At 47.8% G+C, this 115,343-nt stretch carries 102 protein-coding genes, 1 tRNA gene and 4 pseudogenes (2 of these 107 running past the window's edge); 67 read left to right on the plus strand and 40 right to left on the minus strand.

The genetic code is table 11. The features are described from left to right. Positions 1-3,098 carry the 3' portion of a chromosome partition protein MukB gene (gene mukB, locus I3X05_RS05210; RefSeq protein ID WP_045568944.1) on the plus strand. 1,360 nt of this gene lie to the left of the window's left edge, so the window shows 3,098 of its 4,458 coding nt (coding positions 1,361-4,458); its start codon lies off the left edge, out of view; the stop codon is at positions 3,096-3,098. A 168-nt stretch (positions 3,099-3,266) separates the two neighbouring features. Then, positions 3,267-4,733 carry a coniferyl aldehyde dehydrogenase gene (locus I3X05_RS05215; protein WP_045568943.1) on the plus strand — a complete coding sequence of 489 codons (1,467 nt, stop codon included), beginning with the start codon at positions 3,267-3,269 and terminating at the stop codon, positions 4,731-4,733. 147 nt (positions 4,734-4,880) lie between these two features. Here the strand turns inward: I3X05_RS05215 and I3X05_RS05220 are convergent, their stop codons facing one another. The 6 genes from I3X05_RS05220 to I3X05_RS05245 form a co-directional block, all read right to left on the minus strand. After that, the gene (locus tag I3X05_RS05220) at positions 4,881-5,861 is read right to left on the minus strand and encodes an alpha-L-glutamate ligase-like protein (protein ID WP_045568942.1); all 981 of its coding nucleotides are present in this window, start codon (positions 5,859-5,861) and stop codon (positions 4,881-4,883) included. Positions 5,862-5,864: 3 nt separating this feature from the next. Beyond that, on the minus strand, positions 5,865-7,370 hold the full coding sequence (locus tag I3X05_RS05225; RefSeq protein WP_045568941.1) for an inactive transglutaminase family protein: 1,506 nt from the start codon (positions 7,368-7,370) through the stop codon (positions 5,865-5,867). Positions 7,371-7,378: 8 nt separating this feature from the next. Then, a complete protein-coding gene (locus I3X05_RS05230; RefSeq protein WP_045568940.1) occupies positions 7,379-8,122 on the minus strand; it encodes an ATP-dependent zinc protease family protein in 744 nt (247 codons plus the stop codon). Positions 8,123-8,249: 127 nt separating this feature from the next. Continuing rightward, the gene (gene cmoB, locus I3X05_RS05235) at positions 8,250-9,221 is read right to left on the minus strand and encodes a tRNA 5-methoxyuridine(34)/uridine 5-oxyacetic acid(34) synthase CmoB (RefSeq protein WP_045569025.1); all 972 of its coding nucleotides are present in this window, start codon (positions 9,219-9,221) and stop codon (positions 8,250-8,252) included. 79 nt (positions 9,222-9,300) lie between these two features. Next, entirely contained in the window at positions 9,301-10,038 is a 738-nt protein-coding gene (gene cmoA, locus I3X05_RS05240; RefSeq protein WP_045568939.1) for a carboxy-S-adenosyl-L-methionine synthase CmoA, read from the minus strand. Between the two features lie 101 nt (positions 10,039-10,139). Continuing rightward, positions 10,140-11,006 carry a DUF72 domain-containing protein gene (locus I3X05_RS05245; RefSeq protein WP_045569024.1) on the minus strand — a complete coding sequence of 289 codons (867 nt, stop codon included), beginning with the start codon at positions 11,004-11,006 and terminating at the stop codon, positions 10,140-10,142. A gap of 269 nt (positions 11,007-11,275) precedes the next feature. Between I3X05_RS05245 and aspS the strand changes: the two genes are divergently transcribed. From aspS to I3X05_RS05350, 21 genes are all read left to right on the plus strand, one after another. Next, complete coding sequence (gene aspS / locus I3X05_RS05250; protein WP_045568938.1) at positions 11,276-13,054, plus strand: aspartate--tRNA ligase; 1,779 nt, start codon at positions 11,276-11,278, stop codon at positions 13,052-13,054. Between the two features lie 115 nt (positions 13,055-13,169). Beyond that, complete coding sequence (gene ruvC, locus I3X05_RS05255) at positions 13,170-13,691, plus strand: crossover junction endodeoxyribonuclease RuvC (RefSeq protein ID WP_045568937.1); 522 nt, start codon at positions 13,170-13,172, stop codon at positions 13,689-13,691. 121 nt (positions 13,692-13,812) lie between these two features. Further along, entirely contained in the window at positions 13,813-15,264 is a 1,452-nt protein-coding gene (locus tag I3X05_RS05260; protein ID WP_193167315.1) for a methyl-accepting chemotaxis protein, read from the plus strand. A 78-nt stretch (positions 15,265-15,342) separates the two neighbouring features. Next, positions 15,343-15,957: a Holliday junction branch migration protein RuvA gene (gene ruvA / locus I3X05_RS05265; protein ID WP_193167348.1), complete on the plus strand. Its 615-nt coding sequence runs from the start codon at positions 15,343-15,345 to the stop codon at positions 15,955-15,957. 21 nt (positions 15,958-15,978) lie between these two features. After that, positions 15,979-16,983: a Holliday junction branch migration DNA helicase RuvB gene (gene ruvB / locus I3X05_RS05270; protein ID WP_045568935.1), complete on the plus strand. Its 1,005-nt coding sequence runs from the start codon at positions 15,979-15,981 to the stop codon at positions 16,981-16,983. 456 nt (positions 16,984-17,439) lie between these two features. Continuing rightward, a complete protein-coding gene (gene cydA, locus I3X05_RS05275) occupies positions 17,440-19,026 on the plus strand; it encodes a cytochrome ubiquinol oxidase subunit I (RefSeq protein ID WP_045568934.1) in 1,587 nt (528 codons plus the stop codon). Between the two features lie 17 nt (positions 19,027-19,043). Continuing rightward, positions 19,044-20,180 carry a cytochrome d ubiquinol oxidase subunit II gene (cydB, locus tag I3X05_RS05280; protein WP_337970986.1) on the plus strand — a complete coding sequence of 379 codons (1,137 nt, stop codon included), beginning with the start codon at positions 19,044-19,046 and terminating at the stop codon, positions 20,178-20,180. Positions 20,181-20,192: 12 nt separating this feature from the next. Then, a complete protein-coding gene (gene cydX / locus I3X05_RS05285; protein WP_000270284.1) occupies positions 20,193-20,300 on the plus strand; it encodes a cytochrome bd-I oxidase subunit CydX in 108 nt (35 codons plus the stop codon). Then, on the plus strand, positions 20,293-20,595 hold the full coding sequence (gene ybgE / locus I3X05_RS05290) for a cyd operon protein YbgE (protein WP_039425557.1): 303 nt from the start codon (positions 20,293-20,295) through the stop codon (positions 20,593-20,595). Before cydX ends, ybgE begins: the two co-directional genes overlap by 8 nt. A gap of 145 nt (positions 20,596-20,740) precedes the next feature. Then, the gene (gene ybgC, locus I3X05_RS05295) at positions 20,741-21,160 is read left to right on the plus strand and encodes a tol-pal system-associated acyl-CoA thioesterase (RefSeq protein WP_045568932.1); all 420 of its coding nucleotides are present in this window, start codon (positions 20,741-20,743) and stop codon (positions 21,158-21,160) included. Beyond that, complete coding sequence (gene tolQ, locus I3X05_RS05300; RefSeq protein WP_039425563.1) at positions 21,150-21,833, plus strand: protein TolQ; 684 nt, start codon at positions 21,150-21,152, stop codon at positions 21,831-21,833. Before ybgC ends, tolQ begins: the two co-directional genes overlap by 11 nt. Further along, positions 21,833-22,273: an ExbD/TolR family protein gene (locus I3X05_RS05305; RefSeq protein ID WP_045568931.1), complete on the plus strand. Its 441-nt coding sequence runs from the start codon at positions 21,833-21,835 to the stop codon at positions 22,271-22,273. Before tolQ ends, I3X05_RS05305 begins: the two co-directional genes overlap by 1 nt. Positions 22,274-22,286: 13 nt before the next feature. Continuing rightward, positions 22,287-23,363, plus strand: coding sequence for a cell envelope integrity protein TolA (gene tolA / locus I3X05_RS05310; RefSeq protein ID WP_045568930.1), 1,077 nt, complete (start codon positions 22,287-22,289; stop codon positions 23,361-23,363). 12 nt (positions 23,364-23,375) lie between these two features. Continuing rightward, on the plus strand, positions 23,376-24,725 hold the full coding sequence (gene tolB / locus I3X05_RS05315) for a Tol-Pal system beta propeller repeat protein TolB (RefSeq protein WP_039433163.1): 1,350 nt from the start codon (positions 23,376-23,378) through the stop codon (positions 24,723-24,725). A 31-nt stretch (positions 24,726-24,756) separates the two neighbouring features. Further along, positions 24,757-25,311 carry a peptidoglycan-associated lipoprotein Pal gene (gene pal, locus I3X05_RS05320; RefSeq protein ID WP_045568929.1) on the plus strand — a complete coding sequence of 185 codons (555 nt, stop codon included), beginning with the start codon at positions 24,757-24,759 and terminating at the stop codon, positions 25,309-25,311. 15 nt (positions 25,312-25,326) lie between these two features. Beyond that, positions 25,327-26,127: a tol-pal system protein YbgF gene (gene ybgF, locus I3X05_RS05325; RefSeq protein WP_045568928.1), complete on the plus strand. Its 801-nt coding sequence runs from the start codon at positions 25,327-25,329 to the stop codon at positions 26,125-26,127. Positions 26,128-26,240: 113 nt separating this feature from the next. Further along, the gene (gene nadA, locus I3X05_RS05330) at positions 26,241-27,302 is read left to right on the plus strand and encodes a quinolinate synthase NadA (RefSeq protein WP_045568927.1); all 1,062 of its coding nucleotides are present in this window, start codon (positions 26,241-26,243) and stop codon (positions 27,300-27,302) included. Between the two features lie 104 nt (positions 27,303-27,406). After that, entirely contained in the window at positions 27,407-28,450 is a 1,044-nt protein-coding gene (locus I3X05_RS05335; RefSeq protein WP_045568926.1) for an ion channel, read from the plus strand. 16 nt (positions 28,451-28,466) lie between these two features. After that, complete coding sequence (locus I3X05_RS05340; protein WP_045568925.1) at positions 28,467-28,883, plus strand: DUF350 domain-containing protein; 417 nt, start codon at positions 28,467-28,469, stop codon at positions 28,881-28,883. Positions 28,884-28,891: 8 nt separating this feature from the next. Next, positions 28,892-29,455 (plus strand): DUF1190 domain-containing protein, encoded by a 564-nt coding sequence (locus I3X05_RS05345; RefSeq protein ID WP_045568924.1) that lies wholly within the window; start codon positions 28,892-28,894, stop codon positions 29,453-29,455. Then, positions 29,456-30,619 carry a glutathionylspermidine synthase family protein gene (locus tag I3X05_RS05350; protein WP_045568923.1) on the plus strand — a complete coding sequence of 388 codons (1,164 nt, stop codon included), beginning with the start codon at positions 29,456-29,458 and terminating at the stop codon, positions 30,617-30,619. It abuts the gene before it with no gap. Between the two features lie 108 nt (positions 30,620-30,727). On the opposite strand, the gene I3X05_RS05355 is transcribed toward I3X05_RS05350, so the two are convergent. The 6 genes from I3X05_RS05355 to I3X05_RS05380 all read right to left on the minus strand — a co-directional run bounded on the left by I3X05_RS05355 (position 30,728) and on the right by I3X05_RS05380 (position 35,823). Further along, complete coding sequence (locus I3X05_RS05355; protein WP_337970987.1) at positions 30,728-31,195, minus strand: copper chaperone PCu(A)C; 468 nt, start codon at positions 31,193-31,195, stop codon at positions 30,728-30,730. A gap of 28 nt (positions 31,196-31,223) precedes the next feature. Then, on the minus strand, positions 31,224-32,360 hold the full coding sequence (locus I3X05_RS05360) for a porin (protein WP_337970988.1): 1,137 nt from the start codon (positions 32,358-32,360) through the stop codon (positions 31,224-31,226). Then, positions 32,357-33,520: an MbnH family di-heme enzyme gene (locus I3X05_RS05365; protein ID WP_337970989.1), complete on the minus strand. Its 1,164-nt coding sequence runs from the start codon at positions 33,518-33,520 to the stop codon at positions 32,357-32,359. Before I3X05_RS05365 ends, I3X05_RS05360 begins: the two co-directional genes overlap by 4 nt. Positions 33,521-33,525: 5 nt before the next feature. Next, the gene (locus I3X05_RS05370; RefSeq protein WP_193167310.1) at positions 33,526-34,428 is read right to left on the minus strand and encodes an MbnP family copper-binding protein; all 903 of its coding nucleotides are present in this window, start codon (positions 34,426-34,428) and stop codon (positions 33,526-33,528) included. Between the two features lie 147 nt (positions 34,429-34,575). Further along, the gene (locus I3X05_RS05375; RefSeq protein ID WP_193167309.1) at positions 34,576-35,028 is read right to left on the minus strand and encodes a hypothetical protein; all 453 of its coding nucleotides are present in this window, start codon (positions 35,026-35,028) and stop codon (positions 34,576-34,578) included. Between the two features lie 225 nt (positions 35,029-35,253). Then, on the minus strand, positions 35,254-35,823 hold the full coding sequence (locus I3X05_RS05380; protein WP_193167308.1) for a YecA family protein: 570 nt from the start codon (positions 35,821-35,823) through the stop codon (positions 35,254-35,256). A gap of 213 nt (positions 35,824-36,036) precedes the next feature. On the opposite strand from I3X05_RS05380, the gene I3X05_RS05385 reads away from it, so the two are divergent. The 8 genes from I3X05_RS05385 (at position 36,037) to I3X05_RS05420 (ending at position 43,199) form a co-directional block, all read left to right on the plus strand. Then, positions 36,037-38,217 carry a hybrid sensor histidine kinase/response regulator gene (locus I3X05_RS05385; RefSeq protein ID WP_052702499.1) on the plus strand — a complete coding sequence of 727 codons (2,181 nt, stop codon included), beginning with the start codon at positions 36,037-36,039 and terminating at the stop codon, positions 38,215-38,217. 269 nt (positions 38,218-38,486) lie between these two features. Further along, the gene (locus I3X05_RS05390; RefSeq protein WP_193167307.1) at positions 38,487-38,936 is read left to right on the plus strand and encodes an L-alanine exporter AlaE; all 450 of its coding nucleotides are present in this window, start codon (positions 38,487-38,489) and stop codon (positions 38,934-38,936) included. 141 nt (positions 38,937-39,077) lie between these two features. Next, positions 39,078-39,165 (plus strand) — tRNA-Ser (locus tag I3X05_RS05395). Positions 39,166-39,479: 314 nt separating this feature from the next. Then, on the plus strand, positions 39,480-40,718 hold the full coding sequence (locus I3X05_RS05400; RefSeq protein WP_045568915.1) for a tyrosine-type recombinase/integrase: 1,239 nt from the start codon (positions 39,480-39,482) through the stop codon (positions 40,716-40,718). Positions 40,719-40,960: 242 nt separating this feature from the next. Then, positions 40,961-41,878: a hypothetical protein gene (locus I3X05_RS05405; RefSeq protein WP_045568914.1), complete on the plus strand. Its 918-nt coding sequence runs from the start codon at positions 40,961-40,963 to the stop codon at positions 41,876-41,878. A gap of 161 nt (positions 41,879-42,039) precedes the next feature. Next, positions 42,040-42,228 carry a helix-turn-helix transcriptional regulator gene (locus I3X05_RS05410; protein ID WP_337971160.1) on the plus strand — a complete coding sequence of 63 codons (189 nt, stop codon included), beginning with the start codon at positions 42,040-42,042 and terminating at the stop codon, positions 42,226-42,228. A 47-nt stretch (positions 42,229-42,275) separates the two neighbouring features. Continuing rightward, entirely contained in the window at positions 42,276-42,419 is a 144-nt protein-coding gene (locus tag I3X05_RS05415) for a helix-turn-helix transcriptional regulator (RefSeq protein WP_242401973.1), read from the plus strand. Between the two features lie 291 nt (positions 42,420-42,710). Further along, complete coding sequence (locus I3X05_RS05420; RefSeq protein ID WP_226972132.1) at positions 42,711-43,199, plus strand: YagK/YfjJ domain-containing protein; 489 nt, start codon at positions 42,711-42,713, stop codon at positions 43,197-43,199. 234 nt (positions 43,200-43,433) lie between these two features. On the opposite strand, the gene I3X05_RS05425 is transcribed toward I3X05_RS05420, so the two are convergent. Together I3X05_RS05425 and I3X05_RS05430 are read right to left on the minus strand one after the other, a co-directional pair. Further along, a complete protein-coding gene (locus tag I3X05_RS05425; protein ID WP_045568911.1) occupies positions 43,434-43,700 on the minus strand; it encodes a hypothetical protein in 267 nt (88 codons plus the stop codon). Between the two features lie 71 nt (positions 43,701-43,771). Continuing rightward, a complete protein-coding gene (locus I3X05_RS05430) occupies positions 43,772-44,056 on the minus strand; it encodes a hypothetical protein (protein ID WP_045568910.1) in 285 nt (94 codons plus the stop codon). A gap of 199 nt (positions 44,057-44,255) precedes the next feature. Between I3X05_RS05430 and I3X05_RS05435 the strand changes: the two genes are divergently transcribed. From I3X05_RS05435 to I3X05_RS05470, 8 genes are all read left to right on the plus strand, one after another. Further along, the gene (locus I3X05_RS05435) at positions 44,256-47,141 is read left to right on the plus strand and encodes a UvrD-helicase domain-containing protein (protein WP_045568909.1); all 2,886 of its coding nucleotides are present in this window, start codon (positions 44,256-44,258) and stop codon (positions 47,139-47,141) included. 224 nt (positions 47,142-47,365) lie between these two features. After that, complete coding sequence (locus I3X05_RS05440; protein ID WP_045568908.1) at positions 47,366-48,643, plus strand: hypothetical protein; 1,278 nt, start codon at positions 47,366-47,368, stop codon at positions 48,641-48,643. Then, positions 48,633-49,202: a condensin complex protein MksE gene (locus I3X05_RS05445; RefSeq protein ID WP_045568907.1), complete on the plus strand. Its 570-nt coding sequence runs from the start codon at positions 48,633-48,635 to the stop codon at positions 49,200-49,202. Before I3X05_RS05440 ends, I3X05_RS05445 begins: the two co-directional genes overlap by 11 nt. Beyond that, entirely contained in the window at positions 49,196-51,988 is a 2,793-nt protein-coding gene (locus I3X05_RS05450) for a hypothetical protein (RefSeq protein WP_337970990.1), read from the plus strand. Before I3X05_RS05445 ends, I3X05_RS05450 begins: the two co-directional genes overlap by 7 nt. Then, entirely contained in the window at positions 51,985-52,869 is an 885-nt protein-coding gene (locus I3X05_RS05455; protein ID WP_045568905.1) for a DUF7281 domain-containing protein, read from the plus strand. Before I3X05_RS05450 ends, I3X05_RS05455 begins: the two co-directional genes overlap by 4 nt. 286 nt (positions 52,870-53,155) lie before the next feature. Further along, entirely contained in the window at positions 53,156-54,895 is a 1,740-nt protein-coding gene (locus tag I3X05_RS05460; RefSeq protein ID WP_045568904.1) for a type I restriction-modification system subunit M, read from the plus strand. Further along, on the plus strand, positions 54,885-56,009 hold the full coding sequence (locus I3X05_RS05465) for a PDDEXK nuclease domain-containing protein (RefSeq protein ID WP_045568903.1): 1,125 nt from the start codon (positions 54,885-54,887) through the stop codon (positions 56,007-56,009). Before I3X05_RS05460 ends, I3X05_RS05465 begins: the two co-directional genes overlap by 11 nt. 59 nt (positions 56,010-56,068) lie before the next feature. Then, positions 56,069-56,728 carry a restriction endonuclease subunit S gene (locus I3X05_RS05470; RefSeq protein WP_337970991.1) on the plus strand — a complete coding sequence of 220 codons (660 nt, stop codon included), beginning with the start codon at positions 56,069-56,071 and terminating at the stop codon, positions 56,726-56,728. Here I3X05_RS05470 and tnpC read toward each other — a convergent pair. Genes tnpC through tnpA form a run of 3 tightly spaced genes read right to left on the minus strand, consistent with a single transcriptional unit; the run spans position 56,725 to position 58,987 of the window. Beyond that, positions 56,725-58,257 (minus strand): IS66 family transposase, encoded by a 1,533-nt coding sequence (gene tnpC / locus I3X05_RS05475; protein ID WP_193277853.1) that lies wholly within the window; start codon positions 58,255-58,257, stop codon positions 56,725-56,727. The genes I3X05_RS05470 and tnpC overlap by 4 nt on opposite strands. Positions 58,258-58,316: 59 nt before the next feature. Then, positions 58,317-58,670, minus strand: a complete 354-nt coding sequence (gene tnpB / locus I3X05_RS05480; RefSeq protein WP_337970604.1) for an IS66 family insertion sequence element accessory protein TnpB — start codon at positions 58,668-58,670, stop codon at positions 58,317-58,319. Beyond that, positions 58,667-58,987, minus strand: coding sequence for an IS66 family insertion sequence element accessory protein TnpA (gene tnpA, locus I3X05_RS05485; protein ID WP_045569184.1), 321 nt, complete (start codon positions 58,985-58,987; stop codon positions 58,667-58,669). The genes tnpB and tnpA overlap by 4 nt, the downstream gene beginning before the upstream one ends. A 182-nt stretch (positions 58,988-59,169) precedes the next feature. Between tnpA and I3X05_RS05490 the strand changes: the two genes are divergently transcribed. Genes I3X05_RS05490 through I3X05_RS05500 form a run of 3 tightly spaced genes read left to right on the plus strand, consistent with a single transcriptional unit; the run spans position 59,170 to position 63,961 of the window. Next, positions 59,170-59,781 (plus strand): hypothetical protein, encoded by a 612-nt coding sequence (locus I3X05_RS05490; RefSeq protein WP_337970992.1) that lies wholly within the window; start codon positions 59,170-59,172, stop codon positions 59,779-59,781. 2 nt (positions 59,782-59,783) lie between these two features. After that, positions 59,784-60,800: an SIR2 family protein gene (locus I3X05_RS05495; protein ID WP_045568901.1), complete on the plus strand. Its 1,017-nt coding sequence runs from the start codon at positions 59,784-59,786 to the stop codon at positions 60,798-60,800. After that, positions 60,797-63,961 carry a type I restriction endonuclease subunit R gene (locus I3X05_RS05500; RefSeq protein ID WP_193277789.1) on the plus strand — a complete coding sequence of 1,055 codons (3,165 nt, stop codon included), beginning with the start codon at positions 60,797-60,799 and terminating at the stop codon, positions 63,959-63,961. The genes I3X05_RS05495 and I3X05_RS05500 overlap by 4 nt, the downstream gene beginning before the upstream one ends. A gap of 3 nt (positions 63,962-63,964) precedes the next feature. Here I3X05_RS05500 and I3X05_RS05505 read toward each other — a convergent pair. Next, positions 63,965-64,173 (minus strand): annotated as a pseudogene (locus tag I3X05_RS05505) (hypothetical protein); the annotation flags it as partial. Between the two features lie 159 nt (positions 64,174-64,332). Here I3X05_RS05505 and I3X05_RS05510 point away from each other — a divergent pair. The 3 genes from I3X05_RS05510 (at position 64,333) to I3X05_RS05520 (ending at position 67,182) form a co-directional block, all read left to right on the plus strand. Further along, the gene (locus I3X05_RS05510) at positions 64,333-66,012 is read left to right on the plus strand and encodes an SWIM zinc finger family protein (protein ID WP_045568899.1); all 1,680 of its coding nucleotides are present in this window, start codon (positions 64,333-64,335) and stop codon (positions 66,010-66,012) included. A 73-nt stretch (positions 66,013-66,085) separates the two neighbouring features. Beyond that, positions 66,086-66,619, plus strand: a complete 534-nt coding sequence (locus I3X05_RS05515; protein WP_045568898.1) for an AAA family ATPase — start codon at positions 66,086-66,088, stop codon at positions 66,617-66,619. 32 nt (positions 66,620-66,651) lie between these two features. Further along, entirely contained in the window at positions 66,652-67,182 is a 531-nt protein-coding gene (locus I3X05_RS05520) for a nucleotidyltransferase family protein (protein ID WP_045568897.1), read from the plus strand. A gap of 756 nt (positions 67,183-67,938) precedes the next feature. Here I3X05_RS05520 and I3X05_RS05525 read toward each other — a convergent pair. From I3X05_RS05525 to I3X05_RS05540, 4 genes are all read right to left on the minus strand, one after another. Beyond that, complete coding sequence (locus I3X05_RS05525) at positions 67,939-70,845, minus strand: DEAD/DEAH box helicase family protein (protein ID WP_193277788.1); 2,907 nt, start codon at positions 70,843-70,845, stop codon at positions 67,939-67,941. A gap of 14 nt (positions 70,846-70,859) precedes the next feature. Then, positions 70,860-71,441, minus strand: coding sequence for a class I SAM-dependent methyltransferase (locus I3X05_RS05530; protein ID WP_193277792.1), 582 nt, complete (start codon positions 71,439-71,441; stop codon positions 70,860-70,862). A 144-nt stretch (positions 71,442-71,585) separates the two neighbouring features. Further along, complete coding sequence (locus tag I3X05_RS05535) at positions 71,586-72,284, minus strand: flavin reductase family protein (RefSeq protein WP_193277787.1); 699 nt, start codon at positions 72,282-72,284, stop codon at positions 71,586-71,588. Positions 72,285-72,354: 70 nt separating this feature from the next. Beyond that, entirely contained in the window at positions 72,355-72,855 is a 501-nt protein-coding gene (locus I3X05_RS05540) for a fasciclin domain-containing protein (RefSeq protein WP_193277786.1), read from the minus strand. Between the two features lie 262 nt (positions 72,856-73,117). Here I3X05_RS05540 and I3X05_RS05545 point away from each other — a divergent pair. Further along, positions 73,118-73,594, plus strand: a pseudogene (locus tag I3X05_RS05545) (transposase); the annotation flags it as partial. Positions 73,595-73,795: 201 nt separating this feature from the next. On the opposite strand, the gene I3X05_RS05550 reads toward I3X05_RS05545, so the two are convergent. Further along, the gene (locus tag I3X05_RS05550) at positions 73,796-75,355 is read right to left on the minus strand and encodes a methyl-accepting chemotaxis protein (protein ID WP_193277785.1); all 1,560 of its coding nucleotides are present in this window, start codon (positions 75,353-75,355) and stop codon (positions 73,796-73,798) included. Between the two features lie 673 nt (positions 75,356-76,028). Here I3X05_RS05550 and I3X05_RS05555 point away from each other — a divergent pair. The 15 genes and pseudogenes from I3X05_RS05555 to I3X05_RS05625 all read left to right on the plus strand — a co-directional run bounded on the left by I3X05_RS05555 (position 76,029) and on the right by I3X05_RS05625 (position 87,991). After that, positions 76,029-76,244 (plus strand): VF530 family DNA-binding protein, encoded by a 216-nt coding sequence (locus I3X05_RS05555; RefSeq protein WP_045568891.1) that lies wholly within the window; start codon positions 76,029-76,031, stop codon positions 76,242-76,244. 164 nt (positions 76,245-76,408) lie between these two features. Then, entirely contained in the window at positions 76,409-76,810 is a 402-nt protein-coding gene (locus tag I3X05_RS05560) for a thiol-disulfide oxidoreductase DCC family protein (RefSeq protein WP_045568890.1), read from the plus strand. A gap of 403 nt (positions 76,811-77,213) precedes the next feature. Then, positions 77,214-77,546 (plus strand): annotated as a pseudogene (locus I3X05_RS05565) (hypothetical protein); the annotation flags it as partial. Then, positions 77,547-77,717 (plus strand): annotated as a pseudogene (locus I3X05_RS05570) (restriction endonuclease subunit S); the annotation flags it as partial. Between the two features lie 90 nt (positions 77,718-77,807). Further along, positions 77,808-78,299 (plus strand): hypothetical protein, encoded by a 492-nt coding sequence (locus I3X05_RS05575; protein WP_337970994.1) that lies wholly within the window; start codon positions 77,808-77,810, stop codon positions 78,297-78,299. Beyond that, the gene (locus tag I3X05_RS05580; RefSeq protein WP_337970995.1) at positions 78,296-78,646 is read left to right on the plus strand and encodes a hypothetical protein; all 351 of its coding nucleotides are present in this window, start codon (positions 78,296-78,298) and stop codon (positions 78,644-78,646) included. Before I3X05_RS05575 ends, I3X05_RS05580 begins: the two co-directional genes overlap by 4 nt. After that, a complete protein-coding gene (locus I3X05_RS05585; protein ID WP_337970996.1) occupies positions 78,637-79,338 on the plus strand; it encodes a hypothetical protein in 702 nt (233 codons plus the stop codon). Before I3X05_RS05580 ends, I3X05_RS05585 begins: the two co-directional genes overlap by 10 nt. 63 nt (positions 79,339-79,401) lie before the next feature. Further along, entirely contained in the window at positions 79,402-80,268 is an 867-nt protein-coding gene (locus tag I3X05_RS05590; protein WP_193167180.1) for a viperin family antiviral radical SAM protein, read from the plus strand. A 14-nt stretch (positions 80,269-80,282) separates the two neighbouring features. Next, positions 80,283-80,564 carry a hypothetical protein gene (locus I3X05_RS05595; RefSeq protein WP_193167181.1) on the plus strand — a complete coding sequence of 94 codons (282 nt, stop codon included), beginning with the start codon at positions 80,283-80,285 and terminating at the stop codon, positions 80,562-80,564. A 50-nt stretch (positions 80,565-80,614) separates the two neighbouring features. Next, entirely contained in the window at positions 80,615-81,211 is a 597-nt protein-coding gene (locus tag I3X05_RS05600; RefSeq protein ID WP_193167182.1) for a dTMP kinase, read from the plus strand. A gap of 324 nt (positions 81,212-81,535) precedes the next feature. Continuing rightward, positions 81,536-82,417 carry an ABC transporter six-transmembrane domain-containing protein gene (locus I3X05_RS05605; protein WP_193167183.1) on the plus strand — a complete coding sequence of 294 codons (882 nt, stop codon included), beginning with the start codon at positions 81,536-81,538 and terminating at the stop codon, positions 82,415-82,417. After that, positions 82,407-83,627, plus strand: a complete 1,221-nt coding sequence (locus I3X05_RS05610) for an efflux RND transporter periplasmic adaptor subunit (protein ID WP_193167184.1) — start codon at positions 82,407-82,409, stop codon at positions 83,625-83,627. Before I3X05_RS05605 ends, I3X05_RS05610 begins: the two co-directional genes overlap by 11 nt. After that, positions 83,624-86,722, plus strand: coding sequence for an efflux RND transporter permease subunit (locus I3X05_RS05615; RefSeq protein ID WP_337970997.1), 3,099 nt, complete (start codon positions 83,624-83,626; stop codon positions 86,720-86,722). Before I3X05_RS05610 ends, I3X05_RS05615 begins: the two co-directional genes overlap by 4 nt. Positions 86,723-86,781: 59 nt before the next feature. Then, positions 86,782-87,681, plus strand: coding sequence for a helix-turn-helix transcriptional regulator (locus I3X05_RS05620; RefSeq protein WP_045569019.1), 900 nt, complete (start codon positions 86,782-86,784; stop codon positions 87,679-87,681). 34 nt (positions 87,682-87,715) lie between these two features. Beyond that, on the plus strand, positions 87,716-87,991 hold the full coding sequence (locus I3X05_RS05625) for a hypothetical protein (RefSeq protein WP_139046243.1): 276 nt from the start codon (positions 87,716-87,718) through the stop codon (positions 87,989-87,991). Positions 87,992-88,156: 165 nt separating this feature from the next. On the opposite strand, the gene I3X05_RS05630 is transcribed toward I3X05_RS05625, so the two are convergent. From I3X05_RS05630 to I3X05_RS05650, 5 genes are all read right to left on the minus strand, one after another. Then, the gene (locus I3X05_RS05630; RefSeq protein ID WP_052702492.1) at positions 88,157-89,308 is read right to left on the minus strand and encodes a cytochrome-c peroxidase; all 1,152 of its coding nucleotides are present in this window, start codon (positions 89,306-89,308) and stop codon (positions 88,157-88,159) included. 604 nt (positions 89,309-89,912) lie between these two features. After that, on the minus strand, positions 89,913-91,553 hold the full coding sequence (locus tag I3X05_RS05635; RefSeq protein WP_193157378.1) for a methyl-accepting chemotaxis protein: 1,641 nt from the start codon (positions 91,551-91,553) through the stop codon (positions 89,913-89,915). 311 nt (positions 91,554-91,864) lie between these two features. Continuing rightward, positions 91,865-92,572: an SDR family oxidoreductase gene (locus I3X05_RS05640; RefSeq protein WP_045568883.1), complete on the minus strand. Its 708-nt coding sequence runs from the start codon at positions 92,570-92,572 to the stop codon at positions 91,865-91,867. Beyond that, positions 92,569-93,954 (minus strand): DASH family cryptochrome, encoded by a 1,386-nt coding sequence (locus I3X05_RS05645; protein WP_337970998.1) that lies wholly within the window; start codon positions 93,952-93,954, stop codon positions 92,569-92,571. The genes I3X05_RS05640 and I3X05_RS05645 overlap by 4 nt, the downstream gene beginning before the upstream one ends. A gap of 256 nt (positions 93,955-94,210) precedes the next feature. After that, a complete protein-coding gene (locus I3X05_RS05650) occupies positions 94,211-95,866 on the minus strand; it encodes a S1 family peptidase (RefSeq protein WP_193167191.1) in 1,656 nt (551 codons plus the stop codon). A 334-nt stretch (positions 95,867-96,200) separates the two neighbouring features. Here I3X05_RS05650 and I3X05_RS05655 point away from each other — a divergent pair, with 334 nt between their 5' ends. Next, on the plus strand, positions 96,201-97,259 hold the full coding sequence (locus tag I3X05_RS05655; protein ID WP_045568880.1) for a GGDEF domain-containing protein: 1,059 nt from the start codon (positions 96,201-96,203) through the stop codon (positions 97,257-97,259). Here the strand turns inward: I3X05_RS05655 and I3X05_RS05660 are convergent. Beyond that, entirely contained in the window at positions 97,247-98,347 is a 1,101-nt protein-coding gene (locus tag I3X05_RS05660) for a linear amide C-N hydrolase (RefSeq protein ID WP_193167192.1), read from the minus strand. The two genes, I3X05_RS05655 and I3X05_RS05660, sit on opposite strands and share 13 nt — an antisense overlap. A 254-nt stretch (positions 98,348-98,601) precedes the next feature. On the opposite strand from I3X05_RS05660, the gene I3X05_RS05665 reads away from it, so the two are divergent. Further along, positions 98,602-98,889: a hypothetical protein gene (locus I3X05_RS05665; protein WP_045568879.1), complete on the plus strand. Its 288-nt coding sequence runs from the start codon at positions 98,602-98,604 to the stop codon at positions 98,887-98,889. A 152-nt stretch (positions 98,890-99,041) separates the two neighbouring features. Here I3X05_RS05665 and I3X05_RS05670 read toward each other — a convergent pair whose 3' ends face one another. From I3X05_RS05670 to I3X05_RS05685, 4 genes are all read right to left on the minus strand, one after another. Further along, positions 99,042-100,049, minus strand: a complete 1,008-nt coding sequence (locus tag I3X05_RS05670; protein ID WP_337970999.1) for an alpha/beta hydrolase family protein — start codon at positions 100,047-100,049, stop codon at positions 99,042-99,044. Positions 100,050-100,345: 296 nt separating this feature from the next. Beyond that, positions 100,346-102,112 (minus strand): SulP family inorganic anion transporter, encoded by a 1,767-nt coding sequence (locus I3X05_RS05675; protein ID WP_045568877.1) that lies wholly within the window; start codon positions 102,110-102,112, stop codon positions 100,346-100,348. A gap of 91 nt (positions 102,113-102,203) precedes the next feature. Beyond that, positions 102,204-103,106 (minus strand): pyridoxal-phosphate dependent enzyme, encoded by a 903-nt coding sequence (locus I3X05_RS05680; protein ID WP_045568876.1) that lies wholly within the window; start codon positions 103,104-103,106, stop codon positions 102,204-102,206. A gap of 81 nt (positions 103,107-103,187) precedes the next feature. Then, positions 103,188-105,476, minus strand: a complete 2,289-nt coding sequence (locus I3X05_RS05685) for a YgiQ family radical SAM protein (RefSeq protein WP_045568875.1) — start codon at positions 105,474-105,476, stop codon at positions 103,188-103,190. Between the two features lie 173 nt (positions 105,477-105,649). Here I3X05_RS05685 and I3X05_RS05690 point away from each other — a divergent pair, with 173 nt between their 5' ends. From I3X05_RS05690 to I3X05_RS05700, 3 genes are all read left to right on the plus strand, one after another. After that, positions 105,650-108,157 (plus strand): EAL domain-containing protein, encoded by a 2,508-nt coding sequence (locus I3X05_RS05690; protein ID WP_226972118.1) that lies wholly within the window; start codon positions 105,650-105,652, stop codon positions 108,155-108,157. Positions 108,158-108,245: 88 nt separating this feature from the next. Beyond that, positions 108,246-108,932 (plus strand): hypothetical protein, encoded by a 687-nt coding sequence (locus I3X05_RS05695; protein ID WP_045568873.1) that lies wholly within the window; start codon positions 108,246-108,248, stop codon positions 108,930-108,932. A 91-nt stretch (positions 108,933-109,023) separates the two neighbouring features. Further along, positions 109,024-109,224 carry a DUF4250 domain-containing protein gene (locus tag I3X05_RS05700; RefSeq protein ID WP_039433256.1) on the plus strand — a complete coding sequence of 67 codons (201 nt, stop codon included), beginning with the start codon at positions 109,024-109,026 and terminating at the stop codon, positions 109,222-109,224. Positions 109,225-109,231: 7 nt separating this feature from the next. Here I3X05_RS05700 and metR read toward each other — a convergent pair whose 3' ends face one another. Continuing rightward, positions 109,232-110,143, minus strand: coding sequence for an HTH-type transcriptional regulator MetR (gene metR / locus I3X05_RS05705; RefSeq protein ID WP_045568872.1), 912 nt, complete (start codon positions 110,141-110,143; stop codon positions 109,232-109,234). Between the two features lie 282 nt (positions 110,144-110,425). On the opposite strand from metR, the gene metE reads away from it, so the two are divergent. After that, positions 110,426-112,714, plus strand: a complete 2,289-nt coding sequence (metE, locus tag I3X05_RS05710) for a 5-methyltetrahydropteroyltriglutamate--homocysteine S-methyltransferase (RefSeq protein WP_045568871.1) — start codon at positions 110,426-110,428, stop codon at positions 112,712-112,714. 62 nt (positions 112,715-112,776) lie between these two features. Here metE and I3X05_RS05715 read toward each other — a convergent pair whose 3' ends face one another. The 6 genes from I3X05_RS05715 to I3X05_RS05740 all read right to left on the minus strand — a co-directional run. Continuing rightward, positions 112,777-113,169, minus strand: coding sequence for a GspS/AspS pilotin family protein (locus I3X05_RS05715; protein ID WP_045568870.1), 393 nt, complete (start codon positions 113,167-113,169; stop codon positions 112,777-112,779). Next, complete coding sequence (locus I3X05_RS05720; RefSeq protein ID WP_193167196.1) at positions 113,170-113,466, minus strand: YciI family protein; 297 nt, start codon at positions 113,464-113,466, stop codon at positions 113,170-113,172. 111 nt (positions 113,467-113,577) lie between these two features. After that, positions 113,578-113,970 (minus strand): acyl-CoA thioester hydrolase YciA, encoded by a 393-nt coding sequence (yciA, locus tag I3X05_RS05725; protein ID WP_045568868.1) that lies wholly within the window; start codon positions 113,968-113,970, stop codon positions 113,578-113,580. A 79-nt stretch (positions 113,971-114,049) separates the two neighbouring features. After that, complete coding sequence (locus I3X05_RS05730) at positions 114,050-114,613, minus strand: septation protein A (protein WP_045568867.1); 564 nt, start codon at positions 114,611-114,613, stop codon at positions 114,050-114,052. A 149-nt stretch (positions 114,614-114,762) separates the two neighbouring features. Further along, positions 114,763-115,014: a hypothetical protein gene (locus I3X05_RS05735; RefSeq protein WP_045568866.1), complete on the minus strand. Its 252-nt coding sequence runs from the start codon at positions 115,012-115,014 to the stop codon at positions 114,763-114,765. 206 nt (positions 115,015-115,220) lie between these two features. Further along, positions 115,221-115,343: the 3' portion of a dicarboxylate/amino acid:cation symporter gene (locus tag I3X05_RS05740; RefSeq protein WP_337971000.1), read on the minus strand. It continues 1,137 nt past the right edge of the window; only the last 123 of its 1,260 coding nucleotides appear in the window; its start codon lies off the right edge, out of view — the gene reads right to left on this strand; the stop codon is at positions 115,221-115,223.

Consider the following 115,343-nt stretch of genomic DNA (forward strand, 5'->3'; position numbering starts at 1 on the left):
AAACCCAAGCCCTATTAGCGCTTAAACATAAACTGGATATGTCTTCGGCCGCTGCGCAGCAGTTTGAAACGGCGCTCAAGTGGTTACAAAGTATCACCGGCCCCGTTGAGCGTGCGTCAGCAGCAGAGAAAGCTCGCAGCGTCATGCAACAAGCGCGTGAGGCGCAGCAGTTGCTGAGCAATGAATCGCAGTGGCGCGCACAGCATCGTGATTTGGAACGTAGCCTGAACGCACAGCGTCAAGCCCGAGAAATGGCGGATGAATATCGCAAGCAGCACAATGTCTCGCTAAGCGATGAACTGGTGTTCGAGCAGGAGCGTGAGCGTCACCACGAGCTGATTGATTCTCTGGAGATGAGCTTAGAAGAAGCCCGTGAACAGCGCAGTGAGCAGCGCCGTCTTGAACAAGACACCCGCGCTGAGATCGAACATTTGCAAGCGCTCGCGCCGAGTTGGATTGCGGCCAATGATGCGCTGGCGAAACTCCGAGAGCAAAGTGGCGCCGAGCTTGCCGACAGCCAATCGGTAATGTCACAGATGCAGATGGTGCTCGAGCGCGAAAAAACGCTGTCAGTGAGCAAAGACAAATTGGCAGAGCGACGCGCCAAACTAGAAAGCGAGATTGGGCGTTTGGCATCGCCGGGCGGCTCGAACGATCCGCGCTTGAAAGGTCTAGCAGATACGCTTGGCGGGGTCCTGCTATCGGAGATTTACGATGACATCACCATCGATGATGCGCCGTACTTTAGTGCCATGTACGGCCCAGCGCGTCATGCCATCGTGGTGTCTGATCTGTCCGGTATCGAAGAGAAATTAGTTGAGCTCGACGACTGTCCCGAAGATCTCTACATCATTGAAGGAGATATCGACGCCTTTGATGACAGTTCATTCAACGCCGAAGAGCTGCATGGTGCGGTATGCGTGCGCTTGAATGAGCGTCAAATGCGTTACTCGCGCTTACCGGAAATTCCACTGTTCGGCCGTGCGGCGCGTGAGCAGCGTTTAGAATTGCTGCGAAGCGAGCGTGAAGAGGTGGTTGAGCAGCATGCTAAAGCGGCGTTTGATGCGCAGAAAATGCAGCGTCTGTTCCAAGCCTTCAACCAGTTTGTTGCTGAACATATCCAAGTTGCGTTTGCCGCTGACCCTGAGCTGGCGCTGAGTAAAGCGCGTGATACGCACAACCAGTTGACTCGCACCTTAAGCGAGTTAGAAGGCAAAGAGCAACAATATCGCGCGCAGATCAGTAGCAGTAAGCAAGCCTTGGTGCTACTAGACAAACTTGCGCCGAACATGCGATTGGTTGACGACGAGACGATCGAAGCGCGCTTTGCCGAAGTTGAAGCGCAAATCAGCCAACTTACTCAAGCGAAAGCCTTTATCAGCGAGCATGGAAAATCGGTCGCGGAACTGGAAAAAATGGCGTCGGTGTTGGAGGCTGATCCAGAGCAGTTTGACGCGCTTGAGGCCCAGGTTGCGCGCGCCGATCTCGCTCTGCAAGATCTGAAAAAGCAGATTTTTGCGCTGTCGGATCTGGTGGAACGTCGCCACTACTTTGCTTATTCCGATTCGGTTGCTCTGCTTAACCAAGGCAGCGAGTTCAGTGAACAGCTTCGCGCCAAGTTGGTGGAAGCGGAGCGCAGCCGTACACGTTATCGCGAAGCGCTGAAACAAGCCCAAGGGCAAATGAATCAGTACAATCAGGTGCTGGCTTCACTTAAGAGTTCGTATCAAGCCAAACTGGAAACGGTACAAGAGTTTAAGCAAGAGTTGGCAGAGTTTGGTGTGCATGCCGATGACGGCGCGCAAGAGCGAGCCATTCGTCGTCGTGATGAACTGCATGAGCGCCTGCACACTTCGCGCAGTCGCAAGAGCGAATACGAGCGCACCATCACCTCGACCGAGCTTGAAATGAAAGGCCTCGCCAAGCGTCTGAAAAAAGTGCAGAAAGATTACAGCGATCTGCGCACTTTTGTTGTGGCCGCCAAAGCAGGTTGGTGCTCGGTATTGCGTTTAGCACGCGAAAACGACGTTGAACGTCGTCTGCACAAACGTGAGCTCGCTTACCTTTCGGCCGATGAGCTGCGCTCAATGTCGGATAAATCGCTCGGCGCGTTGCGTTTAGCGGTGGCGAATAATGACGATCTGCGTGACGCGCTGCGTTTGTCGGAAGATAACTCGCGTCCAGAACGCAAAGTCCTGTTCTACATTGCGGTGTATCAGCATCTGCGTGAGCGCATCCGCCAAGACATCATCCGTACCGATGATCCGGTGGAAGCGATTGAAGAGATGGAAGTGGAACTGGCTCGTTTGACTGAAGAATTGACGCTGCGCGAAAACCGCCTAGCGATCAGTTCGGAATCGGCCGCGAGTATCATCCAGAAAACCATTCAGCGTGAGCAAAATCGTATCCGCATGCTTAACCAAGGCTTGTCCAACATCGCCTTTGGTCAGGTGAAAGGGGTGCGACTGAATGTCAAAGTGCGGGAAAGCCATGAACTGTTACTGAACGGTTTGGCAGCGCAGCAAGAACAGCACAAAGATCTGTTTGAATCGCCGCGTTACACCTTCTCGGAAGCGATGGCGAAACTGTTCCAACGCGTTAATCCACACATTGATATGGGCCAACGCTCGCCGCAAGTCCTTGGTGAAGAACTGCTCGATTACCGCAATTACCTCGAGTTGAGCATTGAGGTCAACCGTGGTTCAGATGGTTGGTTACAGGCCGAATCGGGCGCGCTATCGACCGGTGAAGCGATCGGTACTGGTCAGTCGATTTTGCTGATGGTGGTGCAAAGTTGGGAAGAAGAGTCGCGTCGTTTGCGCAGCAAAGACATTGTCCCTTGTCGCTTGCTGTTCCTAGATGAAGCCGCGCGTCTCGATGCGAAATCGATCTCGACGCTGTTCGAGCTGTGTGATCGTCTCGACATGCAACTCTTGATCGCCGCGCCTGAGAACATCAGCCCGGAGAAAGGCACAACCTACAAACTGGTGCGCAAAGTGTTTAAAGATCATGAACACGTGCACGTGGTTGGACTGCGCGGATTTGGTCAAGAGAAGAAGCCAAAGAGCGAGGCTCAGGAGCTGCTGGAAGCGTTCTAATCCTTCCAATGTAAGTTAAACACCCGCCCGATATGGCGGGTGTTTTTGATTTTGGCCGAAATTAAAAGCAAAAAATGCCGATCATCACCGCATGTTCGCTACCAATTGCAACTGTTCGTTATGTGAACGGGATGTTAATATAAACCAGCGATGACAGAGGAAGATGCAATGAATGCACTGGTGAAACCTGAAACGGAAATCCATCTTGAAGCAACACCCGCTCAGGCAGTCAATGAGCTTGAGTCTTGGTTTGATGCGCTCAAACGCGCTTATCAGCAAGATCCAATGCCAAGCTTTAGCCAAAGAAAGCAGTGGTTGCTGGCGCTGAAAAAACAGTTAAGCCGCTATCAAGACCTCCTTGCGCAGGCGATGAGTGACGATTTTGCTGGCCGCAGCGTGACCGAGTCGAAAATGGCTGACGTACTCGCGCCGATTTTAGACATCAACCACGTTGTGCGCCATTTAAAAGGTTGGATGAAAGTGCGCCGCCGTGCCACAGAGCTGATGTTTAAGGGCAATAAACTTGAGTTGCGTTATCAGCCCAAAGGGGTGGTCGGGATCATTTGCCCGTGGAATTTTCCGATTTATCTTTCTGTTGGGCCACTTATCACCGCCTTGGCGGCAGGCAATCGCTGCATGATAAAAATGCCGCCAAACTGCCCGAGAACCAGCCAAATCTTAAGGCAGATGTTGAGTGAAATTTTCCCGCAAGACTTGGTTTGTGTGGTGGATGGCACTCACCCTCAAGCGATGCAGATCTCTCACCTTCCGTTTGACCATTTGGTGTTTACCGGATCGCCAGCCAGCGGACGGGTTATCATGGCGAATGCGGCTGCCAATCTCACCCCAGTGACTTTGGAGCTCGGTGGTAAATCGCCAGCCATTGTGCTGGAGGATTTTGATATCAATCAGGCGGCGCAGCGTATCGCCCATGGCAAAGGGTTTAATGCAGGGCAGATTTGCATCGCACCTGACTACGCCTTTGTACCGCAAGCGAAAGTGGCCGCGTTTGTGACGGCACTGAAACAAGCGCACAGCAAAATGTATCACCAGCTTTCTGGTAATCAGGATTACACCTCGCTGGTGGATGAGGCGCAATACCAACGTTTTCATGAGCTTCTGGCGGATGCCCGTGAAAAAGGCGCAGAGATAACACAATGTCTTGAGTATGGCGATGGCAGACAGACGCCGCTTTATGTGGCGACGCAACTAACGCCACAGATGCGCATTTGTCAGGAAGAGATTTTTGGTCCACTGCTTCCCGTGCACGGCTATCAAAATGTGGACGAGGTGATTGACTATATCAACCAACGTCCACGGCCGCTGGCTTGTTACCTCTTTAGCCACGATGAGGCTCAGCGCGAGCAAATCCTAGAGAAGACCCATAGCGGCGGCGTCACCATCAACGATTGGGGCTGGCATGTGATGAACCATTCGGTGCCGTTTGGCGGGATTGGCAATTCCGGCATCGGTAACTATCACGGTGAAGAAGGGTTTCGTGAGCTAAGCCATGCGCGCAGCGTTTTGCTGATGCGAGATTGGTTCCCGATCAGTCTGTTTTCCCCACCCTATGGCCGTTTGATTCAAAAGCTGGTTCTTAGGCTGTTTGTCGGCAAGGCCGATAAGCATTTATAAGGTCGATGGCTGATGTGACTTGTCCGCTTGCATCTTAGCCCAGTCGAAAACAGCCAGTCGAAAACAGCCAGCCGAAAACAGCCAGCCGAAAACAGAAAGTGAGATAGGCAGAAAAAGGCCCACATTGGTTGTGGGCCGTTGTAGCGACTAATCGCGTGATTTGATTACGCTGAACTGCCGAACAGAGTAGGCGACACGCTCTGCCGGTGTTGGATACGTGAGCTGAGTACCTAAATTTTCAATATGGTGCAGCCTTGGTAGCAAGCCGCAGCCATTGGCTATCTGAATTGCTAACCCCGGACGAGCGTTGAGCTCCAGCACCATCGGTCCTTCTTCTTTATCCAACACCATGTCGGTGCCAATATAGCCAAGCCCGGTCATTTCCCATGCGCTGGCGGCCAATGTGAGTAAACGCTCCCAATGGGGGACCTGTAGCGTTGCCAGCTCTTTGCCGGTATCTGGGTGATGGGTGACCGGCTGGTTAAATTGCACCGCGCGCACCGCTTTACCTGTCGCAATGTCGATACCCACTCCGACAGCGCCTTGGTGCAAGTTGGCTTTGCCATCGGATGCGGCCGTCGAGCAGCGCATCATCGCCATGATCGGATAGCCTTTGAAGACAATAATGCGCACATCCGGTACCCCTTCAAAACTGAAACCGTCGAAACAGTCATCAAATTTGATGAGGTTTTCCACCACCGCAACGTCGTTTTTTCCGCCCAGAGAAAAGAGTCCGGCCAGTGTATTACTTAAATGGCGCTCGACTTCCTCTTTATTGATGGTGGCCCCAGAGGGTTTGGTATACACGCCATCTTTGTGCGAAGTGACCACCAAAATGCCTTTACCCCCGCTGCCACGCGCTGGTTTGATAACAAAGCCAGGCCAGCTTTTGACCATCTCATGAATGGTTTTAACTTCAACTTGATTGCTGATCACACCAATCAATTGCGGCACCGTACACCCAGCGCGCTGGGCGATGATTTTGGTTTGCAGCTTGTCATCCACCAAAGGGTATTTTGAACGATCGTTATAGCGCCCAATGTAGCTATGGTTGCGCTTGTTCATACCCATAATGCCTTTGCGGCGCAGCTTAAACGGCGAGGTGTAGTTGGACAAAATCGATAGCATCAATTAGTCCTCCACCAGAGGCTTGAAGCGGCGCAACTCGGTGATACGGTAACCTGTGTAAGTACCCAACAGCAAAATAGCGGCAAGAACGATCAACTGTAGGCCGATAAAATTAAAGGTCAGATGCTGCACATAGCTGTTGGTCATACCAAGGTAGACCAATACGGCGGTAAAGAGCGAGCCACCACCTTGCAAGATAACCTCTTTGGCGCCTTCCTCTTCCCACAGAATGGACATACGTTCAATAGTCCAAGACAAGATAATCATCGGGAAGAAGGTGATTGAAAGCCCTTCTGTCAAACCGATCTTAAACGCCACCACGGTAAAAATGGAGATGATTAAGATCACCGTTATGATCACCGCCGATATCCGTGCGACCAACAGTAGGTTGAGCTTGGACAGATAGCTGCGGATGATTAAACCGGTGCCGACGATCAGCAAAAAGCCGACAATGCCTGTGACCAGTTGCGTCTGTACGAACGCCACTGCGATAAGTACTGGCATAAAGGTGCCGGAGGTTTTCAGGCCGATAATCACCCTGAGGAAAACGACAATCAGCGCGCCAATCGGGATCAACATGATGGTTTTAAACATCGCCTGCTCTTCAAGCGGCAAGCTGTGAATAGAAAGGTTTAGCAACCCATCAGCTTCAACCTTGTTGTTGGTCGCTTGCTGCGGAGAGATGTCCTGAGCAATCATCGAAAAGTGCACTTGGCTGTTCTGACCGCCCATCAAATCTAACAAAGAGATGTTGGATTCATCCCAAACCAGTAGGTTGGCCGATGTCGCGTGTTGCACTGAATTGGGTGAAAACAGCACCCAATCTTGGCCATTCCATACTTGGACCATCGGTTGAATCATTTGGCGGCGACGCCCATCTTCGAGCTCGATGACGCCGACAATTTTGCTCTGTACTTCGGCACTCGAAAGCAGTTTATATAACGTCGTGGTTTTGTCTTGGTTGTTGAGCAGCAGTGCCGCACTTTGGCTATCGGGATCATTGAGCGTTTTGATCAGTTCACGCGTAAACGTCACGTTGTCTGAAGAACGGCTCATTGCTTGATTGATCAATGCATCGGCCGCGGTTTGCTCGGGGCTGGTAAACGTGGGCTTTTCGATGGTTTCTGCCGGAGGGTTCGGCGTGGCTTTGGCGTGCGGGTCAACCAAAAACTGGGTTTTGTAATAAATCGTCTGTGCGCCAGAAGCTTTGCGAATCGACCACTCTGCGCGGCGGCCTGAATCCGTATTAACGTAGGAAACACCGTAACCCGGCGAGGAGGCCGTTTCACTAATCAAGGTAAAACCGTTTTGCGTATTTGGAGCGGCAAGAGAGGCTTTTACCTCCTGGCCTTGCGCGTTAAATTCAATTCGCGCCTCAATATCCCAAATTTGCCGGCTTTCGCCAGGAGTCCAAGGAACACCATAAGTCTGGTGTCTAAAAACGCTTAAAGTCACGCCGGCGACAATAAGCAAGACAATGGATAGGTAAAAAGGAACTCGGGAAGTCATAGTCTACCTTATTTCTTATTTGTTTCGCTCTGAATGTACGCGCGACTGACGTCCACCAGAGCGATATCGCGAATAAACTCGCGGCCAAGCAGGACCGGATGGCTCATCTGTGAGCGGTCTGCCAATGTAAATTGTGCTTTTTCATGAATCGCCCCCACTTTCACCCACAGCTCAACGACCGCGCGGCGTTCGGTTTCATCATTGGTGGACTGACGGATTTTGACGAAGCGAATAATCGGCGCTTCAATCCAATTTTCCTCGGTTGCGGGTTGGGTGCTGTCGGCGAGATGAAAACGTACCCACTGCTTGCTATTGCGCTCAAAGATTTCAATGTCAACTGCATTGAGTGAAGAGGTTGCCGCACCTGTATCCACGCGCGCATCAAAAGACTGTTTAATCGAATCAATCGTCACTTTTTCAATCGCACCGAGGACTATCTCCGCTTTGGTTGGTACGTGCTTGACTGTAACCACTTCGGGCTTGGCAACTTTAGGCGCAGGAACGGTAATTGGTGCTTGAGGTTGCGGCATTCCCGCGATTTTTTTCTCTAATTCGAGGATTTTATTTTCCAAGCTTTCGATGTAATCGGATTGGTTGGATGATTGCAGAGTCAGGTTTTCGATTCGGTTGCTGATACGCGCTTCAGAATTGTGCAGGGCGGAGAGCATTTGTTGTTGATGTTGCTCGCTGTTGGTTAAAGTGCAGCCAGATAACAGAACAAAAGCGAACGCTGGCGTCAATCTTAGTAACATTGAATGCCTTATGGTTATGAGGATTAAGTAATTGTATTTGTGAGTGTAGCTCAATAAAAAGGATGCGTGAAGCATCCTCGTGTAAGGGTATGGTGATACTCAAAATTCTGAGTCAAGAGAGTGTCAATTATGGTTTCTTCGCAATCAACACGGCGCGGCGCGGCGCTGGATAGCCTTCAACCGTTTTGCTCGGATCGCTCGAGTCCAGATAATCTGGCAGTGAATTGTGAGTCATCCAATCGGTGCTACGTTGCTCTCCAATCGAGGTGACATTTTCATCGACAATGCGTACTTGTTCAAAGCCGACCAACTCCAGCCACACTTTCAATGCGCGCGCAGAAGGGAAAAAGTAGACGTTGCGCATTTGCGCGTAGCGCTCTTTCGGTACCAAGACAGCGTTTTCATCGCCCTCGATGACCAGTGTTTCCAAAATCAACTCACCACCGGAAACGAGCTGATCCTTCAGTTGAATCAGATGATCGAGCGGTGAACGGCGATGGTAGAGCACACCCATACTGAACACGGTATCAAAGGCTTGCAACTTTGGCAGTTGCTCAATACCAAGTGGCAAAAGGTGAGCGCGTTGATCTCCACCCATCAGCTTGCGAATCGCTTCAAACTGAATCAAAAACAGATGGGAAGGATCAATCCCCACGCACAGACGTGCCCCTTCGCCCAACATGCGCCACATGTGATAACCGTTACCGCAACCGACATCAAGCACGCTGCGGTTTTTCAGTGGGGAAATATGGGGGAGAACACGATCCCATTTCCAATCACTGCGCCACTCGGTATCGATATGAATACCGTGCACATGGTATGGCCCCTTGCGCCAAGGGTGGAAAGTGCGCAGTAAGCTTTCGAGCTTTTTAAGCTCACCAATGGGCATAGGTTGGTGATTTGAAATGGTCACCGATTGTTTGATATCGATGTTGTCCGGCGTGTCGGCAGAGATTTTGTTGAGTGCACGTAACCAGCGATCAAAATCACCGTGCTCCGCATTTTGCCAATCTGTCAGTTGCTGTGGCAGTACATTGAGCCAAGGTTGCAGACGAGTGTCTTGAGCAATAAGTTGATAAAAATTTGCAAAGTTAAACATGGTTAATTGATCACTGTTGGTAAAGTCATTTTTAGTTGTGAGTTTGAATGGCAAAGCCGACCGCTATGGCACGTGGTGACTATTTGATGGCAAACATTGAGCCAAAGTTAAAGCATTGAAACCACACTTCGAAACTGGAGAAGCCAATTTCAGCGAAACGTGCTTTGTGCACTGCGATAGAATCTGGGCGCATCACATTTTCAATGGCACTGCGTTTTTGGCTGATTTCTAGTTCGCTGTAGCCGTTGGCGCGTTTGAAGTCATGGTGCAAGTCGATCAGCAGTTCGTTCGAGACTTTGTCTTCAAACACGTATTTTTCTGACAAGATCAAAATGCCGCTTGGGCGCAGCCCCTGATAGATTTTTTCCAGTAGCGCTCTTCTGTCTGCGGGAATGAGAAATTGCAAAGTGAAGTTAAGCACCACCACAGAGGCATTTTCAATATCAATATCGCGAATGTCCGCTTCAATGACTTCAACTGGCGTATCGCTGCGATACGCGTTGATGTGCAGTTTACAACGCTCTACCATCGCAGGTGAGTTATCGACCGCAATGATTTGACACCCTTCTTGTTTGATGTGGCGACGCATTGACACAGTCGCGGCCCCCAGTGAGCAGCCCAGATCATACACCTTGCTGTGCGGTTTGACGAAGCGCTCAGCCAACATGCCGATGGCAGAGATGATGTTGCTGTAACCTGGCACCGAGCGTTGGATCATGTCCGGGAAGACTTCCGCAACCCGCTCATCAAAGGTGAAATCCCCAATTTTATCGATTGGAGCCGAAAAAATAGTGTCTGGATTGCTTTTGGGGTTCATAACCATTCTCTGCATACAACTGGCCTACAACGACGCAGGCACTAAAAAGGCGCGTATTTTAGGGGAAATTGGCTCGTGTGTCATGTTTTGCCGTGCCCTGTTTAGAACATCGATATTTGCGATTGGTTGTCGTTTGCTGGAAAATTTGCCAAATCAGGTAATTGCACCATTTGCTGCAACTGTTGGTAGAGTTTCAGCGCGAGCTCGGGCGCTAAGATGTTATCGGGCGTATGGATCATCAAATAGGGCTGTTTTTCTTCACTTATCCACTGTGGAAGCTTTGTCAGCCAAGGCTGAAAAAAGGGCAGATTCGCCTCAAGATCTGGATGGCCAATAAAACGGATCATCGGATGATGGGCGGTGGAAATCGCGTGCACAGGGACGCGCGGCTTTTTCTGCTGTGCATCAATGATGACATCGCTGGTGGGAGCAGCGGCAAAAACCGGACGGCTATCCATGATAATGCGATTAATGCCTGCCTCAATTAACCAGTGGTTGAGGCGTTTTTCATCATCACCTTTGGCAAAAAAGGCCGGATGGCGGACTTCCACGCTAAGTGGAAAATCACGCGGGAAAAGCTGACAAAAGCGTTGCAGCCTGGGCAAATATTCGGGAGCAAAGGCGGCAGGCAATTGAATCGTCCATTGACCGATGCGTGCATGCAAAGGGGCCATAATGTGCAGAAAATCCGCCAGCATTGCTTGGCAGCCTTGCAGCATTTGTTGATGGGTAATCGCTTTGGGCAATTTGAAGGTAAAGCGAAATTCATCGTGTGTCGCCGCATCCCAATTGATTACCGTAGATGTGTTAGGCGTGGCATAAAAGGTGGTGTTGCCCTCGACGGTATGAAAGACTTGCGCATACTTTTCCAACCGCTGTGCAGGCTTAGTGCCGGAGCCATAAAAGCTCTGTTGCCACTGGTTGTGCGACCACATCGTTAAGCCGAGTCGAATAGGGAGTTTATTCATCATTTACTTTGCTCTAATTCCACCTGATTACTTTACGGTAGTTTTGCCCCAATAGGTACTTTCACGCTATAATTGCGACCCATTTTCCTGCTTTGCTGTGCTTTTGAACAGTTGTTGTATTAAAAAGCGCCAATGCATGATAAAACGCAATAAATTGTATTCTGACTAGTCGATTTTCTTAGACTTTCAGCGTATAAATGGACCTTTGCTCTGCGGAGAAATTCACCGGCGGAGTCGTTATCAATTTAAGAGAGATTGGGAATTTCATTATGCGTACCCATTACTGTGGTCACCTGAACAAGTCCCTTGCAGGACAAACTGTAGAGCTATGCGGCTGGGTTAACCGCCGTCGTGATTTAGGCGGTCTGATTTTTATCGATATGCGAGATCGCGAAGGTGTCGTTCAGGTAGTCGTCGATCCGGATATGGCGGACGCGTACGAGATCGCAAGCCAACTGCGTAATGAATTCTGTATCAAACTCACGGGTGAAGTTCGTGCGCGCCCAGAAAGCCAAATCAATGCGGAGATGGCAACGGGGGAAGTGGAAATCTTGGCCAAAGGCCTTGAAATCATTAACCGTTCTGACGTTTTGCCATTGGACTTCAACCAGAAGAACTCTGAAGAGCAACGTCTGAAATATCGCTATTTGGACCTGCGTCGTCCAGAAATGAGCGATCGCATTAAACTGCGTGCTAAAGCGTCTAGCTTTGTTCGTCGTTTTCTCGATACCAATGGTTTCCTCGACATCGAAACTCCAGTGTTGACTAAAGCAACACCAGAAGGTGCGCGTGACTACTTGGTGCCAAGCCGAGTACACAAAGGCAGTTTCTATGCGCTGCCTCAATCGCCACAGTTGTTTAAACAACTGCTGATGATGTCTGGTTTTGACCGCTACTACCAAATCGTCAAATGTTTCCGTGACGAAGATTTGCGTGCAGACCGTCAGCCTGAATTTACTCAGATCGATATTGAAACGTCATTCATGACGTCAGACCAAGTGCGTGCCATTACAGAGAAAATGATCCGTGAAATGTGGCTGGAGTTGCTGAATGTTGACTTGGGCGAGTTCCCAGTGATGCCTTACAGCGAAGCGATGCGCCGTTTTGGTAGTGATAAGCCAGACCTACGTAACCCGATGGAATTGGTTGACGTTGCTGATCTGCTGAAAGAGGTTGATTTCAAAGTCTTCTCTGGCCCGGCGAACGATGAAAAAGGTCGTGTCGCAGTTCTGCGTGTTCCTGGCGGTGCGGCTTTGACGCGTAAACAAATCGATGAATACACGTCGTTTGTGGCGATCTACGGTGCGAAAGGCTTGGCATGGCTGAAAGTCAATGATCTTGCCGCTGGCATGGAAGGCATTCAGTCACCAGTGGCCAAATTCCTTTCTGATGACATCGTGGCTGCGATCATTGAGCGTTCAGGTGCGCAATCTGGCGATATCATTCTGTTTGGCGCCGATAAAGCCAACGTGGTTGCCGAAGCGATGGGCGCGTTGCGTCTGAAAGTGGGTAAAGATCTTGCTATCACTAACGAGTCCGCTTGGGCGCCGTTGTGGGTGGTGGATTTCCCAATGTTTGAAAGCGATGGTGAAGGTAATGTTGCAGCGATGCACCACCCATTTACCTCGCCGCTCAACATGACGCCAGAAGAGCTGAAAGCTAACCCAGAAGGTGCGTTATCTAATGCATACGACATGGTTCTAAACGGCTACGAAGTGGGTGGCGGTTCGGTGCGTATTCATGATGCGAAAATGCAATCAGCGGTGTTTGATCTGCTGGGTATTGAAGCCGAAGAGCAGAAAATCAAATTTGGCTTCCTTCTGGATGCGTTGAAATTTGGTACACCGCCTCACGCAGGTTTGGCGTTTGGTCTCGATCGTCTGGTGATGTTGCTGTGTGGCACTGAAAACATCCGTGACGTGATTGCCTTCCCGAAAACTACGGCGGCAGCGTGTCTGATGACCGATGCGCCAAGCCTTGCGAATTCGGCAGCGTTGGAAGAGCTGGCGATTTCGGTTACGCTAGCAAAAGAAAAAAGCGCTGAGTAAGCGTTAAGTTTGTGAAAAAACTCCCGCCTTTGCGGGAGTTTTTGTTTTCACACTGGAGCCATCTTTTCTAAGATGAAGCCAGTTATTCACATGACAAAAATAAAGTGGGAAGGTCATGTCTATTATTCTTGGGATCGATCCGGGTTCGCGTGTCACGGGATACGGTGTGATTCGTCAGAACGGCCGCCACCTTTACTACCTTGGCAGCGGCTGTATTCGCACTTCGGGAAAAGATCTGCCCGGTCGGCTGAAACAGATCTACGCTGGAGTAAGCGAAATCATCACTCAGTTCCAACCGGATGCTTTTGCGATTGAACAAGTCTTTATGGCAAAAAACGCCGATTCTGCGCTGAAACTGGGTCAAGCTCGGGGGAGTGCGATCGTGGCCGCGGTGAATGCAGAGCTACCAGTGTATGAGTACGCTGCGCGTCTCATTAAGCAGGCCGTGGTGGGCAATGGTGGGGCAGACAAGGTGCAAGTTCAGCACATGGTGCAGCATATGCTCAAGTTACCCGCCAAGCCGCAGGCCGATGCGGCGGATGCGTTGGGGGTGGCGATTTGTCATGCCAATACCAATAAGACCTTGATTGCATTAGCAGGCCAAGCAACCAGTGCCAAAAAAGGTCGTTATCGCTGATAGCCAAGCGATGCAGAAAAATGAGACAGCCGAAACAGAATCAAAAATGAGATTTGTTATCCAAATGTTACGTAGATATAGTGGTCGGAGGTCATAACAGTTTCGATCAGGAAGATTGAGCATGAATCCAGCCACCTTATGGCGTCAGTTTTTTGTTCCCTCGCAAAGCGAGTGGACAAGCGCTCAGCAGCGGCAAGCTGACATCTTATCCCTCTTTACGTTCATCGCGTTTCTCGTTGGTGTTTACAGCTTAATCAAGTGGAGTAAACACGGCAGCGAAAGTCTTGTCACCACGTCAATCGCGTTAATTGTACTCGAGTTGCTGGCTGCATTTTGCCTCAAATGGTTTAAGAATCCGACCTTAGCCCTCAGTTTGGGGTTTGTCGGTATGACGCTGCATGCGCTCAACATCATCTATCAAAGCGGTGGCGTGGTGGATTCGACCCAGACCTATTGGGTCCCTCTGCTGGTGGTGGCTTTTTTCCTTTCAGCGACACGTGTCATGGCACTCACCTGGAGTGGTATCGTCATCGCGATTTCAGCCATCATGACTTATCAACATATCGCTGGGAGCTCCTTTCCCCATTTAACTTTATCCGCTGGTGAAACACGTGTAGAGATTTGGTCGGGAACCATTTTGCCGCTGGTGGTGATTTGTATTGCCCAGGCGTTTACCGCCCGGCAGCGTGACAACGCGATTGAAGGGGCTGAACGCGCGAAAGTGCAAAGTGAAGCGGTGGCCTTGCAAGCGAAGGAGGGTGAACAAAACCTGTCGACTGTGCTGGCGCATGCCACTACCAATACCAACCAGTTGAACATCGTTTCTCAAGCGCTGGAAAGCCAATCGACAACGCTCGATAGCCAAGTCACTCAACTTAACCTCAACTGTGAGTCGCAAGCCAGTGCGGCAGAGCAAATGAGCCAGCAAGTACACCAAATGGCGCAGGGGGTTGAGGAATCGGGCCGTTTCGTGCAAGAGCTGCGGCAAAAGAGTGAGCTGGTACATCATCAGGCAGAAAAAAGTTCAGAGCTGCTTAATGCCTCGACAGAGGCGATCAGCCAGATCTTAGAAAGCCACGAACAGATCATGAAAGTGGCGGATTTGATCACCTCAGTTGCGGAGCAAACCAATCTATTGGCGCTGAATGCGGCGATTGAGGCGGCGCGAGCGGGTGAACAAGGCCGTGGGTTCGCGGTGGTTGCCGATCAGGTACGTGAACTCTCTTCGCAAAGCAGCCACTCGGCCGTTGAGATCCGAAATTTGCTTGATCGCAGTGAGCAGGAAGTGAAGCATGGTCAGCATGTGATTCACTCCAGTGCCGAGCGAATGAGTGAGATCATCGAACAAGTGACAACGATTTCCTCTGACGTTAACAGCTTGGCCGATATCATGAGTCAGCAAATGACGGCGCTTAACGAGTTGGATCAAGCCAGTAGCGAAGTCGCGTCAGGCGTAGTGAACACGAAAAGTATTTCTGAAATTGTCGCGGCGAATGGCACGCAACTAAGGCAGCAAGTTGACACGGTTCGTCAGTTAACGTCCCAGTTAGAACAAGTCGTATCAAAAATCTGAACGCCCTGAATAAAGAACTGGATGTCTATCCAGTTCTTTATTATTCTGTCGCAAATTCATTTCCAAAGAGTATTTAACGTGATCGGACGTCTTCGCGGCATTTTGCTGGAAAAACAACCTCCTGAAGTTTTGATAGAAGTTAACGGTATCGGCTATGAAGTGCAGATGCCGATGAGCTGTTTCTACGAGTTGCCTCATGTGGGTGAAGAAGCCGTGATTTATACTCATTTTGTGGTGAGAGAAGATGCGCAGCTGTTGTATGGTTTTAACACGGTCAAAGAGCGTGCTTTGTTCCGTGAAGTGATTAAAGCCAATGGCGTAGGGCCAAAACTGGGTCTGGCCATTTTGTCCGGCATGACGGCCAGCCAATTTGTTGCATCGGTTGAGCGCGAAGATATCTCGACCCTTGTGAAGCTGCCGGGTGTTGGCAAGAAAACCGCAGAGCGGTTAGTGGTTGAGATGAAAGATCGTCTCAAAGGTTGGGGTGCAGGCGATCTCTTTACCCCGTTCACCGACGCCGCACCGGCAGAAAACGGCGTGACGGCAAGCAGTAATGCCGAAGACGAAGCAGTGAGTGCGCTGTTAGCGCTGGGCTACAAACCTGTTCAAGCATCGAAAGTGGTCGCGCAAGTGGCTAAACCGGACATGACCAGCGAGCAGGTGATCCGCGAAGCGCTGAAATCCATGATCTAAGGGTGCAATAAAGGTATTGATATGATTGAAGCAGATCGCTTAATTGCACCGGAAAACCCTACATTTCGTGACGAAGATGTGATTGATCGTGCCATTCGTCCCAAAAAACTGGCTGATTACCAAGGCCAAGATCACGTGCGTGACCAGATGGAAATCTTTATCAAAGCGGCCCAATTGCGCAGTGAAGCGTTGGATCATTTGTTGATTTTTGGTCCTCCAGGCTTGGGGAAAACCACCTTAGCGAATATCGTCGCTAACGAAATGGGCGTCAGCATTCGTACGACCTCTGGTCCAGTGTTAGAAAAAGCGGGGGATTTAGCCGCGCTACTGACCAATCTGGAAGAGAATGATGTGCTATTTATTGATGAAATTCACCGTCTTAGCCCAATGGTTGAAGAGGTGCTCTATCCGGCGATGGAAGATTATCAACTCGACATCATGATCGGTGAAGGACCTGCGGCGCGTTCGATCAAAATCGATCTGCCGCCTTTTACTCTGATTGGCGCGACCACGCGAGCGGGCTCCCTTACCTCGCCGCTACGCGATCGCTTCGGTATCACTCAGCGCCTTGAGTACTACAACATTCCTGACTTGCAAAATATCGTGCAGCGCAGTGCCAGTTGTTTGAATCTCTCAATGGATGCAGAAGGTGCGCTGGAAGTGGCGCGACGCGCGCGTGGTACTCCTCGTATTGCCAACCGTTTGCTAAGGCGTGTACGAGATTACGCCGAAGTGAAGGGTGATGGGCACATTTCAGCTGAGGTTGCGGATCTTGCGTTGAATATGCTGGATGTCGATTCGCAGGGCTTCGACTATATGGATAGAAAGTTGTTGCTCGCTATCATGGAGAAATTCTCTGGCGGCCCGGTTGGGCTAGACAACATGGCTGCAGCGATCGGTGAAGAAAAGGATACGATTGAAGATGTACTTGAGCCGTATCTCATTCAACAAGGTTATTTACAAAGAACACCCAGAGGCCGGATCGCAACAGATAGGGCTTATCTCCATTTCGGAATAGAAAAATAAGTTTGCAGAGCCAGAACGTCAGATCTGGCTCTGTGCTTAATGTGATTTGGTTCACGTTATTTAAAATCTCACTACCCCTTTGTAGGTAAGAAAAAGTGGTCAATTGTTAATCTTTGGTGTTACTTATTTTCCCTTTGATTCTCTGTGGTTACCTGCATTTAACAAACCCTCCATTTGAGAGTTGATTCAGATCAATTTGATGCTTTTTTGCTCAAAAATGAACAAATTATCTTGATTTGGATCAACGCAGAATCTCCCTATAAATTTTTTGAAACAAGATAGTTTTAGCAGTAGTATTAGCTGTAGCTATATTAGCTGACGCTTAACAATTAACTAACCAATACGGTACATTTTTGCAACAAATGCTTGTTTTATTTAAACAAGTGCTAAGCTTTCTCAACACTGGTGAGTTGTAAAATGTAGAGAGTGTCATTCAGCCGACACATAGGAGTTACTATGATTGACGTAGTTGATCTATCGCGGTTGCAGTTTGCGCTGACAGCGATGTATCACTTCCTGTTCGTACCTCTGACTCTGGGCATGGCTTTTCTGTTAGCCATCATGGAATCACTGTACGTAATGACCGATAAGCAGATCTATAAGGACATGACAAAGTTCTGGGGTAAGCTGTTCGGGATTAACTTTGCTCTAGGTGTGGCTACTGGCCTAACCATGGAGTTCCAGTTCGGTACCAACTGGTCTTACTATTCGCACTACGTAGGTGACATTTTTGGTGCACCTCTCGCGATAGAAGCCCTGATCGCCTTCTTCCTAGAATCCACTTTTGTTGGTCTTTTCTTCTTTGGTTGGGATCGTCTATCTAAACGTCAACACCTAGCGGTGACCTGGCTAGTTGCGCTGGGTTCTAACTTCTCTGCATTGTGGATTCTCGTCGCGAATGGCTGGATGCAAAACCCAGTGGGCGCAGAGTTCAACTTCGAAACTATGCGCATGGAGATGGTGAGTTTTGCCGAAGTGGTACTTAACCCAGTGGCGCAAGTGAAGTTTGTCCATACCGTGGCTTCTGGTTACACCACAGGGGCAATGTTCATCTTAGGTATCAGTGCTTACTACTTGCTTAAGGGCCGTGATATCGCCTTTGCCCGCCGCTCTTTTGCTATTGCCGCTTCATTTGGTATGGCCGCTATTCTCTCTGTTATCGTCCTTGGAGATGAATCAGGCTATGAGCTTGGCGAAGTGCAGAAAGTGAAACTAGCCGCTGTTGAAGCCGAGTGGCACACAGAGCCTGCGCCAGCGGCCTTCACGCTGTTTGGCTTGCCAAATCAGGATGCGATGCATACCGATTACGCCATCAAGATCCCTTATGTAATGGGCATTATTGCCACGCGTTCATTTGATGAACAAGTGACGGGCTTGCGCGATCTGCGTGATCAGCATGTTGACCGCATTCGTAACGGCATGTACGCCTATGAATTGTTGGAAAAACTGCGCGCTGGCGATAAGTCACCTGCCAATATGGCGGCTTTTGATGAAGTCAAAGGCGACTTAGGTTATGGCTTGTTGCTGAAACGCTACACAGACAAAGTGACCGACGCGACGGAAGAGCAGATCCAAGCAGCTGCTGATGATTCTATTCCAACGGTTTGGCCACTGTTCTGGTCATTCCGCATCATGGTTGCTTGTGGTTTCATTATGTTGTTCGTATTTGGTGCCGCGTTTGTACAAACTTGTCGTCAAAAGATCGAACAAAAGCAGTGGATACTCAAAGCGGCGCTATTCAGTATTCCACTTCCTTGGATCGCGGTTGAAGCGGGCTGGTTTGTGGCTGAATTTGGTCGTCAGCCTTGGGCAGTCGGCGAAATCTTACCGGTCAATGTGGCGGCCTCTGCGCTGAGCGCTGGCGAAATTTGGACATCGTTGTTCGCTATTTTAGCGCTTTATACCGTGTTCTTAATCGCAGAAGTTTACCTCATGGTGAAGTTTGCCCGTAAAGGCCCAAGTAGCCTGAAAACAGGTCGTTATCACTTCGAACAAAATGCAGACTCTGTTGCAGACAAAGTCAGTCGTCAGGTCGAAGCGTAAGGTCAAGGAGATACAAGATGTTTGATTACGAAATCTTGCGATTAATCTGGTGGGTACTGATCGGTGTACTACTCGTTGGTTTCGCAATTACCGATGGATTCGATATGGGGGTGGGTGCGCTCGTCCCTGTGATTGGTAAAAATGACAATGAACGCCGCGTGATGATCAACTCGATCGCGCCACACTGGGATGGTAACCAAGTTTGGCTTATCACCGCAGGTGGTGCCCTGTTTGCCGCTTGGCCACTGGTTTACGCGACCTCGTTCTCTGGTTTCTACTTAGCGATGATCGTGACGCTGGCCGCGCTATGGCTGCGTCCGATTGGTCTCGATTACCGCTCAAAAATTGAAGATGCCAAATGGCGCAACACTTGGGATATCTGTATCTCGATCAGTGGTTTTGTGCCGCCTGTCATTTTTGGTGTGGCGTTTGGTAACTTACTGCAAGGCGTGCCATTCCAACTGAGTGAATTCTTGATGCCAACCTATCATGGCTCATTCTTTGGTCTGCTGAACCCGTTCGCATTGCTTTGTGGTTTGGTGAGCTTGTTTATGATCCTGATGCAAGGCGCGACTTGGCTGCAAATGAAAACTACAGATGCGGTTCACGTTCGTGCACGTAATGTTGCACAATTGACTGGTGTGCTGACAGCGCTTGCTTTCGTGGCAGCAGGTTTTTGGATCCAGAGCATTGACGGTTACGTCATTGTTGGCAGCATCGATACCATGGCCGCATCAAACCCACTAAACAAAGAAGTGGTTCGTCAAGCGGGTGCTTGGATGAACAATTTTGAAGCTTATCCACTGCTATGGGCTGCACCAGCGCTGGGTGTACTGATGCCTTTACTAGCCGTGGTTGCTTCTCGCCTTGAAAAAGGAGCGTTGGCGTTCTTGGCTTCAAGCCTAGGGAATGCAGGTGTGATCTTTACGGCTGGATTTGCCATGTTCCCATTCATCATGCCATCGGATCTGATGCCAAGTCACAGCTTGACGATGTGGGATGCGACTTCATCTGAGTTGACACTGAATTTGATGACGGGCGTTGCCTTTGTGATGATGCCGATCATTTTGGCCTACACTGCGTGGTCTTACTACAAAATGTTTGGCCGTTTAGACAGCAAGTTCATTGAAGACAACAAAAACTCACTTTACTAAGGAGCAAAGACTATGTGGTATTTCGCATGGATTCTCGGTGTACTGCTTGCGTGTGCATTTGGCATCATCAACGCTCTTTGGCTAGAGCATTCAGAAATGATGGACAAAGACAGTGAATAAACTAGCAGAACAGATCGCGACACTGCATGAACCGTTCGACAGAACGTGGCTGAAAGCATTCACGCTAGTACTCGGGTTTGTTCATGTTGGTTTAGTGATGTGGGAGCCTCACGCCTACGCAACTGCAATCGGCGGTTTTAATGTGCTGATTGGCCCAGCGCTCATTTGGGCGGTGTGTTCGAGCATGGTGTATGGTGTTGGGTTTACGCCGAAAAATTGGTATTGGCAGCTATTGTTCAGCCCCTATTTTTCAATCCCAATTCTGCTGTTTTTAACCGCTTTACACATTTTGTAACCGAGATGGTTAATAATTGAGCCAGGCCAAGTGCCTGGCTTTTTATTTTCTCCACACAATTCAAAAAAAGGCAGGCGTGTGGTACCAATTTATGTGACTTAAGTTATAGTAATCGCTTTGATCCATGCACTGAATCGGTACGACATTGAACAGCAATAACCACGCTTTTACTTGGCCAGTGACGGTTTATTATGAAGATACGGACGCAGGAGGGGTGGTTTATCATGCCAACTACCTCAAGTTTTTCGAACGCGCTCGAACAGAATTACTGCGCTCGGCTGGGATTTCACAAGATGCGCTACTGAAACAAAATATCGGTTTTGTGGTCCGACATATGGATATCGATTTTATACATGCCGCCAGACTCGATGAAAAGTTGACCGTACGAAGCAAAATTGGCGAATTTAAGCGCGTTTCGATGACCTTTTGTCAAGAGTTGGTCAATGAAGAAGGGCGGTTGTTGTGTAAAGCAACAGTTAAGGTAGCATGTATCGACAATTTAAAAATGAAACCTTTTGCCATTCCCACGTCTATTATTGCGGAGTTAACAAATAGTGACTGCTGATATTTCTATCTTAGATCTTTTTCTACAAGCGAGCCTGTTGGTTAAGTTGGTCATGTTAACTTTGCTTGGTATGTCAGTCGTCTCTTGGGCCATGATCATCAAGCGCAGCAAGGTGTTGTCGAAGGCGAGCAAAGACGCCGAAGAGTTTGAAGACAAATTTTGGTCTGGTATCGACCTTTCTCAGCTTTATCAGCAAGTGAAAGCCAGAAAAGAGAACCTCTCTGGCGCAGAAGAGATTTTTTATGCCGGTTTTACCGAGTTTGCTCGATTACGTAAAACCAATGCCAATTCACCGGCTTATGTCATGGAAGGGACGGGCAGAGCAATGCGTGTGGCCGTTTCCCGTGAGGTGGATGATTTAGAAAACAGTCTGCCATTTTTGGCAACGGTTGGCTCAATCAGCCCTTACATTGGCCTATTTGGTACCGTTTGGGGCATCATGCACGCCTTTATTGCGCTAGGTGAAGTTAAACAAGCCACCCTTTCCATGGTAGCGCCTGGTATCGCTGAGGCTTTGATTGCCACGGCTATGGGCTTGTTTGCCGCTATTCCTGCTGTTATGGCCTATAACCGTTTGAGCAATAAAGTGACGAAGCTGGAGCACAACTACGCCACCTTCTCAGAAGAGTTCCACAGTATTTTGCACCGTCAAGCCATGGCAGGTAGCCACTGATGGCGGGTTATCAACCGAAAAAGCGCAAGATGACTGCGGAGATCAACGTGGTGCCGTATATCGACGTCATGTTGGTTTTGCTGATCATCTTTATGGCGACCGCTCCTTTTGTAACTCAAGGGGTGGATGTTGAGCTGCCGAAAACCTCCACCGCACAGTCTATGGAACAGATGGCTGGTGAAAGTAACAGCAGTTTTATCATCATCGAAGTTGATAAAGACGGCAACTTAGGGTTGAGTGTCAATAATGATGAGGTGCAACGTGGTCTATCGTTGGCCGACGTTATTTTGCGAGTTAAAGCAGAGCTTTCTCTCAAACCTGATTCGCCTATTGCTGTTGGTGGTGACGCCGCAACACCGTACGCGGAGATTGTGTTATTGCTCGATGAACTCAGTAAAGCCGGCATCCCCAAAGTTGGCCTGCTAACCGACATAGAATAAGTCAGACGCGATCATGAGAGAAAAGAAAAATAAAAAGAATGATTTCGTAGTCCCCATTGTGGTCTCACTACTCCTGCATGTCGCCTTAGTCGTTGCTTTGCTTTGGAGCACCGATTTTAATATGCCTAAACCGCAAGCTTCCGGGCAAATGGTACAGGCTGTGGTGATTGACCCTAAGTTGGTACAGCAGCAAGCGAATGAAATCCGTCAGCAGCGGGAAAAAGCAGCGAAGAAAGAACAAGAGCGGCTGGACAAGTTGCGCCGTGAAGCGGAACAGTTGGAAAAGAACCGCAAAGCAGACGAAGAGCAACTGCGTAAGTTAAAAGAGCAGCAAGTTCGAGAGGCGAAAGCGGCACGTGAAGCAGAAGAGACGCGCAAAAAGAGAGAGCAAGAGCAAAAAGTCGCAGAAGAGAAGGTGCGACAGGAAAAAGATCGTGCCGCTAAGCTAGAAGCTGAGCGGAAAGTGAAAGAAGAGGCGATTAAAAAAGCCGAACAAGAGCGCGTTGCGAAAGAAGCGGCTGCCGCTAAAGCCGAACAAGAGCGTCTAGCAAACGAAAAAGCGGCGAGAGAAGCCGAAGAAAAGGCTCTCCGTGAGCGCGAAGCTGCGCAAAAAGCAGAGCAAGAGCGGATTGCTCAACAAAAAGCCGCTGCAGAGGCAGCGGAAAAGGCGCGCAAAGAGAAAGCACGTTTGCAGCAGTTGGAAAAAGAACTCAAAGAAAAAAAAGAAAAAGAAGCAGCGCTCAATGATATTTATTCTGGGCTAGAGACGGAAGCGAGTCATAACAATGCCGCAAAAAGTCAGTTTGTCACTGACGAGAAAAATCGATACGGACAAATATATCAGCAGCTAATTCAGCAGAAGCTGATAAAGGATGAATACTTACTGGGAAAGTCTTGTCGAGTTAATATTACTCTGATCCCGACCGGAGTGGATGCGATTGTCAGTTCAGTAAGTGTTCTTGAAGGTGATAGCCGCGTTTGTACGGCAGCAAAGAGCGCGATTGCTCAGGTCGGCAATTTCCCTATGCCAGAAGATGAAGCAGTCAGAAAAGAGCTGCGAACTATTAACCTCACTGTTGCTTTAGAATAAAAGGATTATGACGTGATGAAACGCCTTTTACTGGGTTTAGTACTGCTGGTCAGTAGTGCCACAAATATAGCTCATGCAGCCTTGGAGCTGATCATTACTGACGGTATCGATTCGGCAAGGCCTATCGCTATTGTTCCGTTTAAATGGCAAGGGAAAGCCGCACTTCCAGCCGATGTCTCCGCGGTGATTGCGTCCGATCTGCAACGTAGCGGTAAGTTTAGCCCAATCGCAACCAATAAAATGCCCCAGACTCCTTACAACGAATCTGAGGTTAACTTTGACGCGTGGACGGCTTTAGGCGTTGATACGCTGGTGACTGGCAGCATTAGCCAAAATGAGAAAGGTGAGTATGTCGTCCGCTATCAATTGATTGATGTCGTGCGTGGCATGCTTACCAAAGGCCAAAGCCGGGCATTGGAGGATGGCCAACTCGTGCTATCAAAAGATCATGTGCTGTTTACTAAAGTCGCAACCGTCGAAGGGGAACGTCTGCGCGAATACGCCCATCGTATCTCCGACTTGGTCTATGAGCGTTTAACCGGAGAGCGCGGTGCATTTTTGACTCGCATAGCGTATGTGGTGGTCAATGACAACGACAAATTCCCCTACCAACTGAGAATCTCAGATTACGATGGTTTTAATGAACGTTTGGTGTTGCGCTCAAAGCAACCACTGATGTCACCAGCTTGGTCTCCTGATGGTCGACAGCTGGCTTATGTGAGCTTTCAAAATGGTCAGGCGGAAATCTTCATACTGAATATTTATACTGGTGAACATGAGAAACTAACATCATATCCACGTCATAATGGTGCGCCACGCTTCTCTCCAGATGGGAGTCAATTGGCGCTTGTCTTGTCCAAAACGGGCTCTTTACAGCTCTACACGCTGGACTTAAAAACTCGCCAGTTAACCCAAATAACGCGGGATAGATCAAATAATACGGAGCCATTCTGGCATCCTGATGGCAAATCGCTCATCTTTACTTCGGATCGGGGTGGTAAACCACAGATATATAGAGTAAATTTGAGCGACGGGTCGACTAGCCGTCTTACTTGGCAAGGTAGCCAGAACTTGGGTGGACAGATTACTCCGGACGGAAGATTCCTGATCATGGTTAATCGTAGCGAATCCGGCTTTAATCTGGCCAAACAGGATTTGGAAACGGGTGCGGTTCAAGTATTGACCAAAACCTTACTTGACGAGTCACCGAGTATTGCGCCGAATGGAGGTATGGTGATTTATAGCTCCATTTACGATAAGAAAAATGTACTGTCGATGGTGTCTATCGATGGTCGCTTTAAAGCTAGATTACCGGCAACGAATGGGCGTGTCAGAGCTCCCGCATGGTCTCCGTTTTTGTAGCAACTAAGTTTGATTAATAAAGGAAAATAAGATGCAACTTAACAAGGTTCTTAAAGGGCTTCTAATCGCACTCCCAGTAATGGCTGTTACAGCGTGTAGCTCAAGTGATGACGCAGCGTCTAACGCTGGCACCAGCACTGAAACTAACCAAACAACGTCTGGTGGTTCAGCGACGACTGGTGGTACTGATACCACAGTGATCACGCCGATCAACCAAAACGGTCAGCTATCTGAGCAAGAGCTTAAAGAACAGACTCTGCGTGAAACTCAAACCGTTTACTTCGCGTTTGATAACGCAACTATCTCAAGTGACTACGAAGAGATGCTAGCGGCGCACGCGGCGTACCTAAGCAAAAACCCGTCTCTGAAAGTGACTATCGAAGGTCACGCCGACGAGCGTGGTACACCTGAGTACAACATCGCGCTGGGTGAGCGCCGTGCACAAGCTGTAGCGAAATACCTGCAAGCGATGGGCGTTCAAGCGGATCAAATCTCTATCGTGAGCTACGGCGAAGAGAAACCTCTTCTTCTTGGTCAAACCGAAGAAATCTACGCGAAAAACCGTCGCGCAGTATTGGTTTACTAATTGAGGGAATGCCTCATGTTCAGTAACACTAAGCGAGCGGTTACGCTTACGTTACTGGCAAGTGCAGCGAATATTGCATTCGCTGCACCAGCCCCAGTATCTGATCTCAATAGCGAGCCCGTGACAGCGTCTGTTGTCAACGCTAGCCCATCTGCCGTTAACGCTGCTCCCGAAACGGATGTTCAGCGTCTTGAGCGTCTTCTGCAAAATCGAAATCGAGTTCAACTGCAGATGCAGCAACAAATCGATCAAATGTCGCTAGAAATCGCTGAGTTGCGTGGCAAACTTGAGCGCAATAGCTACGATATGCAGCAAATGCTGGAAAGACAGCGTGAACTGTTCATCGAGTTGGATCGCGTACGGGGCGAAATTAAGTCCGTAGGGAATACGAGCGTACCAGCGGCCGATGTGGATTCGGGTGCAGATAAAGGTGTGTACAGTACCAACGTGGATGAACAGACCGCATATCAAAATGCAGTTGACATGATTTTGAAAAAGCGCGATTACGCTGGTGCGATTGCTGCATTTATTCAGTTTCAAAAAGATTTCCCAAGTTCGAGTTATGCTGCGAATGCAAGCTATTGGCTAGGTCAGCTTTATTTTGCGCAAAAGCAGGATAAAGAGGCGGCGAAGAGTTTTGCTGAGGTTGTTACCTACCGTGATTCCAACAAGCGTGCTGACGCTTTGGTCAAGCTGGGTGATATTGCGGCTCGCAACAACAATCAGGCGGAAGCGAAGAAGTTTTATCAGCAGGCGATTGACGAACATCCCGGTAGTGCTTCGGCCAAGGTCGCTAAATCAAAATTGCAAGAATAAGGAGCTCAGGCTCCTTATTTTTTGCCAGTTTTCTGCATGCTATGGCTTTTGCATCTTCTATTCGCTTGAGGTTACAATACGCGAACTATAGGAAGTTGCGTAGAGCACGAGCAATGAGCCACATTTTAGACAAGATTGACACGGTTTATCCTTTCCCTCCAAAGCCTATCCCTTTGACGCAGGAACAAAAAGAGCAACATCTTTCCAACATCAAGGCATTGTTGAAAGAGAAAGATGCCGTTCTGATTGCCCATTATTACACTGATCCTGAAATTCAAGCCCTCGCGGAAGAAACGGGTGGCTTTGTCGGCGACTCTCTGGAGATGGCCAAGTTTGGTAACCGCCACCCAGCGAGCACCTTGATTATTGCTGGTGTGCGCTTTATGGGTGAATCGGCAAAAATCCTCACCCCAGAGAAACGTATTTTGATGCCGACATTGGAAGCCGAATGTTCTTTGGATCTGGGTTGTCCTGCTGACAAGTTCACGGCGTTTTGTGACGCGCATCCAGACCATACGGTCGTGGTGTATGCCAACACGTCTGCTGCGGTGAAAGCGCGAGCTGACTGGGTGGTGACGTCCAGTATTGCACTTGAAATTGTCGAGCATTTGGACGCCGAAGATAAGCCGATCATTTGGGGACCAGATCGCCACTTGGGCTCTTACATCGCAAAGAAAACTGGTGCTGACATGCTACTTTGGCAAGGTGAATGTGTCGTGCATGATGAGTTCTCTGCCGATGCGTTACGCAAAATGAAAGCAGTTTATCCCGATGCCGCTATTTTGGTGCATCCCGAATCGCCAGCCAGTGTGGTTGAACTGGCCGATGCCGTGGGTTCAACCAGCCAACTGATCAAAGCGGCCAAGGCATTACCTCAGCAGAAGATGATCGTCGCGACCGACAAAGGCATTTTCTTTAAAATGCAGCAGCTCGTGCCAGAGAAGGAGCTGATTGAAGCGCCGACAGCCGGTGCCGGCGCAACATGTCGCAGTTGTGCCCATTGCCCTTGGATGGCGATGAATGGCCTGCAAGCCATTGAGACCGCTTTGCGTGATGGTGGTGAACGACATGAGATTTTTGTAGATGAAGAATTGCGTGTTAAGTCTTTGATTCCATTAAACCGTATGTTGGACTTTGCCGAAAGATTGAACATGCAGGTAAAAGGAAACGCCTAATACTGCGCACAAGATCACAAAATGGAAACCAGCCTAACCGGCTGGTTTTTTTATCTCAAATAATTGGCTTATATTCAGCACCCTGATGAATAAAGGGGTTCACTATGTCGATTTGGCTGGTGCTAAAAAAGTGGTTTCAAACCCATGTATTTAGGCTAAGCAACCGCAATTTACTGTTACTGGTTGGCGTGTACCTGAGCCTTTGCTGGGGACTATTACGTTGGGCTGGTGAGGATGCGATTACCCGTGATCTCTCGGTATTTGTTTACTATTTGATGGTGACGGCATCGACAGTGGGGTATGGCGACTTATCACCCAGCACCACTTTTGGTCGCTGGGTTGTGGTTCTCGTTGTTATTCCAGGTGGATTGAGTCTGTTTGCTGCGTTACTCAGTCGTATCGCGGCTGGGGCGATTGATTACTGGCGTGCTGGCGTCTTGGGTAAAAGGAGAGTTCGAGTGGAAAATCATATTCTTTTATTAGGCTGGAATAACCAGCGAACGATTCATTTGATCCGCATGCTGCAACATGAAGAAGCGGGTAAGCGGCCGATTGTGCTCTGTAGCCGTTCAGACATTGAGAACCCATTACCCGGCGAGATAGGTTTTGTCAAAGTGACCAGCTATACCGATGGTCAAGAGATGAACAACGCCAACGTGGAGCAAGCGAGTTGCATCATCGTCGATACCCAGCAAGATGACATTACCCTGTCCGCCGCGCTCTATTGTGCGAGCGTCAACCCGAACGCCCATTTGGTGGCCTATTTCAAAGATGATGCGCTTGGCCGTTTGCTTAGCCAGCACTGCCCAACCGCAGAATGCATTCCTGCGGTGGGTGCGGAAATGCTGGCCAAGGCGGCCGTTGACCCTGGCTCTAGCACTTTGCATCAAGAGCTACTCGCATCGACCAGAGGGATGACGCAATACTCAGTGTTGTACCCGAAAACGCAACCTGAAACCAATGTCGCCAGTGTGTTCACCTTTATTAAGCAACAGCATCAGGCAACGCTAATTGCCGTTGATGTCGGCCAAGGGATTGAACTCAATCCACCACTCAACAAGCGCATTCCATCCGGCAGCAAGCTCTTTTACATTGCAGACGAGCGGGTGGAGTCGTTCCACTGGAAAACAATGAATCAATTAAGGTAAACATCTAGGTAAAATCATGGACATGCTCTCTAAGTTGTTGGCAGGATTCCCCAACTTTCTCCTCTATTTTTCACTGTCGTTGGCTTTTGTGCTGGCTTTTAAATTTATCTATGTCCGACTGACACCATATGACGAGTGGACGCTGATAAAAGATCATAAAAACACCGCTGCGGCGATCGCCCTTAGCGGCGCGTTTTTGGGGTACTGCTTGGCCATCTCAGGCGCGGCGAAAAACTCGCTCAACATTGCTGACTTTGCCGTTTGGGGCGTTGTTGCCTTGATGGCGCAATTGGTCGCGTTTGCCATCGTTCGTTTGGTGTTATTGCCGCGCATCGGTGAGCGAATTGAGAACGATGAAGTGCCAGCGGGCATTGTTCTGGCAACGGTTTCGGTGTCTGTGGGTGTACTCAATGCTGCGTGCATGTCTTACTAGGAGTCGAGATGAAACGCAGTTCTAACGTGAAAAAATCGTCTTTTGAGAAGGTCATGCCTGCCCTTCCTTATCTTCTCTTTGGTGGTGTCGCTGCCTACTCATTCTATGAGCCCAAGACAGAAGGCTATATTTACCGAGACAGCGAACAGTGCAAAAGAAACCACGCCAGCTATTCAGAGCAGTGCGAACTGGCCTACAAAGAGGCAGTCGCGCGCGCGGAGTTCAGTGCGCCGCGCTATCAATCAGAAAGTGAATGTAAAAGAGAGTTTGGCTATGATTCTGATGACTGCTACTACAGCAGCACCTACCACTCTTATATGCCACGCATGAGCAGCTTCTTTTACACACGAGACACCAGCGGTTTAAAGTCTCGCTCAAACGCCTTTTTCTCTGAGCCGCTCTACCGCTATCGTAGTGGTTACTACTCTGGCAGTGGTGTTTCTTATGGTACGAAATTGGGCCAAGCGATGAAAATCAACACCAGCTCGATTAAGTCAAGCGGCGGCACGATAGGCAAAGTGATGTCGCGCGGCGGGTTTGGTAAATCGGTCTCTATCAGTCGAGGCGGCTAAATGTTTCGTCGCGAAATAAAAGAACGTGAAGATTGGCGCGCACTTGCCGAGCGCTACGGCTTTGGCTTTCATACCATGTACGGACAGCCCTATTGGGATGAATCGGCCTACTATCAATTTAATTTGCAGCAGATTGAACACGATCTCGAAGCGCCGACGGAAGAGATCCACCAAATGTGCCTGTCCATCGTCGACAAAGTGGTGCATGACGAAGTGCTTCTGGCTCGTTTTGCCATACCCGAAACGATGTGGGAGGCGGTGCGCCGTTCATGGTTGATGCAAGAACCATCGCTTTACTCACGGCTTGATTTCGCCTATTCAGGCAACGGCCCAGCCAAGTTATACGAGAACAATGCCGACACCCCGACATCGCTGTTTGAAACGGCCTTTTGGCAGTGGATATGGTTGGAAGATGTGGTGAGTCGAGGCGTGATTTCTCGACGCGCCGACCAGTTCAACATCTTACAAGACTATCTCATCGAACGGTTAGCCCATATTGCCCGTTTGCAGCCGGGGCAAACCTTGTACTTCAGTTGCTGTAAGGAGACTGAAGAAGACCGGGCGACCGTGCAGTATCTTGAGGATTGTGCAAGAGAAGCCAGACTTTCCACTGCGTTTGTCTATATCGAAGACATTGGTGTCGATGAAGAAGGGCAATTTGTCGATCTCGAGAATCGGGTTATTCGCTGGATGTTCAAACTCTACCCTTGGGAAGAGATGTTCCATGATGAGTACAGCCAGTTTCTCACCACGTCGAAAATCAATTGGTTGGAGCCGATGTGGAAGTCGGTATTGTCGAATAAAGCGTTGTTGCCCTTGCTATGGCAAGAGTTCGAGGGGCATCCCAACCTTCTGCCGGCCTATTTTGCCGATGATACAAAAGCGAGCGCATTGAGTGATTTTGTGCGCAAGCCCTTGTTTTCTCGTGAAGGAGCGAACATTGAGATCGTACGTAATGGGAAATCTCGTCATAAAACCGACGGGCCGTATGGGGAAGGGCGTTTTATTGTCCAACAATATTGCCCGTTGCCAAAGTTTGCTGATAACCACACCTTAATCGGTAGTTGGTTAGTCAACGACAAAGCGGCGGGTATTTCGATTCGTGAAGATTCAAGTTTGATCACTCAAGACTTGGCTCGTTACCTGCCGCACGTGATCGTGTAACGTCCTGTCAGCAAAAGGCACCGAGGCCGCCCTTGTGGGTTTTCTCCTCAGTGCCTTTTCTTTTTCGCGAGTTATCTTGCTATTGCATCTTCATCATGGCAGGCGGTATTAGTGAGTGTGAGTATGCACATGGCCCGCTTCTTCAATCGCCATCTCGACTTCGATACTGCCCGCTTTTTTAAACGTCAGCGTCATCGGGAAGCGTTCGCCTTTCTTATAGCTCTGGCTTGGGTTGAAGATCATCAGGTGATAGCTGCCGGGTTCGAACATCACGCTTTGCATGCTGCCGACGCGAACCGCGTCAATTTTCTTCATCTGCATCATACCGTCAGCCATTTCATGAGTATGAATTTCCACTCGCTCAGCGATTGGGGTTGACGCGCTGAGCAAGAAGTCGTCGCTAGTTGCGTTGTTCTTCAATTGGAAAAAGCCAGCAATCACCGTCGCCGTTGGTGGCGCTTCACGGCTCCAAGGGTGATCGATTTGTATGCTGCCTTGATGGTAGTCATGGGCAAAAACGCTGCTAGCGGCCAAGGACAGCAGTGTGATGAGCAATGTGTGGATGGTTTTTTTCATTTTAATTTACCTTGTGGTTTTTCTTGGTTTACCAGTTCAGGTTGCCCTGATACACCAGCCAAAATGCGTTTTGGCTAAGGTGAGTGATTTCTTCGTAGTTACCTTGTAAGCGCAGCGTTTGCGCTGGCGCAAAATGCCAGTTGAGCACCGCGCTAATGCGTTGAGGACGCAAACCTTCGGCATTGAGCGCTTGACTAAATTCACTGCTCTCTCTGCTGACTTGGTTGTCGCTGATGAGAGCGTCGTAACGCAGCGCCAGTTCAAACGTCTCTCTTTGCCAAACAATCTGCGAGCTCACCCCATACTGAAAGGCATCGAGGTCGGTTTGCATCTGCTGAGAGTCGCTAAGACGGGCATCGATTTGTTGCCCCATCCATTGCGCTTCAATGCTAAATTGTTGCCACTGCCATTGAGCGCCGAGAGCAACCAAGGTGGTGGTGCCATCAAAGATAATCGCGCTGCTCGTGGTCGTATGGCTATGACCTTGGTTGGTTTGTGCGCCGCGTTGGGTTGCATCGAAGTGTGCCAGCGAGCCGACGACTCGCCACGAATGCGCTTGTTTAAAACCTTGCCATTGATAGCTCAAGCCAAGCGCTGCGGGTGTACTTTCGCTTGCATCCGCTTGGGCGGGGTAGCCATTGCCACGACCAACCCAAGCGGTAAGATCATGCATACCACTGGCGTAGGTGAGCTTGATGCTGTCGTCTTGATACTGGTTGGCGAGAAATGCTTGCTGTGACAACGATGCATCGACAAATCGCCAGTCGTGCTCATGCACGTCATTGTACAAACCAATGGGCGACAGTTGACGGCCTAAACGTAAGGTCCAGTTTTGTCCGAGATGAGGTTGTAACCAGACCTCTTCGACCTCGACATTCTCTCCGTGGTGGCTACCGAGGATGATTTTTCCGGCTAACACTTGCGGCCAAATGGCTAATAGCCCCAGCTCACCGTGCATCAATTGCACGCCTTGCTCTTGGTGCGCCGCATCTGCGCTGTTCAAAATACCCGGGATAGCAAATTGCTGATCGCGACTTTGATGGTAGTAGCCGAGTTGAGCGAACACGTTGCTTTTTACTTCAATGTTTGACTCATGGTTCGGGTTGGCATAGGCAATATGGCTAGAGAGCAAACTAACTGCCGTGAGTGTGAAAGCGTGTTTCATTGGTTATTCTCCGGCAAAAATGGGTTGGCATAGCGCGGGTTGCGAACAAAGGCTTCATCGTTGAGCGCCCCCAAAAAGGCCAGTACGTCCTGCTTCTCTTGCGGACTCAGAGTAAAACCATTGACAAACTCACTTTTGTTAGGGTTGAGTCGCCCATCGCCTTGGTAGAAACCGCTTTCGATATGACGACCGCCTGCGGCGTAAAAATCCAGCACTTCAGAGAGCGTGGCGATGCTGCCGTCGTGCATGTATGGCGCGGTATAAGCAAGGTTGCGTAGCGTGGGCGGGCGAAATTTGCCTTTGTCCACTGCGTTTGCTGTCACTGTATACAGGCCATTGTCTTGCGCTGGATAGCTGCCTTGCTCATCTAAGTTGTACAGGCCGGTGTTAAAAAATGGGCGACTGACAAATACCGTATCGGCGTGCAAGGTCGAATCGCTGAAATTAAAGCCGCTGTGACAATGAAAGCACTCCATCTTTTCGCTGTTGAACAGTGCCTGACCGCGTAGGGCCGCACTGCTCATCGTCCCTTGATCAAAATCGCTCTCTTTGGAGATCAAGGCGCGGTTAAACACCGCCAGCGCTTTGATGATGTTCGGCAAAGTCACGGGTTGCTGCTCGTTCGGAAACGCTTGGTTAAACAGCGTCTGATATCGGGGATCTTGCTCAAAGCGTTGTAAAATCTCGTCACGATTCGCATCGTTAATCCCCATCTCAACCGGAAACTCACCAAACAGCGGGATCACCAGTTGTTGCTCTATGGTGTGCAACACCGGATTGGCCCAAGTGTAGGAGGCGTTGTAAGCCACATTGGTTAGCGTTTGCGAGTTGCGGTGGAGCACCTCGCCGGTCGAACCGGTTGGAACCGCCAGCCCATCGGTAAACGCGAGCGCCTGCTGATGGCAAGATTCACACGCAAAGGTTTGATTGCCCGATAAACGCTTGTCGTAGAACAGGTGTCGTCCCAACTGGAATTTTTCTTCACTGGCCGGGTTATCGTTTGGCTCTCTCGGCATGGGAAGAGAGCCCGTTTGAAAGTCAAAACCACTGTGGTTGGTTGAACCCGCCGCAGTGACGTCGTAGCTTGATTCGCCGTCACAGCCCGTTACTGATGCCAGCACGAGCAGTGTCAGCAAACCACTCTTGAGGTTTGCTGACATCGGTATTACTCCACACTCACCCAAGATTGTGAAGTCGAGCAGTTGCCTGCAATGCACTCACCAGTGATGAGATCCAACCCTAAGTTATCAAACACGCCTTGGCAATCAGGGTCGCTGCTCGCCGACATACAGCCCAATGGCGTTGCATCCGTATTTTTAGAAATATCGCTGTTGGCGACCAGTTTTTGATAATCGAACACCACCTTGCTGGTGGCTAGGTTGAAGTTATCCAACTGATATTGTGGGCGGTTCGGGCGAGAAGCTGCGCAGTCGACGACTTCTGTATTGGCATCGGTCACTTCACAGCCTGTGGTACCAAGGTGGATGTTCCAACCTTTCACATCCATGCGCAAATGTTTGTGCCCTTTTTGCCAGCTCCAGTTCATCCCCGTGACATCAAGAGGAGAGACAGCATCATCGCCATTAATACCGTAGTGATTGAGCTCTGCTGGCACGCCGAGGGTAAAACGAAGGCTGGTGTATTTGCCTTGTGGAACTTTGCCGCGAATCGTGTGGTTCGTGTCTTCATTGCCGTTGGCGCAGCTGCCCTTGCCCGTTTCAAAATCCAGCAGGGCGACATTTTGATACTGCCATTTGCCGTCTTGGGTAAGTTCGACGGATACCGCTTCGCCTTGTTCGTTGATCAGCGCAACTTCAGAGATATACACACGAACATCGCTAAAAGTGGGTTGGCTGTTGGCTGTGCCTACGACACTGTTGTTCATCGCTTCGCAGCGAATTTCTTCATTGCCGACTCGTGCCGCAAACTGAATTGCTACCTCTTGGCTGGTTTTGCTATCGGTGTTACTTGCCCCCGAACTGCTGTTGTCACTGCCGCCACATGCGGCCAATAAGCTACAAAGAGTGATAGATACGAATGTTTTAGCGCTTAATGATGGGTTAAACATGATTCTTCCTTCTGAATTTTTAGTTAGCGCGCGCCGTTTAACGGATAGCATTAACGGATAGCAAACAGCACGCGCGCACCATCCCGTTAAGGGTGGCGTTTTTTTATGTTGAGCGTGAATGACTCAGCTGAGCCGATGGCTCAGAGATCAGGCGAAGAAAGAGTGCGGTGGAGATTGCTTCGGGGCGATGGAGAGATACACCTTTTGTAAACAAAGAAGGTGTTGATAGAAGATACGTGTTGGGGCGGGGCGAGACAGCCACGCCAAGATGACGGCTAAGCAGAGAACGGCTAGGCTTAAAGAAAACTGGCATGCTTTGAGCAGTGGGCAGTGAAATTTAAGGTTTTCATGGCCGCTGTCCGCATTGGGTACTTCGAGGTTGTTGGCTTCAATCAGTTCACTGATATCCACCCACTTAAAGCCTTGCGCGGTACATAGCAGCACTTTGCCGCCTTGGCTGTCTGATAGCCAGTTTTGTCGATTAACTTGAGAAGGGTTGAGCGCCATGGTCGCCAACAGATAAATCTGAAACAACAAAGCAATAATGACGTAAAACGCCACTACTTTTTGTTTGGTTTGCGGATTTATGCGTAGGTTCATTGCAACATAGGGTTAACCGAATTTGGCGCGGATACTAACAAATAACCGCTAGAGATGTAATGCTATTTTTACCAGCTGGTAGAATTTATGTGATTGTTATTGCGTTTGATTATGAAAAACGAGCTGGATATGTGTAATGTGTTGGCTAAAGCCGATCAACAAGAAATGGGTAAAACAAACAGGCATGCACGGCGAGTGAGGTGCCACTCGCCGCAGGAAGAGGATTTATTGCTGCTCAGCGAGCATCACACCACGTTGGGTTAGGCCGCAAAGCATCACCGGCATGGCGTTAAAGATCTCCGCAAACTGCTCAAGCCCTTCAAAGCCTTGTTCGCTCAATGTCGCAATGGTGGTTTCTGGGTCGTAAAGCATCGTTAAAGAGAGCAACACACCGCCGAGTAGGGCATTTTCCTCACTCTCTTCAGGCATTAAGGTTTCCCAATCATCGCGCGCCAGTTGCCAGCCTTGCAGTACACCTTCACAAAAGTCGCGAGTGGCTTCGTTAACGATTTCCGCTTCATCCAACTTGCAGGTTTCTGGCCACTGCCAGGAGCCATCAAGTAGCGCTGGACGTGCCTGATTCCAAAGTTGCACTACCGCATCAATGTAGGCTTCCAGCTGTTCACCGTCGGAAAAAGGTGCGGTTTCTTCACCTCCCCATAAGAAAGGCAGCCATTCATGTGGGTCGAGGATATTGGGCGCTGCCGCCATTGAAGTGACAAAGCCCTGCGTTTTAGCAAGATTGAGCAGCTTACCGTCTAATTCCTCAAGGGAAAGAATGTCAAATAACGTCAAAATAGAATACCTTGGATGTTAAGGGCGAGTGAATGGGCGGATCTTACCAATCTCGGCCGCCATTAAAAAGGGCAGAACGCCAGTTTCAGTGATTGTCGGTCTTTTCCGCAGTTTCGTCGTAGGGAAGAAAAGTAAGTCATTGATCCCTGTACCTTGAGCGGTGCCGGGTATGGTAATACACTAAAGTGAGCTAACAGGGAACGCTGTCATCGTATGGAAATTCGCTCATCACTTCGCAACAAAAGCATTCTCGCCTTGAGTTTGTACCTCTGTTTTTTCCTCGCCATCATCGGCAGCGTCACCTATTTTGTGGTTGAGCCTTTAGTGCGCAGCAAAATCGAGCAGAATCTGGATTTGAGAACCGAGCTGCTTGCCGCGCAAATTGAAGGGCCGCTCAATAGCTCGCTCGGGTTACTCGACAGCCTCGTTGGTTTCGCTCAAGGTAATCCACCGCCATCGCAACTTTCCCGTGGTATAGCCAATATCATCGCTGCCAGCGGCAATATTATCTCCAGTGGTGGACTTTGGCCTGAACCGGAACTCAACCAAGCGAAACCAGTCTATCGAAGCTTGTTTTTTAATAAAACCAAGCAAGGTGGTGTCGATCAGGTGCATCTGTATAACAACCCGGAATCCGATGGCTATCATCTTCAGCCTTGGTATCAGTCCGTTGCCAATCAACCTTCAGGCCAACTAAGTTGGTCGCAGGTGTATATCGATCCTTATACGCAAGTGCAGATGATCACGGCGTCGAAACCTTATTACCTTGATGGGCAGTTTGCTGGGGTGGCAACGGTTGATCTCTCCTTGCAAGCACTATTTGATTTTATCCGCAAACATACCGAGATTTACCAACTTGGGGTCACCATCAGTGCATTAAACGGCAGCTTGATCACCGAGCACAACTACACTCTTGTTCGAGGCCGTTACGTTAGCCAGATTGAACTCAGCGATTTTCATTGGCAAATGAAAGTAGTGAGTGCCCGCCAGCGAATAAGTGATGAAGTGTTCAATAAAGTGCTACGGGTGGAATGGGGTATTTTGCCTTTCTTACTCATCTGCGTTTTAGCAGGTTACTACTTGCTCAACCGTTATTTGATTGAACCGATCATCACGATTGCGCAAAGCGTGGACAACTCAAAAACCGGCGGTATCGTTGATATCGATTATCAAAGCGATGACGAGATCAAACATCTGATCGATGCGTTTAACGAGAAAACCGTCTATCTAGAGGCAGAAAAAGTCAAAGCACAAGCGTCAACCAATGCCAAAACCGCCTTTTTGGCCACATTGTCGCACGAAATTCGTACGCCCATGAATGGCGTGTTGGGCACGGCGCAGTTGTTGCTGAAAACCCCATTGACCGAAGAACAGAAAAAGCACCTAAAAACGCTATACGATTCCGGTGATCACATGATGACTTTGCTCAACGAGATCTTGGATTACTCCAAAATCGAGCAAGGACACATGGAATTTGATCTCGCCCCATTCCCGTTTGACTCCATTATTGGCAGCGTAAACAGCATCTACTACACCTTGTGTGCGGAAAAAGGACTGCAATTTCGCGTCTATTCACAGGTTGCCAGAGATCGTTGGTACCATGCAGACCGTGCACGCCTGCGGCAAATACTATTCAACTTACTCAATAATGCGGTGAAGTTTACTTCCCACGGTGTGGTTGAAGTCTACTTGGAAGAAGTGTTCAAAGGAGGGCAGAACTACCTTGTGATTAAAGTTAAAGACACAGGGATAGGTATTCCTATTGCAGCACAAAAACGTATTTTCCGCCCGTTTGAACAAGCAGAATCCTCGACCACCCGACGCTATGGCGGTACTGGCCTTGGTCTGGCAATCGTTAAAAAAATCGTTGAAAAGTTAGGTGGTAAAATTAGCGTTTCCAGTCAAGAAGGGCTTGGCAGTTGCTTTAACGTCGAGTTGCCAGTGCAGGTGTGTGACGTTGGCAGTGTCGAGCAAGAGCCAAATTATCATCTCGATTATCAAGGTTTGACCGTTCTGATTGTTGAAGACAACCGCACCAATGCCATCATTCTTGAAACGTTTATGCGCAACAAAGGCTTTATTCCCACTTGCGTCGAAAACGGCCAAGAAGCGTTGGATCTGTTACCACATCAATCATTCGACTTGATCTTGATGGACAATCACATGCCCGTACTGGATGGCATTGAAACCATTCGCGCCATTCGTGCCATGCCAAACTCGATTAACCAAGTCTTGATCTTCGGTTGCACTGCCGATGTGTTCAAAGAAACACGTGTTTGTATGTGTGAAGCTGGTGCCAATCACATCATCGCCAAACCGATTGTAGAGAAAGAGCTCGATGATGCGTTGTTTCGGTACGCAGACTTGCTCTACCAATACCGTCGTGAGGCATAAAAGGTCTTCTTTCTCTTCTAACAGTAAAGGCACTTATGTAGTTAAATTACATCTCATAGATCATTGAAATGAGGTTTTATCCATTTTTGGTGACTTTATCTACATTTGGTGCGTTTTTTGGTCATAAATTTACAACTCAATTTCAAATACGGTATCTAAAACTACAAATTATTTGCTCTAATAGCGCCATGAACTGCTCTGGTTTTTACATCCAGTTCATGATGTCGTTAAATTGCCATTTTTATAGTTATATATTTTAGAGGACGTAAATGAAATCTCGTGCGCCATTTTGTATCCGTCATGCAGCAGCAGATACTTTTGCTATGGTGGTTTTTTGCTTTATCTCAGGGATGATTATCGAGATTCTGATTTCTGGAATGACCTTCCAGCAATCATTGGCATCACGAACGTTGTCGATTCCGGTCAACATCGCCATCGCTTGGCCTTATGGTCTATTCCGAGATTGGGTACTTCGCCAAGGTGCGCGAGTTTCGACTGGCGGTTTGATGAAAAACGTCTCCGACTTAGTGGCCTACGTACTTTTTCAATCTCCCGTCTATGCGGGTATTCTGCTGGCGGTTGGTGCCTCGACAGAGCAGATCATTACCGCAGTGACCAGTAACGCCATCATTTCCTGCGGCATGGGCGTGCTCTATGGTTACTTTTTGGATATGTGTCGCCGCTGGTTCAAGGTTCCGGGGTACTATCAACAAGCTTAGTTGCTGGTAGAGTGCGCGATTTAGTCAATAACTGACCAACCAAACCTTTTAAGGCGCTTTTTTTTCAAAACTGGGCTTGACCAATCCCAAGATAATCATTAAATTAGCGCCTCGTTGAGAGGGGAAACCCAACAACAATTCGGTGAGTTGTCCGAGTGGCTGAAGGAGCACGCCTGGAAAGTGTGTATACGGCAACGTATCGAGAGTTCGAATCTCTCACTCACCGCCACATTCAAGTCTAAAGACGTCCTATGGCGTCTTTTTTCTTATCTAAAATTCCTAAAAATCAATAAGTTATGGTCCGTATTCTTCCGGGTTCATCCAACCAAATCCACTGTTTCAAGTAATACCCAAAGTAATACCCAAGCCGTTTTTCTGATGCTAGTATTACTTTAGAACACAATTCTGGTATTACTTTTAGCCCTTTCTTATGGTGATATTTTAAAGCTAACTCTTTGTTTTAATTTTGAAATGATGGGGGTAAGTAATACCGAGATTTTGAGGTTCTTCTGCGTTGTTCAGGTATTACTTGAGGGATAAATGATGGCCTATAAATTGACAGCAAGACAGGTACAAAGCGCAAAACCTAAGGACAAGGTTTATCGATTATCGGATGGAGGCAATTTGTACTTTTGTGTACGGCCCAATAATTCCAGATCTTGGCAATTTCGCTATACAAGGCCAGGACAAGATAAAGTGACTTACCTATCTTTCGGCACTTACCCTGATATGAGTTTGGCGGAAGCGCGAGATAAAGCCTTAGAGTCACGAAAGATGCTTGCAGAAGGTATCGATCCTCAGTTAGCGAGAGAAGAACAAAAAGCCAAAGCGATTCTCGAGCAAAATGCGACTTTCCAGTTTGTTGCTGAACAATGGAAAGCGACGAAAGAGGGAAGAATCAAAGAAAAGACATTGCTTGGCAATTGGCGCAAGCTTGAACTGTACGCATTTCCAAAGTTGGGCTCCATGCCCGTCAATAAAATTTCCGCACCGCTTGCAATTTCCGCTCTTCGTCCTGTAGAAGAGCAGGGCTTACTTGAAACAGTGAAGCGAACCGCTCAGTTAATGAACGAGGTCATGAATTACGCTGTTAACAGTGGTGTAATTCATGCTAATCCTTTGTCAGGTATTCGAGATGTGTTCAAAAAGCACAAAGTGGTCCATATGAAAGCACTACAGCCTCATGAGATGCATGAGCTGATTCGAACAGTCGCCACTGCAAACATCCAGCGTGTCACGCGCTTTCTTATTGAGTGGCAATTGCACACCATGGTTCGGCCCAACGAGGCTTCTGGCGCTCGTTGGGAAGAAATAGACATAGCAAATAAGCTTTGGATTATCCCCAAAGAGCGCATGAAAATGAATCGAGAGCATGCCGTCCCGCTCACTGAGCAAACGCTCGCTATACTTGAAGCTATCAAACCAATCAGCGGACATCGAGAATACATTTTCCCCTCTAGCCGTAATCCCAAGGTACCAACGGACTCCGAAACGGCGAACAAAGCGTTGGGGAGAATGGGATTTAAAGACCGAACGACTGCCCATGGTTTGCGCGCATTAGCTAGTACGACACTCAATGAGAAAGGCTTTGACCCTGATGTGATTGAGGCAGCATTGGCGCATACCGACAAAAACCAAATTCGTAAAGCCTACAATCGCAGTGATTATCTGGAGGCGCGGCGAAAGTTAATGTGCTGGTGGAGCGAACACATCGAGAAATCAAGTTATGGAAGCTATAGCGTTATAGGAAAAGACTATTTAAGAACGGTCAATGTAAGATAAATTTGCCTGGACAAGGATGAGGTGATTTTATAACACGTTAACACGTTAACACGTTAACACGTTAACACGTTAACACGTTAACACGTTAACACGTTAACACGTTAACACGTTAACACGTTATTATTATGATACGGCAATATAGTAATCGTGTAACATGTTATAAGTGTTATTTTTTCGTTGATCTCTTAGTATTAATTAGAATAGATTTTACTTCCTGAATTTTAAATAAGGAAAGTAAGCTTATGTCTCAAAGAAAACATTCTAGTTCTGGTGAATATAGGGAAATGAAATTGTTCCCCCTGCCTTATTTTTCATTGGATATGGCAGCTGAACAATTGGACGTCCCGGTTCGGTTTTTCGAAGAGGCTGTAAGATGTGCTTTGGTCCGACCATGTGTGTTAGTTGATGATATTAAACCACAAAAGTCGTTTTCAATCTTAACTGGGAATAAAGAAATCCTAGAAAGTGCTGAAGCCTACTGTCCTTCAGGACTGTCTCAATCCGACTTGTCTCGTCAGCACTCTCCATTGATTCGTCCTAGGCTCTCAAACATTGATGACTATCTTTCCAGCTCTGCATCGCAGCTTAATGTCACTTATTTCGAACCCTATTCTGAGGGAGAAGCAGGTGTCGAGGGATATTTAATGGGTTTTTGGCAAATCGAAAGCGTTGACGATGCTATTAGGCTGTTATCCTCTCTGGATGAAATTGATATTGAAGTTGTTCCGTATATTGATGATTGTTGGTATCAAGATAGACCAATAGATAAAGCACAAATAACGATATTAGGTTTTCCTGTGACAGTGAGTGCTAAGAATATTGTTATTAGCTATAAGGATGTAAAAAAAATATTAGATGCATATCAAAAAGGTGTTCCTATCGATCAACGAACTCTATACGGCTTAGCCAAAAAGCAGACAGAAGTAAAAGAACCAGTTGCTAGAGCTTCACAAAAAATGATGGCGGTATTATGTGCTGTGATCGCTACTCACCCTAAGCTTGGCCCTAGTTGTTTTGACAAAAAGGTGAACTTGCATGAAATACTTTCTGCTCATTTTGCATGTGAGGGAATATCCCTTGGTTTATTCGAACCTGATCCGAGCACCGTGCGCAGATGGAAGCAAATTATAGACTTCGAGAAAGCAATTCTGCGTAAATAAGAAGTAACATTCTAGCACCACTGCGCGCGCATCTAGCTCACATGCGCGCGCATGTTTACCTAATGCGCACCATTCCAATCCCTTCCGGATTAATCTCATTCCGTCCTGAGAACAACGAAAAAGGAAATCAGTGAATGAAGATTATTCGTCTTAAAGAAGTTATGTCCATTACCGGCTTATCACGTTCGACTATTTATGAGCGTATATCGGTGGGAGAGTTTCCTCCTAGTGTGAGTCTAGGTGGTTCCGCCGTTGGTTGGTTGGAGTCTGAAGTACATGCGTGGATTGAAAAGCGAGTTACTGAGCGAGATGAACGTCTAAGTCAACCTACTTATCGCAAGCGGGGGTAGTTATGAATGTAAGCCGCGAGATATTAACCACTAAGCAAGTATGCGCAATGACCAATCGCTCGGTATCGACAATTAACCGATGGTGGAAAGAGAGGCGCTTCCCGAAACCATTACAGTATCAGGGGAGATCTTACGGTTGGGATTCAGATAAGGTGAAAGCATGGTTTGAGAGTCAATTTGACGCAAAATGACGCTGTTTGCGTCATTCTGCTCACTTTTGAAGTATCAATACCCAGTTTTGTTGAGCTAAATTTAGACCTTATTGCATCGCCCATCCCTTATGAGACGAGGGGTTCGGTATAGAAGGTAAAGCAACGGGAACTGGGTATTTCATATTATCTCCCGTTATTCTTAATACCCTTATCAATAATCCTTGTATGAGAAAAAACCAGTCAACTTCACCATACTATCGTTATTTAGATAGTGTGTACCATGTGAATGCAGGGGAAGGTAAGCCAATCTTCACTCATCAAATGGGCAAGATGATAGAACAACTCGAGATCATGCTGGGTCATCATCGGAAAGTCTTGGTAGTCAGATTCGATTTACATCTCCCCAGTCACGGTCACTCAACAGACAATCAGGTGATGTCGATGTTTCTCAATCACATTCGATATCGAGTCAAGAAGAGATATAAAATGGTGCGTCTAGGCTACGCGTGGTGTCGAGAGCGGAACCATGCTTCAGCTCAGCACTATCACGTTGCTCTCTTGCTAAATGGCTCTCAAATACAATATCCAGATAAACTGCTTAGTCTGCTTACACAGTGGTGGGGGACGGTATCAGACGGAGGTCATTTATTTATACCGGAGAATTGTTATTACCTAGTCAGTCGTCAGAGCGACGGGCGAGTGAAAAGGGATGCAATTTACCGTTTGTCTTACCTTGCTAAAGTGAATAGTAAACAAAGTCGAGAAGGGTTCGCCAATGATTACGGTACCAGTCGGCTAAAAATGGAAAGTGATCAATAAAAGTGATCAGTAAAAGTGATCACTAGCGCTGATCACTTTTACTGATCATGTTTTATTTACTTTATATTCAGTTAGTTAATGAGAATTGCGCATGTTGACCGTTGCGTTTCAAGAATTGACTAGGAGCCATCGCCTTTCTATGTTTGCAAAAAAACGGCCATTTTCAGGCGCTTTTCGACCCACAAAGTGGTGGTGAAAGTTTAATTTATTGCATTCACTTGGGGATTTGTCTCATCAAATATGCAACTTTAGGCGGATATAGGCAGGTACGGCTAGTAACGCCTCTCTGTCTGTGGCTGCAAGAAAATCCAGGTACTCCCGCAACTCACCGTCGGTAACACTTTCAAGCTCTTCATAGCTTACACCGAGCAACCTAGCACCATGCATCAATCCATTAAGGTATTGTTTACGTTCGTTTTTGCTTTGTTCATCTTGAGCATCCATCCGGTGGTACTCATGTAAGATTTTTTTCAAATAATCCAAGAAATCGGTTGAGTCCATAATGACTTCCTTTCCCTAATCGCAATTGAATACTGCTCAGCCACCAGCGAGACACAAACGGTCTCTGGGCATCACTTCTCATCCGGTTTGTTTCGGTACACTTGCCAACTGCTTGGTATTACACTAATCCAGTTATCACGAACGTAGTTATCATGGTCTTCTGCAGAGCCTTCAGGGTACCGTTGATAGAACTCTTCAGTGAGCTTGAAGTAAAGAGACCACTTTCGAAGTATGTAATTGTCTGCGTATCCCAAGTGTTTGGCGGCAGCGAGATTACCATGTGCAAATCGGCATACTGGGTTGGGATTACCGCGATTACCTTTTACAAAGCGGCCTTTGGCATCACGTTCGGGCATAATCATTCCTTGTCGAAATAGACAGTTCGTAAAGTATCCACCACAGGTTATCAGTGACCTAGCGAACAATGCAAACACTAGGCGCTCATAACAACAGTAGATAGTTTCTTTAGATCTCAATCACTAACCATCATACTTAGTCATGTAAACTAGGTTTCACTAATCGATATTGTATCACGCTCATAAAGCTATAAATCAGATGTCAAAATTACTTCTTAGACCTCATTTTCTTGCTAGATTGTTCGGAGCAACATCCTTTATCGAAATTTACGATGAAGGCATAACATTTGTAGGTAAACATGAGGCTGGCCACTTTTCATGGCAACAAATTGACTCCCCACCCAAGGTAAATCTTGGTTTAACCGGTGGCTCTATCACGTTCTCCGTAAACCACAAAAACTACACTGTCTCGGCTTTAAGCTACGCTGCTACTCGCAAGCACCAGCATAATCTATTCGCATTCTGGGCGAACCAAAATGCCGAATACCTTGCCAGTTTTGTTCGCGATGTTGAACTTCATTGTCAGAGGGCTTATCTAAAAGATTCATCTCGTGAGTCAATCCAAGCCAGAGCGCAGAAAGAAGCCCAGAGGTGGTCCGGTTGGCAATCGGCAAAAGGCCTCAATGCCGCTGTTACTGGCGTGGCTCTATGCGTTCAAGAGTTCAGTAATTGGAGTGATGAGCAAGTTGCCTCGATTAGAGAGAGGTTCGTGACAAACCAGCTTAATCAATACAAGCCATTTTTTGATGAAGTTGAGTCGAACCCTCTTACCGATAAACAACGCATCGCTTGTGTCACTGATAATGACAATAATCTACTGCTAGCAGGCGCTGGGACTGGAAAAACAAGTGTAATGGTTGGCCGAACGGGTTATTTGGTGAAAAGTGGCAAAGCAAAGCCTGAGGATATTTTGTTGCTTGCTTTTGGCGCGAAAGCGGCAGAAGAGATGGATGAGCGTATAAAGCAACGGCTCGGGTTCGATTCTGTGCGGGCCAGCACCTTTCACAGTTTGGGATTGAAGATCATAGCAGAGGTGGAAGGTCATGTACCCAAACTTTGCCCCTTCGAGTTAGACGCCAAAATCAAAGCGCTCTGGATGCATAAAACATTAGAAGCTTTGATGCATGATGCTCACTATCGTCGACAGCTTTTGGAGTATTTCAGTGCTTACTACTATGTCGATAAAAGCCCGTTTCAGTTCAACAGTTATGGTGACTATTTACGTTATTTAAATGATAACGACATACAAACCATCAAAGGTGAGGCGGTGAAGAGCTGTGGTGAAATGGTCATTGCCAACTGGCTCTATCGCCATGGCCTGAACTACCAATATGAAGCAAATTATCGTTTTGATGTCAGTACACAAGAGTACCGACAATATCAACCCGATTTCTACTTACCAGACTATGACATATATATTGAATACTACGGCATAGACAAGGATGGAAACACGGCGCCGTGGATTGATAGAGAAAAGTACCATCGCGGCATAGAATGGAAGCGCGCGACTCATGAAAAGTATCAGACGGGTTATATTGAGTTGTTCTACCACCAACATAGTGATGGCATTATGCTTCCTTCGCTTGAGAATCAGCTCAGAGATAGGAACGTCGAGCTTTCTCCGATTTCTCAAGCAGAGCAGTTAGCGAAGCTTGAAGAACTAGGACAAGTCACGCAACTGGCGAAGTTGCTTGGTATGCTGGTGGATATGTACAAAGCATCGTGTTTAGATCAAGTAGCGTTAGATACGCTGATTGCACAGTCAGTCGATCCTAAACAAACGGCCAAAGCCTTTGGTTTGCTAATGCCGCTTTACACGAAGTATGAGCACTATTTACAACAAGAGAAGCTGATTGATTTCAATGACATGATTGTCAAAGCGTTGCACTATATTCAGTCAGGGCAGTTCAGGCCCAATTGGAAATATATTCTGGTCGATGAGTTTCAAGATATTTCTGAACCACGAGCTCGGTTGGTAAAAGCTTTGCGAGATACCTGCACAGGTTGTTCACTTTTCTGTGTAGGAGATGATTGGCAAGCTATCTACCGTTTTACGGGGGCAGATGTGAAGTTAACCACTCATTTTTCAAACTATTTTGGCCCCACATCCCAAACTCATTTGGATTTAACCTTTCGGTTTAATAGTTCGATTGGTGATGTCGCATCTCGGTTTGTTACCCAAAATCCAGTGCAGATTCGCAAAATCATACGGTCGCTCAATCAAGTTAATCAACCTGCCGTTTCTTTACTTCGTCAAGGTCAAACCGAGCCAGGAGTAAATCCTCTCGAGAAGGCTCTTGAGGCAATCGCTTATCGGGTCAAGAGTTCAGGAAAGTTCACGCAGAATAAAGTCTATCTTTTAGCGCGCTTTTGGCATCAAATGCCTCGCAGTCAGGAGCTTTTGGCCTACCGTAAACAGTTCACTTCACTCAATATAGAATGGTACTCCTTCCACGCATCAAAAGGTAAAGAAGCAGACTATGTTGTTATTCTTGGGCTGACATCTGGTACTAACGGTTTCCCATCTAAGAAAGTCACACCGCCTCTTCTCGATGCACTATTACCCAAGGGAGACAGTTATGAGTTTGCCGAGGAGCGCAGGTTATTCTATGTGGCTATCACTCGTGCTCGCCACCGAGCGTATTTACTTGCAGATATGACCGATGTCAGTGAGTTTGTTGTTGAGCTACTTGAGTCAAAATACCCGATAGAAACGGACGAATTTGAAACCTCTTTCGTGCAGAAGCTTTTTGAACAAATTTCATGTCGCCGATGTAAAGCTGGGACGCTGCAGGAGAGGGTCAGCGAGTTCGGAAAATTCTACTCATGTTCTTTGTATCCACGGTGTAAACACAAAGAAACACCGTGTGACTGCTGTGGCCAGCCAATGAGTTGCAGCAAAAAGCAAGGCTATCAAGTCTGCATTAATGACGCGTGTGGTGCTGTTCGTCCACTCTGCCAACGCTGTGGAAGTGAAATGAAGCTACGAGATGGCAAATATGGTCCATTCTGGAGCTGTACCAATTATCGCCAAGGTGCCGATTTGAACTGTGGATATAAGTTACAAGTGACAAGTAATTCATAGCGATGCCAAACAAGTTCAGTGAGCATCAATCGGCCAAGTGCACGAACCTCGTTTCAGTGGCAATACCGACAATCCTGTCATTCTAAGACGGATGTCAAGCTATTTTACATGTTTATATACTCAGTATTTACCTGTCGCCATTAAGTAGACATTATGAGTTTAGTTTCAATCTATGCATAGTCTTGGTGAATCAAAGTCTAGAACTTTGTGGATAAGGTAGAGAGATGGTTTCCCCTAAAAGTCTTGTTTTTCAATTACACCGTCACTGGGAAGTGGTTGAGCAGTTAACCCGGCTTTCACGAGAGTTCCCTGCATTTGAGCTCCGTATCCTCGAACAAGTGATAAACCAGTACAAAAACAAAGATGCAGATACTAACAGCGTGCTGACGAGTCTTATCAACGCGGACATCTTGCAGCCTATCTGCCGAAGTAGTGACTATCAGCTCAACACGCTGGTGATGGATTTTGTACGTGGATTGACTCATGAGCATGAGCTTGGTTTGTCCGCGGTACTTAAAGCTCGCGTTGAGGCTATCAAAAACGCCACCAGCCAAGTACTAAAGGGACTTGAAGATACCGATAATGATTTACTCCGTTCAGGCGCTAACCAACTGTCAGAGCTGACGAGAAAGATTGCTCAACAATTAACACAAGACAAGCAAGCCATTTTTGACATTGCTGAAGCGGCTAAATCAGCAGACACCAGTGTGCCAATTGAACGCCGCTATCGTGAAGTACTAGAAGTGTACGACCAATACGTTGAACCCATGAATGAAATGATGGATAGCGGTCTTGGAGGCAGTTTCTACCCATTGTTGGAAAAAGCAGAAGAAGCACTAGACAAAGCCGTTGATACGCTGGCTATTCGCGGCTCTTTGTATCAACAAAGGTTAGCAATGCGTCAGATTGCTTATCAAGTCAAAGATCTTCGTTACCAAGGGCGGGTCATCGCTCAGCAATGTGCAGATACCTTGTTACCGCTGAGAGAGGAAGCGAGGCTACATAACCAGCTTTCTGCTGTGATTAGCAAGCAAATAAGCCAAGTTCGTAAGAAAGGCCTAGTTCGAGGGTTAAATGCAGTCGGCTTACCATTATGGAAAGCCAGTCGTACCAGTAAAATTCAGATTGGGAACGAAGTGCGTGAACTGATGGCTGAATTTTTGAGTTTTGAACCCAATTCAATTCCTTTTCCGGATGAAGAAGAGCTCTCTGATAGCCTCTTAGTGAATTGGATCGATGAGCAGCGATTGCGTGAACAACTTTCAGCAGCATTGCCGGTTGAGAATCTCATGACTTGGTTAACGACACACTATCGCTATTTACCTGATACGGAATTACTCCGTCTCTATCATGAACTGGTGCGAGAACCACAATGGCAAAGCTTGTTGAGCACAAATCCTTGTACCACAACGCTCAGTACCGTCTCTGTCACTTATCATCCTCATCAACTAACGACCTTGACTCGCTCAACAAGTGCAAAGGATATGGATAATGCAAAATAGCAAACTCGACTTAACTGAGCTGACACATCTCACAGAACTGTTCAACTTATTCAATTCAGGTCGGCACCTGAACCGTTCGACAGATGCAGCCCTGTGGTATGAACTCGAACAGAAATCGGAACAGTATCGACATCTATTTTCTAACCTAGGGTTTGAGCTACGTATCGATGGCCGTGGTTTTGCTTGGTTTCATGACGATGAAGGGAATCAAAACATCAACAAGCAATCGCGACAGTTGGCGCTTTTGCTGATGGTGATTTTTGACTACCAAGCGGACAATGGTCGCTCTTTGAGTCAGTTTTATCAGTGGACCATTAACAATAAAGTGCTAAATGAGGTCTATGAAAAGCATCAAGGATTGTTGGATGCAGAAGAGTTAGATCAAGGGGGATTGGTAAGAGTCCTCGAAAATGCGGTGCGAAAAGGCTTTGCGATTCAAGAAAACAACCACTGGCGCTTATTGCCTTCGGTATATCGTTACTTAGACCACTTTGAGGCGATTACCGAACAAGCCTCTGTTAGCGATGGAGTCACGGATGAGGAGGATGAATCATGCTAAATTACGGCTTCCAACGTCTCGCATTAATTGGCAGTGCTGGATATCAGCGAGCAGAGCTGCCACTGGATGATTCTGTGTCATTAATCGCACCAAATAATCACGGTAAAACCAGTTTAATCAACGCCCTCCAGTTTCTACTGATCATTGACCAAAGAAAAATGGACTTTGGCTCTCATAGCGTCGAAAAAGCACGTCGTTTCTATTTCCCAAACAACAGCGCATACATCCTGCTTGAAGTCATACTTCCTCAAACCGGAACCGTTGTTTTCGGCTGCGTAGGTAAAGGCGTAGGCCACGATTATGAATACTTTGCCTACAAAGGAGAATTAAACCTAGATGATTACCGTTTGGCGGATGGTCATATTGTTACTCAACCCAAACTGGTTAACCATCTAGCTAGCCACCAGCACAGGGTCTATCAATACAATGAAAGAGATTTTCGTCATTTGATTTACGGTGGTGCAAAGAGTAAGAAGACCAATGATCTCGACTTTACGGTATTCAAGCTTGAACACGTAAGCGATGCACGCTCTTACCAGCAAGTGCTCACCAAAACGCTTAGATTGGATAAGCTCAATTCCAGTGATGTAAAAGAGTACTTACTCAAGATATTTAGCCGTGAGCTGCCTAATGCGAGTATCGATTTTAAGCAAGAATGGGAGAAGGCATTTCAAGATATCAACTTAGAGCGGGAGCAATATCTAGCGGCGGTGAATAATCTTGCGACCATTGAAGAGCTGGAACATAAGTTTCAACGTACATTGTCCCTAAGAGGCAAAATTGCGTCGGCACAACCCAAAGTGAACCAATTATTGCAAGATTGGCACGGACACGTTCAAACAACGAGAGAAAAATTATCAGCACAAAAGCATCAGCTTGAAGAAGAACAAAATGAGTTACATCACCAAGATATTGCTCGTGCTGAAGCACGCAGTGGGTTAAACAACAAGCTCGCGGATCTAAAACGTACCGAAGAGCAGTACCAAGAGCTTCAAGCTCGCTTTGCGTTGATTCCGAATCACGCCTATTTAGAGAGCCAGCTCAATCTAGCAAAACAAAGTTATGAAGAACAGGCCGCGCTATGTATTCAATCGCAACGCTCTTCTTCATCAGATTTAGCCAGGCAGTTAAAAGAACGGACAGAAAAACGCCAAAGGTTGGAAACGCAGCGGCAAACCCTAGACAATAATTTGTACCTTCATCTCTCCAAATTGCTCACAGCGCATGAGCTAGAAAAACTGAACAAAGTACTGAGTCAGCAAGTGATGCAGCGTTCACCTTCGCACTATTCACTCGATATCAATCAGCTTCGAGACGTGCTGAGTGGTGAAGCGGCCCCGACGCTCACTCTTTCTGGTTTAACCATATCCCTTGATGAGCTCATTCCTCAACATGTTCAAAAGACCGAACAAGAGCTGGTGGAAGAGCTAGATAGTGTTAATCAGCAGATAAATAGCCTCACAGAACTGCTAGAGGTCAGTCAGCAAAGGGATTTGGCGGAAAAGAAAAAGAACGAGTTACACCGAGCCGTGAAAGAGTGTGAAAGGGCGCTCATCGATTATCAGCAACTTGAGCAACTCACCGCGAATCAGTCTCAACGTAGAGAAGAAAAAGCCAAGATCGAGCAAGAGATCACAGCGATTAATCATGCTTTAGCCAGTGCGAAAGACCGCTATCAAGCGCTGAAAGAACAAATCAACAAGACTTCGGAAAAGCTCAGTAAGTTAACTTCAGATAATAACCGTGTTGAGTCGCTCAAAGAGCAAAGAATGGATGATCAATCCCTGTTTACGGCGCTATCGGAACAACCTCATACCCCATGGATAGCGACCGAAGAATGGAGCTTGGAGTTTCTCCCCATTCGTCTTGAACAGTTCATCAACGATTGCCGGGAACTGGATAACCTTTCTAAAGAGCTACGCCAAATGAAAAATGAGTTGGCTCAGAAAGGGCTCACAAAGTTTCAAATGGCACCCACTCAAGACGAAGAGCTAAAAGGCATCATTCAATTTAGCCATTGTTTGGATGCCGAAAAGCAAGCGTTAGAGAGAAAAGCACGTTCTGCGGTGGTTAATGTGACAGCGAGCTTAAGGGAGTTACGCAGTGGTCTGCTTGCTTTGCAAAGTAAAATGAAAGAGTTCAATCGGCTAATCAGTCACAGACAGCTATCTGATTTGAAAACCTTCAAAATCGAACCTGTCGAGGAAAGCTTGCTTGTGAATGCGATGAATGTGTTGATACAGCAAGCAGAGCAGACAGATTCGGGGCAAAGTTTCGATTTGTTCGATCAAACGAGCATTTTAGATGATGCAGATCTAGAGCGGGCGAAAAATACGTTAATTGAAGAGGGCAATGCTCGCCAAGGATTAAGAGTCGCAGACTTATTCAGGCTTGAGTTTGTCGTGGCAAAGCAGGGGCAGCAGCAAGAGTCTTTTGAAGATATTGATAGCGCAGCGTCTAATGGCACGGTATTGATGGCAAAGTTAGTCACCGGCCTTGCCATGCTGCACCTAATGCAAGACAAACGTCACCAAATGAAAGCGGTCTGTTATTTGGACGAGGCGTTAGCATTGGATACCAAGAACCAAGCCAACTTAATCGAGATAGCCGAGCAATTTGGCTTCGCGTTAATTTTTGCCTCGCCGGCACCGTTAACCACCGCTCGGTATTGTGTGCCAATTCACCAAGTAAATGGTAAAAACGTCATAAGCCGTCATAGCTGGCAGCTATTGTCGCCCATCGAAAGTCGTATGGTGACTCAGCCAATCGCGGAGACATCACAATGAGCCAGCCATTGATTGCCGCCTTAAAACGGCTCATGAATGCACATCCAGAGGCGATTGCAGCGAGCACAATGACGACTGCGCAGAAAAGGCAACTCGACGAATTTTGCCGAAAGACTCACAGCGTACGAATGACGCCTAGCGGCAGAGGCGTTGCCTACCGCATTGAAGACTTAGCCGTCGTGACCGTGACTCTACAGCAATTGTCGCCACATCAAGACTTACCATTGTCGATTCCGCCAAGAGCCGCGAACATCGCCAGCACTCGAAGCAGTAAACAGGGAAGAATCACCCACGATGTTACTCATGTATTCATTAAGACCCAAGCTCAGCCGAACTGGTTTGACGGAGATAGGCCAACAGAACAGTTACAACGGGCGAGCGAAGAGTTTGGCGTTGCCGCGCTAGAAATCGGCGGCGACAAAAATCATTCACTGTATAGCGAACATCCTATCTGGCTTGTGGAGAACCAAGATCTGTTTGATAGGCTTGATTGGCTGCCGACTTCGGAGCCCACCAGCGTAATTTGGTATCGTGGCCAACTGCACAATAAGTTGATCGATTGGCTGGCAGCCCCGCAGCGGTCGCCATTCATCTATTTATTTGCTGATTATGATGGAGTAGGGCTGAACAATTACCGCCGCTTAAAAGAGCGGCTCGGAGAGAGAGCCACTTTTTGGCTGATGCCGAATTGGCGCGCCTTATTAACTCGCTATGGCCAAAATAAACTCTGGATTGATACTGCACGAGAGTTTGAATCCTTTGAGCGTAATGCTGGCCAATGGCTCGAACAGGAAAATGAGTTAAAAGCACTTGTACAAGCAATGAAGAGGCAGGGGTTGGCCTTAGAACAAGAAGTGGTTTGGCTAAATAGTGCGCTTTAACTGAGTAATACCGACAAGTTCAGCATTTTTGAGCAGAGATTAAGCGCACAATCTCATAACCATACCTAGAACATTGCCCACGGATCTGTTTTTTCATATTCTCTCACCAAGAAATTTTTCGACTTTATCGTGTAGAGCTAACATGTTGGAAATGTAGCTTAATTTTCATCCAGTGAAATTGATAACCACGATTTTAAAACGCAATCTTGGTTGATAATGATCAAAATTTATACGGTGTCGGCATCCTTGAGCTTGGTTTCGATGACGGTATAGCATAGGAAATAATATGAATAATGTAGAACAGCAGTTCCTAAATGAACTCGACGATAAGCTTTGGAAATCAGCAGAAAGATTACGTAATGCTTTAGACGCCGCCAACTATAAACACGTCGTACTAGGGATCATCTTTCTAAAGTATGTGTCAGACGCTTTTGAAGAGCGCCAACAAGAACTGCGCACTTTGTTTACCGAAGACAGCAGCGACGACAATATTTATTACATGCCTCGTGAAGATTACGACTCTGACGAAGAATACAACGAAGCAGTCAATGCAGAGTTAGAACTGCACGAATACTACCAAGAGAAAAACGTGTTCTGGGTGCCCAAGCAGTCGCGCTGGGAGTTTCTGAAAAGCACCGCAGCAAGGTCCATCGGCGATGACATTGAGTTAGAGAATGGCGAAACCTTCAAGCTTACCTCTATATCTAAGCTAATCGACAATGCCTTAGAAGCCATTGAAACGTATAAAATCGACGACAGGCTGGCAAATCCTAAGCTAAGGGGCGTATTGCCACGTATTGGCCGTTTTGAAGTCGACAATTACAACCTTACTGAGCTCATCAATAAGTTTTCCGATACCAGCTTCCGCAACCCCGAGTACAACGGCGAAAAGTTAGATTTGCACAGCAAAGATATTTTGGGCCATGTCTATGAGTACTTCTTAGGGCAATTCGCTTTAGCCGAAGGCAAACAGGGTGGCCAATATTACACCCCCAAAAGCATCGTTACCCTGATCGTTGAAATGCTTCAGCCTTATCAAGGCCGAGTCTATGACCCGGCAATGGGGGCGGGTGGCTTCTTTGTGAGTAACGATAAGTTTATTGAAGCGCATGCCGCTGATAAACATTACAACGCAGCAGAGCAGCGCAAACATATTTCTGTTTATGGCCAAGAAAGTAACCCAACGACTTGGAAGCTCGCTGCCATGAATATGGCTATTCGCGGCATTGACTTTAACTTCGGAAAAAAGAACGCCGATACCTTCTTAGATGATCAACACCCCGACCTGCGTGCAGACTTTGTGATGGCCAACCCGCCGTTTAATATCAAAGACTGGTGGCACGCCAAACTTGAGGGCGATATTCGCTGGAAATATGGCACACCGCCGCAAGGCAATGCCAACTATGGTTGGATACAGCACATGCTGCACCACCTGAACGATAACGGCTCAATGGGCTTATTACTCGCTAATGGTTCTATGAGTTCCAATACCAACAACGAAGGTGAGATCCGTAAAGCGCTGATCGAGGCTGATCTAGTTGAATGTATGGTGGCACTACCAGGCCAGCTATTCACCAATACCCAAATCCCTGCCTGTATTTGGTTTTTAACCAAAAACAAGAAAGGCGGCAGCTCAGCAACACAGAAAGGCAAGCGTGATCGCCGTGGTGAAACCCTATTTATTGATGCGCGCAACCTTGGCTTTATGAAAGACCGCGTACTGCGCGACTTTACCAGCGATGATATTGCCAAAATCGCCGATGTTTTTCACGCTTGGCAATCTGGAACAGGCTACGAAGACGAAAAAGGCTTTTGCTTTAGCGCCAAACTTGAAGACATGCAAAAGCACGATTACGTACTAACGCCAGGGCGCTACGTGGGCGCAGCCGATGCCGAGGAAGACAGCGAGCCATTCGCCGATAAAATGCAGCGCTTAACCGCGCAATTAAAAGCGCAGTTTGAAGAGTCTGACCGATTAGAAAAGGCGATTAAGGAAAATCTGGCGGGGATTGGTTATGAGCTCTGAGCTGTCAACGCTTGAACAACAGCTTTCCCCCCTGTTTGAACGAGTAGTGAGCATACTTGAACAGGCGCGTAGCAATGTCGTTCGTTCCGTCAACCACAATACCGTACTGGCCAATTGGCTGATAGGGCGAGAAATTGTCCTGCAATTACAACAAGGTCAACAAAGAGCAGAATACGGCAAACAAGTGATCGAAGCCTTGTCAGCCCGTTTAAATCGCAATTATGGCAAAGGGTTTTCGGCCACCAATCTTTGGTACTTCCGCCAATTTTATTTAACCTACCCAAACAGAATACCGATCCCTCACCCAACGGGTGGAGAATCTACCCAGTTGCTCGCCATTACCCACCCAGCGGGTGGAGAAAATGCGTTTTCGGCAAAGCTGTCATGGTCGCATTATCGCGCCTTAATGAAGGTGAAAGACGCCCAAGCGCGTGACTTTTATGAGCAAGAAGCCGCAGAGTCTGGCTGGGATAAGCGCGATTTAGAGCGGCAAATAAATTCGCAATATTACCAGCGCATACTGGCCAGCCAAAACCCTAACGCCTTAATTACGCAAGGGCGAAAGCAAATCACCTCAGCCACCCCAGCCATTGAAGTGCTTAAAAACCCGTATGTATTAGAGTTTTTAGGGTTGCCAGAATTACCACAATTACACGAATCGCACCTAGAAAGCGCCATAATGACTCAGCTACAAGTTTTTTTACTGGAGCTCGGCCAAGGCTTTGCTTTTGTAGCTAGGCAAAAACGCCTACAGTTTGAAGATAAAGACTTATTCGTAGACTTGGTGTTTTACCACTGCATTTTAAAATGCTACGTACTCATTGATTTAAAAATGACCGAACTTACCCATGCCGATGTAGGGCAAATGGACGGCTATATTCGTTTATTTGACGACCAATACACCAGCGAAGGCGACAACCCAACCATTGGCCTGATTCTCTGCGCTGAAAAAAACGAAGCCGTGGCCAAATACTCGGTACTCAATGATCGCAAACAGATTTTTGCCTCAAAATATATGCTGCACCTGCCTACAGAGCAACAACTGCAACAGGAAATTCAACGCGAACTCAAGCTGATTGAAAACTTACAAGGAGAGCAGAATGAAGGTAATTAAGCAGAGCTTAGGGTTTGAGTTAGAAAAAGCGTTTGAGGATAATTTAGTGGGGATTGGTTATGAGTTCTAATTGGCCTCTTAAAAAAATTTCTGATGTTGCATATTTTCGGAACAATAAACGCATACCACTAAAAAGTTTAGATAGAGCTAAACGACAAGGTGAATTTCCCTACTATGGGGCATCCGGTATCGTTGACTATATTGATGATTACGTATTTGATGGTTCTTATTTATTAATCTCTGAAGATGGAGAAAACCTTAGAACAAGGAAAACACCAATTGCTTTTCAAGCTCACGGTAAGTTCTGGGTAAATAACCACGCGCACATACTGGAAGAAAAAGAAGAGGGAATCTTAGATTACTTAGAGTACTATTTTTCAACTTTAGACCTTACCCCATACATAACAGGTGCGGTACAGCCTAAGTTAAACAAAGCTAACTTAGACACAATTGGAATACCAATTCCGCCTAAAGATGAGCGTAGATCGATCAACCGAACCCTTAACCATCTTAGAGATAAAATTGAACTAAACACCCAAACCAACCAAACCCTAGAACAAATGGCGCAAGCCATCTTCAAAAGCTGGTTTGTCGATTTTGATCCCGTCAAAGCCAAGATTGAAGCGTTAGCAGCGGGTGGTAACGCTGACGATGCAGAACTCGCTGCAATGAGTGTAATTTCGTATCCGCCCCATGAACCCACGGGGCGATATTGTTAGTGTTTGAAGTTCCAAGGCAGGAGTGCATCGATATCAGGTTCCGCTTTCGCTAACTCCTGCATGCACTTGACCATGTAGTCGTAAAGGATAAGGCCGTTGGCTTTCGCTGTCTCGACGATACTGTAAAGCATCGCGCTCGCTTCCGCCCCGTTAGGGTTGGTCGAGAAGAGCCAGTTCTTTCTCCCAATAACCAGCGGTTTTATTGCGCGTTCAGCTCGGTTGTTGTCTATCGATAAGTGACCGTCATCGATATAGCGGGTGAGCTTCGGCCATTGGCCGAGCGTGTATTTTATCGCTTTACCCAGCGGGCTAGACTCAAGCACTTTCTGAGTTGTCATCCATTCATAAAGCTCATCCAGTATCGGCTTAGCATGCTCTTGGCGCTCTGCTTTTCGTTTTTCCGCAGACTCACCTTTTAAGCGTGATTCTATTCCATAAAGCTTCTGGATTTTGGCCAGCGCTTTATCCGCTTTACCTGACTTGCCTTTGCCTTGAAGCTTCTTCGCCTCCATGAACTTGCGCCGAGCATGCGCGAAGCAACCGACATTGGTGACGAGATGAAGCCCATCATAAACACCATAGCCATCGGTTTGTAGATAACCACTGTAATCCCCCAAGAAGGCAACAGGGCACGCCCTAGCTCGACTGTTTTGATAGTCGTACAAGACGATATTTCTCACATTAGGGAGGGCGGCATCTGGCGAGTCTGCGCCCGAGCAGTAAAGCCACATATAACACTGTTTATCTTCTTTGAGGACATTGAGCGGCGTTTCATCCGCCTGAATCACCACTTGCTCAAGTAGGTGCGTTTTTAAGGCCGCGTAAAGTGGAGCGAACTTCTCACTGACTTGGATAATCCACCTTGCCATGGTGGTTCGTGAGAGTTCGATACCCGACTGGGTAAACAGGGATTCTTGACGGTAAAGTGGCATCGCATATTGGTATTTGCCGAGGATGATATTGGTCAACAAGCTTTCTGTGGCGAAGCTCTTCGGGATAATGCTTTGCGGCGCTGGCTTTTGAACAATGCGGCTGTTGTCCTGAGTTTGCTCGCATTGGCGGCAAGCATATTTAGGACGAACATATTCCAACACTTTAAGTACCGCAGGTGTGAACTCAAGTTTCTCGCTACGGTCTTCACCGATTTTATGCAGACTATGTTGGCAGCAAGCGCACTGCTTTTCATCGTCGTCTAAATCGAGTTCGATAACCTCACGAGGCAAGGTCTTTGGCAGTGGCTGACGTTTACCGCGTTTCTTCGTTGTGATGGTCGTTGTGACAACTTCAACCTCTTCTTCCTTAGCGGCTTCACATTCCGCTTCGTTGAAGAGGTCACCTTGTGATTCATTGTAAGGCTTTAACGCCTCCGAGCGTTTAGCGAACTGACGGTCGAAGGCAAGTTTGAGTTGTTCAAGCAGCGATTGGCGCTCTTGTTTCAATTGGTTTTCTGACGCCAACAGTGCTTTCACCATCGCTTGTAGCTCGGCAACATCTTGGCTTTCTGGGTTGATATTTGGCGTCTTTTTCATGGCATTGATGATACTAAAATCATGCCGTTAATGCTTGGTGGATAAGACTTTATTATCGCTTAAGTCATTGTAAAATCGTTTATTCTAACGGGTTTATGGCCGATAATCGTGAAGCCAGAAAGCAGTCTATCAAGCTCGAATTGAGTTAGGGTAAACACCTCATTTTGCTCTTTTGATGGCCACTTGTACTTGGCTTTTTCAAGGCGCTTATACCAAAGAGCAAAGCCTGTTTTATCCCAGTACAACACTTTGATTTTGTCGCGCTGTTTGTTGGTGAACAGGAACAGTGCGCCGCTGCCCAAGGGCAAGTCGGTGTCATTTTCGATAATCGCAGCGAGGCCGTTGATGGACTTTCTAAAATCGACGCTTTCACGATACAAGTAAATCTTTGGAGCGCTGAGCATGCGTTTCATGATAACGCACCGATAAGCTCTGCGAGATAGGTCGCTGGTGTGCCTTGTGGGATGCTCAGTTCAACATTGTTTACAAGTAGTGTCATGTTGGCAACGACAACGTGAGTGGCTTGATACTTTGTCGTCTTTTCAACGACTTCTGCTTTAACAAAGCCAACCGTGTTCGGTTTTTCGATGTGCTTTAACTGTTGGCGCTTAGCGTAAAAAGTGGAAAGGCTCAGTCCGTTACGTTCACAGAATAATCGTTGTGATAGCTGGCTGGATTCATAGTGTTCGAACAGGGTTCGCCATTCTTGGTTAGTGCGTCGTTTGGCCATTTCAAATCTCCTTTGGGTTGGAGGTTTGATCTTATTATTCGGGCTAGACGATTAGAATGCGGGGTTTATGATGCGCTTACGTAATTTCTGCCAAAACTGTTGATGAACTGAACAGCTTAAAGGCCAGCAATCCCGAGGCATTTAACAAACTCGCCCAAACCGCCGCGCTGTTTCCTGCAGCAATGCAAGACTCTGAACTTGGTGAGATACCGGAGGGGTGGGAGGTTGGAAAGCTAGCAAATATTATTGACTTTAATCCTCGGCGCACCCTCAAAAAGGGTACATTGGCTCCATATCTTGATATGAAAAATGTTCCAACAACTGGCCACCTTGCTATAGAGGTTGTTGATAGAGAAATGGCTAGTGGGACTAAGTTTGTAAACGGTGACACATTATTAGCACGAATTACGCCCTGTCTAGAAAATGGCAAAACTGCTTATGTTGATTTTTTAAAAGACAATCAAGTGGGTTGGGGTTCCACTGAGTACATTGTAATGAGACCAAAGGAAGGCTACCCAACATCCATAGGATATTTGCTAGCTCGAGATACTAATTTCAGGCAGCAGGCAATTCAAACTATGACTGGAACAAGTGGTCGTCAAAGAGCTGACGCAAAAGCCTTAGCCGAAACTGCTTGGCTTATCTATCCCAAAGAGCTCGTGAGGGCATTTGACAAAACGGCGAAAGGATATTTAAGTCTTGCCAAAATTAATGGTGATGAATCGAAATCGCTATCAGAGATTAGAGACGCTCTTCTTCCTAAACTCTTGTCAGGCGAATTAGTTGGGGAATAACAATGGACTATTTAATTCCTCAGTTTCATGACTACCTCAATGAAGATGGTGAGGTCGATGTAGCAGGATATACATTTTCTCGTGACAACATCCTCAAGGAGCTTGAGGAGGAAGGTTATAAAGAAGCCTTTGCCGATTGGTTGCAGCAGCGACAGATAGAAAATCTAAGTCGGGCTGATGAAATACTTAATTTGCATGACAATCGCGCACGCTTTAACAGGCTTAAAGAAATATACGCTCGAGGCGCAGTTATTCCTTTTGTTGGTGCTGGTATGTCAATGCCAAGTAACTACCCTGGCTGGACAAAGTTTCTTTATCAAGTGCTAGATGAAACAAAAGTCAGTAAAGTGGATTTTGATGAGGCGATAGCAAAAGGACAGTACGAAGAAGCGGCGCAAATGCTTAGTGATGCTTTACCAGCGGGCTGCTTTCTTGAACATGTAGAAAATGCATTCGGCGGGAATCAAGATATTTATGGAGTTGTTCAACGCTTGCCGCAAATATTCAAACAAGCAGTGGTAACAACCAATTTTGATAACGTGCTAAATCGTTGCTACGAAAACGCTAACTTTAACTTTGATGAGGAGTTACTTGGCCCAAATGCTGAAGATCTACCAAGGGCTTTGGGAGAAAACAGACGAGTTCTGGTAAAGCTGCATGGCAAAGCAAACTCCTCCCGCAATCGCATACTAACCAAAGACGAATATGACAAGCACTATCAAAATGAGCAGGCATTAGAATCTGTCATAGAGGCGATCAGCAATCGTACACTATTGTTTTTGGGTTGTAGCCTGACCGTCGACCGAACGATTCAATGCTTAAAGCGTATTATTGGTAATAAAGATCCTGAAAATGTGCCTCGTCACTATGCTTTCTTAAAGCTCAATGAGGGTGAAGATAGGATTGCAAGAAAAAATCAATTAGGTGAGGCAAATATTTTTCCTATTTGGTATACCGATGATCATGATGAATCATTAGAAGCCTTACTGGAAAAACTCACAGAGGGAGTAAATCAATGAACGAAGAACAACTCGAAAGCCTCTGTTTAGACTGGTTCCGCGAAGGTGGCTGGGATGTTTTGTATGGCCCTGATATTGCGCCAGATAGCGACAACCCACTGCGTAATGACTACGTGCAAGTGGTATTGGATGGTCAACTTCGAGCGGTATTTGAAACGATCAATAAACACCTTCCTGCCGCACAGATAGACCATTGCTATGAGCAGTTTAAAGCGATAATTTTAAAGCCAGAAAGCTTGGATTTAGTCACCAATAACCGCGCATTTCACCGATTGTTATTGGAAGGCGTGCCGGTTGAATACAAAAAGGATGATGGAGAGTCTGTTTCCGATCATGCTTTTATCATTGATTTCGATAACCTAAGCAACAACACCTTTTCAGTCGTCAATCAGTTCACCATTACAGGCACTAAACAGCCACGCAGACCTGATGTTATTTGTTTTATCAACGGCTTGCCAATTGCTGTGCTTGAGCTGAAAAGCCCAAGCGATGAAAACGCCGATATTTGGGATGCCTTTAATCAGCTGCAAACCTATAAAGATGAGATTTCTGATCTGTTTGTTTTCAATGAGGCGTTAGTCGTCAGTGATGGTTATACCACTCGGGTAGGCTCACTAACGGCCAACCAAGAGCGGTTTATGCCTTGGCGCACGATTAAAAATGAAGATGATAAACCGCTACTGGAGTGGCAGCTAGAAACCATGGTTCGCGGTTTCTTTGACCGCGAGTTGCTGCTGGATTACATACGATTTTTTGTATTGTTTGAAACAGACGGTGAGACGATCATCAAAAAGATTGCCGGTTACCACCAGTTTCATGCCGTGCGTGAAGCGGTAAAGGCCACGGTCATTGCGGCGCAGCACATCGATGGTGTAACTGAGAAAAGGGCAACTTATGCTGATGAAGTTGTACCTGGCAGTAAAAAAGCCGGTGTGGTTTGGCATACTCAAGGCAGCGGCAAAAGTATTTCAATGTGTTGCTATGCCGGTATGTTACTTCAGCAAAAGGCTATGAATAACCCAACGCTGATAGTCGTTACCGACCGCAACGACTTAGATGGCCAGCTGTTTGCCACGTTCTGTAATGCCGTGGAGCTGTTAAAGCAAACCCCTGTGCAAGCCAGCGACCGTGACGCGCTGCGCCAATTACTGGCAGAGCGTGAATCGGGCGGTATTATTTTTACTACAGTGCAAAAGTTTGCGCTTCTGGATGATGAAAATCACCACCCAGTATTGAATGGCCGACACAATATAGTTGTTATCTCGGATGAAGCACACCGCAGTCAATATGGCCTTAAAGCAACACTGAGTGCCGATGGCCAATATAAGTTTGGTTATGCCAAGCATATGCGCGATGCCATTCCGTATGCTTCTTTTATTGGTTTTACTGGCACACCTATTTCAATCGATGACAAAGACACCCGCGCTGTATTTGGTGGTTATGTGTCTATCTACGACATTCAAGATGCCGTAGATGATGGCGCAACTGTGCCTATTTATTATGAGTCACGCCTTGCCAAGCTTGATTTGAACCACGCTGAAATCGCCGAGTTGTCCGCTCAAGTTGATGAAGTGGTCGAGGATGAAGAGGACGTTAGCAACCGTGAGAAAACCAAAGGGGAATGGAGCCGTCTTGAAAAGCTTGTTGGTGCGACGCCTAGATTAAGCCAAGTTGCGGCGGACTTGATCGAGCACTTTGAGACACGCAATGCCACTATGGATGGTAAAGCCATGATAGTGGCCATGAGCCGTGATATCTGTGCCCACCTCTACAATGAGATTATTGCATTGCGCCCCGAATGGCATTCGGATGACCCTGAAAAAGGGGCGATTAAAATTGTGATGACGGGCAGTGCATCAGATAAGCCATTGTTGCAACCGCATATCTACAACAAGAAAACCAAAAAACGTTTAGAAAAGCGCTTTAAAGATATGAATGATCCACTGAAGCTCGTCATTGTCAGGGACATGTGGTTAACGGGGTTTGATGCGCCTTGTTGTCATACCATGTATATCGATAAGCCGATGAAAGGCCATAACCTGATGCAGGCAATTGCTCGGGTTAACCGCGTGTTTAAAAACAAGCCTGGCGGTCTAGTCGTTGATTACATCGGTATAGCCAATGAGCTTAAGCAAGCTTTAAAAACCTATACAGACTCTAAAGGTAAAGGCGAGCCAACACTCAATGCAGAAGAAGCGTTTTCCATTCTTTTAGAAAAAATGGATGCTATCCGTGGCATGTTCGGTAAAACACCAAAATCCGATGGTTTGGACATATCGGGGTATGAAACACAAGCGCACAAACTATTGGTGCCTGCCGCTAACTATGTGCTCGGCTTAGACGATGGTAAAAAGCGTTTCTTAGACTTAGTGTTGGCAGCGACGAAATCTTACTCACTATGCAGTACGTTGGATGAGGCTAAAGAGCTAAGGAAAGAAATCGCCTTTTATTCAGCCATTAAGGCCGCTATCAGCAAATTTACCAGCGTAGATAGAAAGCGCACTCAGATCGATAAGAACTCGGCACTGAAACAGATTCTAGATAATGCAGTGATAGCCGAAGGCGTTGCTGACGTGTTTGCACTTTGTGGCTTGGACAAGCCCAATATTGGCTTGCTATCGGATGAGTTTTTAGAAGACGTGCGACAGATGCCGGAGCGCAACTTAGCCATTGAGTTACTTGAAAAATTACTCAAGGACGACATTAAGGCGAAAACACGTAATAACGTTGTGCAAGAGAAAAGATTTGCTGAACGCTTGCAAGAAACGCTTAGAAAGTACAATAACCGCGCCATTGAAACAGCTCAGGTCATTGAAGAACTTATTCAAATGGCCAAAGAGTTTCAGCAAGAAATGATGCGCGAGGCTGAACTGGGGTTAAATCCAGATGAAATCGCGTTTTATGATGCACTAGCCAACAACGAAAGCGCAGTGCGTGATCTTGGTGATAAGGTCCTAAAACAGATTGCCGTCGAAATCACAGACAAACTCAGAAAATCGACCACGGTTGACTGGCAAGTTCGTGACAGTGTTCGCGCTAGATTAAAAATACTCGTACGCCGTACTTTACAACGCTGGAAATATCCACCAGACAAAGCCGCTGAAGCTGTCGAGCTTATTTTGAAGCAGGCTGAGACGTTGTCTAATTCATGGACGAAATGACTTTCAACTGCTTAGCTTAGTCCAGGTAACGGAGAGGCTGCCTTTGGCGGCCTCTTCTATATGCTCGCTCCACCAGCACATCATTGGCTTTCTAATCCGTGTGGTTATAAGTACTGAGAACTTAGTTTATCATCGACGTGAGCTAGGGTCTTTTCTACCGAGTTAGAATCAAAACCTTGCTCGTTGAGTAGAGGGTATGACAAAGGACGTAAATATACTCAGTGGATAAAAGTAGCAGATTTTCCGGTCAACGCATTAGATAAATGAGCGAGAGCAGATGGTGCGAAGAATTGAAAGTTTGGTGTGAAACACGAGCTACATCTTAATTCACCCGAAGTAGAACAAACCAAAGCACGGATGGAGCAAACACAATGAACGCTAACACAACTCGTGACATCGATATTGTTGAGCTGATGGCGCTGTGCGAAACCAGTACCTTGCAAAAAGGTATCCAGCTTTCACGCAGTGGCGCGGTGCGCAAACTTACCATGATGGGAAATACCGCTACCGCACAGGTGAAAGGCAGCAACGTCTATCAAGTGAGTCTCGATTTCACGGGTGATTTGGTTGCTGCGTGCACCTGCCCAGCTGCGCAATATCAACGCTTGTGCAAGCACAGTGTGGCAGTGGCGATGTCTCTCATAGAACAGCCACAGCTCAATCAAGAGAGTGAGCGAGAGACAATCAAAAAACACCTGCAAAGCCTCGGTGAAGAGACTAGGCTAGAGATGCTGCTTGATTACCTAGAAGAAGACGAATACGCATGGAATGCGCTACTCACGAAAATCGAAATACGTGAAAAGCCAGCGGTGTACGGTGAGTTGAAAAAGTTAGTTACCCAAGCCTTACCACGGGAACAGTTGTGGGATTGGCGAGAGAGCCATGCCTATTTTCATTCAGCAGAAGACCAGTTGAGCATGATCATTGAGTCGATGCAAAGCCTTGATACAGAGCAGCAGTGGAAGCTCATCAATTACCTTGTGGAAAGGCTGAATAAGGTACTCGAACAGATCGATGATTCAAGTGGCGATCGTTTTGGCATTGAAAGCCTAATTAATGAGCACATGCCTAACATGCTGGCAAAACTTAATTGGAGTGAGCAAGAAAAAGCGCATTGGATGTTTGAGCGTTTAACCCAGCATGAGTTTGATGTGTTCCCGTCGATTGAAGAGGATTTTGCCGTGGTGTGGCAAAACAACACGCACTTCCTCGATTTATGTCGACAAGCGATTGAACAAGCTTCACCAGATGAGAGTGGTTGGAATTTAAGATCATGGGCCAATCCACTCATTAAACAAAGCCCAAATTGGCGTGATGTGGTGGCCATTAAGCAAAAAATAGCGCGAACGTGCCGAGACTTCTTAGAAATTGTTGAGATGTATATCGACAACCAAGCGCTATTAGAAGCCGAGTTTTGGTTGGCGAAAGCGCGCAAAATTGCGAGCGAGTATGAACGGCAAGCGTGTGATCAGGCGCAGTTCCGCCTTTATGTTGAGCTTGGTGAAATTAAATCCGCTTGGTCGCTGGCCAATCGCCTATTAGAAGGATCACCCAGTTTTCAGCGTTATAAAGATATGGTTCAGTTTAAAGCGAATTACTCAGTGGATGACGTTGAGTTTCTTTCCCGTGTTGAGCAGTTGTTTAAGAATTCCTATCGGCTGCCAGGCCCATTTAACCGTGTGTCTGAACAAACCGATGCCTTGGTGCTTTTCTATATCGACAACCAGCAATTTGACCAAGCGTGTGAATGGGTGGCAAGCAATAAAGTGTCCACCAATGCGTTGCTAACATTGGCTGATCTTGTGGTGCATGATAAGCCAAACCATGCACTCAGCTACTACCTTCGCGTTGTCACGTTGCAGATTGAGCAGACGAGCAATGAAGCCTATGCCACAGCGTTAACGCTTTTACAAAAAATCGAAGAATTGCTTAAATCGCACCCTACGGAGTTGGCGCAGTTCTATGTTGAAATAGCTTCGTTGGCACAAAGTTATAAACGTAAGCGCAATATGCTGACGTTGTTAAAACAACACTACGCCGCCTATTTATAACCTGTTGATATAGGAAAGGCTTTAAATCGCCTACTTGCATTCCAACAAAGAGACGATCACCTAGGAGGTTCATTTGAATCATCGAGTTGTGTTTACCGGTGGACCCGGGGCGGGCAAAACCTCCGTTATCGAATATCTCAATAACTTAGGTTACCCAAGCGCCCCCGAAGTGGGGCGAAAAGTCATCCAAGCACAAATGCAAGCTCAAGGTAGCGCGTTACCTTGGTTGGACAAATTGGCCTTTCGCGACCAAATGGTGGCTGAAGAAATCAAACACTATGACGACTTTGGGCATGCGGTAACCACTTTTTATGATAGAAGCATTATTGACTGCTATGGCTACAGTAAGCTTGAAAACTTACCCATTTCGACGCTTTTATCCACGAAATGTTGTGAGTTGAGGTATGACCGTAAGGTGTTTATTTTCCCGCCGTGGGAATCGATCTATAAAAATGATCGAGAGCGAAAGCAAGATTTTAAAGAAGCCGTTGCTACGTATCGCGAAATGGTGAGTGCCTACACGCAGTTTGGTTACGATTTGCTTGAAGTGCCGATGGTCTCCGTTCGAGAGCGAGCGGAATTTATTTTAAACAACCTCAAACCCTAATCTTTAGTATGGCGTTATGCCTTGGGGAGAAGATGGATAAGCTCATTGCCCTCATCAAAGAAGACCGAATGAGAACAGAGGCGTTAGGCCATGTGGCCGAGTTATCATTGCCTCAGTGCTATATCGCCGCAGGCTTTGTGCGAAATTTGGTGTGGGATTCATTACACGGTTTCGTCACTCCCTTGAATGATGTTGATGTGATCTACTTTGATCCCACAGAGTCTAACCCCGATGCTTATCTGCAATATGAAGCGCATTTGAAGGCGCGTATGCCGCAGTTCAATTGGCAGGTTCGCAATCAAGCCAAAATGCATCTTCGTAACGGTGATGAGCCGTATCAAAGCGCGGTAGACGCCATGCGTTATTGGCCAGAGAAAGAAACGGCGGTGGCCGTTCGGCAAGTGGCGGCAGATCACTATGAATGTGTTTCGGCTTTTGGGCTTGAATCTCTATTTCGTGGGTATATCACGCACAATCCAAAGCGTTGTTTGGCAACGTTTGAACACCGCGTCACTTCAAAAGGATGGGGGGCCCGCTGGCCTAAATTAGTGGTGATGTCGTAACAACAAGGTGCTGCTTGGGCTTGCCTTTACCGTGATGCTGCTGACTCTGAATCTGCATCAATCATTTCTATCAATTCATGGAGTGGAGAGAATAATGGAAGCAAAAGAGGTCGTTTTAGCCTATTGGCAGGCGATGAAAAGCAGTGATTTTGCCAAAGCCAGTGAATATACCCAGTAGACAAAATTGCAGATTTTCCGATCAATGCTGTAGAAAAGTGAGCAAAGAAAAGAAAGTGATGCTTATAGAGGTAAAAAACTTCAGGAAATCTTCTTAACATCATGGTTTTTATGACGATTTTTTCACAGTAATTAATGTGATTTAGGTTCTATTTTTCATAGTTTTCTCAAAGTAATACCAGAAGTAATACTTTTTGATCTTCGATTCAATAATTGTTATTAAAATCAATGAATTGATGGATCAATCCTGCTGTCTCACTCCCGCCACATTCTAAAAAAAGACGTCCTAGGGCGTCTTTTTTTACGCCTTAAGATTATCAAAATCAATGAGTTATGTCCGAAAGTGTCTAGTGTTGTTCTACACTATCCGCGATTTAGGTGTAGTTTAGATAGTATGAAGGTTCTTTTATCTATCTAACAACATACACTCCGCACTTCGGTTTACGCTTAGAGTCTCATCCATTTATGACGATTGTGGCTTGGTATCAAGTCACAATCGCCAGATATGTTCATATTAAGTGCCACAAGCCTAATTTGTCCTACATGGCCTAGTAAAACAAACAACGGAACACGCTTTGGTTACTCAGTAATAATATTTTTCAGCCTCGCAAATGTCTTCATCGAATCGTTAGCGGGCATTAACTCGTAATCTGGGTTATTCGCTTTTAACCAGTAGCGCCCTTGTGCATCCTTCTGTACGACACGCAACAGATACTGATTCTCGCCCGAGCTATCTTGGATTTCGATTGCCATGGTGTTGCCAGTGATGGAGCCAGCGGATATTGGCGTCACAAACTCGAGTAACAGCAAATCGCCATCTAATATGGGTGTTTTGCCCCCGTTCATGGAATTGCCAGAGGCTCTGGCTAAGAAATGTTTTTGAGCATTGAGGTTAGCCATGTCGACGGACATGTGTTCAACCTCTTCATGGGAGCCAGTCTTAAAATGACCACAAGCAATCTTGAGGTTTGGGTAGTAGGGCAACAAGGTTCCTTCATTGGCAGCCTCTGCTTGAGTGGTCGGTTGCACTACCGCTTGATGTGTCTGTTTAGGTGGCCTGTCTGAATATTGAGCAAGTTGTAGGTCCACGAGCTCTTTGACAAAGTCATGGAACGCTTGCAAGTGCGGTGGGGCAACATCAAGGTCTGCTTTGAGCTTTCCGTCGACAAGCTTAAACCAAGCGCGACTCTTGGTTTTGTTTTCACCTAAAAACGCCTTGATAGGGTTACCGCGCCAATATTTTAGCCATGCCGGAGAATCTGCGCTTAGGCGTAGGTTGTCCTCTGACAGATCGGATGCCTTTAGCTTGGGATAACGAGAGAGTACGTGCCAACTTTTACTAGCGAGCACTTCGATACTCGGGGCATCTCTGAACCCATCCAGTTCGAGGTAGGCTTCAAGTAATATCGCTTTAAAACTCTTGTTCATGCTCGCTTTTTGGATGGCGTTGGCAAAGAAGTCACGATGCTCGCGAACGAGGTAATCTAACTCCGGATCCTTGTCCATACTTGCGACCAGCACTAGCCAACTGCCGTACTGCCTGTTCACTTTGGCAAGGTCGTAACCCGCTCGGTAATACTCGACCGCACGAGGGCGATGGCCCAAGTGATTGGTCAAATCTTCAAACTCTTCTTGAGCTGAATAGCGAAGCTGCTTGGTCAGCGTTTGCCAAAAGTCGATGATTTGCGGATCAATGTTGGTAAAACAACCTTTGCCTAACTCGGGCCGTGTTTGTGACTTTCCACTCAGTTGTTCAAGTGAGCTTGATGCGCTGATCCCTAAAATGTCTTTCTTGTTCAAAAACGAGCGATGGTTGCCAATGAAATCCAACACCACCAAGTGTGATTTGCTCTTGTGACGACGAAGTCCTCGGCCCAATTGCTGAATGAAAACGATGTTGGATTCAGTTGGGCGCAGCATTAACACAGTATCGATTGAGGGCAAATCTGTCCCTTCATTGAACAGATCAACCGAGAAGAGAACGTGTATTTCTCCTTTATCCAGCATGCTTAACGCTTCATTACGACGAACGGAGGAATCACTGTGTACAGAAAGCGCCTTCAAGCCTTGATCTGCAAAAGTTTGATTGAACTGCTGCGCCATAAAATCCGCGTGCTTTTTGGATACACAAAACGCCAAGGTGCGAGTTTGTTGCCTGTTTTGCCAATGTTTGAAAATATGTTTGGCACGTCGTGTGGTTGCAAATTGGGCGTCAAGGGCGGTGGGGTCAAATTTGCCATTTCGCCATGGGATCTCTTGATAATCGACCGAATCATCCCAAATGCCGTAGTAGTGAAAAGGCACCAGAATTTCATCATCGATACCATGCACCAAGTTACGTTCAAAGACTAAGTTGTCGTGGCAAAGTGAGAGGATGTTCGCTTGGTCTGTCCGTTCTGGAGTCGCTGTTAGCCCAAGTAAAAATTTAGGCTCGAAGTAATTGAGAATATTGAGATAGGTTTTGGCGCTGGCATGATGAAACTCATCAACCACGATGTAATCAAAATGATCGGGCGAAAAGTGTTTGAGGTGTGCTACTTTACCCAAAGTTTGCACTGAGGCAAACAGCATCTCTTTGTTTCTTTCTTTGCTCTTACCGTGATAGTAGCCTGCGGATTTTTGCGGCCAAAGTTTCGCGAAAGTCATCAGTGCTTGAGTGAGGATTTCTTCGCGGTGAGCAACGAACAGAACGCGTTTCGCTTCCAGTTGTTTGGCATCAAACGCAGATAACCACGTTTTCCCCATGCCAGTGCCCATCACGACCAAACCACGCACATTACCTTTTTGACGAGTCTCGTTGAGTTGTTGCAATGCCTCTAGCTGTGCCGAGTTGGGTGAATATTCTTCATCATCCAATAGCGTTGTGTCACCGACTGCTGAAAGCTTGGGTGGTGTTCTTCTTTTGATGTAGCTGTCAATCCATTCATCCGTCAGCAATTTGGCAGATTGATGATGAAACAGTTTGTCAAACTGGGTTCGGATATTGCGAAACTGCACCGCTTGAGGGGAGTTGTCTGGCTGCTGGTAATCTAAACGCAGGCACCACTCATGGGCATCGGTGAGTGCGGTTTTACTGATGTTGTTAGAGCCAATAAAAGCGGTTCCTTGGTAAATGGACCGAGCTTCATCGCTGCGAACAAAGATGTACGATTTGAGGTGAAAACTGCGGTTATTGGCTTCAAAAATCTTAATTTCTATCTCATCCCCTTCTAATTCAATCAGAGAGCGCAACGCAATAGGATGAGTAATGTGCAGGTAATCTGACGTAAGGATGCGCAGCTTTAAGGGCCGCTGGTGTGACTTTTTACGTTCAATCGCCTCGTGAAGGCTTGGCAGAAGCAAATCTAGGCCAGAGGGTTGAATAAAGGAGACGGCAATCTCTATTTCGGTCGCATGGTTGATCGCGTGGATCAACTGCGGCAGCAGAGGGTCTTCACCACCGGTGGTCAATAGGCTGTCTTTAAGAGTAAGCGACTGATGTGACATCTACCGTTTCCTAACTATCGTCTAACCAGGATGGCGTTGAGCCATTGTTCCGATTCTCGACCCGGTCTTACGTCTGAAGTTACCCAAGTTTGCTGGATCGCTAAAGGCGATTCAGTGAGTGTTGCTTGCAGCTTATTTTCATCCATATCGGTAAAAAAACGTCCGTTGCGTATATGAGCTGCTTGGCCATATTTGAATGAGCAGTAAAAGATACCCTGCGGTTTTAATAGCTGGCTGAGTGTGAAAAAGGTTGCGGCTAACTCTTCGTCTGGTACATGCAGCAAAGAGGCGCACGCCCAAATGCCATCAAAGCTGTTGGGCTCAGCGTGGAAGGTATCAAACTTGGCATGGATGACGTTTTGTTCTAAATGGCGAGAAGCGAGTTCAACCAAGGCTTGATTGGCGTCGAACGCCGTCACTTTAAAGCCTAGATCTTTGAAATGTTTGGCATCACGGCCAGAGCCACACCCCGCATCAAGAATCGCACCATGCGGATTAAGATGAGGAAGAAACTGGTCATACAGTTTCTGAACATCGACGCTTACGGTCGACTCGAAGAAAGATTGAGCGTTCTCAGTGTAATATTGGTCGGTGATGTTCATAGAGCGTACTGCCATCGCAATGAAAGTGGTTATTTTGCACTATCTGCTAGGCTTCTTCTAGGAACTACTGCCGTTTGCGTGACATTAAGCTATTGATTCTGTTTAAGAGAAATTATTCGGTGTTATTTCAGGTAGCCACTAGTCAAGGCTGCCTTTTTGGGCTTTATGCTGCTCAATGGCTTGCCACGAGGAAGGCTCTCCTTCCAGTGTTAGCGGATACACCACTTTATCCGGTTTAGCATAACTGAGGCGATGCAATCGCTGCGTTGAGTGATAGCTATCGAGCCCGGAAATGGTGACGAGATCGAGCGATTCTATATCGACATAACCATCTGGCATCATGGCTTTTTGTGCTAGCCAAAGACGGTCAATTTCACCAATCACAAGCTCGGTCTGATTCGCCGCAATCGTGATGCGCTCAACCAAACGCATGCCCATTTTCAAACGGCTCTGCTGCACAAACGGTGCAGGAAAGTCGGGGTCGTATTGAGCGCAAAGCCCAACCATATCAAATTCTGATTGGTTTTTTTCATACCGAGCGGAGGTTTGGTGTGCTTGCAGGGCAATATCAGCCGAAACGGCATTAATGGTGTAATAGCCGCTGCTAATAATATTCTCTAGGGTATGTCGCTCAACAGAATGTGGGCGAGAGATAAAGCCAATCAGAGCAGGTGAGGAGCCTAAATGAATCACAGAACTGACGATAGAGAGATTCTCGTTTCCCTCGGCGTCTACTGTACCAATCAAGTTTGCGCTTTTATAGCCAACCACCGAATTGATCAGTTTGACGCGGCTAAGTTGGTCCATGCTTTTGATATCGTGTTGATTTAGCATCATAAGTTGATTATGCACCCTAAATAGGAGCGACCCTGCTGCACTTGAGCAGAGTTGCCAGTCATCCTTTTGGTTATTTTGGCATGATCACAGAATCAATCACGTGGATGACGCCGTTGCTCGCCTTCACATCGGTTGCCACCACATTCGCATTGTCGACCATGACTTTACCGCCATAAACCTTAATCATCACATCTTGGCCTTGTACTGTTGTGGCTTTACCTAGCTTAATCACATCGGCTGCCATCACTTTGCCCGGCACAACATGGTAGGTCAAAATGGCCACCAGCTTGTCTTTGTTTTCTGGCTTGAGCAGCGTTTCCACGGTTTCTTCTGGCAATTTGGCAAACGCCTCATCCGTCGGGGCAAATACGGTAAACGGGCCGTCACCTTTCAGTGTTTCAACCAAGCCAGCCGCTTTCACCGCAGCGACCAAGGTCGTAAACGAACCATTTGCAACCGCGACATCAACAATATCGGTTTTCTTCATTCCATGATTGTGAGCTTGGGCCGATGACAGCATAACAAGGCTAGCCAACAAGGTGGTCATAGTAACTAACATGCGTTTTAACATACGTACTTTCCTCTGTCATGATTTTGCAAACGTTGGTTTCCATTCAATCGAGGGAATTGTACGGCAACACTCTTTTAACCGATCAATTGATCGTTTTAGATAAAGTGGCGGTATCTATTCTCAACCAACAGCGAAGGAGCAAGAAATGGCAATCTCATTAACCTGAACTCTGGATAAGAAACTGAGCTAGCAGAGGAACTAATTGCTCGTTCCCTGATCTGATCATTCGACCAAAAGGAACAGATACCTCCAAGGAACGAGCATGGACAAATTAATTGAAACCTTCTGTGATGGCGATGATTTCTGTCAGTTGTTTATTGAGCCGTGGCAACAGCAATTCATCGAAATCGGTGAACTCAAGCGCCGTAGAGCCTGTAAGCTATCTCCAACTGAGATAATGACCATCCTTATTCACTTTCACCAATCCCACTATCGAGATTTCAAGAGTGACTATTTGCTCTATGTGTGCCGTAATCTGACCAAATACTTTCCAAACCTTTTAAGTTACACGAGATTCCTTGGTATGACGGCTAGCGTAGTCGTGCCAATGTGCAGTTATCTGACATCAAAGCTAGGTAAGCCTACGGGTATGCAGTTTGTAGACTCGACCAAGATTGAGGTTTGCCACATCATTCGAGCCAAAAGAAATAAAGTGTTTGAAGGTGTTGCCTGCCATGGAAAGGGGACGATGGACTGGTCTTTCGGCTTCAAACTTCATCTGATCATCAATCACCTAGGTTCCACCAACAGCGGGAAAACGTCATTGCGAGAAATCGTGCTCGATGACGACCGAGAGCTTAGTACAGGATTTAGGGTTGTTTATATGGGAACGAGCGTAATAAATTGTGTTTGATAGCAGCAATAAGCAGAGGTTTTTACGCGCCGCCTATTGCCACTGATTAGTTAGACTTTATCTTGTGGCTATCATTATCTCTTGCCGCTACTTTTTCTTGAATTGTAGAGCTAATTTGACTAACTCATCCAATTTTAATGTCAAAGTGTCCATGCCGTTCACATTGCCGCCAGCCAATGCGGCGTTGTTTTGCGACAATGAGGTAATTGACTGAACGCTTTGACTCATCTGAACTGCAACGGTAGACAGCTCTTCGACAGAGCTGGCGACTTGGTGATTGCGATCATTAATACTGACCACCATATGAAGAGCATCACTCATCGCTTGACCAGAAGCCGTTGCGGTTTCTACACATTGTATTGACAGCTGTTTGCCTGTTTGAATACTGCTAACTGCATCTAAGGTTCCTTGTTGGATCTCATTGATAACGGTCTGAATTTCCGTTGTTGAGATCTGTGTACGTTGAGCCAGAGCTCTCACTTCATCGGCCACTACTGCAAAGCCACGCCCTTGTTCACCTGCGCGAGCCGCTTCGATTGCTGCGTTGAGCGCCAGTAAATTGGTTTGCTCCGCAATACCACGGATCACTTCCGATACCGCCCCTACTTTCTTGCCGTGATGTTCTAAATCCGTGATCACTTTCGCCGCACTTTCTAATTGAACCGCCAATTTTTCAATCGCATTGATGGTTTGGTTTACCGAATCCATGCCAAGTTGGCTGGCCGCTTGGGCATTTGCAGCCAATTCGGAAGCGGATTGAGTGTTACGGCTCATATCTTCAGCGGTTTCACTCATCTCGTGAACTGCGGCGGCGACTTGCTCGCTTTCACAGGCCTGTGCATCCAAGTTATTTAATGTGATTCGTGATGACTGGCGAGTATCTTCCGCCATGCTCGAGAGTTGACTCCCGCTATCCATGATCCGATTGATCACCGCATTGAGTTGACAGCTTTTCATTTGAAAAGCCATTTCAATTTCCGCAAGATCGTCCTGATGACCTGTGTAGATATATTGCATCATCGGATTGTCGTAGCATTTGCGTGCCGTAGCAGTTAAGGCTTCCAAACGGCGTGTCAGCAAATATAAACAGGCAATGATTGCACCCGCACATAAGCCCATGGCAATCCCTGAACCAATCCACAGAGATGAAATATAGCCTATAAGAGTGAGCAGCAATGTTGCTATGCTTGTTCGTTGAAATAGGCTTAGCCTAGGTAAGCGCATGATAAGTGGTGTTTTTTCATCTTTTAATTGCTGATAAACTTGCTCTGCTCTCTCTACGTGTTCTCGATTAGGGTAAGAACGTACCGATTGGTACTCAACGATTTTACCCTTCTCTTTAATTGGGCTAACAAAAGCATTTACCCAATAATGGTCGCCATTTTTACAGCGGTTTTTGACCATGCCCATCCAAGAGTTGCCTTGTTTTAGGTGGCTCCACATATTGTCAAAAGCTTGGCTTGGCATATCGGGATGGCGCACGAGATTATGGGGTTGACCAACGAGTTCATCGATGGTGAACCCCGAAACTTGGCAAAATTCAGGGCTAGCATAGGTGATAATGCTGCTTGGTTGAGTGGTGGAAAGTAAATTGTAATGAGGTGGAAATTGCACCTCTTTATTGGTGATCGGCTGATTGATACGCATAACAGAACCCCATAGTGTAATTATCTAAAAATGCCAACCCAATAATGTCTCATAAGTGAGATCTAGCTATTTGTTGTCACCATTTAACTATAGATGAAAATTAATTAATCAAAATCAATTTTTGCGCAAGTTGATCAAACCGACTTTCAGCCGCTAATTCAGCCGCTAATTTAGCCATAAACTGCCTTACACAACTTACCTCATAACCAGAGTAGCTGTGTTTGCTGCTCTTAAAGCCCTGCAGTGAATGGTTGAGGTCTGACATACTGTTGAGGTTTGTCATCTCCTAGAAGAGCCGTCATTGTGAGAGCATGATTGTCGGTGTCATTCGCTGCGCGTTTATCACCTTAGCTACGAAAACTCATCAAGAGTCGGAAGAGTTCAACGCCTGAAGAGAATGATATTGCTCAAGCAAAGAGAGCCACTGTGCATTGACGAGTATGGCGCCCTTGACTGTGATAGTATGAGTTCGACAAAAATTATCTCCCCGCTGCAGTGCAACACTGGCCGAGTTGGTTATCTTCTTTGTCCTTGAAGTTACAGCGGGATGGCTGGCTTTCGTTCACCGAGTCGCCAGCCCGGCCCAATAACATAAGTCAGTTTATTATCATGGAAATAATCAGAGCCATTGTTACTCCGAATGACTAGACCGAATTTCATAGAGAACTCTTCAATGAACCAACAAGTTAATAACCCGCTGCACGGCTTAAGCCTAGAAAAAATCGTTACCCGCTTAGTAGAGCACTATGGTTGGAGTGGCTTACATCAGCGCATCAACATCAACTGCTTTGCCAGCGATCCATCGATGAAATCCTCGCTCAAGTTTTTGCGTAAAACGCAATGGGCGCGCGATAAGGTTGAGGTGCTGTATATCTCCACCTTTAGCTAATCACTCGTTCCATGAAGTCGCGAGCTTTTTATTTAAAGCGTGATCAGAGTACTCCGAGCTGACGTAAAACTCTGCATAAATATACCCAAACTGCTTGAAGCTGTACCTCCAAGTAGTTTGGGTATCACGGATAACCACCACAAACCGACGGATAACCGAACCCTATGAATAGCCCATCCTTAGTGATTTTTTACGATGGACAATGCCCGCTCTGTTGTAACGAGATGCGCGCATTAAAAGCGCAGGATAGCCAAGCGCGGATTATGCTGGTGGATGTGTATGATACGGATGCGATGTGCCGCTACCCATCGATCGACAAACAACACGCCTTGTCTATCTTGCACGGTATCGATCAGCAAGGCCAACCGTTGTATGGTTTAGATGTGACTGTGCTGGCGTGGCGTTTGGTCAATCGACATCGCTGGCTTTTCATCACTCGTCTGCCGATTTTAAAAGGGATCAGTGACCGCATTTATCTGCTGTTTGCCAAACACAGAATGCGTATCTCGCGCTGGTTTGGACAAACCAACTGCCAAGATGGTATGTGCCAAAAGAAAATAGAGTAGAGACATTGAATTTTTAGCATGCCATGTCGCAACCGTGATCATCAACCTAGCACCTAAAGCCGATTGCCGATAAACTTCCGCCAATTCGGTTTCATATTGTATGAAAAAATTCTGTTCAGTCATGGGCTTAAAAACCTATCTAAGTGATAGCGGCTAAGTCAATAGTAGCTAAGTCAATAGTAGCTAAGTCAATAGCGGCGAAGTGAGTGGTCGAACCGCCTTGTTGGTATCGCCCTTCAAAGCGCGGTGGCTGGATAGAACAATAAACAGGCTAGGTATGTCGCACTCTAATTTCAAATTCTTGCAAGGCGTGAACGATTTTCTATTCTCGATAGCTCGCGCCGCCGAAAAAAATTACCCAGATGACCCCAATACCACGCTGGTTAAGTTGCGGATTTTTGGCGAGTCCACCGATTCAGAAACCTACCACACCTTGGAAGCGGATGGTTGCAGCTTTGCCGAGCATAGCCACGAGCAGCTCACTGCCAAGTTGCAACGGATTATCAGCCATGCACAATTTAGCCGCGATAAATCGAAAACGTTGCAAGCCCACATCAAACACATCGATGAACTCTGCCAGTCGGCTGCGGGGTGCGATTTCACTCATCTCGCCAAACTATTGAAAGAAAAAGGGCCAAAGTGGTCGGCAGAGGTGTTTAATCAAGCCAGCAACTTAGTCAGCCACCTTGAGCACTTAAAGCAAGAGATCAACCAACTGCGCGACATGCCCATCTACCTCACGCAAAGCATTTTGGCCAACGCCTTCCGCGGTGAGCTGGTGGCGCAAGACCCAAACGACGAGCCCGCCGATAAGCTGCTTGAGCGCATTGCCAAGGCGCGCATTGAGGCCGAGCAACTGGCGAAAGCGGCGAAAAAGACCGCAAAGCAGGCCGTAAAACAAGGATAAACTAATCGAATCCGGCTTGGATCGGCAATGCATACGGCGTCGCTTCAAGCCATATCATCACCAATAAAAATCAACACGTTGGCTAACATTATGCAAAAAAATACCCTGACTCTTCCCAAGGTTTGGCATGGAGTAAAACTCTTCTTTAAATGGCTATGGCTAATTAGCCTGTTTCTATTTGGTCTTGCCCTGTATTTATTCTTGGTTCCATTAGGGATGTTTGAATACGCTTTCTCGTTATCAGAGTTAGATATTATTGAAACGTCGTTTATTGTTTTCTTGGTGATCTATTTTTATCGCTATGTCCAACTGTGCCGGCGAAGTGACGCGCCTTTGGTGCGAAAAATTATCACGCCATGGGTTCATCAAGCCTATTTGGGGTTATTTTCTATCGGGTTAGTTGTGATCGCCATTAAGTTTTTTGCTTATGACTGGGAGCAACCGGTAGAGCCTTTGGTTGAGATTATCGAATATCTTTGCAGTGTTGCCGTTTTTGGTTATAGCTATTACCGAGTGAGTAAACTGCCGAATCAACAACTATCAACAACACCAGTTGCCAATACGCAAGGAGCGGTACAATGAAATCTATCCATTACTTAACCGCTTTGCTTTTCTTGTTTGCTGCGCCAAGCCATGCTTTGATGCATTCCGATGCAAAGCCCGGCAGCGCCGAGTTTTTGATCTCTGCTTGTCAGGAGTACACCGAGCTCTACGAGAAAAAAAATCAACCACGTTTTGGGGCATTTCTCACCACTTCAAAAGAAGAGAGCTTTCTTGCCGGCTATTGCCTTGGTGCGATTATGCATACCAACAGCACATGTTATTCTTCTAGGCCGTCCGTCTATCGTGCTGCGCAAGTGATTGCCTCGATTAAAGACGTAGACCGCTATTCCGAGAGTCGCCTACTGGAGCGGGCAGTATGCCGTTAAGGAATACCAATCAGGCGGTCAAAGCCCTATTTGGACTTGAAAATAGTGAACCTCTACGCTTGAAAGCTAATGCGTATCTGCGCAACAACGTTATTCCGCCATCATCGGTTGTTGATGAAGGATTTAGCGATGCCAGTATGGGTAAGCGTAGTAAAAAATGGCTCAAATCTCAGGCGCTAGATTGCTTGTTTAACGCGCTGGTGCTGGACGGTTTTTTTAATGATCCGAAATTGGTTAAAGCAATTTTTGAAGATTCAGCAAAGCGAGTCACCAATGCCGCTCTGTGTGAGGAAGTGCTACTAAAAGCGCAAGCCGTCACTGAGGTGATGCATTTATCTCAGGCGGCGCAGCAATTTCTCAGCCAGTTGCGCGACGATGCGTTCAATTTGCGTGAGTCTCGCTTAGTTTGCCCATTTGCCGATCAACGTTTGCCGCAAGTGGATCTGGCGATGCAAAATACTGGTTTGCTGTACCAATTGCTCAGATCGCAGCGCCTTTCTCTCTCTCACAAAGAACAAATCTTGCTCTGCTGGTTAGAGCAAGATCTCTTGGCGGCAGCTCAACTCGCCGACCAAGTAGATTTGGCACTTTTACAAGGTGATATGGGGTTAGCGGAGCTTGTGCAAAAGGTTCGTAGAGAGTATCAAGAAGCGCAAAGTTTCAACGCGCTATTAAATTTCTTACCGGACTAAAAAACGCTTTTTTGTGCAGTGCACAAATCAACACTACTCCTATCAACCCAAAGGAGTCGTGTTATGAACAAAGCAAATCAGTTAGTCATCAATTATCACATCACAGAGAAGTGCAACTACGATTGCCATTATTGTTATGCAAAATGGGCAAAACCGAATGAGCTGTACCGAAATGTCGATGAGATGAAGAGAGTACTGAGCAAACTCGCTGAGTACTTTCTTTCCCCTAATCCTATCCAACAACAACTGCAATATCAGAGTGTCAGGCTCAATTTCGCTGGCGGTGAACCTTTACTTCTCAAGCAGCGGTTGACGGATGCGATTGATTACGCCATCGACTTAGGCTTTAAAGCTTCAATCATCACCAACGGGCATTTAATCAGCGATGCGTTTATTGCCGAGCAAAGCCACAAACTGCAGCTTTTGGGGGTGAGTTATGATGCCAGCCAATCTGAGGTGCAAAAGCAAATTGGTCGAATCACTCGCTCAGGCAATGTACTTTCTGCACAAAGGCTACAAGCCATTTTTCAGCAGATAAGACATCACTCACCTGCGACAGAGCTGAAAATCAACACCGTGGTGAATCACTATAATACCGAGGGTGATTTCACCGCTTTGATCGAAGCCCTTCAGCCGAATAAATGGAAAGTGCTGCGAGTTCTACCGGTATTTGATTCGATTCAAACCATTAGTGATCAGCAATTTGCGGCTTTTGTCGAGCGGCATCAGCGCGTGGCGCATTGCATGTCGGTAGAAAATAACGACTCCATGACCAACTCTTACTTGATGCTCAGCCCTGACGGTGCTTTGTTTCAAAATGGCAATGGCTCGTCAGGCTATTTTAAAAGTCGCCCTTTGCTCACAACGCCGATTGATGTCGCTTTAGCTGAAGCGGGGTTTGATGCCGCTAAATTTGCCTTGCGTTATTGAAGGGAGCCAGTGATATGAAGATTCAAAACATCACCAATAAACAGGGGGTGACAATGACGTTAATCATTACCAAAGCGCCTAGTTGCATTGTGAATAAAGCGCAGCGGCTGATTCTCAGGTTAAGAGAGCACGATATTGTGGGAGGAATGCGACCAAAAGTTATTCAACGAGACAGGCGCTGGTTGAGTTATCGGATCAATCGTAACTATCGCTTATTGGTCAGGCGCTCATGTTGCCATTGTGGCCCTTACTACTGTGTCAGCCATGCGGAGTTTGATCATTGGGCGAAACATTAATTCCTGCCAAATAGGAATGTTCTAAAGCAATAATTAATAAGAAGGTAAAAATGAATAAATTTATCGTTTATGAAGGGCTCGATGCCTGTGGAAAAACCACGTTAAGTTCGCGCTACGCACAAGAGAGAAATACCACAGTTCACTCTGCGATTCTTAAACAAGCTGAGCAGCTAAGAAAAATTATTGATGCTAACCAGTCTAAGGAGAGTGCATTACTGTTTTTTATGCTCAATAACTTTTTAAAAAGTGATGAAGTGGCGAAAGCACGCGAGTCTGGAGATGTCATCCTTGATCGCTATCTATTTTCAACCTTGGCATACCAGACCATTTTACTGGGCGAAGAGAAAGTGAAGACGATGTTTGATGCGCTTGATATTGCAAATAATATTGTGCTACCAGACGTTATTGTTTTTGTTAAAGCCGATGCCGAAACAATAAACAACAGAATTAAAGCCAGAGGCGGTGAGATTCAATGGTACGGTGATGCCATCACGCAAAATCATTGTGTGGGATCGGCCTACAAGACGATTTTTAACTGGTTTGATATTCCGATTATTGAGATTGATACATCAGAAAAGCTTGGGTTAACGGTGGAAGAAACTTACCAGAAAATGAAAGAGAAGATGGATCGCGTTGTTTATAATTAAGGCTTCAAGTACGCCATAGTTTTAAAAAAAGAGTCATTGATTTTCCACAATAATGTAGCAGGGTACAAAGTCTCTGCTACATAAATGTGTGCTTGTTGTCCTAAAACATGAAGAAAATAACGTCATATCCTTCCCTGTATTGTTTGTCCGATTTCAGATAATAACTACGAGAATCATGAGTTGAGCAAAAAAGGGTCATCTTTGGGCTTGATTACGTAGTCGGTTGTGTAGGTGATACACTCGCTTATTGAGACAGCAATTTGGGACACGTTCCACTCAGCCGAATTGGTCATACTGACGCCATGTTCATTTATGGTGCCTATTATGCCACTCAAACATCCCATCTCTTTGCGGACAGTGATTCGGTTTCATCCCTTAAAAGTTGCCGTGACTTGGCTCATGGTGCTGGCGGAAAACGTTATGCTCGTTTTGCTGCCACTGTTTATTGGTTACGCCATTGACGGCGTATTAAACCAACACTATCCCCCTTTGATGTTGCTGGCGCTGCTGCTTTTGGTGCTGGTGCTCATTAGTGTGGCACGGCGTTTTTATGACACTCGAGTGTATGGTTCGATTCGGGTAAAGCTGGCCAATCTGGTTGAGCGCAATTTGCGTGATTTGCCTATTTCGGCCAAAGACGCACGCTTGACCATGTCGCGCGAGCTGGTGGACTTCCTTGAGAAAGATTTACCCTCCTTACTGACGGCGGTAGTGCAGCTTGTGGCGACGCTGGTGATTCTCTCTACGTTCCATTTTTCTTTGGCACTTTGCATGCTCTTTTCTGGGTTACTGATGCTGGTTATCTATGGTGCGTTCCACCGCACGTTTACCCAACTCAACGGCCAATTTAATGATCAAGTCGAGCAGCAGGTTACGTTGCTCAGCGGGGTTCGCCTGTCTGCGCTCAGGGGGCACTTTGAACGTTTAAAGCAGTGCGAAATCAAGCTGTCGGATACCGAGGCGGTGGTGTACGGCCTGATCTTTATGACCTTGTTTGGTGCGGTCATCGCGAACTTATGGATGGTGAGCTTACTGGTTGAACCGAGCGCAGGCCAAGTGTTCTCGATTGTGACTTACTCACTTGAGTTTGTCGAAACCGCGGTGATGTTGCCCATCACTTTACAAACCCTTTCACGTTTGACGGAGATAAGTCAGCGCCTCAATCACAACGCCATGCCACAAAAGGAGATGCCCTATGAAATTTAGAAAACCGCTCTCAGTGCTGGTTGGTTTGGCGGCGATTTTGCTTGCCTTGGTGGTGGTGGACGAACTGGCCCCTGAACCGAACGACGCGGCAGAAAAACAGGCACTACTTAGCCCAGTGTCGGTTTTGGAAGTGACTCCGTCACCTCATCCATCGAGGTTAACGCTATTGGGGATAACCGCAGCGCGTTGGCCAGTACAGCTGAAAGCCTCCAGCAGTGCGCAATTAAAATGGTTGGATGAGCGGATTGAACCGGGGAGTTTGGTTAAACAGGGGCAGGTGTTAGCCAGGCTAGATACCGCCGCGGTGAATGCAACGCTAGCGCAATCGTTGAGTGTTGTGAAACAAGCCGAACTGGAGTTGCAGCAGGCTCTGCATGAACAAACGGTGGCGCTAAAAATGTTGAACAGCAAAACCAGTTCCTCCTTTGCTCGTCGAGAACCCCAAGTGCTGGCGGCGCAAGCCAACCTCACTCAAGCCAAACAAGCCCATGTAAGCGCGCAGAAATTATTGGAAGAGTCGGTGATCACCGCGCCGTTTGATGCGGTGATCATCAAGCGTCATATCAGCCCCAGAGCGTGGATCGAAGCGGGGCAAGTGACGTTTGAACTCGCGGCCAGCGACTCCATTGACGTTGAGTTACCCATTTCAGAAATACACTGGCAGCAAGTTCAAACGGTACTCACGGAGCCGAGTATTAGTGTGGTGAACCGTGCCGGCCACCGCTGGCCTGCTCAGGTTCGCTATGTCTCTCCGTTGGTGGATACCAGCACTCGTCAAAGGCAGGTGGTGCTCGCGGTTCAATCTCCCTATCAAAACAAAGCGAAGTTGTATCCCAACCAACAAGTTCAGGCGGAGATCGACTTAGGCTTGAGTGAGAATGTGGTTAGCGTCCCGTTAAGCGCAATGACTCGAGACGGGTATGTCTGGACGCTAGACAGCAGCGATCGTTTACGTAAAGAGCCTGTCACCTTAATCGGGCAAGGGCATCAGCAGCTCAACATTCGATTTGATGAGCAAAGTGCGCAGGTGCGTCGAGTGGTGCAATACCCGCTCGCGTCGATGCTAAGTGGCAAACAGGTCGCGCCAGTGGCTTCTGAAAACGACCCTGACACAATGATGGTTGGGCGCGTTGCTTCAGAATCATTGAGCTTAGAGAAGCAAACGTCACTCAGTGCGGAAGCGATGATAAGTCAGGAGTCGAACAAATGAGTTGGATGACCAAGTGGTTTATTACCAATCCTGTTGCAGCCAACTTATTGATGATGGCGATTGTCTTGAGCGGTGCGCTCGCGTTTGGGCAACTGCGCGTTGAGTCGTTCCCACAAATCGCCCCATCGTCCATCAGCATTACGGTGGCGTATCCTGGCGGGACGGCGCAACAGATAGACGAGAGCGTGACACAACGCATTGAAGAGTCGATCAGCGGCATTGCCGGTATCAAGCAGATCACCAGTCAGTCGAGTGCCGGTCTTTCGCAAGTGATTGTGCGCAAAACCAGCACTACGGAGTTAGATTCGCTGTTGGATGATATTCGTAACCAAGTTAATGCGATTAATGGTTTTCCGGTGCAGGCGGAAAAGCCACAAGTGGTGCGCAACGATTTTACCAATTTGGCGGCGTTTGTGGTGGTGTCGGGGCCAAGAACGGATGACGAGTTGCAACCCATTGCCCAGCAGCTTGAGCAGGCGTTAAAAAAGCACCCACGCATTTCGAAGGTCTCAAACTGGGGAACCCGAACCTCTCAGCTCATCGTCGAGCCCGATCCAGAACAACTCAAGGCATTAGGATTGAGCTTGGAAACGTTAGCCAGTTTAGTTGAACAAAGTTCACTTGAGGCGCGCAGCGGTGAACTCATTAGTGACGTGGGGCGAATCGTGATTCGTGGCGACGGTTATGCGGATGATTTGCAGAAGTTGAAGCAACTGGTGGTGATGTCTGGCAGCAGTGGCAAAATACGCTTAGGTGATATCGCCAAGATAAGCCGAGGCTATCAATACAGTGGTTCCATTGTGCGAAATAATGGTGCGAATGCCATCGCGCTTTTGGTGAGCACCAGCCAAACCGACAACCTGCTTAAAGTGAGTGAGGCGATAGAAGAAACGCTCAATGTTCAGCGAGCAATCATACCGTCGGACATCACCTTGAACACCATGGCGGATATGGCACCCTACATTGAAGACCAGTTGTTTCGTCTAAGTGAAAATGCGTGGAAAGGTCTACTGATTGTCGTCGTTTTATTGGGGATTTTCCTCGAAATCCGACTCGCCTTTTGGGTGGCCATGGGTATCCCCATTGCGCTTGCTGGAACGCTTGCGGCCATGCAGTGGTTTGACTACAGCATCAATGACATCACCTTGTTTGGCTTCATCTTGGTACTCGGTGTGCTGGTGGACGATGCGGTGGTGGTGGGAGAAGCGATCCACGAAAAACGAGCGAGCCATCTCAGTGGCAAAAACGCGGCGTGGCAGGGCGTGCATTCTGTCTCCGTGGCCACCGTTTTTGGTGTGCTGACGACGATCGCGGCGTTTTCGCCGATGTTGTGGATCAATAACGAACTGGCCAAAGTGTTCGCTGGGTTCTCGGCGGTGGTGATCTTGGCGTTAATCTTTTCGCTTATCGAAAGCAAATTCATTCTACCGTCCCACTTGGCCCAGCTCTCGAGCAAATCCCCATCACTCGGTGTTGTTGGCAAGATTCAAGCCTTCGCTCAAGGTGGCTTGCAGCGATTTAATATCAAGCTATACCAACCGACGCTAGAATTTGCGCTGCGCTACAAAGTGGCGTTCTTGCTCGGTTTTGTCGCCACTCTCATCTTGGCCTACGGGATGTGGTTCAACGGCACCATTCGCAGTGCATTGTTCCCAGAAATCCCGGGCCGTTACCTCAGCGCAGTGATTGAGCTGGAAGATGGGGCACCTTTGCCTTTGCAGCGCAAAGCTTTGCTGCAAGTGGAGCAGGCGATGTCGCGGGTGGAGCAAAGTGTCATGGTCGATTATCCGCTGCAACAGAAGCCCGTTGTCAACTTGCTGGCATGGTCTGACGGGCAGGGGGACATTGAAGTGACGGCGGAACTGACCAGTGAATCGCTCAGTGTATTGCCAGGTAATGGGTTGCTGACACGATGGCGAGAAAGCACTGGGCAGGTCGAGGGCGCGTATTCGGTCAAGTTTAGTGCCGCAGAGGAGCCTGCCGGAGGGACATTCTTCACCATCTCAAGTGATGACCGCGAGCTCGCATCGCGTGTAAGTAAGCAGTTGAAGAACGCGCTGTCGTCATTGCAAGGGGTATCGGATGTGTACGACGATGGCCAAAATGGCGTGCCACAAGTCCGTTTGGTATTGAACCTCTATGGCCAGCAACTTGGGCTAACGCAAGCGAAACTGGCGCAACTTGCCGGAGAAGCGTTTGGTGAAAGAGAAATGCACCGCCTGTTGGACAATGGGCGAGAGACCAAAGTGTTACTGCAATACCCTCGTGATCAGCGTAAAACCTTGGCTCAGTTGCAGCAAACGCTCATCCTGCTACCCACAGGTGGCAGTGTGATGCTCGGTGATATCGCCGAGTTGCATCATGAGCAAGAACCTCAAGTGCTGTACCGCCGCAACCGAGAGCAAGTCATCAATCTCTATTGGCAACAAAATCGCAATCTGCAATCACCCGAGCAAACCCGAGAGCAGCTCCAGCAGACGATCAATGCCCTTCATCAGCAATACCCAAACGTGACCATCAAAGCGGGCGGTGAGTTTGAAGAAATAGGGGAGGTCTCAGCGGGTTTTCAATCGGCGTTGATACTGACGCTACTGATGATCTACATCTTATTGGCGGTGCCGTTGAGATCGTACTGGCAGCCGATGATCATTATGGCCGTGATCCCGTTTGGCTTTGCGGGGTCGATTTTTGGCCACTATCTGATGGGCTTGCCCATCAGCATCTTGTCCATGTTTGGCATGATGGCCATGACCGGTATCGTGATCAATGACTCCTTGGTTCTGATCACCCGCTTTAATCAGGAATACCGCCAAGGTGTTCCGTTGCAGCAGGCGTTAGTCACGGCTGGGACGAGCCGTTTGAGAGCGATTTTTCTCACCACCATCACCACCGTGTGTGGCTTGTTACCTTTGCTCAGTGAAAGCGCGGAGCAGGCTCAGTATTTAAAGCCCGCAGCGGTATCCTTAGTGTTTGGTGAGCTGTTTGCTACTGCCGTGACGCTGATTCTTATTCCGGTACTGTTGGGGCTGTTTTGCCGCAAACCTCCCATCGTTGAGCCGGAATCACTGGAAGTGCTGTCCGTGGAGCATTCGTGATTGATTTTATAAAAAACACGGCACATAGTGAGTGCAATTATTCCAAGCGCAACGATGCCATGATGCCCGAAAACCAACCCGTTTTTCAGCTCGTCCCTGAAATCGCCTTACTCGAATCGTTACCAGCGCACCTGAAAAAGCGCTTCACGCACGCGCTTCACTTGATGCATCAAGAGTGGGGCGAGCGTCGAACGTGGGAAGAAATCGCGACGAAAAGCGCTATTTCTCCCTATCATTTTCATCGTCAATTTACCGAGTTGTTTAACGAAACGCCTGGGCAGTATCTCAGTCGAGTTCGGTTGCAAGTGGCGGTTGGCCTGCTACTAAGCGACGAGCAGTGGAGCGTGATTGACATCGCGCTGTACTGCGGTTTTTCATCATCCCAGTCGTTGGCTAAGGCATTGAAGCGCGAGCTTGGGGTGACTGCCAAACAGATTCGAAACATGGGTTCCCAAGCGACCCCCAAGGAGACACTGGATTTCATCCAGCGACTAGCGCATCCGGGGATGCAGGCGTCGATGGAAAAAGAGCTGGCGCAAGCGATGCCAACCGAACTCGTTTGGTATCCGCAGCGGGGCATGCAAAAACTCAAATTGGAGACGGCAGATTGGGACAGTGTGTTTGAGTTGTATGGTGAGAAGTCAACACATTTGATGAGCACGTTACCGCTCAAACAACTGGAGAAGGCGTGGGATGAGATTGACGCGGAAATTGGTAACTGGCAGGTGGCCAAAGCGCGTTACGATCGAATAATTCCGGAAGGATACTACTTATGCAGCGAGGTCTATCTCGCTTCCGATGTCGCGTACAGCACCGCGTTAGATGCGTTGTTTGATGCGGCGGAAAAACAGGGTTTGCCGCTGGATCTCAATGGCTACTTGGTGGAGATGATTCGCCATGTCGATACATCGGAGTTTGAAGGGGTAACCTTCTCATTCCAGTTACCTGTGTTGGTCTAGGCGGCAGGCAACTGTTTCTCTCACTCAATCCCTCTTGAACCTGTTTACAATTGAGCAAACACGGACACATTTTGTTCCCATCACCGTGGAACAATCCCACCACAAAGTCATTGAAGCACACCGTTGGGCTCGTGATGAGTGGATGGTGGCAATCTTAAATCAAGAAGGGATAAAGTGTGAAAACGGACCTAGTTACGGTTACATCGCTATTTATGGCATTCGCCGCTCAGTGTGCGGGTTTGTTTTTCTGGCGCCAAGGCTAGTAAACGTGCTCGGCACGGCGTTGAGTTACTCGGGCATTATCGAGTAGCACAGGTTTTAAGTGGTTTTAAGTCGTGGCGTAATGCCCATTCATGACTGTCTAATAACGTTGTTTTACTGATGTTGTCGGTAAAGGCAGAAAACGGACAGCTAGTGCCTTGCGACGCGCATAACGTCGGCTCGCATCCGTCGGGCGATGGATGCGAGCCGCTGCTTATTTTTCTTCGAGCAGATATTCGTAGCGTTGATCGGTGAGTGTTTTCATGAAGGCGACTAACGCGTCCACTTGCTTATCGGTCAAAGCGCGCGATTGAAACTTTGCTTCGGTGAGCGCTAGGTTTTTATCAACCTCAGGTGCTCGCCAAGGTTGGCCTGTTTCCGGGTTAATCGTGCGGGTTGAGTTATTATATTTGTCGTAAAACAGCACCACAGTACGCAAGTCTTTAAACACGCCGTTGTGCATATAGGGGCCAGTCACGGCCACGTTGCGCAGTGTCGGCACTTTAAACTTGCCAGCTTGCGCTTCATCGTCGATGCGCGGGTGCTCAAGCAGCCCTTTGTCAATGTGCTCCGCGCCTAGGCCGTTGACCTTACGCACCGCCGTATTCACCGGAACCCCTAAGTTGTGGTACTCATAGTTGCTAAATGTCTCCCCTTGGCTGTTTGGAAAGGCTTTTAGCTGGTGGCATGCGTTGCAATTGGTGAACTGCTGAGAAAAGAACAGCGCCTCACCCAACGACTCTTGCTGAGTCAGTTCGACTTCATTGCGCAGATAGCGGTCGTATTTAGAATCAAAGGGCGAAAAAAAGTCGGTTTTTTCAAACGCGGCAATACTTTCTGTCATGGCAAGATAGGCGGCGTCGGTGTCTGACCATATCGCGTCACCAAATAAAGCCGTGAACCCTTGCACGTAGGCACGGTTTTCCTTGAGCCTATCGACCACGGCTTGTTTGTTGGGCATGCCCATTTCAAGTGGATTTAAAGGGGGGCCACCAGCTTGACCAGCCAAATCGCGCTCTCTGCCATCATGGAAGAGCCCGCCTTTAAATTCACCCGCATCATTACGGGTTATGCGAGGGATTTTATTGGCGTAAGAGGCAGTTGGCGTATTGCGGTCACCAAACGACACGCCATCGTCGCCTTTTGAGACCATTCCCTTCAGCTCTGACGCTCTGTTGTCAATAAAAGCATGGTTCGGATTGTGGCAAGTGGCACAAGATTGCGTTCGATTTTGCGAGAGATTGACATCAAAAAACAACATCTGCCCGAGTTGCTCCTTGGTCATGGTTGAACCATCGCTGGCTGCAATAGGGTAAGCATGAAGTAACGTAACAAGACCTAGCCATAACGCTGTGGGTTTGGACAAAATAACCTCCGTGGTAAGAATGCCCAAGCAGTTGGGCTGTCATAGGTGGCGAAGATTATACCTCAAGCACGCGACTAACGAATACTGGATGAAGTCCTCGTATAAGGAAATGATGACAATGAAGGATAGAGGTTCACTCGCGAAGTTTTTATATTTGAATCAGTTTCTTATGTTTGGAGTGGATAAGAGCCAATGGGTTATTGCTGTCCGGCATGCGAGTGGGGTCGCATCCAGCCTTCAAACAGTGAAGGTGGAATTGCAACGCTCGGCATGTTGATGCTTAAGTTGGTACTACCAAAAGCGGATGTACGCTCTGCGTAAGGCGATTGCGCATCACTTGTTTCTAAACACAGAATCATGGACTGGGAGAGAATAATGCAAGCAAAAGAGGTCGTTTAGCCTTCTAGGTGGCGATGAAATGTAAGGATTTTGCGAAAGCCAGTGAATGGTTGAGTTTGGATTTTGAGGGCTTTTGCCCCCATCGGGTGAACGGAATCGAGGCGCTAAATCGTACATTGAAATATTGGCAGCCTAAGGCGCTCAAAAAAGCTCAGCATGGCAACATACTGAGCTTTTTACGTTTTTATAGGTCAAGCCGTTCTCGTTACACTTTGAAGAAGGCCACTTCCTGTTTGAGATGGTTGGAAAGGGCATTCAAGTTCTGGCTGGCGACTTGGTTGTTCTCCATTAAGCGAATGGATTCGTTCGACATACTGGAGATTTGTTGCATGGCGACGACTAACTCGCGAACCACTTCCACTTGCTCATCGGTGGCAATGACAACGTCACGCACTCGATTGAGTGAGTCCTGAGACTGCTGCTCAATGCTCACCAGCAGCTGGCTTGCTTCCGCGGTATTTTTCTGGCAACTCTCGACTTTAGGTTGTGTGTTCTCCATGGCGGTCACGCTCGCCACAGTCTGGGCCTGCACTTCTTTGAGCATCGCTTCAATTTGTGTTGTCGCTTCGCCAGTGCGTTTGGCTAGGTTTCTCACTTCATCGGCTACCACGGCAAAACCTCGTCCGGATTCACCTGCACGTGCTGCTTCTATTGCCGCATTGAGCGCAAGCAAGTTGGTTTGCTCTGAAATACCGCTGATCATATTGACGATTCCACCGATATCGCGCGTTTTTGCCTCAAGTTGTTTGACCTGAGCCACGGTGTCATTGACCGCTGTGGTGACAGAAAGCATTTGTTCTGCAACCGCCGCTATGCGAACGCGACCATCGCGCGCATTGTCCGATGTGTTGACCGAGTTTTGCTCTGTAAGGCTGACCACTTTGGCGATGTCATCAATACTCGCGTGCATGGTTTCTAACTGAGCTGCCATATTCTGAGTCAGAATAGCCTGCTGCTGCGCTGAATCAAACACCGAGCTAGAGCCGCTAGAAACGGCTTCTACTTGGGTTGCCAACTGCTCTGATGCGCGGCGGATATTGAGCACAATCGAGCTCAGTTTGTCGGACATCTGTGACAGAGAATGGAGAATGCTACCGCGTTCACTGGGTTCATAGTGCTGAGTGAGTTCGCCGCTGGCCATTAACTGAATCGCATTTTGCGCCACATACGGTTCGCTGCCTAAGGAAAGACGAAAACTGCGTTCGATCATAAAACCCACCAGTGCGGAGATCACAACCGCGATACCGCTTAAAGCCAGCATCAGGCTTTGAAATCCATTGGCTTGTGCTCGCGCTATCGGTGTTAGTTGCTGATTGAGTGATTCTTGATAATCAATAAATTCATTGATTGCCTGTAACCAGTTGGCGAAATTTGGCCGAACCTTATCCAGCAGGAGCGGCGTGACGTCTTCACCGTTCGATTTTTTCACAATCACTTCTTGCACCAGAGGTAGAGTCTTGGCTTGTATTTCATCAATTCGTCGCAGAATGTCTCTTTCCATCGCTGAAAACGGAACGCCGTCAGACATCATACGTTGCATGTTTTGCTCAGATTGTTGGTAGAAGCTTTCCAAATGGCGAATATCATCCTCAAACAGACCAATTTCCTCAGAGCTTCGCGCCATCGCTATATCACGAATCGCAATCGCTCGGTCATGAACACTGCCTCGATAGTTGATGGCGTAGCGCTGCTTCACGGAGTTGATGTCGGTCACCTCCTCTAAGCTCATGTCGATAAAATTGACTTTTTGAATACCAATGATGGTCAGTACGCCCATCAGAGCGACTAACGTACCAAAGCCTAGAGCCAAACGCGTCCTTACTTTTAACTTTGCGAGGTATTGCATTTCATTCTCCTGATAGCAAACGAAATGGTTGGGGGCGTCCCCCGAACCTATGTTTTTTGGTTTTTTAGAAAGTAGATAGACCTTGTTTTACTTAAAAAATGATAAGCAACGAGTTAAGGGCAGATTGGTCACAACAAAGCCAAAATTGGCTTTCAGCTTTCAATAGCGAGAGAGTGTTGTGGTTTCACCAGCGTATCTTTGCAAAGAGTGGACGGGCATGTCCAATCACTTGCCTCGATTGGATTAATTGGTGTAATCAATGGTAACGAACTTAATGATTCAACTCTCTTGTGTATGGCTCGCGCCGTAAGTTACCAAGGAAGCTCCTTGCCATCATAGGCATAAAATCCGCCGCTTTGTTCAGGCGTTGCCGCTGCAATCAAGCCAATCAAATCGTGCGCAACACAGGCGGGGCTGAACAGTTTCTCTGGGGCGACATTGCTGTGAAACGGCGCAGAGAGTTTGGTGTCGGTTGTGCCGGGATGCAGTGCCAATACCACGCCTTTTTTCAGTGAACGTTGCCATTCAATCGCTAATGTTTTCAGCAGCATATTGAGCGCCGCTTTCGAGGCGCGATAGCTGTACCAACCGCCGAGTTGGTTATCACTGATACTGCCGACCTTGGCGGAAAGCGTGGCAAACTTGCCCGCTTCACTCTGCTTCAGTTTGGCGGTGAAATGCTTGGCAAGCAGTAGGCTAGGCAAGGCATTGTGGGTCAGGTTGTAGAGGAAAAAATCCGCATCTAAGGCATTGAGGTTCTTTTCTGGTCCTTTACTTGCCGTATGCAGTACGCCGACACAGTTGATAAGCCAATCGATTTGGCTAAATTGCTCACTCAGGGCTTGTACCTGCGCTTCTTGGGTGGCATCGAGTGCGTGCCAAGTCAGCCGCGGGTGCTGCCACGTCGGCGTAGTACTATGGTAAGTCGCATGCACGTTGGCCTTACTAAACCGGTTCAGCGCTTCTTGCACCATCGCCAAACCAATACCGCCGCTGCCACCGATGATCACGATATTCATGATGAGCTTTCCTTATTTTGAGGATGATGGATAAGAAGAGACGCGTTGGCGGCGATTGGCCAGTCAACCATATCGACACTATCAAGCGTCAAATTTTCCAGAGCATTTAGCTTGCCACACTCCGTTCCGCACCATTTGGCAACGAATTCGCCCTTTGGATCGTAAGTGTGCGCCTGTTTGGCGAGGTTGAATTGCCGCGAGCCGCGTGGATCGGCTCCGACTCCCGCCAAATATTGCCAGTTGCCCCAGTTGGATCCGACATCGTAATCCATCAACTGAGTTTCAAAATAAGCGGCACCATAGCGCCAATCTAAGCCTAGTTCGTTGACTAGGCAACTGGCGACTAACTGTCGACCACGGTTGGACATGTAACCCGTTTGATTCAGTTGCCGCATACAGGCATTCACAATGGGGAAAGGCGTTACTCCGTGCTTCCACTGTAAAAAGCGCTGCGCATAGAAACTGGTGAGCGGTTTTTTCTCGCCAATCCCAGAGAAGCGAAACAGTTTTGCGCCATAGCGCCGCGCGTACCAGTAAAAATATTCACGCCACAGTAACTCAAAGAAAATCCAGTAGGTGGAATCGTTCGCGCCATGTACAGCTTCATAACGCTGCAACATGGCATAAATGGTTTTTGGCGAAACCGCGCCGAGCGCGAGCCAAGGCGAAAACTTAGTGGAATAATCCATGCCGTCTAACCCATTGCGCGTCTCTTTATAGCGACTGGGGAGCATGGAGGAGAAATAGTGTTGGCAATGCGTCAGCCCTGCTTGCTCACCACCGATAAAGGCGCTGTGATTCGGCTCGGTAACAATGTCCAGCAAAGGCAACTGCCAGCCTTGATAAATGGGCGGTAAAACACGCGGATAACCCATCGGTGCAGAAAGGGGGAGCATTTCTACTTGCTTGCGAAATTGGGTAAAGGTGCTCGGTAGCGCCTCAAGTGCAAACGGCAACTGCGGCTCACTCAATAAGCTGCGCAGAGCTTGCTGATGGATGTGCACAGAAGGAAAATCCTGATGAATGCGCGCGATAGCGTGGCGCTCATCTGAGCCCGCCATTGCATCCACATAAATATCCGTAATCTCGACTTGAGTCAGTAGATGGCGCAGCGCTTGATAGGGCAAAAGTGGCGTCACCCAAAGCTTTTGGCCTAGCGTACTGAGCGAATGATCTAAGTCAGCCAAGGTTTGGTTGAGAAACTTTTTTTTGGCTTCGCCCCATTGGGTTTGCTGGGCGTAGCGCGCCAAAAATGGCGTAATCGAGGGATAACAGTACAAACAGATCAAGCGATCTACTTGCTGTGCGGCTTGCTCAAGTAGCGGGTTATCGTTCACTCGTAAATCGTTGGTAAACCAGTACAGGCCAATTTTTTTACTCACGCTATCTTCTCTTGAAATTGCTTACTTAATCTGATTTTTACGTATCTGGCTCTTTATCGATCAAGACAATATGTGGAGAATTTTTCCGCTACATTCTTCTCGTTCTTACCCATCTATTGGTGGTCTTTGGAGCCTATTATGTTGATCAGACGCAAAAAAACCAAGCGACTTAACCTCGCTTGGTTTTGATTAATAGCTCACTTGGTTTTGATTAATAGCGCGCTTGGCTGTGATTAATAGAACGTGGGTAGGGCTCTTATTGGCGTCGTGATCGGCGCAGCCACATCATAGCCAATAAAGCCAATCCGGAGCCGAGCCCTAAACTACCCGCGTCACTACTATTATTGCTGCGAATGAGATCCAGCGTTTCTTGCAGGATATCGGTGAGCAATTGACGATGTTTTAGCTCAGTGAGACTCACGTGGCTATCACTCTGTTTACTGTTTTGACTGCGGTGGTACACCAATCGAACTTTGTTACTCGCACTATACATTTCAAGCGAATAACTGCCTTTACTCAGTATTTCATTGGTATAGCCGAAGAATACTTTCTCTTTTTTACCGTTTAAGTAAACCGTTAATGAATCTAACCCGCCATCGGACTGGATCCAGTAATTAAATGAAAACTCACCTCTTGGCAGGTTATCAAGCACTAACTCAGAGGTTTGATTGGCTTCTAGGTCAGTTGCACTGTGTAACACCTTGCTATCAACTTGCCAGCGATGATTGTTTTCGTAAGCGCTGTGATTGGGTAGTGCCTTGAGGTAGCTTTTTACTTCGTTAGAGGCGGGCTGAAGCGCATGATAATCTAACCACGCGGCGACTTTTCCTTCTTTTAGGTCACTTGATTCAAACTCAAGCAACACACGACCGAGTGTGTACTCAACAATGCTGTAATCCACTTCAATTTGGCACTGCTCGCCGGGAGAGAGGTGGCCTGAACAAGTGTCGTTAGCAGGGTCGATAATGGTTAACAAAGTGTTTCCGTTGACCGTCGCTTGAGGATTTTTCAGCTCAATACTTTTGTTGGATTGATTGGTAAAGGTAAAAATGTGCTTGCGGTTCGCTGCAAGGCCTATGATGCCAATGTTTTTACTTTGACGATAAGAAAGACCCGCGGTGCGATCCTCAATCCAATTCTGATAGTCACTCACCTTGGTATAGACTCCGGGGTTAAGACCGCAGCCGACGCCCCAACTGACAATACCCATCTGTTTAAGGCCGTTGGTGGCGTCATACATAATCGGACCGCCGCTGTCACCTTGGCAGCTGTCAACACCGATTTCACCAGCGCAAAATACGTGGTCACCAAGATTTTTGTAGCTACTGTTCGATGCTTTGCATTTTGCCAGAGATACGAAGGGCACGGATGCTTGATGAAGCACTCTTGGGTTGTCGCTGCTGACCTTTTTCACCGGGTCATAATGACGGCTACCAAAGCCGATCACATTCAATGAGAGATTTTCGTTTAGCTCATTAAAATCATCGCTTTTTGCCACGGTGAGTAAAGGATTATTGATGGCACGAGTTAATTCTAAAATGGCGATATCGTCGCCATCAAAGGCCGTTTGGTAATTTTGATGGAGATAAATCTGTTTTATCCCGACTCTAACCGCAGAAGATAAGTCATCAAAATTGTAGGCATTCACCACCGCCTGTACGTCGGAAGCGAGCGTTTGTCTATCAACGCAATGCGCGGCGGTTAAAACATATTGATTGGCGATGAGGCTGCCACCGCAAAATGGCTGAGTTGCGCCGTTTCGGGTTAAGGCGACCATAAATGGCCATGCGTTAGGTTGCGCTTTATCACCGCCGATCACTCGAGCTGTGATATCAGATTCCATTCCAGAAGCAGTAAAAGAAGAAAACAGCAGTAACGTTCCAAATGCTGTCGATAGAAGGTTGTGCTTCATAGATACCTCAAAAGAACCCACAGTCATTCGTGGGAACGGTACCATACCAGATTTGAATAAATAGTAAACAAAAATGTGGTAAATAGGATTTGTTTAATATAAATGCTATTGCATATGAGTTGTTTGCATTTTGTTTGAATAAAGAAACTGCGGTGAAGATCGCCAAAACGTGACAATTTGTGATTATGATTTAGAAAATTAACGCCATTTAATAGTTTGAATGTTGTAAATTGCATACTCGGTAATATTCACTATAATTCGTTATTATTTCTGTCAATATACGATGCTAACGTATATGAAATTTCTCTCAATTGTCTCAAATTAAGGAAGATACATGTTGAGTGCGTGGATCGCAAAATGGTTAGAGCTGCGCGTCGATGATGAACGCTACAAGGATTACTCTTTTCTGGTCATTTCCTTGATGATTCTCGGTTTCACCAATCTATTCTTTCTCTACTACAATATCTTTGTCATACCCAACACGCCAATGCGTAACACCTTGGCCATCGGTATGGTCTCGTGTGTGATCAGTTTGCTGCTGATGAAAGAGTGTCGAGCGCCAAAGATTGCGGCGTTTATCATGCAGTTAAACATGACCCTTTCGAGTATGTCGATTATCGTTCAGGAAGGGCACCACGAACTTTCCATTGCCTTCATCTTTATCACCCCGATGCTTTCTATGCTGATTTTGGGTTACAAGCTAGGTGCTTGGTTTAGCGGCATTACATACCTTATCACTGCCTCTTATGTACTAACGACGATGGACTCTTGGCAGCCCGCCTACTTTGAAACCATCAGTTTTATCCATTTCACTACGATATTTGCCTTTTTGTTTTTTGTCGGCTTTTTTTACGACCATAGTCGTCGTCAGTTATTGGAATCTCTGCGTAAATCGAACCAAAAACTGCAAGACTTAGCGACCCAAGATCAACTGACGGGTTTGGCAAATCGTCGCTGTTTGGATGATTTTTTGCACAATGTACAGCAAACACGTTGGATCGCCATGATTGATGTGGATGACTTCAAACAGATCAATGACCTGTTGGGTCATGATGTGGGCGATTGCGTATTAATCAATCTTGCGCGTTGTTTGCAGCAAGCGGCTGAGCCTCGGGATCTGGTTGGTCGCTGGGGTGGGGAAGAGTTTCTCTTCTCGATTGACGCCGACAGTGAACAAGCGGCGCAGGAGAAAGTACAACGCCTGCTTGATGGCATCGCCTGTTTTGATTTTGCTATTGAGCGGCCAGTCACCGTCAGTATCGGATTAGCGCTTCATCAACCGGGTCAGCATCGTAGCGCGCTGCTGCATGCTGATGAAGCGCTGTATCTCGCCAAAGCGTCGGGCAAAAATCAGTTTTGCCTTGCGACTGAGAAGTTTGACTATGCGGTATGAAGTGGATTGCTAAACACGGGCGTCATCTTGTTGGTGACATCGCCCATCACTTGTGCCGCTCTAAAGGCGGCGTCCAAACAGATCGACTGCGCTTGTTTTAGCGATGCCGGAAACTCAACCCAGACAGTTTGAATAGCGTCGTTGCTTTGTAAGTAGTAGCGCTTAGTTCTGCAATCGCTGATGTTGGTCCATAGAGTGAATGAGTTGAAGGTGATGCCTGCTTTTTTCTCCAATTGCTCTTCAAGATTGTTCGGATGCAGCGCTTCAAACCCTTGCGGAACTTTACATGGGGAAATCATCGCAGCCACCTGAGCAACACGATCAACCTGAGTTAAATTCTCGTTTTGCAGCAACCGATAGTAGCTAGCACGCTCGAATCTTTGTACCGAGGTATGTCCGCCTGGCGCAGTAAATACAGGATTTAGATTCGCTGTCTTGGTTTTGTTCCACTGATAGCGCCAGTATGTATCAAGGCTGAGCTGGGTCTGATAATCGGGCTCGTTGGTCATCACGGTAAAGTCACGATGATGATAAATGGTCAGTTTGCCGTCATGAATTTCCAAAATGGCTGAATCACCATGCTGGTCAGAAATCGCTGCATGAACCTGCGCGGGGGCATTGGGATCACCGGGCACGCTGCCGCCGAAAAAGCAGATCTCCATACCCGGTTCTGGGAACGAGAAATAGCTCACCGCTTCTCGCACTGTCGCGAAGTGATCGAGCATAAATTGCCCCCAACGTAGCACGCTCAGCCCTTTTTGCTCGTCACTGAGTGACCCTTGGTGAAAGGTGCAGTTCGTGTCGTATAACACGTTGGCGACAAAACCTTTTTCATTCATACCATCACAAAATCCAAAGCCATCTTCGTCATCGCCTAGCAAGGTGGCTATGCTCGCATATTTTGCCTGCCATTTGAGCACTTGCTTTTTCATCAGCCCTTCTTTTTTGCGTTCGGCCTTGCTCATGCCGACTGCGTTACCTCCACTTGGGGTAAGCAGTAGTGTGGCATCAAGGTGAAACTCCCAATCCATGTTGCGAGCAACGGCGACCTGTTTGTTATCCATATTGTTGAGAATGCGAGTGCACATAGTGTTGTTATGTCCTTTGTGTTGTTTTTGCAAAAGTTGCCCAGCTTGACGCGCCAGCACCAATCGATAAGGTTGTATGCGCTTGGCTGAGCAATAGATGTAGCAGAATGTCATGGGATTTGGCGGGATGATATATTTAAAATGAGAGTTGTGCTTATTTTTTGGTGTGAAATTCTACTGTCATATTAAGTGGTTAACTTGTGCGGCGAGTTTAGTCAGGCTGCTTTGCAGCAAAAGAGTAAGTGTGATCTGTTATGAGTAAAAAAATTCATTCTTCCGATTCGACCATTATCAAGCTCTTACAACAGCGAGGTTTGATAAAAAGCGAAGCCGTTGCAAGGCTCAAGCAGGATGTCTATCGCTTGCATCCCGAAGAGGTGACGAAAGTGAAGAATTATGCCGAGCATTTTGGCATCCATGCGAAGGAAAAGCTCATCGATGAAATTCTGGATCTGCGCCGAGATGCGTTAATTCATCGTCTGTCGCGTGAAAGTGAAGGCGTCCAAACCACCCCTAAAAGGCGACTGACGCCGGTTGAGTGAGGGCTGACAGTCTTGATGCATCAGCGTTAGAGCATCGGCAAAGCGCTTTTGCCAGTGTTCTGGTAATGGCTGGAGTAGGGCAATTTCTGGCACAAGGTTAACACAATACAAAAGCAGCCTCCTTGCTGCGGCTCGCTATTCACACGCCTGGGTCATTGAGCTTGTGCAACTTGGCCAAGCCAAGTGTCGAGGGTGTCGAAAAACTCGCGGGCATACGCCTCGTCGCCATACCAATAGAGCTTGATGAGAAACCAAGTCCCCGGCGTCTGGGTATTGAATGTCGGATGTTTGAGTAAACTGTGTGTGGCGTTGGCAATCCGCTTGATGGTCAGGCTGTTTTGCCCTTGAAATAGTTTGCTCAGTAGCCGACGGGTGTGGTTGATATCCACGTTGAGGTCCTGCTCTCCCAGTAAGATGAGCCCGGGTTTTGTCAGGTTTTGGTAATCATTGCTCGCATCAGCAAAAGCGTTCAGTTTGGCAAAGTGAAAGCGCTCTTCACTCATCAAGTTGGGCTGGTTGGCGTACTGCGCTGTGTAATCGGCGTAGCTGGGACTAGCTTGCCAAAAAGCAATCTCTTGCAAATGGTGCTGATAAGCCTTGGCGATGTCGCTTTCGCTTGCACCACTCGCTTCTAAGCGTGTTTTCGTTAAGTACCAGCTTTGTTGCAACCAATTGATGGCAAAGCCGACGCCGATGAAAAAATCCACCTCATCATTGCTCTTTGCGACAGCTGGCACCACCCATCCCGCTTGGCTAAAGCCTATTAAGCCAAGGCTTTTGGCTTGGTGACGGAAATGGTTTTTGACAAACGCGATGGCGTCGTGAACTTCTTGCTGGCGATCCTGCATTGATTGGTTAAGCCAATTGCCCGTCGAGTTGCCGACGCCCGGTTTGTCCCAGCTAAACACCGCATAGCCGTTGTTAATCAGCCGCTGCCAAATTGGCTCATAATAGCCGTAGGCGTCATAGCTGAGCGCTCCGTCACCGTGTACAAAAAGAATCACCCCTTTGCTTTCGGTTGGCTTTTCGGCTGATATATAAACGCCGGCAAGGGTATTGCTGCCACTTTGAAAGTGAATGATCTGCTCTTTGGCGTGTAAAGGAAAACTCACGCTCAAACAGAGCAACAAATTGAAGAGAGCTTTTGTCAGGGTTTTCATCGTCAATTCTCCATATCACTTAAATAGCGCTGCTCTTTGCGCTGTCACCTAAGTTTAAATTTGCTTCTAACCGCGCAGACGCAACCGCCTTTTTATCCGGCTTAGGGTTGGTCAGTCAGGCATCTTTCACCGAAACGGGCACAAAGCGCAGTGTGATGGCGTAACGAAATATCATGGTTGAACCCACTAATTTAAGTGGGTTCAGTATTGATGAAGTGGGCGAAGAATAAGTGTCCCAGTTTGCTGTTTTGCGCTAATCAGGCCGTCAAAACAGCAAACGGTTTAGTGGCAGCCGTTTAAGCCACTTCGGGGATCGGCTTGGCGGGCGCTTCTGGATCGGGCTCTTTTTGGATTGCGGGCACTTGGCCATCGCCCACTGCACTGAGGTAACAGCCGCTCAGTTTGACCGCCAAATAAAGATCGGCACGCAGCAGGATTCCGCCTTCACTGGTGCTGATGCCCGTGAGTTCACACCAGTTACGCAGGCTGCGTTTTCGCCCGGCGAGCACCAAACGGATGCCGCGCTGCTTTAATATTGCATGCACATCCGAGAGCATCGCCATCACACTCAAATCGAGGTGGGTAAAACAGGAAACGGCGTCCACCACCACACAGCCCACATCGCCGCTGTTTTTCTCCGTGCACTCCAGCAGCCGACGTTTAAAGTAGGGCGCGTTAAAGTAGGTCAGTGGCGAGTTGAAACGGTAGATCACCATGCCGGGGATAGGGTTGGCTTTGCCCGTGCTGTCGATGGTGCGGATGGTGCCTTCTTCGTCTAGGCCGAGCTCTTGGTCGCTTGGGCGCATCACAATGCGCAAAAACTGGAATAAGCCGAGTAACACCGCCAAGGTGATACCGGGGATCACACCGACTATTAACACCGCAATAAAAGTGACGCTGGCGAGATAAAACGCGTCTTTGTCCCGCTTTCTCAATGTCCAAATGCCTTTGAGATCGAGCAGTGACAGCGAAGCGATCACTAACACGACACCTAAAGCCGCAATTGGGATATATTGCAGTGGCTGGTAGGCAAACACGGCGATGATGGCAATGACGGTGGCGGCGATGATTGACACCAGTTGCGATTTGCCGCCGTTGGCATCGTTAACCGCGGTGCGTGAGTCCGCGCCGCTGATGGCAAAACCCTGTGAGAACGCTGACGCAATATTGGCAAAACCCAAGGCGCGAAATTCTTTATCTGCATCAATGTCGTAGCCATTTTTGGCGGCAAAGCTGCGCGCGGTGAGCATCATGCTGACAAAGCTGACCATGGCTAAGTTCAGCGCTGGCACCACCAGTTCGCGGCTCACGCCAATGTCAAATTGCGGGGTTTGAAAATCAGGGAAACCACCTTGCGTTACGCCAACCACGCTCACCCCCATGCTGTCCAGATGGAGAAACCACACCGCTGCGGTCGTGACCACAATTGCCAGCATCGCCGCAGGCCAACCCGGGCGAAAACGTTTGGTCAGCAGGTACAAAAAGAGGGTAGTTGCACTCATTGCCAGTGTTGGCCAATGAAGTTCGCTCAGCAATTTTGGCGCTTCCCATAGCCGTTCCAAAAGGTAGCGCTGCTCAAACTTGAGGCCGAGAACTTTGGCAAATTGGCCAACGATAATGGTCAGCGCGACGCCGTTAAGCAGGCCAAGCAATATCGGCCGAGAGAGAAAATCCGCGAGAATGCCGAGTTTAAGACGACTGGCCAAAACGCACCAGATGCCCGTCATCGCCGTCATGGTCATTACCAATTGCCAGTGTTTGGTGGAATCGCCTGCGGCCAGTGGGGTGACGACCGCGGCAATCACGGCGCAGGTGGCGGCATCTGGGCCGACAATCAACTGTCTCGATGTGCCCATCAAGGCATAAACCAGCATGGGTAATACGCATGAATAGAGGCCAACAATGGCGGAGACGCCAGTCAACTGCGCATAGGCGATGGCAACTGGCAGTGCGACCGCGACGACAGAAAGTGCCGCGCGCAGATCGGCGGTGAACCAATCGCGCTGATACTGTTTAAGCTGAAGTAACCCCGGGAACCACTGCTGTAATATTCTCGCTTTCAACGAACGCTGCCTCCCAATCAATCGTTAAGTTACTGTAAAGCATACATCAATTGACTGTAACATTCGTGCCATTTTCCAAACGCAGCGAAATTTATTTATCGCCCCATTTGCGCTGATAACGGGGCAGCATAGTTTCGTTCCCGAGCAACCCGCCTTGGTGCAGGTAAATGAGCGTTTTGTCGGGGTGATTGGCTAGCCAAGGGCTTAAACATTGCCACATGAGGGGATCGTAAAGCAGATCGAACTCAATATCGGTTTCGTCTAAAAGCGCTTGCCAAGTTCGGTAGTCCTCATGATATAGCTTGCCGAAATGGTGTTTACGCGGCGCAGTCAGGATGGTCGGATAGTCTTGCTCTCCAAGCTGAGCAAACTGCTCAATCAGGTAGCGCTCTCCGCCAACGCAAGCACAGGTCAACACTTCGATGCCATGTGGCTTGAGGTATTTGTGCAGGTAGAGAGCGGTGGTGCCAGTGCCAGAGGGAAGTGCCACGACGAATGACTGCTGGCTGGCAAAGCGTGTCCAGTCGAGGATTTCGCGGGCCAGCTCTTTAACGCCTTGTTCGGCCAAGGTAAAACGCCCGCCTTCGGGCACCAGATAGCACGTTTCGTTTGGTTGGCGCACTTTTTCAATGTACTCGCTCGGGTGCATTCCCGCAGCGAGTTTGCCCACTTCAATGATGTTCGCGCCCAGCTCCAGCGCACCGCGATAATTGCCCATCGGCCGCTGTTTGAGCCAGCTAGGCAGATGGTCGACATAAAACTCCAGTTGCCAACCTTTGATACGCGCCAGCGCCGCCAAAGAGTAGAGTGAATTCGCTTGGGCGGATCCGTAACTGATTAGCGTACGCACTTGTGGCAGCTCTTGGGTGAGTAGGGCGCTGAACTTGCGCGCTTTGTTGCCGGAAAAGTGCGAATGCAGCAGATCGTCTCGTTTAAGGAAAAAGGTGCGATTTGCAAACCGATGTTGCGTGATGGGGCTATTGTTGAGTTTCATAGCGGTGAGTACGGGTTAAGTTGTTGGCTTGAGGAACAAAATCGCCATCCGAGTGGGATGGCGATTGAACATGGGCGTCGATTAGCGCTGCGCTGCGCGCTGTCTGTTTGGCCCATTGCTTGCAGAGCGGCCTCGATTTTGTCCGCCAGCGGGTTTCTGAGCGCCATGCTTTTTCTGCCCACCTTCGCTGCGCGCGTTACCACTGGCGGTGTTCGACGCTGGGCGCGGTTGGTTGCCACGCGCCGCTTTGTCTCCCGGGAATCCCGGTTGTGTGCTGGTGTGCTTAGTGGCAAAGCGGTTTGAACCGTGGCGGCCCGATTTACGACGCTGTGCTGGCGTTCTGGAATCCATATCTTCCGCCGGCACCAGACAACCCGGCTTGTCGCCAATCAAATACTTTTTACCCATATTGATCAAGGCTTCTCGGATCATTGGCCAGTTTGCCGGATCATGATAGCGCAACAGCGCTTTATGCAAGCGACGCTGACGTTCCCCTTTTGCCACAGTCACTTCTTCACGCTGTTTGTACTTAACGCGCTTAAGCGGGTTGGTTTCGGAGTAGTACATCGACGTGGCGTTACACATCGGCGATGGGTAGAAGTTCTGCACTTGGTCACACTCGTAGTCGTGCTTTTTCAGCCACAACGCCAAGTTCAGCATGTCTTCATCAGTGGTGCCGGGGTGCGCGGAAATAAAGTAAGGGATCAGATACTGCTTTTTCCCAGCTTCTTTACTGTACTTCTCGAACATCTCTTTAAAGCGATCGTAGGCGCCCATTCCCGGTTTCATCATCAGGTTCAGTGGGCCTTTTTCGGTGTGCTCAGGTGCAATCTTCAGATAGCCACCGACGTGGTGCGTTACCAGCTCTTTAACGTATTCAGGCGACTCAATCGCCAAATCGTAACGTACGCCGGAGGCGATCATCACCTTCTTGATCCCGTCAACTTGGCGTGCCGCACGATAGAGATCAATAGTGTGTTTGTGATCGGTATTGAGCTTGTGACAAATACCCGGGAAGACGCACGACGGACGGCGGCAGTTGATCTCCGCTTTCGGATCACTACAACCCAAGCGGTACATGTTGGCCGTTGGGCCGCCAAGGTCAGAAATAGTGCCGGTAAAGCCCGGAACTTTGTCGCGGATCTCTTCCAGTTCGTTCAAAATCGACTCTTGCGAACGGTTTTGGATAATGCGCCCTTCGTGCTCGGTGATTGAGCAGAAAGAACAGCCGCCAAAACAGCCGCGCATGATGTTGACCGAAGTTTTGATCATGTCATACGCAGGGATTTTTGCGTTGCCATATTTTGGATGCGGCACACGGGCGTACGACAGCCCAAATACGTAGTCCATCTCTTCGGTTGAGAGTGGGATTGGCGCTTGGTTGACCCACAATTCACGATCGCCATGACGCTGGATAAGCGCACGGCCAGAATAAGGGTTGGTTTCTAAGTGCAAAATACGGCTAGCGTGTGCGTATAAGATTCGATCGTTTTGCAGTTTTTCGTAGTTCGGCAGACGCACCGCAGTGGTGGCAGCGTCATGACGTGAGGGACGAATTGTAATCGGCTGCGCTTTTGGCTCTTCGTCTTTTTTGGTTTCGCACTGCGTTTCGACCTCGTAAGGGTTTGGCGGAATAAACGCCTCCTTACGCGGTTTTTCAATTCGAGAAGAGTCAATAATGGTGTAGCCTTCGGGCTCCGCAGCGAGGTTGACTGCAGTGCCGCGAATGTTGGTCATCTGGGCAATGGATTCGCCGTTTGCCAGACGATGCGCCACTTCAACCAGAGCTCGCTCGGCGTTACCAAACAGCAAAATATCGGCTTTGGCGTCGAGCAGCACTGAGCGGCGAACTTTGTCAGACCAATAATCATAGTGCGCGACGCGGCGCAGGCTGGCTTCAATCCCGCCGAGTACAATCGGTACCTCTTTGTAAGCTTCACGACAGCGCTGCGAGTAAACTAAAGTCGCGCGATCCGGGCGTTTTCCACCTTCGTTATTGGGGGTATAGGCATCATCGTGGCGCAGTTTTTTGTCAGCGGTGTAACGGTTGATCATTGAATCCATGTTGCCCGCGGTCACGCCAAAAAACAGGTTCGGTTTACCAAGCGCCATGAAGTCGGTTTTATCTTGCCATTGCGGCTGGGCAATGATGCCTACGCGAAATCCTTGCGCTTCCAGTAAACGGCCGATGATCGCCATACCAAAACTTGGATGGTCGACATACGCATCACCCGTGACGATGATGATGTCACAGCTATCCCAACCCAGAGCGTCCATCTCCTTTTTACTGGTGGGTAAAAATGGAGCGGTACCGAAGCACTCCGCCCAGTATTTTTTATATTGATGAATTGGTGTGATATCGCTGTACATAAAATAACCTCAGATTTCGCGAGCGCGAATTATAGCGGCTCGTGTGATCAGTATCCACCTCAACATGACCCCAGATTTCACGTGTGTTTAAGTTCGTTTAGCCTTGCTGAAGAGAATTTGCAGGCCGAGTCAAGGTTAGATTGCAAACGGTGGAATATACTTATGAAACAAGAATGATATTGAAGAATAGTTTTGCTGTTATGGATGACCTCACGCAGAAAAAATCGGTAGCTGAGCCGATTTCACAACCGCTCAAGCCTTGGAACCACATCATTGACTGGCGGATCGACACCTCAGAACAAACCTTTCATTGTGAGGCCGAATGTTGTGCTTGGTTTGGCTTTGACTTAAGCCCAGTGCCTTTGAGCCGATTGATTCAGTCTGTTGCTACAGAACAGAAAAAGCGGGTGATTGAGACCTTCAAGCAAGTCCTTACCTCGGGCAAGGAACAGTTTTTACGCTGCCCGATATTGCTACCCAATCACGCTTTTAGTTTGGTTGAGCTGTATGTGGAAAAAATCTCTGCCCATGAACTGCAAGGAACGCTGACACCGCTGTTTACCGTCACCAGTCAGGAAGAGGTGGCGCAGGTGCTCTACTCGGTGTTTGAAAACGCGCACCACGGAATTTTAGTGACTGATGAAGAGACGCGCATTCTCGCCTGCAATCGCTATTTTGAGCGTGTCACGGGGTATCTGCGCAGTGAGCTCGCAGGCTTGAAAACCAGTATCTTTAACGCAGATAAACATTCGGACAGTTACTATCAGGCGCTGTGGCAAAACTTGGCTGAGCATGGTTATTGGACTGGAACCATACTGACACGCACCGCCTCTGGTGAAAACTTGCCGCAAGAGCTAACCATTCAGCGCGTCAGCGTCGGGAACGGACGCAAATTCTATCTTGGACTTAGCACCGATCTGTCGGCCCATTTCGAGCGAATCAATGATAACGAGCACGGCGGGGTGGATCTGCTCACTCAACTGCCAGCCAAAGATCGTTTTCTCTCCTTGTTAGAAGGTTTGTGCCGAAAACGCAGTAAGGTCTCAGATACAGGCTGTATTTTGTTGGCCATCCAGCCCAATTTTGCTGAGCAAGAGCTGCCAGATATCAAAAGAGCATTTGCCAACTATTTGCAGCAACAGACCAACGCAGTACTGAGCGGCTATATCGGGCACAACAAATTTGCTGTTTGTTTGGAGTTTCACCATCCGCAGCGTATTCAGAAAATCCGAGCTATCCGCCGGGCGATCAAACTGTTTTTCCACGCGTTCAAAGCGGCCGATTTACCGTTGGCACAAGCGCTGTCTTCTGGACGAACAGGGGTCTCCGTGTTGGGACTGGATGCAAAAACCTCGCGCACCTTGTTCTCGCATGCCAATCAAGCGCTACTCGAAATGCATTCCGGGCAGCAGAATCACATCAGCTTTTATGACCATCAGATGCATGTGCAGATCGATAAGAAAAAGCGTCTGGAAGAACTGCTGATTCGCTGTGTAAAAGAGGGAAAGCTTGAAGTGCACTACCAGCCGATTGTCAACATTCACCAATGGCGAGTCGAAAAGTTCGAAGCGCTGTGCCGTTTTCCGCCATCGCTCAGTGCAGAAGCGTCGGTGCAAGAGCTCATTACTATTGCTGAAGATTTGGAAATGATTGAAACCTTGGACCAACAGGTGGCAAGTCAAGCACTGCGTGATTTACCGAAACTGCAAGCACTGTTTGGTGAGCAGGTAGGCATTTCGTTCAATCGCTCTGTTCACTCTTCGGTGAGCGTGGATGCCATTCTTGATCAAAGCGCTTTTCTGATTGATGAAAGTGGCGTTGCACCGCACAGTGTGACACTGGAAATTACTGAAAGTGCCTATTTTGAAAGTGAAGAGCGCCACCATCACGCGCTGAACGTATTGCGTGATGCTGGGGTGACGTTAGCCGTAGACGATTTTGGCACGGGTTATTCCTCGCTCAGTTATCTCAAAGCGTGCCATTTTGATATTTTGAAAATTGACCGCATATTCGTCAGCGAGATTAAGTGTTGCTCGAATCAATACCGCATCGTGCGATCGTTGACGGAGCTATCTCATCAGCTCGGCCTTAAGGTGATTGCCGAAGGCGTAGAAACTGAAGAAGAACTGGAGATTATCAGCAGCATTGGTGTTGATAGTGTACAGGGATTTTTGTTTTCCAAACCTCGTTCGTTACAAAGCCTGCAAGATGGGGCGTTCGATCTACAACTTTTGCACCAGTACCGTAATAAGTTCGGTGCGAAAGGGGTGATCGCTGAGCTGGCGACTCCCGCGACACCGCATCTTGATCCCGGAGAGCCCATTTCCTTGGCGCACGAGTATCTTACGAAGGAGGATCTTAACATCTTGCCAGTGGTTGATGAGAAAGAGTGCGTTGGTTTTGTGGATCGTGAAGCAATGAACCTTCATTTAACCCCACACATGGGCACGGACACCGAAAGCATGAAAGAGGCCTCGCTGTGGAACAAACGCGTGAATCAAGTGATGGTAACCGCGTTTGAAGAGGTGCATTGGCAAACGCAGCTCAGCGCTTTGCCGAGTGTGATTAACCAGACCGAAGCGTTTCCCTGGATTTTGGTCGATGACCAAGGGCACTACAAAGGCTTGGTGGAAATGCATACAATACTCAAGTATTTAACCCAGCAAAACGTGTATCAATAGTTTGTTTCATCGCCGCCGAGCTATCGATTGCCGTTATTCAGCGCTTTCGGTATCATCCGGGCTCGGTTTACAGTCAAGTTTAACGCTCATGGTCCAGTTTCTACTCTCTTCATTTGCACCCATGTTGCTTGGTGCACAGTTGGTTCTCACTCTCGTGCTGGTAAAAGGCGACATTTGCCCGGGGCAGCGTGGTCGTATTCACAAAGTGTTGCCCGCTCTGGGGCTGATGTGGATGGCGGTTTCCTCGCTGGAAATCGCGGCGTTTTTAGTGGTGTTTGCCATTTTCTACTTTTATTCCAAAGTGCAGACAGGCAAAACGCGTCAAGAAGGGCCGCTTTGGGTACTGTATCTGGCTGACGGTTTAGCCCTCTCTTTTGTTGCTTTGCAAGCAGTAAAACAGTCTCATTGGAGCGCCGCGCTAGTCACGGTTCTCCTAACGGTATTACTGGGCGCTATTTTTACTCATCTGCTGTTGGTGATTGCTCGCTCACGTTTGCAGGCTTTTCATCGCATTTTGCCTTTTAGTGGCATTATCGCGGCGATGTTGACGGCGCTGGCGCTGCTGGCCGTGGCGTCAGGGTTTGGTGCTGAGCAATTAGAGCAAGTCACACCATTAATGCTGGCCAGCCTCGTACTGATGATCGTGGGGGTGGTTATGTGGTGTTGGCATATTTTCTCTGGCAAAGCCGCGCACAAGATTCAATTAGCCATTGCGTGGTTGATGCTGTTGGCATCGGCAAGTTGCATGCACATGCTGTTTAGTCTCCCTGCCTGATAGCGCGACAACATTTAGATCTTCTTCACTTTTTATCTACGGATTTGTGGCTACGCTTACTACTTGAGGTACTCAAAAAAGGAGCGTAGCCATGGATTTGAGCAATGTAGAGCGCTTAGACAGTATTATTCTGCTGGGGATCGTCAATGAAAAGTTGCGCCTAGAATGTGACAGTTTTGACGATCTGGTGAGCACGTATGAAATGGACGTTGAACAGGTGATCGGCAAGTTAGATGTGCTTGGTTATCAATACGATCCACTGACCAATCAGTTTAAATCATACTCACGCTGAGCATTTTTTAAGCCATCTTGATACCATCAAGGTGGCTTTTGCATTGCTGGCGTGCGGTGGCAAAAAACGCTTGCAGATAGCGCTTCTCTTTGTCGCTATTGCGCGTTGCGGCAAACAGGCGGCGCCACAAGCCCTTGCCCAGCGGGATGCTGGTAATGAGCCCTTGCCGGGAAAATTCGCTAATCGCCCAGTTTGGCAGCGCAGCCACTCCCAGACCCGCCGACACCATCTGCACCAACATCAATGTGTTATCCGCTTGCTTCCATTTCGCCGGCTCTACTCCAGCGGGAGCCAGAAAGTGTTTGACCACATCTAAGCGCTGCTTTTGGACCGGGTAAGTCAGCATGGTTTGATCAGCCAGATCGCTTGGTTCTAAGCGTGTTTTATTCGCCAATGGGTGACTGGTGGCGGTGATAAGTCGCATCTCAAAATCAAACAGAGGCTCATAATGGACTTCACCGCGCGGTTGAATGTCTGAAGTGATCACCAAATCCAATTCGCCCGCCATCAGCGCAGGTAAAGGTTCAAAACCAAAACCCGATGAGAAATCGAGAGTCACGCTCGGCCAAGTGAGTTGATACTCTTTCAGAGCGGGCATGAGCCATTGAAAACAGGAGTGGCACTCGATCGCCATATGTAAACGGCCATTCACATCCTCTTTTAAGCTAGCGAGCTCGTTTTCCGCTCGGGCAAGCTTGGGCAAAACCTCGTCGGCGACGCGTAGCAAAATTTCCCCTTCCGAGGTGAATTTCACCGGGCGTGTTTTACGCAAAAATAACTGCCCGCCGATCCTTGCCTCAAGATCTTTGATCTGATGGGAGAGAGCGGACTGAGTGAGGTGCAGCGCCGTTGCCGTCGCAGTGAGTGAGCCAGTATCGCGTAGCGATGTCAGGGTTTTTAGGTGTTTCAACTCGATCATGAATCCCTCTCATCTTCCTTGCTGTATGCATGAGTCTTTGTAACTTACCTGGATTTTTTGGAGCTGTAAACATCTAGACGTCTATTTGTTTTGTGCTGACGTTTGAGCGCATCATGAATTTTTTTAATAAACAAGTTGAATATTTGACGCTTGTTCCATGGTGGGATTGGCGAGATAGTTTAGCCATCTGGACATCCTGATGGGATGCAAAGCAAATTGTCGAACAAATATAAACTGTCCATCAAATACTAATAGACCAAGCATAGAAAAAGGAATAAGACCATGACGACCACAACGCACATCCTCGGCTACCCGCGTATCGGTGAAAAACGAGAACTCAAGTTTGCACAAGAAAAGTACTGGCGTGGAGAGATTGACCAAACCGAGTTGAAGAAAGTCGGCGCTCATTTACGCCAGCAGAACTGGCAAGTGCAAAAAGAGGCAGGGTTGAGCTACGCCACGGCGGGTGATTTTGCTTGGTATGACCATGTGCTGACCACCACGCTGCTGCTTGGTCATGTGCCGAAACGCCATCGTCATGGCTTTCCTGATCTCGATACCTTGTTTCGTGTTGGCCGCGGTCAGTCCCAGTCTGATTGCGGCTGTCATGGCGCAGCAGCATCGGACATGACCAAATGGTTTAATACTAACTATCACTATATCGTTCCGGAATTTAGCCGCGATGATACCTTTGAGGTGAGCTGGCCACAGCTGTTTGAAGAGGTCAGTGAAGCGGTTCAAGCGGGGCATAACGTTAAACCAGCGCTGCTTGGCCCTCTAAGCTACCTCTATTTGGGTAAAGAAGTGGAAGAAGGCTTTGACCGCCTGACGCTGCTTCCCCGTCTGCTCAGTGCTTATCAGGCGATTTTGGCCAAGCTGGCAAAACAAGGGGTGACATGGGTACAAATTGACGAGCCGATTCTGGCACTTGAGCTGGAAAAGCCGTGGCTAGATGCCTTCAAGTTGGCCTATCAAGTGATCCGTGGTGAGGTCAAAGTACTGCTGACGACTTATTTCGATGCCGTGACCGATTGCTTAGAGCGTGTTGTGGAACTTGACGTGGACGGTTTACATATCGACCTTGCAGCGGCACCAGAGCAACTGGATGAGGTGCTTGCGGTATTGCCTCCGCATTGGGTGCTGTCTGTCGGAGTGGTGAATGGCCGCAACGTGTGGCGCTCGGATCTTGCGGCGCAATATCAACGCTTGTTACCTGTGAAGGCACTGCTTGGTGAACGTTTGTGGGTCGCGAGTTCCTGTTCACTGCTGCACAGCCCGGTAGATTTAGATCTTGAATCAGCCCTTAGCGAAGAAGTACACAGCTGGTTTGCGTTTGCCAAGCAGAAAGTGTCGGAAGTGGTGCTGCTTGGCCGAGCCTTGGACGGGAACGAGGACGCGATTGCGCAATGTGCGGTGTATAGCCAACCGATTCAAGCGCGCAAGTCAGCAAGTCATGTTCATAAGCCGCAGGTACAAGCCCGTGTGAATGCGATTTCGCCCGCGTTTGCTAAGCGCAGTGCCCCTTATGTGCAGCGATCCGCGCATCAGGCAGAAGTGCTGAAACTGCCGCTGTTACCAACCACCACGATCGGTTCCTTCCCACAAACGGCAGAGATCCGGGTTCAGCGCAGTGCCTACCGCGCAGGCCAGTTGTCGCAGGCCGAGTACACCCAAGCGCTGAAAGAGCACATTGCCGACGCCGTGAAACGACAGGAAGCGTTGGATCTGGACGTGTTGGTGCATGGTGAAGCAGAACGCAACGACATGGTGGAATACTTTGCTGAAAACCTGGCAGGCTTTCAAACCACTCAGTTTGGCTGGGTACAAAGCTACGGCTCGCGCTGCGTGAAACCGGCCATCGTGGTCGCGGACATCGAACGTGAGCAACCCATTACGGTGGAGTGGTCCAAGTACGCGCAATCACTGACTTCAAAACAGATGAAAGGCATGTTGACGGGCCCAGTGACGATTCTGTGCTGGACCTTCCCACGTGAAGACATCAGCCGCAAAGCGATCGCCCAGCAACTGGCTTTGGCGCTTCGTGATGAGGTGTCGGATCTGCAAGATGCAGGCATCAACATCATTCAAATTGATGAGCCAGCGATTCGCGAAGGGTTGCCATTGAAGAAACGCGATCATCAGGCGTATCTAGATTGGGCGGTCGAAGCGTTTCGCATTGCAGCGGCCAGTGCCAAGCCAGAAACGCAGATTCATACCCACATGTGCTACAGCGAGTTCAACGAAATTATTGAATCGGTCGCAGCACTGGATGCTGATGTCATCACCATTGAAACCTCGCGTTCAAATATGGAACTGCTTAAAGCGTTTGAAGAGTTCAACTATCCCAATGAAATTGGCCCGGGTGTGTATGACATTCACTCACCGAACATTCCGACAGAGGAGTGGATTGTGGATTTGATTCAAAAAGCGGCGCAGAAAATTCCGGTCAAGCGTTTGTGGGTGAACCCAGATTGCGGTTTGAAAACGCGCAACTGGCCTGAGACCGAAGCGGCATTGGCGAATCTCGTTGCGGCGGCAAAAACATTACGCAAGTCGCTGACAGAAGCATAGAGCTAAAAAGAGCAGGGGATTGATTCAGTCAATCCCCTGTGAGTTTCACCTGGCGTGAGAAGCTACTTTGCCGCGCAGGTTTGCGCATTGACTAATTGGTCGGCGACCAATTGACCCCGAGAGTTGCGGATCTTGATGCGATACATCAGGCCCAAATCTAATTGGCTGCGAATTTCGTCGTTGCTACAGTAGCTATGGATGCTATTCGCCAGTACCTGCTCGGTTGGTTTGGCGCCCTGCGCATCGCTGTTGTAAATCATCATCATCTCAATCACGCTTTTGTTGGCTGAAATGCGCATGATTTTTAACGGACCATGTTCCAGTGGTAACCCTGCCGAGAGCATACCAGCACGATTGGAAGCCATCAGTTCCAATTGACGCTCTCTGTCGTCATTTGAAGAGCAGCCTGCTAACGCAGAGAAAGCGAGAGCAGCGCAGATAATTTGCTTAAACATTTAGAAGACTTTTTTGAATGGTTTGACTATGACTTTAGCATAAACGCCAGCTTCGATGTACGGATCAGCATCTGCCCAAGATTGTGCTTCTTGCAGTGAAGCAAATTCAGCGATGACGGTCGAGCCAGTAAATCCTGCTTCACCCGGGTTCTCAGAATCAATGGCTGGCATTGGACCTGCCGTAAGCAAGCGTCCTTCATTTTGAAGCTGTTGCAAACGAGCAAGATGTTGAGGGCGAACGCTCAAGCGCTTTTCTAATGAATTGTCTACATCCTGAGAAAAAATAACGTACCACATGGTTGATTCCTTCCGTATTTCAAGGTGAATTTGCGCTTAATCTACCGCAGTTTGCTTGGTCCAGACAGAGAAATTCGACGTTTTGTGAAACGGTGCGACAATTCTACCTTCTTAACGTACGGGTCGCGGTTTGCCTTCGCCGTCAATTGCGACGTAGTTGAAGGTGGCATTACACACCATGAAGCGATCTTCCACACCGTGGGCGCGGATAGGTTTGACCCACAATTCGAGATCAATCGACATTGAAGTGCGACCAATTTTGGTGCACTCGCCATAGCAGCACACCACGTCTCCTACTTTGACTGGCTTTTTGAAGATGATATCGGAGACCGATACAGTAACGATTCGCCCAGAAGAGATCTCTTTGGCGAGAATGCCACCCGCAAGATCGAGTTGTGACATGATCCAGCCACCAAAAATATCACCGTTGGCATTGGTATCAGCCGGCATTGCAAGGGTTCTTAGCAGTAGTTGACCCTTTGGAGAGTTGTATTCCTGACTCATTTTGACATCCGCAACAAACAAAACAGCGACCAAGTGGGTCGCTGTAAGAATAAGTGGCGATTATAGCAAATAATCTGGATTATTCATCGCTTGTGATGTCCGATGACTGGTTTTTATCCTCTTTTGGCATCTGCTTGTAGATGTATATACCAGTCAAAACCGTGAATCCCAATGTGGCGGCCAGCAGACCAAACACTTTAAAGTTCACCCAAGCATCCAGTGGTAGCTCGTAAGCAACGTAAACGTTGAGGCCGGCACAGAAGGAGAAGAAGGCAACCCATGCCCAGTTGATGTTGCTCCACACGCGATCCGGTAGCGTGAGTTCTTTGCCGAGCATGCCTTTGATCGCCGATTTACCCATAGCGTGGCTAACCGCTAAGCCAATGGCAAACACAACGTAAACAATCGTCACTTTCCATTTTATGAAGTTGTCGTCGTGCAAAAAGATGGTCATGCCGCCAAAGACGGCCACCATAAGAAAAGTGATCAACTGCATCTTTTCTACTTTCTTGTATAGCACGTAAGTAACAACCACTTGCACCGCGGTTGCGGCAATCAGAGCCCCAGTCGCGGTATAGATGTCGTACATCTTATAAAGAGCAAAAAAGATAATCAGTGGAATAAAATCAAGAATTTGCTTCATGAGGCAAAGAATTTCCTATTTATTGAATTGTCCACAGTCTATCTAAAACTGACCCAATGTGAAGAGGTCGAGACAAATGGATACAAAATTGGTTAGGCAAACAGCGTATCGGCGGCTTGCGAGTATCAAAGGGAATGTGCTGTGGTCGCTTAGTTGTAGTAAGCCCCCGATTGATATTCGCTGATGACTTGTTTCATATCGGCTAAGTAGCCTTCACTGCGCAAGTTATCGACGGTGTCACGCAGCTCTTCATCGGTCATGGCAAAACAGGTGGATTTGCCCGTGGTAAGGTTGAGGTAGTGGTGGTATTCATCCTCGCTGAAGTGGCCGAAGCGGTCTAAAAGCAGAGCTTTAAAACCATGATGAATCAAACCGTAGTAAGTGCGTCTGTGTAAGCTCATGACAAAAATCCTCATGTTCGCTTCAAGAGGTCAAAATGTAAAACCATTGACACTTCTCTGAGTGAGAAATTTCTTGCAATAGTAGTGCCATGAATGAAACACACTGATCCATAAAGAGATGCAGGGGAAAAACAAAAAGGAGTGACAAAAATATCACTCCTTTTCTCTGCATATTTGCAATGTGAGATCGTTTTGCGGTGCGCGAATTACGCTTCTTGCTTCTGCATTTCCGCTTCGCTGGCTTCTTCTTCGATCAGCGCATCAACGATAACGGCACAGGCAGCATCGCCAGTAATGTTAAGTGCGGTGCGGATCATATCGAAGATACG

Origin of the sequence: Vibrio navarrensis, assembly GCF_015767675.1 — a bacterium.
Lineage (GTDB): Bacteria > Pseudomonadota > Gammaproteobacteria > Enterobacterales > Vibrionaceae > Vibrio.

What these genes read in the sequence shown, in the direction of transcription:
- I3X05_RS05585 (WP_337970996.1), top strand. Translation starts at nt 78,637, where the DNA reads ATGCCGTTAAGGAATACCAATCAGGCGGTCAAAGCCCTATTTGGACTT.
- I3X05_RS05425 (WP_045568911.1), bottom strand. Translation starts at nt 43,700, where the DNA reads ATGGACTCAACCGATTTCTTGGATTATTTGAAAAAAATCTTACATGAG.
- I3X05_RS05245 (WP_045569024.1), bottom strand. Translation starts at nt 11,006, where the DNA reads ATGAATAAACTCCCTATTCGACTCGGCTTAACGATGTGGTCGCACAAC.
- metR (WP_045568872.1), bottom strand. Translation starts at nt 110,143, where the DNA reads ATGATCGAGTTGAAACACCTAAAAACCCTGACATCGCTACGCGATACT.
- I3X05_RS05445 (WP_045568907.1), top strand. Translation starts at nt 48,633, where the DNA reads ATGCAAAATAGCAAACTCGACTTAACTGAGCTGACACATCTCACAGAA.
- I3X05_RS05430 (WP_045568910.1), bottom strand. Translation starts at nt 44,056, where the DNA reads ATGCCCGAACGTGATGCCAAAGGCCGCTTTGTAAAAGGTAATCGCGGT.
- I3X05_RS05375 (WP_193167309.1), bottom strand. Translation starts at nt 35,028, where the DNA reads ATGAACCTACGCATAAATCCGCAAACCAAACAAAAAGTAGTGGCGTTT.
- I3X05_RS05715 (WP_045568870.1), bottom strand. Translation starts at nt 113,169, where the DNA reads ATGTTTAAGCAAATTATCTGCGCTGCTCTCGCTTTCTCTGCGTTAGCA.
- I3X05_RS05305 (WP_045568931.1), top strand. Translation starts at nt 21,833, where the DNA reads ATGGCGGGTTATCAACCGAAAAAGCGCAAGATGACTGCGGAGATCAAC.
- I3X05_RS05520 (WP_045568897.1), top strand. Translation starts at nt 66,652, where the DNA reads ATGGATAAGCTCATTGCCCTCATCAAAGAAGACCGAATGAGAACAGAG.
- I3X05_RS05440 (WP_045568908.1), top strand. Translation starts at nt 47,366, where the DNA reads ATGGTTTCCCCTAAAAGTCTTGTTTTTCAATTACACCGTCACTGGGAA.
- I3X05_RS05665 (WP_045568879.1), top strand. Translation starts at nt 98,602, where the DNA reads ATGAGTAAAAAAATTCATTCTTCCGATTCGACCATTATCAAGCTCTTA.
- I3X05_RS05470 (WP_337970991.1), top strand. Translation starts at nt 56,069, where the DNA reads ATGAGTTCTAATTGGCCTCTTAAAAAAATTTCTGATGTTGCATATTTT.
- I3X05_RS05575 (WP_337970994.1), top strand. Translation starts at nt 77,808, where the DNA reads ATGCAAAAAAATACCCTGACTCTTCCCAAGGTTTGGCATGGAGTAAAA.
- I3X05_RS05385 (WP_052702499.1), top strand. Translation starts at nt 36,037, where the DNA reads ATGGAAATTCGCTCATCACTTCGCAACAAAAGCATTCTCGCCTTGAGT.
- I3X05_RS05410 (WP_337971160.1), top strand. Translation starts at nt 42,040, where the DNA reads ATGTCCATTACCGGCTTATCACGTTCGACTATTTATGAGCGTATATCG.
- I3X05_RS05465 (WP_045568903.1), top strand. Translation starts at nt 54,885, where the DNA reads ATGAGCTCTGAGCTGTCAACGCTTGAACAACAGCTTTCCCCCCTGTTT.
- I3X05_RS05735 (WP_045568866.1), bottom strand. Translation starts at nt 115,014, where the DNA reads ATGAGCTTACACAGACGCACTTACTACGGTTTGATTCATCATGGTTTT.
- I3X05_RS05535 (WP_193277787.1), bottom strand. Translation starts at nt 72,284, where the DNA reads ATGATGCTAAATCAACACGATATCAAAAGCATGGACCAACTTAGCCGC.
- I3X05_RS05635 (WP_193157378.1), bottom strand. Translation starts at nt 91,553, where the DNA reads ATGCAATACCTCGCAAAGTTAAAAGTAAGGACGCGTTTGGCTCTAGGC.
- I3X05_RS05405 (WP_045568914.1), top strand. Translation starts at nt 40,961, where the DNA reads ATGTCTCAAAGAAAACATTCTAGTTCTGGTGAATATAGGGAAATGAAA.
- I3X05_RS05670 (WP_337970999.1), bottom strand. Translation starts at nt 100,049, where the DNA reads ATGAAAACCCTGACAAAAGCTCTCTTCAATTTGTTGCTCTGTTTGAGC.
- I3X05_RS05595 (WP_193167181.1), top strand. Translation starts at nt 80,283, where the DNA reads ATGAAGATTCAAAACATCACCAATAAACAGGGGGTGACAATGACGTTA.
- I3X05_RS05550 (WP_193277785.1), bottom strand. Translation starts at nt 75,355, where the DNA reads ATGCGTATCAATCAGCCGATCACCAATAAAGAGGTGCAATTTCCACCT.
- I3X05_RS05540 (WP_193277786.1), bottom strand. Translation starts at nt 72,855, where the DNA reads ATGTTAAAACGCATGTTAGTTACTATGACCACCTTGTTGGCTAGCCTT.
- I3X05_RS05415 (WP_242401973.1), top strand. Translation starts at nt 42,276, where the DNA reads ATGACCAATCGCTCGGTATCGACAATTAACCGATGGTGGAAAGAGAGG.
- I3X05_RS05360 (WP_337970988.1), bottom strand. Translation starts at nt 32,360, where the DNA reads ATGAAACACGCTTTCACACTCACGGCAGTTAGTTTGCTCTCTAGCCAT.
- tolA (WP_045568930.1), top strand. Translation starts at nt 22,287, where the DNA reads ATGAGAGAAAAGAAAAATAAAAAGAATGATTTCGTAGTCCCCATTGTG.
- I3X05_RS05400 (WP_045568915.1), top strand. Translation starts at nt 39,480, where the DNA reads ATGGCCTATAAATTGACAGCAAGACAGGTACAAAGCGCAAAACCTAAG.
- cydX (WP_000270284.1), top strand. Translation starts at nt 20,193, where the DNA reads ATGTGGTATTTCGCATGGATTCTCGGTGTACTGCTTGCGTGTGCATTT.
- I3X05_RS05495 (WP_045568901.1), top strand. Translation starts at nt 59,784, where the DNA reads ATGGACTATTTAATTCCTCAGTTTCATGACTACCTCAATGAAGATGGT.
- cydB (WP_337970986.1), top strand. Translation starts at nt 19,044, where the DNA reads ATGTTTGATTACGAAATCTTGCGATTAATCTGGTGGGTACTGATCGGT.
- ruvB (WP_045568935.1), top strand. Translation starts at nt 15,979, where the DNA reads ATGATTGAAGCAGATCGCTTAATTGCACCGGAAAACCCTACATTTCGT.
- I3X05_RS05340 (WP_045568925.1), top strand. Translation starts at nt 28,467, where the DNA reads ATGGACATGCTCTCTAAGTTGTTGGCAGGATTCCCCAACTTTCTCCTC.
- I3X05_RS05660 (WP_193167192.1), bottom strand. Translation starts at nt 98,347, where the DNA reads ATGTGCACTCGCATTCTCAACAATATGGATAACAAACAGGTCGCCGTT.
- I3X05_RS05490 (WP_337970992.1), top strand. Translation starts at nt 59,170, where the DNA reads ATGCAAGACTCTGAACTTGGTGAGATACCGGAGGGGTGGGAGGTTGGA.
- tnpC (WP_193277853.1), bottom strand. Translation starts at nt 58,257, where the DNA reads ATGAAAAAGACGCCAAATATCAACCCAGAAAGCCAAGATGTTGCCGAG.
- I3X05_RS05640 (WP_045568883.1), bottom strand. Translation starts at nt 92,572, where the DNA reads ATGAATATCGTGATCATCGGTGGCAGCGGCGGTATTGGTTTGGCGATG.
- I3X05_RS05525 (WP_193277788.1), bottom strand. Translation starts at nt 70,845, where the DNA reads ATGTCACATCAGTCGCTTACTCTTAAAGACAGCCTATTGACCACCGGT.
- I3X05_RS05685 (WP_045568875.1), bottom strand. Translation starts at nt 105,476, where the DNA reads ATGTACAGCGATATCACACCAATTCATCAATATAAAAAATACTGGGCG.
- I3X05_RS05615 (WP_337970997.1), top strand. Translation starts at nt 83,624, where the DNA reads ATGAGTTGGATGACCAAGTGGTTTATTACCAATCCTGTTGCAGCCAAC.
- I3X05_RS05215 (WP_045568943.1), top strand. Translation starts at nt 3,267, where the DNA reads ATGAATGCACTGGTGAAACCTGAAACGGAAATCCATCTTGAAGCAACA.
- I3X05_RS05460 (WP_045568904.1), top strand. Translation starts at nt 53,156, where the DNA reads ATGAATAATGTAGAACAGCAGTTCCTAAATGAACTCGACGATAAGCTT.
- I3X05_RS05355 (WP_337970987.1), bottom strand. Translation starts at nt 31,195, where the DNA reads ATGAAAAAAACCATCCACACATTGCTCATCACACTGCTGTCCTTGGCC.
- aspS (WP_045568938.1), top strand. Translation starts at nt 11,276, where the DNA reads ATGCGTACCCATTACTGTGGTCACCTGAACAAGTCCCTTGCAGGACAA.
- cydA (WP_045568934.1), top strand. Translation starts at nt 17,440, where the DNA reads ATGATTGACGTAGTTGATCTATCGCGGTTGCAGTTTGCGCTGACAGCG.
- I3X05_RS05225 (WP_045568941.1), bottom strand. Translation starts at nt 7,370, where the DNA reads ATGACTTCCCGAGTTCCTTTTTACCTATCCATTGTCTTGCTTATTGTC.
- I3X05_RS05655 (WP_045568880.1), top strand. Translation starts at nt 96,201, where the DNA reads ATGTTGAGTGCGTGGATCGCAAAATGGTTAGAGCTGCGCGTCGATGAT.
- ruvC (WP_045568937.1), top strand. Translation starts at nt 13,170, where the DNA reads ATGTCTATTATTCTTGGGATCGATCCGGGTTCGCGTGTCACGGGATAC.
- I3X05_RS05555 (WP_045568891.1), top strand. Translation starts at nt 76,029, where the DNA reads ATGAACCAACAAGTTAATAACCCGCTGCACGGCTTAAGCCTAGAAAAA.
- metE (WP_045568871.1), top strand. Translation starts at nt 110,426, where the DNA reads ATGACGACCACAACGCACATCCTCGGCTACCCGCGTATCGGTGAAAAA.
- tnpA (WP_045569184.1), bottom strand. Translation starts at nt 58,987, where the DNA reads ATGGCCAAACGACGCACTAACCAAGAATGGCGAACCCTGTTCGAACAC.
- cmoA (WP_045568939.1), bottom strand. Translation starts at nt 10,038, where the DNA reads ATGAACCCCAAAAGCAATCCAGACACTATTTTTTCGGCTCCAATCGAT.
- pal (WP_045568929.1), top strand. Translation starts at nt 24,757, where the DNA reads ATGCAACTTAACAAGGTTCTTAAAGGGCTTCTAATCGCACTCCCAGTA.
- I3X05_RS05610 (WP_193167184.1), top strand. Translation starts at nt 82,407, where the DNA reads ATGAAATTTAGAAAACCGCTCTCAGTGCTGGTTGGTTTGGCGGCGATT.
- I3X05_RS05600 (WP_193167182.1), top strand. Translation starts at nt 80,615, where the DNA reads ATGAATAAATTTATCGTTTATGAAGGGCTCGATGCCTGTGGAAAAACC.
- I3X05_RS05350 (WP_045568923.1), top strand. Translation starts at nt 29,456, where the DNA reads ATGTTTCGTCGCGAAATAAAAGAACGTGAAGATTGGCGCGCACTTGCC.
- tnpB (WP_337970604.1), bottom strand. Translation starts at nt 58,670, where the DNA reads ATGAAACGCATGCTCAGCGCTCCAAAGATTTACTTGTATCGTGAAAGC.
- I3X05_RS05580 (WP_337970995.1), top strand. Translation starts at nt 78,296, where the DNA reads ATGAAATCTATCCATTACTTAACCGCTTTGCTTTTCTTGTTTGCTGCG.
- I3X05_RS05650 (WP_193167191.1), bottom strand. Translation starts at nt 95,866, where the DNA reads ATGAAGCACAACCTTCTATCGACAGCATTTGGAACGTTACTGCTGTTT.
- ybgF (WP_045568928.1), top strand. Translation starts at nt 25,327, where the DNA reads ATGTTCAGTAACACTAAGCGAGCGGTTACGCTTACGTTACTGGCAAGT.
- I3X05_RS05390 (WP_193167307.1), top strand. Translation starts at nt 38,487, where the DNA reads ATGAAATCTCGTGCGCCATTTTGTATCCGTCATGCAGCAGCAGATACT.
- I3X05_RS05605 (WP_193167183.1), top strand. Translation starts at nt 81,536, where the DNA reads ATGCCACTCAAACATCCCATCTCTTTGCGGACAGTGATTCGGTTTCAT.
- I3X05_RS05230 (WP_045568940.1), bottom strand. Translation starts at nt 8,122, where the DNA reads ATGTTACTAAGATTGACGCCAGCGTTCGCTTTTGTTCTGTTATCTGGC.
- I3X05_RS05365 (WP_337970989.1), bottom strand. Translation starts at nt 33,520, where the DNA reads ATGTCAGCAAACCTCAAGAGTGGTTTGCTGACACTGCTCGTGCTGGCA.
- I3X05_RS05620 (WP_045569019.1), top strand. Translation starts at nt 86,782, where the DNA reads ATGATGCCCGAAAACCAACCCGTTTTTCAGCTCGTCCCTGAAATCGCC.
- I3X05_RS05720 (WP_193167196.1), bottom strand. Translation starts at nt 113,466, where the DNA reads ATGTGGTACGTTATTTTTTCTCAGGATGTAGACAATTCATTAGAAAAG.
- I3X05_RS05435 (WP_045568909.1), top strand. Translation starts at nt 44,256, where the DNA reads ATGTCAAAATTACTTCTTAGACCTCATTTTCTTGCTAGATTGTTCGGA.
- cmoB (WP_045569025.1), bottom strand. Translation starts at nt 9,221, where the DNA reads ATGTTTAACTTTGCAAATTTTTATCAACTTATTGCTCAAGACACTCGT.
- I3X05_RS05500 (WP_193277789.1), top strand. Translation starts at nt 60,797, where the DNA reads ATGAACGAAGAACAACTCGAAAGCCTCTGTTTAGACTGGTTCCGCGAA.
- I3X05_RS05510 (WP_045568899.1), top strand. Translation starts at nt 64,333, where the DNA reads ATGAACGCTAACACAACTCGTGACATCGATATTGTTGAGCTGATGGCG.
- I3X05_RS05345 (WP_045568924.1), top strand. Translation starts at nt 28,892, where the DNA reads ATGAAACGCAGTTCTAACGTGAAAAAATCGTCTTTTGAGAAGGTCATG.
- I3X05_RS05420 (WP_226972132.1), top strand. Translation starts at nt 42,711, where the DNA reads ATGATAGAACAACTCGAGATCATGCTGGGTCATCATCGGAAAGTCTTG.
- I3X05_RS05370 (WP_193167310.1), bottom strand. Translation starts at nt 34,428, where the DNA reads ATGTTTAACCCATCATTAAGCGCTAAAACATTCGTATCTATCACTCTT.
- I3X05_RS05260 (WP_193167315.1), top strand. Translation starts at nt 13,813, where the DNA reads ATGAATCCAGCCACCTTATGGCGTCAGTTTTTTGTTCCCTCGCAAAGC.
- I3X05_RS05680 (WP_045568876.1), bottom strand. Translation starts at nt 103,106, where the DNA reads ATGAAACTCAACAATAGCCCCATCACGCAACATCGGTTTGCAAATCGC.
- I3X05_RS05220 (WP_045568942.1), bottom strand. Translation starts at nt 5,861, where the DNA reads ATGCTATCGATTTTGTCCAACTACACCTCGCCGTTTAAGCTGCGCCGC.
- I3X05_RS05730 (WP_045568867.1), bottom strand. Translation starts at nt 114,613, where the DNA reads ATGAAGCAAATTCTTGATTTTATTCCACTGATTATCTTTTTTGCTCTT.
- I3X05_RS05450 (WP_337970990.1), top strand. Translation starts at nt 49,196, where the DNA reads ATGCTAAATTACGGCTTCCAACGTCTCGCATTAATTGGCAGTGCTGGA.
- I3X05_RS05335 (WP_045568926.1), top strand. Translation starts at nt 27,407, where the DNA reads ATGTCGATTTGGCTGGTGCTAAAAAAGTGGTTTCAAACCCATGTATTT.
- I3X05_RS05695 (WP_045568873.1), top strand. Translation starts at nt 108,246, where the DNA reads ATGGTCCAGTTTCTACTCTCTTCATTTGCACCCATGTTGCTTGGTGCA.
- nadA (WP_045568927.1), top strand. Translation starts at nt 26,241, where the DNA reads ATGAGCCACATTTTAGACAAGATTGACACGGTTTATCCTTTCCCTCCA.
- I3X05_RS05560 (WP_045568890.1), top strand. Translation starts at nt 76,409, where the DNA reads ATGAATAGCCCATCCTTAGTGATTTTTTACGATGGACAATGCCCGCTC.
- I3X05_RS05690 (WP_226972118.1), top strand. Translation starts at nt 105,650, where the DNA reads ATGATATTGAAGAATAGTTTTGCTGTTATGGATGACCTCACGCAGAAA.
- I3X05_RS05455 (WP_045568905.1), top strand. Translation starts at nt 51,985, where the DNA reads ATGAGCCAGCCATTGATTGCCGCCTTAAAACGGCTCATGAATGCACAT.
- I3X05_RS05700 (WP_039433256.1), top strand. Translation starts at nt 109,024, where the DNA reads ATGGATTTGAGCAATGTAGAGCGCTTAGACAGTATTATTCTGCTGGGG.
- I3X05_RS05590 (WP_193167180.1), top strand. Translation starts at nt 79,402, where the DNA reads ATGAACAAAGCAAATCAGTTAGTCATCAATTATCACATCACAGAGAAG.
- yciA (WP_045568868.1), bottom strand. Translation starts at nt 113,970, where the DNA reads ATGAGTCAGGAATACAACTCTCCAAAGGGTCAACTACTGCTAAGAACC.